Source organism: Aminobacter sp. MDW-2 (assembly GCF_014250155.1).
GTDB lineage: Bacteria > Pseudomonadota > Alphaproteobacteria > Rhizobiales > Rhizobiaceae > Aminobacter > Aminobacter ciceronei.
The window spans coordinates 2,073,123-2,186,796 of record NZ_CP060197.1 but is presented as its reverse complement, the minus strand read 5'-3'; the positions used below and the strand labels follow the sequence as shown (position 1 = coordinate 2,186,796).

At 64.0% G+C, this 113,674-nt stretch carries 105 protein-coding genes and 1 pseudogene (2 of these 106 only partly in view); 41 read left to right on the top strand and 65 right to left on the bottom strand.

All coding sequences use genetic code 11. The features are described from left to right. The 9 genes from H5P29_RS10680 to H5P29_RS10640 all read right to left on the bottom strand — a co-directional run. Positions 1-188, bottom strand: partial view of an ABC transporter substrate-binding protein gene (locus H5P29_RS10680; RefSeq protein ID WP_154386952.1) — the 5' portion only. Its footprint begins 919 nt before the window's first position; 188 of the gene's 1,107 nt are visible here — the first part of the coding sequence; it begins with the start codon at positions 186-188; the stop codon falls past the left edge of the window. Between the two features lie 238 nt (positions 189-426). Continuing rightward, a complete protein-coding gene (locus H5P29_RS10675; RefSeq protein ID WP_067958223.1) occupies positions 427-1,599 on the bottom strand; it encodes an iron-containing alcohol dehydrogenase in 1,173 nt (390 codons plus the stop codon). A 35-nt stretch (positions 1,600-1,634) separates the two neighbouring features. Further along, positions 1,635-2,114: a DUF2569 domain-containing protein gene (locus H5P29_RS10670; RefSeq protein WP_067958220.1), complete on the bottom strand. Its 480-nt coding sequence runs from the start codon at positions 2,112-2,114 to the stop codon at positions 1,635-1,637. Positions 2,115-2,123: 9 nt separating this feature from the next. Then, the gene (locus H5P29_RS10665; protein WP_154386951.1) at positions 2,124-3,512 is read right to left on the bottom strand and encodes an aldehyde dehydrogenase family protein; all 1,389 of its coding nucleotides are present in this window, start codon (positions 3,510-3,512) and stop codon (positions 2,124-2,126) included. 74 nt (positions 3,513-3,586) lie between these two features. Next, positions 3,587-4,957, bottom strand: a complete 1,371-nt coding sequence (locus H5P29_RS10660) for a glutamine synthetase family protein (protein WP_154386950.1) — start codon at positions 4,955-4,957, stop codon at positions 3,587-3,589. 81 nt (positions 4,958-5,038) lie between these two features. Continuing rightward, entirely contained in the window at positions 5,039-6,103 is a 1,065-nt protein-coding gene (locus H5P29_RS10655; RefSeq protein ID WP_154386949.1) for a TRAP transporter substrate-binding protein, read from the bottom strand. A gap of 85 nt (positions 6,104-6,188) precedes the next feature. Beyond that, the gene (locus H5P29_RS10650) at positions 6,189-7,514 is read right to left on the bottom strand and encodes a TRAP transporter large permease subunit (protein WP_067958208.1); all 1,326 of its coding nucleotides are present in this window, start codon (positions 7,512-7,514) and stop codon (positions 6,189-6,191) included. Continuing rightward, positions 7,511-7,981 (bottom strand): TRAP transporter small permease subunit, encoded by a 471-nt coding sequence (locus tag H5P29_RS10645; protein WP_067958204.1) that lies wholly within the window; start codon positions 7,979-7,981, stop codon positions 7,511-7,513. The genes H5P29_RS10650 and H5P29_RS10645 overlap by 4 nt, the downstream gene beginning before the upstream one ends. A 68-nt stretch (positions 7,982-8,049) precedes the next feature. After that, on the bottom strand, positions 8,050-8,847 hold the full coding sequence (locus tag H5P29_RS10640) for an N-formylglutamate amidohydrolase (RefSeq protein WP_154386948.1): 798 nt from the start codon (positions 8,845-8,847) through the stop codon (positions 8,050-8,052). Positions 8,848-8,989: 142 nt separating this feature from the next. On the opposite strand from H5P29_RS10640, the gene H5P29_RS10635 reads away from it, so the two are divergent. From H5P29_RS10635 to H5P29_RS10610, 6 genes are all read left to right on the top strand, one after another. Next, complete coding sequence (locus tag H5P29_RS10635; RefSeq protein ID WP_371818627.1) at positions 8,990-9,835, top strand: MurR/RpiR family transcriptional regulator; 846 nt, start codon at positions 8,990-8,992, stop codon at positions 9,833-9,835. Between the two features lie 228 nt (positions 9,836-10,063). After that, the gene (locus H5P29_RS10630; protein WP_154386947.1) at positions 10,064-11,224 is read left to right on the top strand and encodes an efflux RND transporter periplasmic adaptor subunit; all 1,161 of its coding nucleotides are present in this window, start codon (positions 10,064-10,066) and stop codon (positions 11,222-11,224) included. Between the two features lie 14 nt (positions 11,225-11,238). Then, a complete protein-coding gene (locus H5P29_RS10625) occupies positions 11,239-14,367 on the top strand; it encodes an efflux RND transporter permease subunit (RefSeq protein WP_154386946.1) in 3,129 nt (1,042 codons plus the stop codon). A 133-nt stretch (positions 14,368-14,500) separates the two neighbouring features. Next, the gene (locus tag H5P29_RS10620) at positions 14,501-14,986 is read left to right on the top strand and encodes a MaoC family dehydratase (RefSeq protein WP_281381283.1); all 486 of its coding nucleotides are present in this window, start codon (positions 14,501-14,503) and stop codon (positions 14,984-14,986) included. 137 nt (positions 14,987-15,123) lie between these two features. Then, entirely contained in the window at positions 15,124-15,774 is a 651-nt protein-coding gene (locus H5P29_RS10615) for a TetR/AcrR family transcriptional regulator (protein ID WP_067958193.1), read from the top strand. A 122-nt stretch (positions 15,775-15,896) separates the two neighbouring features. Further along, on the top strand, positions 15,897-16,145 hold the full coding sequence (locus H5P29_RS10610; RefSeq protein ID WP_067958190.1) for a hypothetical protein: 249 nt from the start codon (positions 15,897-15,899) through the stop codon (positions 16,143-16,145). Between the two features lie 224 nt (positions 16,146-16,369). On the opposite strand, the gene H5P29_RS10605 is transcribed toward H5P29_RS10610, so the two are convergent. The 6 genes from H5P29_RS10605 to H5P29_RS10580 all read right to left on the bottom strand — a co-directional run bounded on the left by H5P29_RS10605 (position 16,370) and on the right by H5P29_RS10580 (position 22,282). Further along, entirely contained in the window at positions 16,370-16,576 is a 207-nt protein-coding gene (locus H5P29_RS10605) for a hypothetical protein (RefSeq protein WP_067958187.1), read from the bottom strand. Between the two features lie 92 nt (positions 16,577-16,668). Next, positions 16,669-17,217 carry a sarcosine oxidase subunit gamma gene (locus H5P29_RS10600; protein WP_067958185.1) on the bottom strand — a complete coding sequence of 183 codons (549 nt, stop codon included), beginning with the start codon at positions 17,215-17,217 and terminating at the stop codon, positions 16,669-16,671. Continuing rightward, a complete protein-coding gene (locus H5P29_RS10595; protein WP_185910328.1) occupies positions 17,210-20,203 on the bottom strand; it encodes a sarcosine oxidase subunit alpha in 2,994 nt (997 codons plus the stop codon). The genes H5P29_RS10600 and H5P29_RS10595 overlap by 8 nt, the downstream gene beginning before the upstream one ends. Then, positions 20,203-20,583: a sarcosine oxidase subunit delta gene (locus tag H5P29_RS10590; protein ID WP_154386944.1), complete on the bottom strand. Its 381-nt coding sequence runs from the start codon at positions 20,581-20,583 to the stop codon at positions 20,203-20,205. The genes H5P29_RS10595 and H5P29_RS10590 overlap by 1 nt, the downstream gene beginning before the upstream one ends. An 11-nt stretch (positions 20,584-20,594) precedes the next feature. Beyond that, positions 20,595-21,029, bottom strand: coding sequence for a hypothetical protein (locus H5P29_RS10585; protein ID WP_154386943.1), 435 nt, complete (start codon positions 21,027-21,029; stop codon positions 20,595-20,597). Continuing rightward, positions 21,029-22,282, bottom strand: coding sequence for a sarcosine oxidase subunit beta (locus H5P29_RS10580; RefSeq protein ID WP_067958180.1), 1,254 nt, complete (start codon positions 22,280-22,282; stop codon positions 21,029-21,031). Before H5P29_RS10580 ends, H5P29_RS10585 begins: the two co-directional genes overlap by 1 nt. A 239-nt stretch (positions 22,283-22,521) precedes the next feature. On the opposite strand from H5P29_RS10580, the gene H5P29_RS10575 reads away from it, so the two are divergent. Beyond that, positions 22,522-23,280, top strand: a complete 759-nt coding sequence (locus tag H5P29_RS10575) for an SDR family oxidoreductase (protein ID WP_154386942.1) — start codon at positions 22,522-22,524, stop codon at positions 23,278-23,280. Positions 23,281-23,330: 50 nt separating this feature from the next. On the opposite strand, the gene H5P29_RS10570 is transcribed toward H5P29_RS10575, so the two are convergent. Next, positions 23,331-24,494, bottom strand: coding sequence for an MFS transporter (locus H5P29_RS10570; protein ID WP_154386975.1), 1,164 nt, complete (start codon positions 24,492-24,494; stop codon positions 23,331-23,333). Between the two features lie 147 nt (positions 24,495-24,641). Then, on the bottom strand, positions 24,642-25,472 hold the full coding sequence (locus tag H5P29_RS10565; protein WP_154386941.1) for an AraC family transcriptional regulator: 831 nt from the start codon (positions 25,470-25,472) through the stop codon (positions 24,642-24,644). Between the two features lie 88 nt (positions 25,473-25,560). Between H5P29_RS10565 and H5P29_RS10560 the strand changes: the two genes are divergently transcribed. After that, on the top strand, positions 25,561-25,971 hold the full coding sequence (locus tag H5P29_RS10560; RefSeq protein ID WP_246670889.1) for a DUF2000 domain-containing protein: 411 nt from the start codon (positions 25,561-25,563) through the stop codon (positions 25,969-25,971). A 48-nt stretch (positions 25,972-26,019) separates the two neighbouring features. On the opposite strand, the gene H5P29_RS10555 is transcribed toward H5P29_RS10560, so the two are convergent. Next, positions 26,020-27,204 carry a glycoside hydrolase family 5 protein gene (locus H5P29_RS10555; protein ID WP_154386940.1) on the bottom strand — a complete coding sequence of 395 codons (1,185 nt, stop codon included), beginning with the start codon at positions 27,202-27,204 and terminating at the stop codon, positions 26,020-26,022. A 239-nt stretch (positions 27,205-27,443) separates the two neighbouring features. Between H5P29_RS10555 and rpsU the strand changes: the two genes are divergently transcribed. From rpsU to H5P29_RS10530, 5 genes are all read left to right on the top strand, one after another. Continuing rightward, complete coding sequence (gene rpsU, locus H5P29_RS10550; protein ID WP_067958156.1) at positions 27,444-27,710, top strand: 30S ribosomal protein S21; 267 nt, start codon at positions 27,444-27,446, stop codon at positions 27,708-27,710. A 149-nt stretch (positions 27,711-27,859) separates the two neighbouring features. Beyond that, positions 27,860-28,699, top strand: coding sequence for a tetratricopeptide repeat protein (locus tag H5P29_RS10545; protein ID WP_371818626.1), 840 nt, complete (start codon positions 27,860-27,862; stop codon positions 28,697-28,699). Positions 28,700-28,721: 22 nt separating this feature from the next. Then, a complete protein-coding gene (locus H5P29_RS10540; RefSeq protein ID WP_185910327.1) occupies positions 28,722-29,315 on the top strand; it encodes an NAD(P)H-dependent oxidoreductase in 594 nt (197 codons plus the stop codon). Positions 29,316-29,383: 68 nt separating this feature from the next. Next, a complete protein-coding gene (locus H5P29_RS10535) occupies positions 29,384-29,860 on the top strand; it encodes a DUF992 domain-containing protein (protein ID WP_067958149.1) in 477 nt (158 codons plus the stop codon). Positions 29,861-30,029: 169 nt separating this feature from the next. After that, positions 30,030-30,662 (top strand): LysE family translocator, encoded by a 633-nt coding sequence (locus tag H5P29_RS10530; protein WP_067966179.1) that lies wholly within the window; start codon positions 30,030-30,032, stop codon positions 30,660-30,662. Between the two features lie 73 nt (positions 30,663-30,735). On the opposite strand, the gene H5P29_RS10525 is transcribed toward H5P29_RS10530, so the two are convergent. From H5P29_RS10525 to H5P29_RS10475, 11 genes are all read right to left on the bottom strand, one after another. Further along, positions 30,736-32,232: a hypothetical protein gene (locus tag H5P29_RS10525; protein WP_154386938.1), complete on the bottom strand. Its 1,497-nt coding sequence runs from the start codon at positions 32,230-32,232 to the stop codon at positions 30,736-30,738. Positions 32,233-32,379: 147 nt separating this feature from the next. Beyond that, positions 32,380-33,777, bottom strand: a complete 1,398-nt coding sequence (locus tag H5P29_RS10520) for an NAD(P)(+) transhydrogenase (Re/Si-specific) subunit beta (RefSeq protein ID WP_185910326.1) — start codon at positions 33,775-33,777, stop codon at positions 32,380-32,382. Between the two features lies 1 nt (position 33,778). Continuing rightward, positions 33,779-34,201 (bottom strand): proton-translocating transhydrogenase family protein, encoded by a 423-nt coding sequence (locus H5P29_RS10515; protein WP_067958142.1) that lies wholly within the window; start codon positions 34,199-34,201, stop codon positions 33,779-33,781. Next, positions 34,201-35,556, bottom strand: a complete 1,356-nt coding sequence (locus H5P29_RS10510) for a Re/Si-specific NAD(P)(+) transhydrogenase subunit alpha (protein ID WP_185910325.1) — start codon at positions 35,554-35,556, stop codon at positions 34,201-34,203. The genes H5P29_RS10515 and H5P29_RS10510 overlap by 1 nt, the downstream gene beginning before the upstream one ends. Positions 35,557-35,844: 288 nt before the next feature. Beyond that, positions 35,845-36,093 (bottom strand): aa3-type cytochrome c oxidase subunit IV, encoded by a 249-nt coding sequence (locus tag H5P29_RS10505; protein WP_067958134.1) that lies wholly within the window; start codon positions 36,091-36,093, stop codon positions 35,845-35,847. A gap of 447 nt (positions 36,094-36,540) precedes the next feature. Continuing rightward, positions 36,541-37,854 (bottom strand): ABC transporter substrate-binding protein, encoded by a 1,314-nt coding sequence (locus H5P29_RS10500; protein ID WP_154386423.1) that lies wholly within the window; start codon positions 37,852-37,854, stop codon positions 36,541-36,543. 47 nt (positions 37,855-37,901) lie between these two features. After that, positions 37,902-38,681: a hypothetical protein gene (locus H5P29_RS10495; RefSeq protein WP_067958128.1), complete on the bottom strand. Its 780-nt coding sequence runs from the start codon at positions 38,679-38,681 to the stop codon at positions 37,902-37,904. A 156-nt stretch (positions 38,682-38,837) separates the two neighbouring features. Further along, positions 38,838-41,147, bottom strand: coding sequence for a bifunctional diguanylate cyclase/phosphodiesterase (locus H5P29_RS10490; protein ID WP_067958125.1), 2,310 nt, complete (start codon positions 41,145-41,147; stop codon positions 38,838-38,840). Positions 41,148-41,286: 139 nt separating this feature from the next. Beyond that, positions 41,287-44,763, bottom strand: a complete 3,477-nt coding sequence (locus tag H5P29_RS10485) for an indolepyruvate ferredoxin oxidoreductase family protein (protein WP_154386422.1) — start codon at positions 44,761-44,763, stop codon at positions 41,287-41,289. Positions 44,764-44,969: 206 nt separating this feature from the next. Further along, positions 44,970-45,503: a hypothetical protein gene (locus H5P29_RS10480; RefSeq protein ID WP_246670841.1), complete on the bottom strand. Its 534-nt coding sequence runs from the start codon at positions 45,501-45,503 to the stop codon at positions 44,970-44,972. Further along, entirely contained in the window at positions 45,496-46,092 is a 597-nt protein-coding gene (locus tag H5P29_RS10475) for a CGNR zinc finger domain-containing protein (protein WP_067958120.1), read from the bottom strand. Before H5P29_RS10475 ends, H5P29_RS10480 begins: the two co-directional genes overlap by 8 nt. Positions 46,093-46,185: 93 nt before the next feature. Between H5P29_RS10475 and H5P29_RS10470 the strand changes: the two genes are divergently transcribed. From H5P29_RS10470 to H5P29_RS10460, 3 genes are all read left to right on the top strand, one after another. Then, positions 46,186-47,094, top strand: a complete 909-nt coding sequence (locus tag H5P29_RS10470; RefSeq protein WP_067958118.1) for a branched-chain amino acid ABC transporter permease — start codon at positions 46,186-46,188, stop codon at positions 47,092-47,094. Between the two features lie 200 nt (positions 47,095-47,294). Continuing rightward, positions 47,295-47,879: a TRAP transporter small permease subunit gene (locus H5P29_RS10465; protein WP_067958116.1), complete on the top strand. Its 585-nt coding sequence runs from the start codon at positions 47,295-47,297 to the stop codon at positions 47,877-47,879. After that, positions 47,876-49,642: a TRAP transporter large permease subunit gene (locus tag H5P29_RS10460; protein WP_154386421.1), complete on the top strand. Its 1,767-nt coding sequence runs from the start codon at positions 47,876-47,878 to the stop codon at positions 49,640-49,642. The genes H5P29_RS10465 and H5P29_RS10460 overlap by 4 nt, the downstream gene beginning before the upstream one ends. Positions 49,643-49,795: 153 nt before the next feature. On the opposite strand, the gene H5P29_RS10455 is transcribed toward H5P29_RS10460, so the two are convergent. From H5P29_RS10455 to H5P29_RS10440, 4 genes are all read right to left on the bottom strand, one after another. Further along, positions 49,796-50,272, bottom strand: coding sequence for a hypothetical protein (locus tag H5P29_RS10455; RefSeq protein ID WP_157097018.1), 477 nt, complete (start codon positions 50,270-50,272; stop codon positions 49,796-49,798). 237 nt (positions 50,273-50,509) lie between these two features. Next, complete coding sequence (locus H5P29_RS10450; RefSeq protein ID WP_154386420.1) at positions 50,510-50,707, bottom strand: hypothetical protein; 198 nt, start codon at positions 50,705-50,707, stop codon at positions 50,510-50,512. Positions 50,708-51,038: 331 nt separating this feature from the next. Next, the gene (locus H5P29_RS10445; RefSeq protein WP_067958108.1) at positions 51,039-52,148 is read right to left on the bottom strand and encodes a TRAP transporter substrate-binding protein; all 1,110 of its coding nucleotides are present in this window, start codon (positions 52,146-52,148) and stop codon (positions 51,039-51,041) included. Between the two features lie 184 nt (positions 52,149-52,332). Beyond that, positions 52,333-53,442, bottom strand: coding sequence for a TRAP transporter substrate-binding protein (locus H5P29_RS10440; protein WP_067958106.1), 1,110 nt, complete (start codon positions 53,440-53,442; stop codon positions 52,333-52,335). A 298-nt stretch (positions 53,443-53,740) separates the two neighbouring features. Here H5P29_RS10440 and H5P29_RS10435 point away from each other — a divergent pair, with 298 nt between their 5' ends. After that, positions 53,741-54,514, top strand: a complete 774-nt coding sequence (locus H5P29_RS10435) for a gamma-glutamyl-gamma-aminobutyrate hydrolase family protein (RefSeq protein WP_067958105.1) — start codon at positions 53,741-53,743, stop codon at positions 54,512-54,514. A gap of 31 nt (positions 54,515-54,545) precedes the next feature. On the opposite strand, the gene H5P29_RS10430 is transcribed toward H5P29_RS10435, so the two are convergent. From H5P29_RS10430 to H5P29_RS10400, 7 genes and pseudogenes are all read right to left on the bottom strand, one after another. Then, positions 54,546-55,208 carry an outer membrane protein gene (locus H5P29_RS10430; protein WP_067958103.1) on the bottom strand — a complete coding sequence of 221 codons (663 nt, stop codon included), beginning with the start codon at positions 55,206-55,208 and terminating at the stop codon, positions 54,546-54,548. Positions 55,209-55,408: 200 nt separating this feature from the next. Beyond that, positions 55,409-55,692: pseudogene (locus tag H5P29_RS10425) on the bottom strand (transcriptional regulator); the annotation flags it as partial. A gap of 50 nt (positions 55,693-55,742) precedes the next feature. Beyond that, positions 55,743-56,726 (bottom strand): 2-hydroxyacid dehydrogenase, encoded by a 984-nt coding sequence (locus tag H5P29_RS10420; protein ID WP_067958101.1) that lies wholly within the window; start codon positions 56,724-56,726, stop codon positions 55,743-55,745. Beyond that, positions 56,723-57,757, bottom strand: a complete 1,035-nt coding sequence (locus H5P29_RS10415; RefSeq protein WP_067958100.1) for a LacI family DNA-binding transcriptional regulator — start codon at positions 57,755-57,757, stop codon at positions 56,723-56,725. The genes H5P29_RS10420 and H5P29_RS10415 overlap by 4 nt, the downstream gene beginning before the upstream one ends. A 64-nt stretch (positions 57,758-57,821) precedes the next feature. After that, complete coding sequence (locus H5P29_RS10410) at positions 57,822-58,760, bottom strand: DMT family transporter (RefSeq protein ID WP_157097017.1); 939 nt, start codon at positions 58,758-58,760, stop codon at positions 57,822-57,824. Between the two features lie 131 nt (positions 58,761-58,891). After that, entirely contained in the window at positions 58,892-59,404 is a 513-nt protein-coding gene (locus H5P29_RS10405; protein WP_067966171.1) for a MarR family winged helix-turn-helix transcriptional regulator, read from the bottom strand. A gap of 198 nt (positions 59,405-59,602) precedes the next feature. After that, positions 59,603-60,334 carry an intradiol ring-cleavage dioxygenase gene (locus H5P29_RS10400; RefSeq protein WP_067958097.1) on the bottom strand — a complete coding sequence of 244 codons (732 nt, stop codon included), beginning with the start codon at positions 60,332-60,334 and terminating at the stop codon, positions 59,603-59,605. 184 nt (positions 60,335-60,518) lie between these two features. On the opposite strand from H5P29_RS10400, the gene H5P29_RS10395 reads away from it, so the two are divergent. Both H5P29_RS10395 and H5P29_RS10390 read left to right on the top strand, forming a co-directional pair. Continuing rightward, positions 60,519-61,601, top strand: coding sequence for a GTP-binding protein (locus H5P29_RS10395; RefSeq protein ID WP_067958095.1), 1,083 nt, complete (start codon positions 60,519-60,521; stop codon positions 61,599-61,601). 158 nt (positions 61,602-61,759) lie between these two features. Beyond that, positions 61,760-62,734: a WD40 repeat domain-containing protein gene (locus H5P29_RS10390; protein WP_154386419.1), complete on the top strand. Its 975-nt coding sequence runs from the start codon at positions 61,760-61,762 to the stop codon at positions 62,732-62,734. A gap of 62 nt (positions 62,735-62,796) precedes the next feature. On the opposite strand, the gene H5P29_RS10385 is transcribed toward H5P29_RS10390, so the two are convergent. Further along, positions 62,797-63,249, bottom strand: coding sequence for a hypothetical protein (locus H5P29_RS10385; RefSeq protein WP_154386418.1), 453 nt, complete (start codon positions 63,247-63,249; stop codon positions 62,797-62,799). 74 nt (positions 63,250-63,323) lie between these two features. On the opposite strand from H5P29_RS10385, the gene H5P29_RS10380 reads away from it, so the two are divergent. Then, on the top strand, positions 63,324-63,755 hold the full coding sequence (locus H5P29_RS10380; protein ID WP_067958085.1) for a MarR family winged helix-turn-helix transcriptional regulator: 432 nt from the start codon (positions 63,324-63,326) through the stop codon (positions 63,753-63,755). Between the two features lie 42 nt (positions 63,756-63,797). Here H5P29_RS10380 and H5P29_RS10375 read toward each other — a convergent pair whose 3' ends face one another. Continuing rightward, on the bottom strand, positions 63,798-64,241 hold the full coding sequence (locus H5P29_RS10375) for a hypothetical protein (RefSeq protein ID WP_067958081.1): 444 nt from the start codon (positions 64,239-64,241) through the stop codon (positions 63,798-63,800). A 160-nt stretch (positions 64,242-64,401) separates the two neighbouring features. Between H5P29_RS10375 and H5P29_RS10370 the strand changes: the two genes are divergently transcribed. The 4 genes from H5P29_RS10370 (at position 64,402) to H5P29_RS10355 (ending at position 70,003) form a co-directional block, all read left to right on the top strand. After that, positions 64,402-65,787: an aspartate aminotransferase family protein gene (locus H5P29_RS10370; RefSeq protein WP_371818624.1), complete on the top strand. Its 1,386-nt coding sequence runs from the start codon at positions 64,402-64,404 to the stop codon at positions 65,785-65,787. A 30-nt stretch (positions 65,788-65,817) separates the two neighbouring features. Continuing rightward, entirely contained in the window at positions 65,818-67,206 is a 1,389-nt protein-coding gene (locus H5P29_RS10365; RefSeq protein WP_154386417.1) for a glutamine synthetase family protein, read from the top strand. 110 nt (positions 67,207-67,316) lie between these two features. Continuing rightward, a complete protein-coding gene (locus tag H5P29_RS10360) occupies positions 67,317-68,555 on the top strand; it encodes a putative DNA modification/repair radical SAM protein (protein ID WP_067958070.1) in 1,239 nt (412 codons plus the stop codon). After that, on the top strand, positions 68,552-70,003 hold the full coding sequence (locus tag H5P29_RS10355) for a UdgX family uracil-DNA binding protein (RefSeq protein WP_067958068.1): 1,452 nt from the start codon (positions 68,552-68,554) through the stop codon (positions 70,001-70,003). The genes H5P29_RS10360 and H5P29_RS10355 overlap by 4 nt, the downstream gene beginning before the upstream one ends. 44 nt (positions 70,004-70,047) lie before the next feature. Here H5P29_RS10355 and H5P29_RS10350 read toward each other — a convergent pair whose 3' ends face one another. From H5P29_RS10350 to H5P29_RS10335, 4 genes are all read right to left on the bottom strand, one after another. Beyond that, on the bottom strand, positions 70,048-71,313 hold the full coding sequence (locus H5P29_RS10350) for a glycerate kinase (RefSeq protein WP_067958066.1): 1,266 nt from the start codon (positions 71,311-71,313) through the stop codon (positions 70,048-70,050). Between the two features lie 18 nt (positions 71,314-71,331). Then, on the bottom strand, positions 71,332-71,838 hold the full coding sequence (locus H5P29_RS10345; RefSeq protein WP_067958063.1) for a heme-degrading domain-containing protein: 507 nt from the start codon (positions 71,836-71,838) through the stop codon (positions 71,332-71,334). Between the two features lie 57 nt (positions 71,839-71,895). Then, the gene (gene guaD, locus H5P29_RS10340; RefSeq protein WP_067958060.1) at positions 71,896-73,212 is read right to left on the bottom strand and encodes a guanine deaminase; all 1,317 of its coding nucleotides are present in this window, start codon (positions 73,210-73,212) and stop codon (positions 71,896-71,898) included. Between the two features lie 110 nt (positions 73,213-73,322). After that, entirely contained in the window at positions 73,323-74,543 is a 1,221-nt protein-coding gene (locus H5P29_RS10335; protein WP_067958057.1) for a urate hydroxylase PuuD, read from the bottom strand. 147 nt (positions 74,544-74,690) lie between these two features. Here H5P29_RS10335 and H5P29_RS10330 point away from each other — a divergent pair, with 147 nt between their 5' ends. Continuing rightward, positions 74,691-75,611 (top strand): LysR family transcriptional regulator, encoded by a 921-nt coding sequence (locus H5P29_RS10330; protein WP_067958054.1) that lies wholly within the window; start codon positions 74,691-74,693, stop codon positions 75,609-75,611. Between the two features lie 27 nt (positions 75,612-75,638). Here the strand turns inward: H5P29_RS10330 and H5P29_RS10325 are convergent, their stop codons facing one another. Further along, complete coding sequence (locus H5P29_RS10325) at positions 75,639-76,982, bottom strand: serine hydrolase (protein WP_185910324.1); 1,344 nt, start codon at positions 76,980-76,982, stop codon at positions 75,639-75,641. A gap of 107 nt (positions 76,983-77,089) precedes the next feature. On the opposite strand from H5P29_RS10325, the gene H5P29_RS10320 reads away from it, so the two are divergent. Then, positions 77,090-77,605 (top strand): helix-turn-helix domain-containing protein, encoded by a 516-nt coding sequence (locus H5P29_RS10320; protein WP_067958048.1) that lies wholly within the window; start codon positions 77,090-77,092, stop codon positions 77,603-77,605. 107 nt (positions 77,606-77,712) lie between these two features. Further along, positions 77,713-78,201, top strand: a complete 489-nt coding sequence (gene dps / locus H5P29_RS10315) for a DNA starvation/stationary phase protection protein Dps (protein ID WP_246787037.1) — start codon at positions 77,713-77,715, stop codon at positions 78,199-78,201. 27 nt (positions 78,202-78,228) lie between these two features. On the opposite strand, the gene xdhC is transcribed toward dps, so the two are convergent. Genes xdhC through uraH form a run of 4 tightly spaced genes read right to left on the bottom strand, consistent with a single transcriptional unit; the run spans position 78,229 to position 83,328 of the window. Beyond that, positions 78,229-79,119 (bottom strand): xanthine dehydrogenase accessory protein XdhC, encoded by an 891-nt coding sequence (gene xdhC / locus H5P29_RS10310; RefSeq protein ID WP_067958042.1) that lies wholly within the window; start codon positions 79,117-79,119, stop codon positions 78,229-78,231. Further along, positions 79,116-81,476 carry a xanthine dehydrogenase molybdopterin binding subunit gene (gene xdhB, locus H5P29_RS10305; protein ID WP_154386414.1) on the bottom strand — a complete coding sequence of 787 codons (2,361 nt, stop codon included), beginning with the start codon at positions 81,474-81,476 and terminating at the stop codon, positions 79,116-79,118. The genes xdhC and xdhB overlap by 4 nt, the downstream gene beginning before the upstream one ends. A gap of 1 nt (position 81,477) precedes the next feature. Then, complete coding sequence (gene xdhA / locus H5P29_RS10300; RefSeq protein ID WP_067958035.1) at positions 81,478-82,959, bottom strand: xanthine dehydrogenase small subunit; 1,482 nt, start codon at positions 82,957-82,959, stop codon at positions 81,478-81,480. Positions 82,960-82,962: 3 nt separating this feature from the next. Continuing rightward, positions 82,963-83,328 (bottom strand): hydroxyisourate hydrolase, encoded by a 366-nt coding sequence (gene uraH, locus H5P29_RS10295; RefSeq protein WP_154386413.1) that lies wholly within the window; start codon positions 83,326-83,328, stop codon positions 82,963-82,965. 180 nt (positions 83,329-83,508) lie between these two features. On the opposite strand from uraH, the gene puuE reads away from it, so the two are divergent. The 9 genes from puuE to H5P29_RS10250 all read left to right on the top strand — a co-directional run bounded on the left by puuE (position 83,509) and on the right by H5P29_RS10250 (position 94,313). Continuing rightward, positions 83,509-84,942 carry an allantoinase PuuE gene (gene puuE / locus H5P29_RS10290; RefSeq protein ID WP_154386412.1) on the top strand — a complete coding sequence of 478 codons (1,434 nt, stop codon included), beginning with the start codon at positions 83,509-83,511 and terminating at the stop codon, positions 84,940-84,942. A gap of 17 nt (positions 84,943-84,959) precedes the next feature. Continuing rightward, positions 84,960-85,805 (top strand): bifunctional allantoicase/(S)-ureidoglycine aminohydrolase, encoded by an 846-nt coding sequence (locus tag H5P29_RS10285; RefSeq protein ID WP_154386411.1) that lies wholly within the window; start codon positions 84,960-84,962, stop codon positions 85,803-85,805. 23 nt (positions 85,806-85,828) lie between these two features. Beyond that, complete coding sequence (locus H5P29_RS10280; RefSeq protein WP_154386427.1) at positions 85,829-86,329, top strand: ureidoglycolate lyase; 501 nt, start codon at positions 85,829-85,831, stop codon at positions 86,327-86,329. Between the two features lie 3 nt (positions 86,330-86,332). Beyond that, entirely contained in the window at positions 86,333-86,926 is a 594-nt protein-coding gene (locus tag H5P29_RS10275) for a nucleoside deaminase (protein ID WP_154386410.1), read from the top strand. A 193-nt stretch (positions 86,927-87,119) separates the two neighbouring features. Beyond that, entirely contained in the window at positions 87,120-89,120 is a 2,001-nt protein-coding gene (locus tag H5P29_RS10270; protein WP_154386409.1) for a CocE/NonD family hydrolase, read from the top strand. Positions 89,121-89,262: 142 nt separating this feature from the next. After that, positions 89,263-90,846: an ABC transporter substrate-binding protein gene (locus H5P29_RS10265; protein WP_067958019.1), complete on the top strand. Its 1,584-nt coding sequence runs from the start codon at positions 89,263-89,265 to the stop codon at positions 90,844-90,846. Between the two features lie 15 nt (positions 90,847-90,861). Next, complete coding sequence (locus H5P29_RS10260; RefSeq protein ID WP_154386408.1) at positions 90,862-91,821, top strand: ABC transporter permease; 960 nt, start codon at positions 90,862-90,864, stop codon at positions 91,819-91,821. Positions 91,822-91,831: 10 nt separating this feature from the next. Further along, complete coding sequence (locus H5P29_RS10255) at positions 91,832-92,662, top strand: ABC transporter permease (RefSeq protein ID WP_067958014.1); 831 nt, start codon at positions 91,832-91,834, stop codon at positions 92,660-92,662. After that, positions 92,655-94,313 carry an ABC transporter ATP-binding protein gene (locus tag H5P29_RS10250; protein WP_154386407.1) on the top strand — a complete coding sequence of 553 codons (1,659 nt, stop codon included), beginning with the start codon at positions 92,655-92,657 and terminating at the stop codon, positions 94,311-94,313. The genes H5P29_RS10255 and H5P29_RS10250 overlap by 8 nt, the downstream gene beginning before the upstream one ends. Before the next feature lie 147 nt (positions 94,314-94,460). Here H5P29_RS10250 and H5P29_RS10245 read toward each other — a convergent pair whose 3' ends face one another. The 6 genes from H5P29_RS10245 to H5P29_RS10220 all read right to left on the bottom strand — a co-directional run bounded on the left by H5P29_RS10245 (position 94,461) and on the right by H5P29_RS10220 (position 101,699). Next, a complete protein-coding gene (locus tag H5P29_RS10245; protein WP_154386406.1) occupies positions 94,461-95,402 on the bottom strand; it encodes an alpha/beta hydrolase in 942 nt (313 codons plus the stop codon). A gap of 76 nt (positions 95,403-95,478) precedes the next feature. Then, positions 95,479-96,261, bottom strand: coding sequence for a carnitinyl-CoA dehydratase (locus tag H5P29_RS10240; protein WP_067958005.1), 783 nt, complete (start codon positions 96,259-96,261; stop codon positions 95,479-95,481). Positions 96,262-96,274: 13 nt separating this feature from the next. After that, positions 96,275-98,404, bottom strand: coding sequence for an acetate--CoA ligase family protein (locus H5P29_RS10235; protein WP_154386405.1), 2,130 nt, complete (start codon positions 98,402-98,404; stop codon positions 96,275-96,277). 81 nt (positions 98,405-98,485) lie between these two features. Then, complete coding sequence (locus tag H5P29_RS10230; RefSeq protein WP_154386404.1) at positions 98,486-99,649, bottom strand: acyl-CoA dehydrogenase family protein; 1,164 nt, start codon at positions 99,647-99,649, stop codon at positions 98,486-98,488. A gap of 3 nt (positions 99,650-99,652) precedes the next feature. Further along, the gene (locus tag H5P29_RS10225; RefSeq protein WP_154386403.1) at positions 99,653-100,744 is read right to left on the bottom strand and encodes a carnitine 3-dehydrogenase; all 1,092 of its coding nucleotides are present in this window, start codon (positions 100,742-100,744) and stop codon (positions 99,653-99,655) included. Between the two features lie 37 nt (positions 100,745-100,781). Beyond that, positions 100,782-101,699, bottom strand: a complete 918-nt coding sequence (locus tag H5P29_RS10220) for a 3-keto-5-aminohexanoate cleavage protein (RefSeq protein ID WP_154386402.1) — start codon at positions 101,697-101,699, stop codon at positions 100,782-100,784. A 76-nt stretch (positions 101,700-101,775) separates the two neighbouring features. Here H5P29_RS10220 and H5P29_RS10215 point away from each other — a divergent pair, with 76 nt between their 5' ends. Beyond that, on the top strand, positions 101,776-102,756 hold the full coding sequence (locus H5P29_RS10215) for a GlxA family transcriptional regulator (RefSeq protein ID WP_154386401.1): 981 nt from the start codon (positions 101,776-101,778) through the stop codon (positions 102,754-102,756). Here the strand turns inward: H5P29_RS10215 and H5P29_RS10210 are convergent. From H5P29_RS10210 to xylA, 4 genes are all read right to left on the bottom strand, one after another. Next, positions 102,753-103,511 carry a TIGR01458 family HAD-type hydrolase gene (locus H5P29_RS10210; protein WP_348640625.1) on the bottom strand — a complete coding sequence of 253 codons (759 nt, stop codon included), beginning with the start codon at positions 103,509-103,511 and terminating at the stop codon, positions 102,753-102,755. The two genes, H5P29_RS10215 and H5P29_RS10210, sit on opposite strands and share 4 nt — an antisense overlap. Before the next feature lie 62 nt (positions 103,512-103,573). Continuing rightward, complete coding sequence (locus H5P29_RS10205; RefSeq protein ID WP_067966164.1) at positions 103,574-103,804, bottom strand: hypothetical protein; 231 nt, start codon at positions 103,802-103,804, stop codon at positions 103,574-103,576. A gap of 109 nt (positions 103,805-103,913) precedes the next feature. Then, complete coding sequence (locus tag H5P29_RS10200) at positions 103,914-104,402, bottom strand: GNAT family N-acetyltransferase (protein ID WP_154386399.1); 489 nt, start codon at positions 104,400-104,402, stop codon at positions 103,914-103,916. 126 nt (positions 104,403-104,528) lie between these two features. Next, positions 104,529-105,839 carry a xylose isomerase gene (xylA, locus tag H5P29_RS10195; RefSeq protein WP_154386398.1) on the bottom strand — a complete coding sequence of 437 codons (1,311 nt, stop codon included), beginning with the start codon at positions 105,837-105,839 and terminating at the stop codon, positions 104,529-104,531. Between the two features lie 151 nt (positions 105,840-105,990). Between xylA and H5P29_RS10190 the strand changes: the two genes are divergently transcribed. Beyond that, a complete protein-coding gene (locus H5P29_RS10190; protein ID WP_154386397.1) occupies positions 105,991-106,350 on the top strand; it encodes a nuclear transport factor 2 family protein in 360 nt (119 codons plus the stop codon). Positions 106,351-106,367: 17 nt separating this feature from the next. On the opposite strand, the gene xylB is transcribed toward H5P29_RS10190, so the two are convergent. The 3 genes from xylB to H5P29_RS10175 form a co-directional block, all read right to left on the bottom strand. Continuing rightward, entirely contained in the window at positions 106,368-107,819 is a 1,452-nt protein-coding gene (gene xylB / locus H5P29_RS10185) for a xylulokinase (RefSeq protein ID WP_154386396.1), read from the bottom strand. 215 nt (positions 107,820-108,034) lie between these two features. After that, positions 108,035-109,357 (bottom strand): tetratricopeptide repeat protein, encoded by a 1,323-nt coding sequence (locus H5P29_RS10180; RefSeq protein WP_154386395.1) that lies wholly within the window; start codon positions 109,355-109,357, stop codon positions 108,035-108,037. Positions 109,358-109,367: 10 nt separating this feature from the next. Beyond that, positions 109,368-109,991 (bottom strand): LysE family translocator, encoded by a 624-nt coding sequence (locus tag H5P29_RS10175; protein ID WP_067957979.1) that lies wholly within the window; start codon positions 109,989-109,991, stop codon positions 109,368-109,370. Positions 109,992-110,170: 179 nt separating this feature from the next. On the opposite strand from H5P29_RS10175, the gene H5P29_RS10170 reads away from it, so the two are divergent. From H5P29_RS10170 to H5P29_RS10160, 3 genes are all read left to right on the top strand, one after another. After that, entirely contained in the window at positions 110,171-110,902 is a 732-nt protein-coding gene (locus H5P29_RS10170) for a L,D-transpeptidase (RefSeq protein ID WP_067957975.1), read from the top strand. Positions 110,903-111,056: 154 nt separating this feature from the next. Then, positions 111,057-112,223 carry a diphosphate--fructose-6-phosphate 1-phosphotransferase gene (locus tag H5P29_RS10165; protein WP_067957972.1) on the top strand — a complete coding sequence of 389 codons (1,167 nt, stop codon included), beginning with the start codon at positions 111,057-111,059 and terminating at the stop codon, positions 112,221-112,223. Positions 112,224-112,273: 50 nt separating this feature from the next. Then, complete coding sequence (locus tag H5P29_RS10160) at positions 112,274-112,945, top strand: MBL fold metallo-hydrolase (RefSeq protein ID WP_067966159.1); 672 nt, start codon at positions 112,274-112,276, stop codon at positions 112,943-112,945. A 234-nt stretch (positions 112,946-113,179) separates the two neighbouring features. Here the strand turns inward: H5P29_RS10160 and H5P29_RS10155 are convergent, their stop codons facing one another. Beyond that, positions 113,180-113,674: the 3' end of an aldehyde dehydrogenase family protein gene (locus H5P29_RS10155; RefSeq protein WP_154386394.1), read on the bottom strand. The gene runs 954 nt beyond the window's last position; only the last 495 of its 1,449 coding nucleotides appear in the window; the start codon falls outside the window, past its right edge; its stop codon occupies positions 113,180-113,182.

Genomic DNA, 113,674 nt, shown 5'->3' with positions numbered 1-113,674 from the left:
TTCTTCTTGAAGCCTTCGATGACGGCGCCATATCCGCACCAGTCATGCGGCAGCGCGATCGTGGTCAGCTGGCCCTCCGCCTTCGCGGCGGCTTCGAGTGCGGCCATATCCTGGGCCGACACAAAAGCCGTCGTCACCATCAGCGACGCCGCGCTTAGGGAAAGCACTTTCCCTGCAAACTTGAACATGTGTTCTCTCCGTTGAACTGACGCCATGAGACGCCTGCGATGCGGTAATGGCTTCATGTGACAGTCGCATGAAAGTTCCATGAAGCCACCGCCCGCAGTGGAAAAAAGTTAACTACTTTTAATCGGTTGTCGCAATCGTCGCCGTTGTTTACCGGCTAATTAAATTCCGGATGTCCCCCAAGCCCTCCCCCTTTGTTTTGCCGACTATACAATTCGGGATCGTGTCCGAGCACTAGTCTCAAACCGTCCCTTCGATGGCGTTTTCAAGCAAGCCGAGCGCGGCCTTCTTGGTGAGCTTGACCGGGTTGCCGCCTGCGGTCGGGTCGACCACCGCCATGTCGGCGATCAGGGTCTTGCGCTTCTTGTCCATGTCGAGACCCTTGATCAGGCCCGGCAACGCATGCGGCACCTTGAGTTCCTTGCGCAGCTTGATCACCGCCTTGGCAAAACCGTCGAAGCCGCCCTTGATTCCGCAATAGGCCGACAGGCGGACGATCTTTTCCTCGATGGCGTCGCGGTTGAAGGCGAGCACATAAGGCATGAAGACGGCGTTGGTCATGCCGTGATGGGTGTCGTAGAGCGCGCCGATTGGATGCGACAGCGAGTGAATCGCGCCGAGGCCCTTCTGGAAGGCTGCGGCTCCCATGGCGGCAGCGCTCATCATGTGGGCGCGGGCGGTGAGGTCCTTGCCGTTGGCGAAGGCCTTGGGCAGGTTCTCGAACACCAGGCGGATGCCCTCGACGGCGATGCCGTCGGCCATCGGATGGTAGCCCGGCGCGCAATAGGCCTCGAGGCAGTGGGCGAAGGCATCCATGCCGGTGCCGGCGGTGATGAAGGAGGGCATGCCGACCGACAGCTCCGGATCGGCAATGACGATTGCCGGCAAGAGCTTGGGGTGGAAAATGACCTTCTTGGTGTGGGTCTCTTCGTTGGTGATGACGCCGGCGCGGCCGACCTCGGAGCCGGTGCCGGCAGTGGTCGGCACGGCGATGATGGGGGCGATGGCGTCGGAGTTGGCGCGGGTCCACCAGTCGCCGACATCCTCGAAATCCCACACTGGCAGCGTCTGGCCGGCCTGGAAGGCGATCAGCTTGCCGAGATCGAGCGCCGAACCGCCGCCGAAGGCAATGACGCCGTCATGCTTGCCCTTCTTGAACACGGCGATGCCGGCGGTGAGGTTCGATTCGACCGGGTTCGGCTTGACGTCGGAGAAGACGCCATAGGGCACCTTGGCGTCGTCGAGGATCTTCAGCGTGGATGCAACGACCGGCAGCTTGGCGAGCCCGGGATCGGTGACGAACAGCGGCTTCTTGATGCCGGTGGCGGCAAGCACGTCGGGCAGTTCGGAGATGCGGCCGGCGCCGAAACGGACGGTGGTCGGGTAGTTCCACTTGGAAACGAGTTTGGACATGTTTTCTTGATCTCTTGAAGGTTGGTTCGAAATCGTCAGTTGACGAAGGTGTTGGCCACGCGCTCGGAACGCATCATGTAAGGAATCCAGATTGCAGCGGATAAGAAGGACCGCGCTATTCCCCGAACGGTCTCCTTGTCGAAGATTTCGCTGCCTGGCTCTGCAAAGAGCGCGTAGGCGACAGACGCATCGGCGAGCAGGAAAACCGGCGCCGCAGTTGCCCAGATCATGTACCAACCTGGGAACATCTCCAGGCGTTTGAACATGAAAAACAACAGAACAACCGGAGCGACAACCGCCAGAACGATATTGCCCGCGGTCTCCGCAACAATGAAAGCTGCCAGCCGGGTATCGAGATACTGCCAGCCGCTGAACACTTCGGCATAAGCTGTGAACTGCAGCACACCGACAATCGGAGCGGCAAACAGGCCCAGCATCGGCAGCAACAACCAGCCACCTATGCCGACGGGCCCCGGAGCCGGAGTGCGTTTGTCGTCCAGGGCCGTATCAGCCATCCGGTTCCCCTAGATCTTCTCGCGCAGGTGATAGGACTTCGGCCGGGTCAGGTTGTCGTAGCCGATCTGCGACAGGGCGGCGCCCTTGCCTGTGTCCTTGACACCGGTCCAGACGAGGGCCGGATCGAGATAGTCGCAGCGGTTCATGAACACGGTGCCTGTTTCGACACGATCACCGACCGAAATGGCGTGCTCGGTGTCGGCGGTCCAGATCGAAGCGGTCAGGCCGTAGGGGCTGTCGTTCATCAGCGCGATCGCCTCCTCGTCGTTGCGCACCTTCATGATGCCGACGATCGGGCCGAAGCTTTCCTCGCGCATGACCGACATCTGGTGGTCGACATTGGTCAGCACCTCGGCCGGCAAATAGGGCGAGCCCTCCTTGTCCTGGGCGTCTTTGGTGTTCATGTGCGCGACAGCACCCTTGCGCAGCGCTTCGGCCTTCTGCTCGCGGATGAAGTCGGCGAAGCGCGCCTGCGCCATCGGGCCCATCGTGGTCGCCTGCTCCAGCGGGTTGCCGAGCACGTAGCTCCTGGTCTCGGCGATGAAACCCTCGATGAACTGGTCGTAGATCTTCTCGTGGACGTAGACGCGCTCGATGCCGCAGCAGCACTGGCCCGAATTGAAGAACGCGCCCTCGACGAGGTTGGCGACCGCATGGTCGAGCTTGGCGTCGGGCAGAACGTAGGCCGGATCCTTGCCGCCGAGTTCGAGGCCGAGCGTCATGAAGGTGCCCGCGGCTGCCTTCTCGATGGCGCGGCCGCCGGCGACCGAGCCGGTGAAGTTGACGTGGTCGATCTTGCCCGAGCCGAGCAGCTTCTCGGTCTGCGCGTGGTTGAGGACCAGGTTCTGGAAGACGTATTTCGGCAGGCCGGCGGCTTCAAAGGCACGGGCGAAGCGCTCACCGACGAGCAGCGTCTGAGCGGCATGTTTGAGGATGACGGTCGAACCGGAGATCAGCGCGGGCACGATGGTGTTGACGGCGGTGAGATACGGATAATTCCACGGCGCAATCACCATGACCACGCCCAGCGGGTCCTTCTTCACATAGCGACGGAAGCCGTCCTTGGGATTGGACGCCGGCACCGGCGCGAGCGCGCGCTCGGCGATCTCGACCATGTACTGGGTGCGTTCCTTGACACCGCCGAACTCACCGCCATAGCGGGTCGGCCGACCCATCTGCCACGCCAGTTCCGGCACGATCTCGTCGCTCATCGCAACCAGCGCCTCGAGCATCTTGAGCATGTAGGCGGCACGCTCGGCGACCGGCACGCGCGCCCAATCGGCCTGTGCTGCGCGGGCGCGTTCGACCGCAGCATTGATCGCCTGGTCGGAAGCGACCGGCCGCTCGACATAGATCGAGCCATCGATGGGGGATTTGAGTTTGACCGTCTCGGTCATGTTTTTTGTCCTTCCAAGTTCAACACCCTCCCCTGGCCGGCAGGCCAAAGGAGGGTCACGCAATGAGGGTGACTCTAGTACCGCTCGAAGCCTCTGTGCAGCTCCCAGTCGGTGATGCGGCGGTCGTATTCGAACTGTTCCCAGCGCGCGGTGTGGACGTAGTGATCGACGACCTCCTCGCCGAGCGCTTCCCTGAGCATCTTCGATGACGCCAGCGTCTCGGTGGCATCGCGCAAGGTCTTCGGGATTTCGGGCAGGCTGGCGGCCTGGTAGGCATCACCGAAGAATGGCTTCTGCAGTTCGAGCTTCTCGTCGATGCCGGCGAGGCCGGCTGCGATCAGCGCGGCAAAGGCGAGATAGGGGTTTAGGTCGGCGCCGCCGATGCGGCACTCCATGCGGATGCCCTTGGTGCCCTCGCCGCAGAGGCGGAAGCCGGCAGTGCGGTTGTCTTCGCTCCACATGATCTTGGTCGGCGCGAACGTGCCCGACTGGAAGCGCTTGTAGGAATTGATGTAGGGCGCCAGGAACCAGGTGAACTCCTTGGCATATTTGAGCTGGCCGGCCGACCATTGCTGGCCGAGCTTGGACAGGGTCCACTCCGCACCCTTGTCGTAGAACAGCGGCGTCTTGCCGTCGGCGCTCCACAGCGAATTGTGGATGTGGCTGGAGTTGCCGGCGAGGCCGTAATTGTATTTGGACATGAACGAGATCGCCTTGCCTTCGGAGGCCGCGATCTCCTTGGCACCGTTCTTCAGGATGACATGGCGGTCGGCCATCTCGAGAACTTCGGCGTAACGGACGTTGATCTCTTCCTGGCCCGGGCCCCACTCGCCCTTGGAATTCTCGATCGGAATGCCGGCGGCTTCCATCTCGTTGCGAAGCCGGCGCATGACGCCTTCTTCCTTGGTGGTGATGCCGATCAGATAGTCGCCGATATAGGGCGACGCGGTGTCGAGGTTCTGCCAGTGCTTGGCGCGGGCCGAATCGTAGGTTTCGGAAAACAGGTAGAATTCGAGCTCGGAGGCGAAATAGGCGAGATAGCCGCGCTCCTGCAGCCGCTTGACCTGCCTGCGCAGGATGCCACGCGGCGAGTGCGCAAGATCCTCATGGGTGTGGTGATCCTTGAGGTCGCAGAGCAGCAGCGCCGTCTTTTCGAGCCAGGGCACGTTGCGGATGGTGTTGAGGTCGGGCTTCATGACGAAGTCGCCATAACCTTTCGACCAGCTTGCCGCCTTGTAGCCGGGCACCGGCTCCATATCGATGTCGTTGGCCAGCAGATAGTTGCAGCCATGCGTCTCGTCATAAGCGGATTCGACAAAATACTTGGCCAGAAACCGCTTGCCGATCAGACGGCCCTGCATGTCGACGGCGCAAGCGAGCACCGTGTCGATCTCGCCGGCGGCAACAGCCTCCTTCAGCTGATCGAATGTGAGATTTCCGGCCATTTACTGCTCCTGGACGTTTGAAACCTGCGTAGGGGCGGTCCGCCCGCACCCGCGGACGAACCTGTTTGCAAAGATGACTGCTCAGCCGTAACGGTAGGGCGGTCCGGCCTTGATCATCGAATCGTTGTACTTCTTGATGATCTCGACGACCTTGGCGCTCCGCGGGCTCTGGCCAGCGATCTCATCCCAGAACTTCGTCGCCTCGTCCTCGACCTGCTTCCATTCGGCGTCGGGGATGGTGGTCAGTTCAAGCTTTCCGGTGTTGCGGTAGTTCGCCTCGCCGGCCCAGTACCAATGCAGCCGGTAGTAGTGCGAACTGTCGATCGCCATGCGCAGAAGCTGCTGCAGGTGTTCGGGGACGGCCTTCCATTTCTCGGTGTTGACGAAGTACGAGCCGGCCCAGGCGCCTGACAGCGGATTGGTCAAGAAGTACTTCAAGACGTCGGCCCAGCCCACCGTGTGCATCTCGGTGATGCCGCACCAGCAAACGCCATCCAGTTCGCCGGTCTGGATCGCCGGCTGAACGTCCTCGTACGGTAGCGACACCGGCACGACGCCGAATTTGGACAGGAACTGGCCACCGGTCGGGAAGGTGTAGACCCTGAGGCCCTTGAGGTCGGCCAGCGACTTGATCGGCTTGGTGGTGCCGAAGTTGCAGGGGTCCCACGAACCCGTGCTGAGCCAGGTGACATCCGGAATCTCGGCATAAGCCTCCTCCCAGACTTCCTTGAGCCCGTGCCAATGCCAGAGCGCAGGAACGTCGAGCGAGTAGCGCGAGGCGAGCGGGAAGTAGGCGCCGAACACCCTGACGTCGACGGGCGCCGCGGCCGAGTCGTCGTCGCTCTGGGCAAAGTCGATCGTGCCAGACTGGACCGCGCGGAACAGTTCGCCGTGCGGAACAAGCTGGTCAGCCGTGTAGAGCTCGATCTCCATCTCGCCATTGGCAGCCTTGTTGAACCAGTCGATCGAGTTCTTGACCACGTGCTCGGCCAATGCCGGCCCGGCGTAGGTCTGCATACGCCACTTGATCGGGCTCTGCGCCTTCACATAGGGCGTGGCCAGCGCGGTGGCGCCAACAGCGCCCGCACTCGCCAGCACGGATTTCCGAAGAAACTCGCGCTTGTTAAGGGTCTTCCTGTCGTCCATCTCACTTACTCCCATTGCTTGCTTCGTTCACATTCGGGATGCCAGTTCGTTCGGTGCCGCCTCCTCCCTTTCCGTCATGCCAGCCTCATCGGCCCGTGACCTGCGACGGCAGCCAGAGTGCTATCTGCGGAAAGACCATGATGAGTATCAGCGACAATACCATCAGCGCGAAGAAGGGCATGATGGATCGGTAGATGTCGCCCAGCGTGATCTCCGGTGGCGCCATGGCCCGCATCAGGAACAGATTGTAGCCAAACGGCGGGGTGATGTAGGCGATCTGGCAGGTGATCGTGTAAAGGATGCCGAACCAGATCGGATTGAAGCCCAGACTGATGACGAGCGGGATATAGAGCGGAGCGACGATCACCAGCATGGCGGTGTCGTCGAGGAACATGCCCATCACGACAAAGGACAGGAGCATCAGCACCAGAATTGTCCAGGGCTCGAAATCCCAGGTGTCGACCAGCACTGTTTTGACAGCCTTCACTGCGCCAAGCCCGTCATAGACGGAGCTGAAGCAGAGTGCGCCGAGGATGATCCACAGGAACATGCAGCTGATCGACAGTGTGTTGCGCGTCGATTCCTCGAAGACCTTGCGGTCGAGGTTCCCTGACAGCCAAGCTGCCACCATGGCAAGGGCGGCACCAACCGCCGAGCTTTCCACCAAGCTGGTGGTTCCGGTCAGGAAAAGCCCCATCATGACGGCGAAGATGGCAATTGGCAGCAGGCCGGCCCGCAGCAGCCCGAACTTTTCCGACCAGGTGATCTCTGCCCGCTCTTCCGCCGGCAGCGCAGGACCAACCTCCGGCTGAAAGTAGCAGCGGATGGCGACATAGCCGGCGAAGATGAAGGCCATCAGCAGGCCGGGGCCGACGCCCGCCAACCAGAGGTCGAGAACCGGCTGGCGCGCGATCATGGCAAACAGCACCAGCACGACGCTGGGCGGTATCAGGATGCCGAGCGAGGAGCCGGCCTGCACGACGCCTGTCACCATGACCTTGTCGTAGCCATGGCGAAGCAGTTGCGGCAGCGCGATGGTCGCCCCGATTGCCATGCCGGCGACCGACAGGCCGTTCAGCGCCGCGATCAACACCATGAGTCCTATCGTGCCGAGCGCCAGCCCGCCTCGCACCGGGCCGAACCAGACATGGAAGAGCCGATAAAGATTGCTCGCCATGCCCGATTCCGAGAGCATGTAGCCCATGAAGATGAAGAACGGCACGGTGATCAGGGGATACCAGTTGAGCACCTGAAAGGCGGCATTGAAGGGCATTTCGAACGAGCCCTGGCCCCACAGCCAAAGCGCCGCTGCCGAACCAACAAAGCCAATGACGCCGAACACGCGCTGCCCGGTAAACAGCAGCACCATCATCGTTCCGAACATGAAGAGGGTAATGAATTCCGAACTCATTCAATCGGCCTTCCACGCGCTGCCGCGACGTCCTTGAAAAAGTTGGAGATGCACTGCAGCAGCAGCATGAAGACCCCGAAGGTCATGATCACTTTGATTGGCCACAGCACGGGGGCCCAGGCTGAGTAGTTCTTCTGGCCGTAGACGATGGCGTAGTTCGTACTGGAGACGCCACCGCCGAGGAGCACCGCAAGATAGAATATGACGAAAAGAACGGTGATCGCGTCGGTGACAGCCCGCTTCCGAGCGGCGAGCCTGCTGTAGAACAGGTCCATGCGTACGTGTCCGCCGAGTTGCATCGTATAGGCGCCGCCCAGAAGATAGTAGGCAGAAAGGGCGAACTGCGACATCTCGAGCGCCCAGTTGAAGGGCACACCAAGCAGCAGCCGCGAAATCGTCGAGCCGAGCAGGATCGCACCCATCACGTAGAGCAGATACATGGCGCCACGGCCGATGCGATGGTTCATCGCATCGACGTACCGGACGAATAGAATTGCGGCATTCGGCAATGACTCGTTCTCCGTTCGGCCAGTTGTCAGGCGTTTGCCTGGTGGGGAGCGGCCTCGCCCGCTTCCGGTTCGAGCTCTGCAAAGATGCCCGTGAGCAGATCCGCCCATTTCCGCTGCCCGGCCGGAGCCGAAATTTCGTCGTTGCGGATTTCGATCATCGCGCATGGCAGACCGCGCGACCTGCCGTGGTGTTCCAGGGTGAAGTAGACGCGGTCGGCCGGCGCATAGGGCTCGTTGACGCCGACAGTGATGCCGTCGAGCTTGTCGAGCGCAGCGATCAGCGGCGCGGCGAGCCGAGCGTCCTCGTCATGGATGATGCCGATGTGCCAGGGGCGCGAGACGCCTTTGTAAACCGGAGTGAAGGAATGGACAGACACCAGTCTCGTCTCCCGCCCTTCGCGGAGCCGCTCCGAAACGACCTCGTCGATCGCCTCGTGGAACGGGCGCCACGATAGCGCGATTCGCGCCTCGCGCTGCGAGGCGGTGAGAGCGGCGTTGCCGGGAATGGCTGTCGTCTCGCTGATCTCCGGGATCAGGTCATGAGCGGCGAGCGGCCGGTTGCAGTCGATGGCAAGGCGCGACACGCAGGATTCGACAAGCGTCGCATCAAGGCCCTCGGCCATGCGTTGCGACACCGGCAAGGCGCCCGGATCCCAGGCGATGTGGCGCAGCATTTCGGACGCATCGAGACCAAGCGTGCCGTAGTTTGCGGGCAGATGATTTGAGGCGTGGTCGCACAGGATGACAAAAGGACTGCGCCCGGCCCGGTTCGTCACCCGGACGGCATTCGACATTGCACGCGCAGCGGCCTGGCCCGTTCCCATTCAGTCATCCCCGGGGCCGTATCGTATGTTACGTATTCTTGTTCATTGCGCCCCTGCGGATGATTTCATACACATTGGTTGAGTTTGTCAAATGTCATTTCGGGCCTGAGGCGGACTGTGCGCTGGGCCAGGACGGGCGTGGATGCAGCAGGGGATGAGGATGGTTTCGAGCGTTGCCGAACTGATCACCGAAAGGATCGATGCCATGCCGGCGGGTGAGCGCCGGGCAGCCCAGACGCTGATCGCCGCCTATCCGCTGATCGGGTTGAAGACGGTGGCCGAATTCTCGCAGCAGGCCGGTGTGTCCTCGCCCACCATCCTGCGCTTCGTGGCGAGACTCGGTTTCCAGAACTACCCCGAGTTCCAGTCGGCGCTTCAGGACGAGCTGGCAGCCCAATTGCAGTCGCCCGCCTCGCGAACGACAACCACGCCGTCGCTGCTACCCGCCTCGACAGCGCCCATACTCGAAGCGGTGCTCGAAAACATCCGCGAGACCTTCCGGCACATTTCCGACAGGCAGCTCGCCGACATTGTCACCCAGCTGGCTGGCCCCAAAGGGCACGTCTATCTCGTCGGCGGCCGCTTCACCGACCCGCTGGCGCGCTACATGGCGGCCCACCTCAACCTGATTCGGCCTGACGTCACCCATCTCGTCGGACAGGAAAGCCTGTGGCGCGACAAGCTGATCGACATGGGCAAGCGCGACACGCTGCTGATCTTCGATATCAGGCGCTATCAGGACAGCCTGATCCGCTTTGCCGAGAAGGCCCATGCCAGGGGCGCCACCATCATCCTGTTCACCGACCAGTGGCTCTCTCCGATCGCGCGCTTCGCTCGCCACGTGATCGCAGGGCGCACGGCGGTGCCGTCGGCGTGGGATTCGTCATCGGCGCTGTTCGTCGCCGCCGAAACGGTTATCGGCGCGCTGACCAGCAAGCTCGAAACGGAAGCGGCAAGACGCATCCGCGCGATCGAGGACTTGCGCTGAGCGCGCGGTAAATCCTGCAAATATTACGCAGATTTAATGTGCCAGACAGCCAGATTTGCCCTAAGCCTCGGCTGACGAACTAGGCTATACTGGCGCGCCCCGATGGGCTTGCGCCCGGTTGCCGACGAACGATCCCTTGGCAAGGTGCGGCAACAGTGCAGTGCTTTGCCAGCGATGAGACGCCACGTGTTCCCGAGTGGAACGAATACGCAGCAGACCGGAGTACGCATGGCCGCCTGGAAGCAGATTGTCTTGGCACTTGTCATTGTACTTGCGGCAGCCGCCGGATGGGTGCTGCTGGTGCCGAGTTCGCGCACGGTCCTTGCCAGCTGGGGCATCGACTGGGCCCAGGCCAAGACCGAACAGCCACAGGCGGCAGCGCGCAACGGCAGCGGCGGCAACCGCCAGGGCGGCAATCGTGGCGGCCAGCCGCAGACACCTGTCGTGACGCAGACGGTGGCGTCAGGCACGATCAACGACCGCCTGTCGGCCATCGGCACCGGGCGGGCACTCAACTCGGTTGTCATCAACCCTTACGCATCGGGGCGGCTGACTGAAATCTCGGTCGCAGCCGGCGAGAAAGTCACAGCGGGCACGGTGATTGCCCGGCTCGATTCCGATTCGGAAGAGATCGCGCTTGAGCGCGCCCGCATCGCCCAGGGCGACGCCGAGGCATCGCTGGAACGCATCAAGGCGCTGCGCGCCACCAACACGGCAACCACCGTGCAGCTCAAGGAAGCCGAACTCGCCGTCGAGAATGCGCGTCTGGCCGTGCGCGACGCAGCGTTGGCGCTCAACCGCCGCACCATCACCGCGCCCATTGCCGGCATCGTCGGCATCCTGCCTGTCGAGGCCGGCAACTACGTTACCAGCCAGACCACCATCGCAACCATCGACGACCGTTCCAGGATCATCGTCGACATCTGGGTGCCGGAGCGCTTCACCGGGCTGATTTCGGTCGGCGCGCCGTTGAGTGCAAGCTCGGTCGCGCGCCCCGGCCGGGTGTTCGAAGGCGAGGTCAGTGCCGTCGACAATCGCCTCGATGAACAGAGCCGCACGCTGCGCATCCAGGCGCGGATCGACAATGACGACGACACACTGCGCGCTGGCATGTCGTTCCAGGTCGCGATGCAGTTTCCCGGCGACACCTACCCCTCGGTCGACCCATTGGCGATCCAGTGGGGTGGCGACGGCGCCTTCGTCTGGGCGCTCGACAACGGCAAGGCCAAGCGCGTGCCGGTGCGTATCATCCAGCGCAACACCGACAGCGTGCTGGTGCAGGCGGCGCTGACATCAGGCGACAAGGTGGTAACCGAGGGCATCCATACGGTGCGCGAAGGCGCCGAGTTGCTGATTGCCGGCCGCGAGGCCGGCGGCAGCGGCTCCTGAGCAGGAGCGCCGGCATGAGCACAATGCAGAACGAGAACGCCGAAAAAGGCATCACCGCACTGTTCGTGCGTCGACCGGTGCTGGCCTTCGTCATCAACACGCTGATCGTGGTCGCCGGCCTCGCCGCCTTCTACGGCGTCGAGGTGCGCGAGCTGCCCGACGTCGACCGGCCGGTCATCACGGTATCGACCGGCTACTCCGACGCCGCGGCCGAGATCGTCGACCGTGAGGTGACGGCAGTTGTCGAAGGGGCTGTGGCGCGCGTCACCGGCGTCAAATCGATCTCGTCGAGCTCGTCCTACGGCAACAGCCGGGTAACAGTCGAATTCAATGACGGCGTCGACCTCAACGTTGCCGCCTCCGACATGCGCGACGCTGTCGGCCGGGTGACCAACTCGCTGCCCGACGAGGCCGATGCGCCGCGCATCGTCAAGGCCGACGCCAATGCCGACGCTGTGATGCGGCTGGCGGTGACCTCCGACACCATGCCGGTCGAGGACATGACGATCCTGGTCGAGGACCAGATCGTCGACACGCTGGCCGCCGTCGACGGCGTCGCCGACGTGCAGACCTATGGCGACCGCGCCAAGATCTTCCGCGTCGACATCGACCAGGCCAAGGTGGCGAGCCTCGGCCTGACGCTGGCCGACATCTCGAACGCGCTGGCGAGCGTGTCATTCGACGCACCCGCTGGGTCGCTGACCGTCGGCAACCAGGACCTGATCGTCCGCGCAAGTGCGGCTGTGACGACGCCCGAGGCCTTCGAGAGCATCATCATCAACGGCAAGACCAAGCTCGGCGACGTCGCCACCGTCACGCTCGGCGGCGACCCGGGCTCGACCTCCTTGCGCTCCGACGGCAAGACCGGCATCGGCATCGGCATCGTGCGCCAGGCTCAATCGAGCACGCTCGACATCTCCAAGGGTGTGCGCGCGGCAGCAGAGAAGATCCAGACCACGCTGCCCCCCGGCATGACGATCCGGGTGACGTCGGATGACGCAACATTTGTCCAGGGCGCCATCCACGAGGTCGAGATCGCGCTGATCTTGTCGGTAACGATCGTTCTGATCGTCATCTATGCCTTTCTGCAGGACTGGCGCGCGACGCTGATCCCGGGCTTTGCCATGCCGGTGGCAATGATCGGCACGATCGCCGGCATCTATCTTGCAGGCTTCTCGGTCAATATCCTGACGCTGCTGGCGCTGGTGCTGGCGACAGGCCTCGTCGTCGACGACGCCATCGTCGTGCTCGAAAACATCGTCCGCCGCCGCAATGAGGGCATGGGCCCGCGGGCGGCTGCCGTGCTTGGCACGCAGGAGGTGTTTTTCGCGGTGGTGGCAACGACGGCGACACTTGCCGCAGTGTTCATCCCGATCTCGTTCCTGCCCGGCCAGACCGGCGGCCTGTTTCGCGAGTTCGGCTTCGTTCTGGCGATCTCGGTGCTTTTGTCGTCGATCGTGGCTCTGTCACTGTGTCCGATGCTGGCCTCGCGCATGCTGACCGAAAAGAGCATCGAGCACAGCCATGGCGGCGTGCTCGGCAAGATCGGCACGAACCTCGCCGCGCTCTACAAACGCTGCCTGCATGCCTGCCTCAATGCGCCCGCTATCGTCATCCTGGTGTCGCTGCTGTTCGCGGGCGCGGCATATGTCGCCTTCGGCAGCGTGCGCCAGGAGCTGACGCCGACCGAGGACCGCTCGCTGGTGATGCTGCGCGCATCGGCCCCGCAAGGCGTCAGCCTCGACTACACCGCCTCGCAATTGCGCCGCATCGAGGGGCTGATCGAGCCGCTGCGCAAGTCGGGCGAGATCGAGAGCACCTTCGTCAGCGCCGGCATGGGCAACAACAACAATAGCGGTTTCATGGTGCTGTCGCTGGCGCCGTGGAGCGAGCGCAGCCGCACCCAGCAAGAGATCGCCGCCGACATCCTGGCCCGCACCAGCCAGGTGCCCGGCGTGCGCACCACGGTCGGACAGCCCAACAGCCTGGGCATTCGCGGCGCCGGCAACGGCCTGCAATTCGCGCTGATCGGCAACAGCTATGCCGATCTCGGCACCGCCGCCGCCAAGGTGCTGGCCGAGATGGAGAAGGATCCGCGCTTCCGCCAGCCGCGGCTTTCGACCGACGCCAACCAGCCGCAGTTGTTCGTCACCGTCGACCGCGAGCGCGCCTCCGACCTCGGCATCGACATCAAGGGCCTGTCCCCTGCCCTGCAGGCGATGCTCGACGGCCGGAAGATCACCAGCGTCTTCATCGAGGACCGCAGCTACGACGTGAAGCTGGTCTCGACCACCAATCCGATCAACGATTCGACCGACCTCGAGAATATCTTCATCAGGACGACCGACGGCCGCTTCGTGCCGGTGTCGACGATCGCCACGCTCAGCGAACGCGCCGTGCCGCCGTCGCTGTCACGCGAACAGCAGCAGCGCTCCGTCGCCATCACCGCTGGCCTGGCCGACGATTTTGCGCTCGGCGATGCACTGAAGGAAGTCGAGCAGATCGCGGCACCGGTCCTGCCGGCGGGCAGCCGCCTGCTGCCGCTCGCCGAGGCGGCGACGCTGAACGAGACCAGCGGCAGCATGCTGACGATCTTCGGCTTTGCCATCGTCATCATCCTCTTGGTGCTGGCGGCCCAGTTCGAGAGCTTCGTTTCGGCTGTCATCATCATGGCGACGGTGCCCTTGGGCCTCGCCTGCGCCGTTTTCGCGCTGATCCTGACCGGCACGTCGCTCAACGCCTACAGCCAGATCGGGCTCGTGCTGCTTGTCGGCGTGATGGCCAAGAACGGCATTCTGGTGGTCGAGTTTGCCAACCAGTTGCGCGACCGCGGCATGGGCGTGCGCCAGGCGATCGAGGAAGCGGCAACGATCCGGTTGCGGCCTGTCATGATGACGATGATCTGCACCGTGCTCGGCGGCCTGCCGCTTGTGCTGGCCCAGGGCGCCGGCGCCGAGGCGCGCATCGCGCTCGGCTGGGTGATCGTCGGTGGCCTCGGACTCGCCACGATCTCCACACTGTTCCTTACGCCGGTGGCCTATCTGCTGCTCGGACGCTTCATCACGCCCAAAGTCGCCGAGGAGAGCCGCCTCAAGCGCGAGCTCGAGGAAGCCGCCTACACCGGCGTCGAGCCGGCCGAATAGCAAAATCATCTGCTTGTACTGGCCAATCTGCGGCGGATTTGCCGCCACAAGCGATGACATGGCGTGTCTGATTCTGTATCAGTCCTCGCAGTAACAGCGCCGCATGACTTTTTCTTATGCAGGACAGGATGCAATGAGCCTGAAATCGATCACCCTCGACGAACTTCAGGCCAATCTCGGCAAGGAGGTTGGCGTCTCGCCATGGCGCACTGTCACCCAGCGCATGATCGACCAGTTCGCCGACGCCACCGACGATCACCAGTTCATCCATTGCGACCCCGACCGCGCGGCGGCCGAGACGCCTTTCGGCGGCACCATCGCGCACGGCTTCCTGACGCTGTCGCTGCTTTCGGCGATGACGTTCGACACGCTGCCTTCGCTCGAAGGCGGTAGCATGGGCATCAACCAGGGTTTCGAGGAGCTGAAGTTCGTCGCCCCTGTCAAGACCGGCTCGCGCATCCGCACCCGCTTCGTGCTGTCGGGCCTGAAGATCCGCCCGTCGGGCTGGATCCAGGCGACGCATGATGTGACGATCGAGATCGAGGACCAGAAGAAGCCGGCCCTCACCGCACGCTGGCTGACCATGACCTTCGTCGAGCCCAAGCGCGAAACAGCCTGATTCCTTCCGTCTTCGTTGCTGCCCATTTCAGACCTGCATTGCGCTAGGTCCGATGAGCTAGCGTGCTCGCCTTGCCGCATCATGGCTCGCCGTATAGACTCCTTCGATCAGATCACGGGAAACGATAGGGCGGTTTCTTGTCCAGCAGTGCAGCACAGCGACGCGAACTCCAGAAGGCCGAACTCAGGGCCGAACTGGTGGCGGCGGCCCACGCGCTCGTACGGGAAGAAGGCTACGAAGGCCTGACGATCCGCAAGCTCGCCACGCGGGTCGGCTATGCGCCGATGTCGGTCTATTCCTATTTCGCCGACAAACAGGAAATTCTGATGGCGCTGGCCGAGGATGCCTTCGCCGACTTGGCGCGGCGGATGCGGCAGAACCAGCCCGAGGATCCCGTCGAGGCAATGCGGGCGGCGCTGAGCGAATATGCGGAATTCGGCCTCGGCAATCCCAACGAATACCGCACCGTGTTCATGACCGAGAAGCTGAAGCATCCGCCCGAAGAGACGTTCGACGAGATGGAGCGAGAGAACCCGGCTTTCCAGATCATCATCGAACGGGTGCATGCGTGCCTTGCCGCCGGCGTGCTGAAAGGCGATGCACGCGCCATCGCCACCGCGCTGTGGACCGTTGCACACGGCTCGGTGTCACTGCTGATCACCTTCCCCTTCTACCCCTTCGGCGATCCGAAGGCCTATGTGATGCGGATGGGCGACCTGGCCATGGCAGGCCTTGCCGCCAGCGAGACGCCGCCGCTCACCGACGAACCCGGCAAGTGCCCTGGGTAGCAGTGCAGTCAGTGCATCCATAATAACTTCGTACGCGTACGGTTTATCCCTTGCAAAACGCAGGGTGCGGCCGTATCTGTAAGTCACGCCGTACACGTACGGCAAAATTTACGGAGATGACAATGCGACGGACTATTCTGGCGCTCGCGGCTCTCGCCGCGACGAGCGGCTTTGCAATGGCAAACGACACCCACAAGACGACGCACCAGCCCACTGTGTGCACCCAAACCATCTCGGGCCAGAAGCTCGACTGTGGTTCGACCGGCTCGATCAAGGACGACAAGGGCCCGCAGACCACCAACGCAATCGGCGCGGAGAAGCCGCGCATCGGCATCGACGTCAATCCCTGGATCGTACCGAGCTTCAACTGAGCGGTTTCTCAGTACCTCCAGAAAAGCCGCCCGTCCCAGGGCGGCTTTTTCGTTTCTGGGGGCTTGCTCGTCCGGTCCGTAGCAGGTGTGGTCGTCGCTGAGGGTTGCGCGCTTTGCCCAGCGTCACGTTTCGTAGGTCACAGCCTGGATCCTAGGATCCGGGCCGTGACCTCGCCACCACCCGGGCGGCCCCGGTAGCGCGCCGCATGTCATGGCGCGAGAGCCTAGTGCTTCCCGCCCTTGGCGTCGCCTGTCGGCGAACCGGAAATCGTCGTCGAGGTGACCGACACCGGGTCGCTGGCAGGAAAGCTGTCTTCCAGGGCCTCGTCGAGTTCCTGCTGCAGGACGTGCTGATCCTTCGGCCGTTCGTCGTTGCGGCGGGCGCGCCTTTCGCGCTTCGGCCGCATCCGGCCGGTGGTTTGCACGGGCATGGATTTGTCCTCTCTTCAGCGTCGAGAACAAACGCCTGCCCTGCCCCGAGGTTCCGGGGCGAGGCAGCTCTTCTGAAGAAAGCTCGCGCGAACTAGCCGTCGCGGGCCGCCTCTGACAGGAAGCCCCAGACATAGTCGGAGAACGAGCGCCAGCATTCCAGACGGAAGGCATCCTCGCCGGTGCGCAGAAGCACCATCTCGACCTTGCCGAGCACGGTGCGCGAGGCGGCACCCACCGGGAAGGCTGCAAGCGACAGGTCCTGCGGGCAGCCGGCATTGATGGTATCAGCCGCATTGGGGCCAATGACGGCGATGCCGACATTGCGATGCGAGACATCGACCGCCGAGTGCAGGCCCTTGACCGAAGCGCAGTCGCCGATGGGATCGCCGCCGGCCTCGTCGATAACAAGCCATTCGTCAGGGCCGAGCCAGAGCACGGTGCGGCCAGCCTTGACGGCCGAGCTCTTGGGTTTCTCCGGAAGGGTCACGCCGATCGCCTTGGACAGCGCGGCGACGGCGGCTGGGCGGGCACGCAGCGACATGCGGCTGGCCGGTTCCAGAACCTTGAGCGAAACGCCATGCCCGCCGAGGCTTTTGCCGGCATGCGCCGGCTGACGGGTTGCGATTGCGACCTTAGCCATTGAGGCGGTCTCCCTTCTCGTCGAAGAATACGGTTCCGGTGACTTCCACCTCGATGACGCCATCGGGCATCGGCACGTAGAGCGTCTCGCCAATCCGGTCGCGACCGCCGAGCACGAGGCCCATGGCGATCGAGCGGTCGCAATTGGCCGACCAGTAGCTCGAGGTGACGTGGCCGATCATCTTCATCGGGATCGCCTGCTTGGGGTTCTCGACGATCTGGGCACCCTCTTCGAGCACAGTGCGCGGATCCTTGGTCTTGAGGCCAACGAGTTGCTTGCGGCCCTTGGCGACAAGGTCGGGGCGCGTCATGCCGCGAATGCCGACGAAGTCGGTCTTCTTCTTGCCGACAGCCCAGTCGAGGCCGGCGTCATTGGGCGTGACGGTGCCGTCAGTGTCCTGGCCGACGATGATGTAGCCCTTCTCGGCGCGCAGCACGTGCATCGCCTCTGTGCCATAGGCGCAGGCGCCGTGCTTCTGGCCCTCGGCCCACAAAGCTTCCCACACCGCGCGGCCATAATCGGCAGGCACGTTGACCTCGAAGCCGCGGTCGCCGGTGAAGGACATGCGGAACAGGCGGGTCGGCACACCACAAATCATGCCCTCGCGCACCGACATGTGCGGCATGGCCTCGTCGGACATGTCGATGCCCTCGACCAGCGGCGCGATGATGTCACGCGAGTTGGGGCCTTGGACCGCAATCACGGCCCACTGCTCGGAGACCGAGGTCAACCAGACGTCGAGATCGGGGAACTCGGTCTGGAGATAGTCTTCCATGTGGTTCATGACGCGGGCAGCACCGCCTGTCGTCGTAGTGACGTGGAAGCGGTCCTGCGCCAGGCGGCCGACGACGCCGTCGTCATAGATGAAACCGTCCTCGCGCAGCATGATGCCGTAGCGGCAGCGGCCCACTTCGAGCTTCTCCCACGGGTTGGTGTAGAGCAGCTCCATGAACCTGGCGGCGTCAGGACCGACCACCTCGATCTTGCCGAGGGTGGAGGCGTCGAACAGGCCGGCAGACTTGCGGACGGTGACGCATTCGCGGTCGACGGCTTGATGCATGTCTTCGCCGGCGCGTGGAAAATACCAGGCGCGCTTCCACTGGCCGACATCCTCGAACACCGCGCCATGGCTCTCGGCCCAGCTATGGGTCGGGGTCTTGCGCGTCGGGTCGAACAGCCCGTGGCGGGCGTGGTTGACGATGGCGCCGAAGGTCACCGGTGTGTAGGGCGCGCGGAAGGTGGTGAGTCCGACGGCCGGGATGTCCTTGTTCAAGGCCTCAGCCGCGATGGCAAGGCCGTGCATGTTGGACGTCTTGCCCTGGTCGGTGGCCATGCCGTTGGTGGTGAAGCGCTTGACGTGCTCGATCGAGCGCATGCCTTCATGCACTGCCTGGCGGATGTCCTTGGCGGTGACGTCGTTCTGGAAGTCGACGAAGGCCTTGACCGTGGTACCGGCACCGGCGCCCGGGCCGGAACCGAGCATACCGCCGGTCCAGCCTTCGGAAGCCTCGACCTTGAGCGTGACACCCTTGCTTGACGTGGCCCCAGCATCGCGGGCGGCATTGGCGCCGGCCTCAAGCGCCTGCGCGACGGTGTCTTCGAGCGAGTCGGAGCCGTTGCAGGCGCCGACCGAGACGCAATCCTGAGCATAGGTACCGGGCAGGAAGCGCTTGGTGGCGTCGTCGAAAGCAACCTTGCCGCGCGACTGCGAGAACATGTGCACCGATGGCGTCCAGCCGGCTGACATCAGCAGCGCGTCGACGGCGATGGTGCGCTCGGCGCCGCCGCCCTTGGCCTGCACGGACATCGACTTGATCCGCTGGCTGCCATTGACGCTGGTGACGGCGCGGCCATGGTTGACCTCGATGCCGAGCGCGCGTGCTTCATCGACAAGCGGGCCAGACGGGTTGTCGCGCAGGTCGACGACGGCGGCGACGCCGACGCCGGCCTTCTTGAGGTCGATGGCCGCGGCATAGGCGCTGTCATTGGCGGTATAGACGCCAATCTGTCTGCCGACGACGACGCCGTAATGGTTGAGGAAGGTGCGCGCCGCGGATGCCAGCATGACACCCGGGCGGTCATTGTTGGCAAACACCATGTGACGCTCGATGGCGCCGGTGGCGATGACAACGCGCTTGGCGCGAACCTGCCACAACCGCTCGCGCGGCTCGTCGCGGCCGGGGCGCGCAAGATGGTCGGTGACACGCTCGACGAGGCCGACGAAATTCTGGGCGTAGTATCCGAAGGCCGTGGTGCGCGACAGAACGGTGACGTTGTCCATTGCGGCGAGTTTCGCCACCACAGCTTGCGCCCAGCTCCAGCCGTCCTGGCTGTCGATGACGGCGCCTTTTTCATAACGCAGCGCGCCGCCGAACTCGGCCTGCTCGTCGCAAATGATGACGCGCACACCGGTTTCCGCAGCCGCAAGCGCGGCGGCCAGGCCGGCAGCACCGCCGCCGAGCACCAGCACCTCGCAATGGGCGTAGAGCGCCGAATAGTGATCGGGGTCGGGCTGGTCCGGTGCTACACCAAGACCGGCCGCGGCGCGGATATTGGGCTCGTAGAACTTGTGCCAGGCAGCCTTCGGCCACATGAAGGTCTTGTAGTAGAAGCCGGCCGAGAACATCGGCGACGCGATATCGTTGACGGCACCGACGTCGAAGGACAGCGACGGCCAGCGGTTCTGCGAGGCGACGGTCAGGCCGTCATAGAGCTCCTGCACGGTGGCCCGCACATTGGGCGTCTTGCGCGCAGCGTCGCGGCTGACGGTGACCAGCGCGTTCGGCTCCTCGGCGCCAGCGGAGAGGATGCCGCGCGGACGGTGATACTTGAACGAGCGGCCGACGAGATGCACGCCATTGGCGAGCAGCGCCGACGCGACGGTGTCACCGGCAAGGCCGGTCATCGACTTGCCGTCGAAGGTGAAGCGCGCGGTCTTGGCCGGCGTCAGGCGGCCCTGGCCGGAAATGCGGTAGGATCCGGCCATCATGCCTCTCCCTTGGTCGAGCGTTTTGCCTTGGGCTTTTCGTTGAGCTGGTCAGGCGGGCGGTTGGCCCAGGCGGCCGGGCCACCGTCGGCCTTGAGCTTCTCGAGGTCCGGCTTGGGCTCGCCGGCCTTGTAGGTCAGAAGGAAGCGGTCGGTGATGGTGTCGCGGGCGGCGTTGAAGAAGCGCGCGCAGCCATGGATGTGGCGCCAGCGTTCAAAGATTACACCCTTCGGGTTGGAGCGGATGAAGAAGAACTTTTCGAAGTCCTCGTCGCTCTCGGCGGCGATGTTGGTCGAGCGCGCGATATGCGCTTCGCCGGCATTGCGGAACTCGAGCTCGGGACGCTCTTCCTCGCAATAGGGGCAGTGAATGAGAAGCATCTTGATGATCCCTAGAGTTCGCCGGGGCCGACAATGGTGCCTTGCGGCTGGTCGCAGAGCCGCCGCCCCAAGGCCTCGAACGGAGCGACGCGCTTGATCAGCGTCTCGACGTTGTCGGCCGGCAGGAACAGGTCGCGGCTTGAGATGTTGAGGAAGGTAAGCTCGAACGGGTTGGCCGAGACGATGACGTGGCGCCCAGGCGGCGCATCGTGCTCATCATCGGGATCGTCAGGCGTGTCGATGAAAGAAACGACCCGGCGCCCGCCACTCCACACACACGCAAGCAGGCCCGAGGCGACCGAGAACGGCCACTCCGCCTCGTTGTCGCTGCGGCTGATCGTCTGCAGCCGGACCTCGCTGGCGTCAGGTACGTGCAGCATGCCCTTTTCGTCGGCAAGGACGAAGGGCGCGGCCACGGCCGCTATGGTGGCGGCGAGCGTTGTCATCAGTGCGCGACGGCCGCGGCTGCCGCCTCGTCGATGAGACGGCCGGTGCGGAAGCGCTCGATGGTGAAGGGCGCGTTGATCGGGTGCGGCTCGTCGCGGGCAATGGTGTGGGCAAAGACGTTGCCCGAGCCCGGCGTAGCCTTGAAACCACCCGTGCCCCAGCCGCAATTGACGTAGAGCCCCGGCACCGGCGTCTTGGCCAGGATCGGCGAACGGTCCGGCGTGACATCGACGATGCCGCCCCACGAACGCAGCATCTTCATGCGCGTGAACATCGGGAACATCTCGCAGATCGCATCGAGCGTGTGGTTGATGATGTGCAGGCCGCCGGTCTGCGAATAGGAAATGTACTGGTCGGTGCCGGCGCCGATGACCAGCTCGCCCTTGTCGGACTGCGAGATATAGGCATGTACCGTGTTGGACATGACAACGCACGGGAATACCGGCTTGACCGGCTCCGATACCAGCGCCTGCAGCGGGTAGCTTTCGAGCGGCATGCGCACGCCGGCCATGTTCATGATGACCGAGGTGTGCCCTGCGGCAACGACGCCGACCTTCTTGGCGCCGATGAAGCCCTTCGAGGTCTCGACGCCCGAGACGCGACCGTCGGGCGTACGGCGCACGCCCGTCACTTCGCAATTCTGGATGATGTGGACGCCGCGATCGGAGGCGCCGCGGGCATAACCCCAGGCAACCGCGTCGTGGCGAGCGGTGCCGCCGCGGCGCTGCAAGGCGGCGCCAACGACAGGATAACGCGCCGAGGCCGAGATGTTGAGCGGCGGGCAGAACTCCCGCGCCTGCTCGGGCGTCAGCCATTCATTGTCGATGCCGTTGAGACGATTGGCATGGACATGGCGCTTCAGCACCTGCACGTCGTGAACGTTGTGCGCCAGCATCATCACGCCGCGCGCCGAATACATGACGTTGTAATTGAGGTCCTGGCTGAGACCGTCCCACAGCTTCAGGGCGTGGTCGTAGATGCCGGCCGATTCGTCGTAAAGATAGTTGGAGCGGATGATGGTGGTGTTGCGGCCGGTGTTGCCACCACCGAGCCAGCCCTTTTCCAGCACCGCCACATTGGTGATGCCGTGCTCCTTGGCGAGATAATAGGCGGTTGCCAGGCCATGGCCGCCGGCGCCGACGATGATGACGTCGTATTCGCTCTTCGGCTCGGGCGAGGACCATTGCTCCTCCCAGCCCTTGTGTCCCCGCATCGCCTCGCGGGCTATGGCAAAAACCGAATATTTCCGCATTTTTTCAGGGCCTCGCTGATGCCGGAAGCTTGGGAGCGCGAGGTGTAGCACTAGCGAAATCCGACGGCCAGCCTTGGACTGTTTGCGACGGCGACTGCCGTTTTGCGCCATGGGTTTGCGCCATCGGGTTCGTCGTCGATTTCCGCCGCAGGTATCGGGTGGCTGGCAAGCCTGGCAATTGCGAATGACACGAGCAGGCCAGCGGAGCCCGCTGGCTGAACGTGCATGGAGCAAGAACGATGTTTGGACTGAACGGAAAAGTGGCTCTGGTGACCGGAGCGAGCTCTGGCATCGGCCGGGCGACGGCGAAGCTGTTCGCTGCGCAGGGCGCCAAGGTTGTGCTGGCGGCACGTGGGGCGACCGGGCTGGAAGCGCTGGCAGCGGAGATGCGGGCCGACGGATGCGAGGCAGCGACGCTCGCCGGCGACGTCAGGGACGAAGGCTTCGCGCGTGCCCTCGTCGAGCTTGCTACCACCGAATTCGGCGGTCTCGACATTGCCTTCAACAATGTCGGCCTCGTCGGCGAAATGGGCCCGATCACCGGGTTGGAACTGGCAAGCTGGACAGAGGTGATGGAGACCAATCTGACCAGTGCCTATCTCGGTGCAAAGCACCAGATCCCGGCAATGCTGGAACGTGGCGGCGGCTCGTTGATCTTCACCTCGACCTTCGTCGGCTACACCGCCGGCATGCCCGGCATGGCGGCCTATGCCGCGAGTAAGGCCGGCCTGATCGGCCTGACGCAGGTGCTGGCTGCCGAATATGGCGCGCAAGGCATCCGCGTGAACGCCCTGTTGCCCGGCGGCACCGACACGCCGATGGCGACGTTCAAGACCGCCGAAGAACGCGCCTTCGTCGAGGGTTTGCACGCGCTAAAGCGCATCGCCCGACCCGAGGAGATCGCCCGCTCGGCGCTTTATCTCGCTTCGGAAGCCTCGAGCTTCACCACGGGGGCCGCCCTGCTGGCCGATGGCGGCGTGTCGATCAACCGACTCTGAAATTGGCACGGCCCCGAGTTGCGAATCTCCGGGCCGCCAAGGCGATCCGATCAGGCCGCGCCGAGCCGCGCGGCCTTCATGTTGGGCAGGAACACGGTCAGCAAGCCCAGCATCGGCAGGAACGAGCAGAGCTTGAAGACATATTCGATGCCGCGGGAGTCGGCGATCACACCCAGCACCGCGGCAGCGATGCCGCCGATGCCGAAGGCGAAGCCGAAGAAGATGCCGGCGATGAGACCGACGCGGCCGGGCACCAGCTCCTGGGCGAAGACGACGATGGCGGAGAAGGCCGACGCCAGGATCAGGCCGATCAGCACGGTCAGCACCTTGGTCCAGAACAGGTCGGCATAAGGCAGCATCAGCGTGAACGGCAGCACGCCGAGGATCGAGAACCAGATCACCGTCTTGGCGCCGAAACGGTCGCCGATCGGGCCGCCGAGGAAGGTGCCGAGTGCCGCCGAGCCGAGGAACAGGAACAGCAGATACTGCGATTCCTGCACCGACACGCCGAAGCGCTCGATGACATAGAAGGTGTAGTAGCTCGACAGGCTGGCCGTGTAGGCCTGCTTGGAGCAGACCAGAATGGCCAGCACGACCAGCGCCGAAATGACCTTGTTGCGCGGCAGCGGATTGAACAAGGTCGGTGCCGCGCGTTTGGCGGCGCTGACGATGTGGCGGCTGTACCAGACGCTGACGCGGATCAGCACGACGATGCCGACCATCGCCGCGATCGAGAACCAGGCGATACCACCCTGCCCCAGAGGCACGACGATGAGGGCGGCGAGCAGCGGCCCGAGAGCGGAACCGAAATTGCCGCCGACCTGGAACAGCGACTGAGCAAGGCCGAAGCGGCCGCCGGAGGCGAGACGCGCGACGCGTGACGATTCGGGATGGAAGATCGCCGAGCCCAGGCCGACGAAGGCCGAGCCGACGAGCAGCATCGAATAGCTGTGCGCGAAAGCCAGCGTCAGCAGGCCGATCAGCGTCAGGCACATGCCAATGGGCAGCGAGAATGGCAGCGGCTTCTTGTCGGTGTACATGCCGATGACCGGCTGCAACAGCGACGCGGTGACCTGGAAGGTCGTGGTCAGAAGGCCGATCTGCCAGAAGTCGAGATGATAGTCGTCCTTCAGCATCGGATAGAGCGACGAGATCAGCGACTGCATGACGTCGTTGAGGAAATGGCTGAAGCTGACCGCGAGAAGAATTGCCATCACCGTACCATCGGCGGACGACGAGCGGGCTGACATGGCGGTATCGGTCACGGCATTAACTCCGGGCGCATTTCAAGGGACAGGTTGCAATAGACCTGCCCGGCCGAGCTTTCATGGTGCACGATGCGGTACTGTGGGGGCCAGTTGTCACGCTTGGGATGCACTGGCCAGCGTCGCAAAACGCCCCGGCGTGATGCCGAAACGGGCGCGGAAATGACGCGTCATGTGGCTCTGGTCGGCAAAACCCGAGGCCGCCGCAGCCTCGGCCAACCCCTCGCCCGCGGCCATGCGGGAGCGGGCGTGCGCCAGCCTGCGCCCGACGAGATAGCGGTGCGGCGAGGTGCCGATCAAGCGGCGGAAGGCGCGGGAAAGTTCGAAACGGTCGAGGCCGGTGATGCGTTCGAGATCGCAAGACGTCACCTGCCGGTCGAACTCTTCGGTCAGGAACGAGCGTGCTACGGCGACCTCGTCGACGGGCAGTGCCGCCACGCGCTGCAGCCCGGCGTCATCGCTGCGCCGGGCCAAGTGTGCTGCGACATCGGATATGAAGGCATTAGCCTGCAGCGGCTCCATCGGATAGGGGAAATCGGCGAAGGCATCGTCGATCAGAGCGGCAAGTGCGGCATCGCGCTCGACCACTTCGGGCACGAAGGGCAACAGGCGGTCGCGGCCCAGCGCCCGACAGACGAGCCACGGCTCGATGTAGAGCATGCGGTAGGAAAAGCCCTCGGGCACACCGGCATGGCCGTCATGCACCTCATCGGGATGGATGACCATGCATTCGTCCCGGACGCTGATCCGGTCGCTGCCACGATAACGGAAGGCCTGCGCGCCCCAAAGCGTGTGGCCGACGGCATAGGTTTCGTGGCGATGCGGATCGTAGGCGTGGCCACCGAAGCGCGCGACCAGACGCTGCAGCCCGTGGACCGGCTCGTCGGTGGCGATGAAGTCTTCGGTCATTGATGCGGGAGACATCATGCGGGGTCCGCGCTGGCTGAAACCGCAATGTCGTGGCGCTCGCACAAACGTTCAAGACCCTTGCGCCGGACGCGGCTAGCCTTGGGTCATGATGTACCCGACCAAGACCGCTCTCATCCTCCTCGACGAACTCGCGCCCTGGCAGAAGGTGAATGTCTCGGCATTCCTGACCGGCGGGCTGATGCACGGTTATCCCGAAATGGCAGGCGAGCCCTATAAGGACAATGACGACAATTTTTATCTCGCGGTGATCCGCGAACCGGTCTTCGTCTATGGCGCGGACAGCCAGACGATACGGCGAACCTTCGAGCGGGCTCGTTCGCGAGGCATGGCGTTTTCGATCTACACGCGGCCGCTGTTCGTAACGAACAACGACGCCGACAACCGCGCCTCGGTGGCGGCAACCCCTGCCGCCGGGCTCGACATCGTCGGGCTCGGCCTGCATGGCGACCGCAAGCTCATCGACAAGATCGTCAACGGACTGAAGTTTTTAGCGTAGCGCAGTTCCGGGGAAACTGTGGTCCGTCCGGAATTGCGCCAATAACGATTACTTGCCCGCCGCCAAGCGCTTGGAGATCGGTTCGAACTCGGACGTCGACTTGCGCTTGACCGGATCGGGCTCGTTATTCTCCTGCGCTTCCCAATATTTCCAGTTCACCTTGCCCGAGCCAAGCTCGTAGTCCATGCCGTCCCAGGCGTCTTCGCGGAAGCTGTAGAAGGCCCAGTGCAGCTTGTCCTCGTCGAGGTTGGTCAGCACGTCCTCGAGATACTGCTTGCAGAACGGCAGGCGGCGCATGCAGCCGAACTCGCCGGCGACGACGCGGTTGCGCGCGATGCCGCGGCTGTCCGCCCACTCGACCGGCTGGTCGAGATAGGCGCGGACGCGCTCGGCATCCCATCTCTCCTCGCCGTTGCCGTAAGGTACCTTGCCCGGATAGGCGTAGGGCTTGTCGCGCTTCATGTTGGGCGCGCTGGTCGCGGCATAAGGCTCGTACATGTGGAAAGAGTAAAGGACGCGCTGATCGGCGAGGCCCGCCGGCCAATAAGAGAAGGCGTCGGCCGCGGCATACCAGCCGGCGTCGACCATGATGGGGGTCGCAGGATCGACTTCGCGGATCGCCGCGATGACCGTGTCGTAGAAGGCCCTGAGATCACGCGAGCTGCCGGCATTCTTGGTGTACCAGGCGCGCATCTCGGCGATGTTGGCGTGCTCGGCGAGCCCCCCTTCCTTTTCCGGCGTCGGCTCGTTGACGATGTTGTAGGCAGCGACGGCCGGATGGTCCTTGAGTTCGCGCGCCAGGTCTCGCCAGAAGGCGGCGGCCTGGGTCCAGTAATCCTTGTCGGCCCACAGGCGGCCGTCGAACTTCCTGTCGTTGTTCTGGGCCCAGCGCATGCCGGGAAGCGATAGCGGTGCGATGACAACCTTGAGGCCGGCCTTGTCGGCGCGGTCGAGCACTTGTTTCAGCGTCTTCACGTCGGAGGCGACAAGGCCGTCATACTTGTCGGCGGTGCCGATCAGGAAGTCGCGCTTCTCCGCCTTCCACTTGTCATAGGACAGGCGCACCCAGGTGGCGCCGTAGCCGCGCAGCGCATCGAAATAGGCCTGATCCGGCGGCAGGCGGTTGAAGCTGTTGCCGCCATGCTGCGGCTTGTCCCAGAAGCCGATGAGATCGGCCGCGTGCGCCTCCGGAATGGCGGCAGTGAGCGCCAGGGCGAAAATCAGTGAACGCATGGAGGGGCTTGCCTATGGGAACTGGAAATGAGAGTGGCTTCCTTGACAAGGAATGCGGCGGAAGTGGGCACGGCGCGGCGCCACTTTTCGCACAGACCGCAGGAAGTGCGGCCTTTGCAGTGGACAAGCAGGGCTGATTCTGCTATCTGCCGCCAACAATTCCCGGTGGAACCCATCGTGGAGGCGTTGTGGCTATTGCCGTAGCCTCCAGATTACGAACCCGAAAGACAGGATCACACGTGCAGGTACTCGTCCGCGATAACAATGTTGACCAGGCGCTTCGCGCGCTGAAGAAGAAAATGCAGCGCGAAGGCATCTTCCGTGAAATGAAGATGCGCGGTCACTACGAGAAGCCTTCGGAAAAGCGTGCTCGCGAAAAGGCTGAAGCCGTTCGCCGCGCCCGCAAGCTGGCCCGCAAGCGCGCCCAGCGCGAAGGCCTGCTGCCCAGCACGCCGCGCCCGGCTGCTGCCGCTGGTGCAGGCGCTGGCGCACGTCCGGCACGTTGATCTGCCAATCTTTGGTCCTTTTCGAAGGATAACGACAAGGTGGGGCGACCAAAAATCGCCGCCACCTTTTTGTTTTGTCCGGACGTCACCGGACGCGGCGCTCAAGCCGTAGAGGCGCAAGCGAGGGACACGCAGCGATGAATGCAGTCATGAGCAACCGCAACTCCCTGCTGCGCGGCGGCGCCATGACAGCTTTGGTGCTGGTATCCATGGCCGTTGCCAGCTGCCAGTCGTCCGGCCCGGCCGGCGAGTTGACCCGCATCGACACGATGCAGGGTTCGAGCGAGAACATCTCGTCGCTGAGTGCCGTCATCTCCAGCAATCCCAACGACCCCGAAGCCTACAATGTGCGCGGCTCGGCTTATGGCCGCGGCGGCAAATACCGCGAGGCACTGCAGGACTTCGACCGGGCACTGCAGCTCAACCCGAACTTCTACCAGGCCTACTCGAACAGGGCGCTGATCTACCGCTTCATGGGCAACCAGGCCTCGGCGCTGGCCGACTACAACAAGGCGATCCAGCTCAACGCCTCCTATGACGCTGCCTATATCGGCCGCGGCAATCTCTACCGCAAGGCGGGCCGCACCCAGGACGCCTTCAACGATTTCCAGAAGGCGATCGAGCTCGACACCACCGACCCGCGCGCCTACCACAATCGCGGCCTGATCTATCAGCAGCAGGGCCAGCACGCCTTTGCGCTCGAGGATTTCTCCAAGGCGATCTCACTGTCGCCTGACGCAGCCGAGCCGTATAACGGCCGCGGCCTGTCCTATCTCGCCACCGGCGACGACGACAACGCCTTCGCCGACTTCAATATGGCAATCAAGCTCGACGGCAAGATCGCTGAAAGCTGGGCCAACCAGGCGCTGATATACGAGCGTCGTGGCGACAAGGCCAAGGCCGCCAAGGCTTATGCCGAGGCAGTGCGCCTCGACCCCAACTACAAGCCTGCTGTCGACGGCCTAGCCCGCACGCGCGGCGGCGCCTGACCTTTCGCGACGAGGCATTGCCGTGAACTGCCTCGTCGTGCTGTCGCATCCGCTGCCCTACAGCCTGAACCGACATTTCGCAGAGACGGCAATCGCCGAGCTCACCGGCGCCGGCCATCAGGTCGAGCTGCTCGACCTCTACCGCACAGCTTACGATCCGCGCCTGACACCCGCCGAGCGTAGCTCCTATTACGGCGAGCGCTTCGACGCATCGGCACTCGACGCCCACCCAAAAACCTTGCGCGAGGCCGAGGTGCTGGTGCTGGTGTTCCCGACCTGGTGGTTCGGCCTGCCGGCGATGCTGAAGGGCTGGGTCGACCGGGTGTTCGCCCCTGGCATCGCCTTTGATCACGGCAGCAATTTCGGCCCGATCAAGCCGCTGCTCGGCAAGCTCCGCCATGTCGTTGTCATCACCACACTCGGTAGCCCGTGGTGGATTGACCGGCTGCTCATGCGCCGTCCGGTGCGCCGCATCCTGAAATGGGGTGTGTTCAAGGCTTGTGCGCCGAAGGCCCGCTTCGCCATGCTGTCGTTTTATGCCGCAGAAAAGCCGCAGCCGGAGCGCGTGATGCGTTTCGCTGGCGAGATTCGCCGGCGATTGCGTGAGATCGGCTAGCCGCGCCTGAAGGAACCTTTCGGCGGCTATGCGGTTGATATCGCTTCATGCCTGAAAGGATTCCCCCAATGAAAAAGCTCGCCATCCTTGCCCTTGCCCTGGTGCCCTTTGCGGCACCCGCACACGCGCAGTTCGGCGCCAAGCTCGGCATGCTCAGCTGCACCGTCAACGGCGGCACCGGCTTTGTCATCGGCTCGAGCAAGGACATGCAGTGCACGTTTACGCCAGCCTTCGGCAACCGCGCCCAGGAGATCTATTCCGGCCGCATCAACAAATACGGCGTCGACATCGGCACCACCACCGGCGGCGCGCTGGAATGGCTGGTACTGGCGCCGAGTCGCGACGTCTATGACCCGGGCGGCCTCGCCGGCAACTATCTCGGCGCGACAGCCGAAGCGACGGTCGCCGTCGGCCTCGGCGCCAACGTGCTCGTCGGCGGCTCCGGCCGCTCGATCGCGCTGCAGCCGGTCAGCCTGACCAACCAGACCGGCCTCAACGCCGCCGTGGCGATCGGCGCGCTGCAGCTGACCGCACCTCTCAAGTAAGCTGCAGTCACCGTTTCAAAGTGCCGGGGTGCAAACAGCGCTCCGGCATTTTTTGTGCCGATGACGCGGCATCTGCCGCAATCGTTCGGTCGCACTTGCCCTCTTTCCCGGTTCGAGATTTCCGGGCATTTCTGCGCCCAGCTGGAGATCCAGCGCGGAGGGAATGTGAATGCCCGAGACAGCCAGCCTGATCGCATTTGCTGCCATTGCCCTTGGCATGGTGCTGACACCGGGCCCCAACATGATCTACCTGGTGTCGCGTTCGCTGAGCCAGGGCCCCAGGGCCGGCCTGATCTCGCTCGGCGGGGTGGCGCTCGGTTTCATCGTCTACATGCTGTGCGCGGCCTTCGGCATCACGGCGCTGATATTCGCCGTTCCTTACGCCTATGACGCCATCCGCTTCGCCGGCGCCGCCTACCTGCTCTGGCTCGCCTGGCAGGCCCTTCGCCCGGGTGGACGTTCGCCCTTCCAGGTGCGGCAGCTGCCCAAGGACACGCCGCGCAAGCTGTTCGCCATGGGCTTTCTCACCAATCTGCTGAACCCGAAGGTCGCCGTGCTCTATCTGTCGCTGCTGCCGCAGTTCATCGATCCGGCCGACGGCAGCGTACTGAGCCAGCTTCTGGTGCTCGGCACGATCCAGATCTCGATCAGCATTACGGTCAACGCACTCATCGCCATCTCCGCCGGCTCGATCTCCACCTTCCTCGCCAGCAACCCCGGCTGGGTCGCGGTGCAACGCTGGCTGATGGGCACGGTGCTGGCCGGTATGGCCGTGAAGATGGCAACCGAAGCCCAGCGCTAAAGTGTGTGGCGGTTCTCCGTCCGGAATTGCGCCAAAAAAAGAGATCCGCGATTCGAAGAATAGCGGAAACGCTCTAGACGGCCGGATCAGCCGGCTTGATGCGCCGGCGCGCGGCGGGCCGCGGCTTAGACGGATCGGGGTCCGCCTTACGGCCGAGATCGACGGCGTCGCGCAGCACGTCGAGATGGCTACGCGGGCCGCGCTCACCAGAAGGCAGCACCTCCCAGCCCTCGGCCGCCGTCGACCAGTAATTGGTGTGGGTGAAGATACGGCCGAGCGCCCAGGTCAGGCTGACCTGGATGTTGAGGATGCCGGGGCCGAAATTTTCGACCAGCGGTCCGGAGATCGGATCGCCGGTCAGCCAGCCATTGCCCTTGTCGTGGATGTTGGTCCAGCGCGTCGCGGAAAAGACCGCAGCGTGGTGTGGGTATCTAGGCGACCGCGAGGGGTAGAGGATGTTGGGGTTCTTGCCCTCAGACACCGGCGGGCATGTCGACAGCAGCCGCTCGTCGACCGCCTTGGCGAAGTCGGCCGCATTGTGCGTAACGAGGAACTCGGCATGGGTGAGCGGGCTGCCGAAGGTGACGAAATCGCTGACCTTCCAGCTGTCGAGCTTGTCGGACGGTGCGGTGCTCAGCTGCCGATAGAGCTGCCATTGCAGGCCGCGAAACTCAGCCAGCTCTGCGGCATCCATCGTGACCTTGGCGCGCCCGGCGCTGTCGATGGGCAGCGCCTTCTTGCCGACAGCGCGGAACGCCTTGAGCAGCTCCGGCTCGCTGCGCCTGTTGCGGCCGCTCGGCGCGCGTTCGGCCCACAACAGCTGCAATATGTCGTAGGCGACGATGGTGCCCAGGCTGTGGGCGACAACGACGATGCGGTCATAGGCCGGGTCGTCGTTCAGCCCGCGCAGCAGCGCCAGCCCCCTCTCCCGCACCTCTGTTCGCTTGACGATGGTGTCGGGCTCGGCCCGGACATAGATGGCGACGTCGCCGAAATAGGGCACTAGGAACTGGCTGACCAGCCAGCCGACGGCCACGGCAGCGATGCTCCAGACCCAGCCGGGGAAGAGCACCTTGCCCAGCCCGAACCACTCGATCAGGTTGGGAACGATGAGCAGCGTAGCGATCAGCGCAGTGACCGCCCAGGCGGCGATGTAGAGCCGCCGTGCATCGACGGGCACATCCGACCACTTGCGCAGCAAAAGGCCCCTCACCCAGGCTACAAGGCGCTGGACGGTGGTGCCCTGAGTAATGTCGGACCAGTAGAGCTCGTAGAACTCGGTCCGCCGTCCGTCGACGTCATCGGGCGTGGTGATGCGGCGCAGCTCGTAGGACCGCGCGCGCCGGTCAGGGTGGACCCAGCTCTTGTTGATCAGGCCATCACCGTCGGGATCCGGCTTGCGCGCACCGAACTTGCCTTCCGTCCGACTGAGATCGGAACTCCAGACAGCACTGACGAAGCTGCGGATGGTATCCATCGGCCGCTGCTCGCCCATGCCGTGGACGATGACCACGGCCTGGCGCGCATTGTCCTTGGCCGCAGGCCGTATTGGTGCGGGGCTGACATTCATCGCAAATCCCCCCTGACAAGAGCGAAGACTATTCAGCAAGCAGACTGTTCAGAAACAGGGGCAGCCTATGCCAGTTCAAGGCAACAAAAAAGCCCGGGTGTTGCCGGGCTTTTGTTTGTCGGGGTGTGGAGGGGCTGATGTGTTGTCTCAGTGATCCATGGCCTTGACGATTTCTTCGGTCATCTTCTTGGCGTCGCCGAGCAGCATCATGGTGCCGTCCTTGTAGAACAGCGTGTTGTCGATGCCGGCATAGCCGGAGCCGAGCGAGCGCTTGACGAACAGGCAGGTGCGGGCCTTGTCGACGTCGAGGATCGGCATGCCATAGATCGGCGAGCTCTTGTCGTCACGTGCCGACGGGTTGGTGACGTCGTTGGCGCCGATGACATAAGCGACGTCGGCCTGCGAGAACTCCGAGTTGATGTCTTCGAGCTCGAAGACCTCGTCATAAGGCACGTTGGCCTCGGCGAGCAGCACGTTCATGTGACCGGGCATGCGGCCGGCGACCGGGTGGATGGCGTATTTGACTTCCACGCCATTGGCCTTGAGCTTGTCGGCCATCTCGCGCAGCGCATGCTGGGCCTGGGCCACAGCCATGCCGTAGCCCGGCACGATGATGACCTTCTGGGCGTTCATCATCAGATAGGCGGCGTCGTCAGCGGCACCTGTCTTGACCGTGCGCTGGATGCCGTCGTCGACAGCTGCCGCCGTCTCGCCGCCGAAGCCGCCAAGAATGACCGAGATGAACGAGCGGTTCATGCCCTTGCACATGATGTAGGACAGGATCGCACCCGACGAGCCGACCAGCGCACCGGTGATGATCAGCGCGAGATTGCCCAGCGTGAAGCCGAGTGCCGCAGCTGCCCAGCCCGAATAGGAGTTGAGCATCGACACCACGACAGGCATGTCGGCGCCGCCGATCGGGATGATCAGGAGCACGCCGAGCACAAGCGACAATGCCACGATCAGCCAGAAGATGGTCGTCGACTGGGTGGTGACCAACAGCACGATCAGCACGACCAGACCGATGCCGAGGGCTGCGTTGATCAGGTGGCGAGCCGGCAGCATGATCGGCTTGCCCGACATGCGGCCATCGAGCTTGAGGAAGGCGATGACCGAGCCGGTAAACGTGATGGCGCCGATGGCAACGCCAAGGCTCATCTCGACCAGCGCCTGGCCGTGGATGGCGCCGACGGCACCGATGCCGAAGCTTTCGGGTGCATAGATGGCTGCGGCTGCGACCATGACGGCGGCCAGACCGACGAGGCTGTGGAAGGCAGCGACCAGCTGCGGCATCGAGGTCATGGCGATGCGCCGGGCGGTGACCGCACCGACGCCGCCGCCGATGACGAGGCCGAGCACGATCAGGCCGAGGCCGCCGGCAGAGGGCTTGGCCAGCGCCAGCGTGGTCACGATGGCGATGCCCATGCCGACCATGCCGTAGGTGTTGCCCTTGCGGCTGGTGGTCGGATGCGACAGGCCACGCAGCGCCAGGATGAACAGGATGCCGGAGACGAGATAGAGGAAGGAAGCGAGGTTCAGGGTCACGTCACTTGTCCTTCTTCTTGTACATCGCCAGCATGCGCTGGGTGACGAGGAAGCCGCCGAAGATGTTGACCGAGGCCAGCACCAGGGCGACGAAGCCGAAGCCGGTGGCAAGGCCGGAAGCGGCGATGCCGACGGCGAGCAGCGCACCGACGACGATGACCGAGGAGATGGCGTTGGTGACGGCCATCAGCGGCGTGTGCAGGGCCGGCGTCACCGACCAGACGACGTAGTAGCCGACGAAGATCGCCAAAACGAAGATGGCGAAGCGGAACACGAACGGGTCGACCGCCCCGCCGGTGACGGCATGTGCCGCATTGCCGGCAGCTTCGGCCGCACCTTCAGATGTGGCGAGATCCTGGACGCCGAGCCGGACGGCGGCAACCGCCTGGTCGAGCTGGTCGAGGGCTTTCTGAAGACCTTCCATCACGCGTCTCCCTCAGATGATGTCTTCGCGCCGGCGCTTGGCGCCGACTTCTTGGCAGTGGCTTTTTGGGCAGCGGGCTTTTTCGCAGCCGCCGGTTTGTCCGCTTTGGCGGCGGCCGGCTTCTTCGCCGTTGCCTTGGCAGGAGTTGCGCTATCGCTCGCCGGGTCGTCACCGCGGTTCTGGCCGGCCACGATCGGCTTGGGCTTGTCCGCAGCCGCAGCGGCATTGGCGAAGTTCGGATGCACCACCTTGCCGCCATCGGTCAGCATGGTCGCCTTGACCAGCTCGTCGTCGCGGTTGATGGCGATCTGCTTGGTGGTCTTGTCGACCATGGTCTCGAGGAAGGCGAACAGGTTCTTGGCGTAAAGCAGCGAGGCGGAGGCAGCGACCCGGCCCGGCACGTTGAGATGGCCGACGATCTTTGCCCCATTGGCCGTGGTCACGACCTTGCCCGGCACCGCACCCTCGACATTGCCGCCGCGCTCGACGGCGAGGTCGACAAGCACCGAACCCGGCTTCATCGAGGCGACCATTGCCGCAGACACCAGCTTCGGCGCCGGACGGCCCGGGATGAGTGCCGTGGTAATCACGATGTCCTGCTTGGCGATGTGCTCGGCGGTCAGCGCCGCCTGCTTGGCCTGGTACTCCTTGGACATCTCCTTGGCGTAGCCGCCGGCGGTCTCCGCTGCCTTGAACTCCTCGTCCTCGACGGCGAGGAACTTGGCGCCGAGCGAGGCGACCTGCTCCTTGACAGCCGGACGCACGTCGGTGGCCGTCACGATCGCGCCCATGCGGCGTGCGGTGGCGATCGCCTGCAGGCCGGCAACGCCGACGCCCATGATGAACACCTTGGCAGCCGGAACCGTGCCGGCCGCCGTCATCATCATCGGCAGCGCCCGGTCATATTCGGCAGCACCGTCGATGACCGCCTGATAGCCGGCGAGATTTGCCTGCGACGACAACACGTCCATCACCTGGGCTCGGGTGATGCGCGGCATGAACTCCATGGCAAACGCCGTCACCCCCGCCTTGGCCATCGCCGCCACACCGGCCTCGTTGCCATAAGGATCCATGGTGGCAAGCACGGCAGCACCCGGCTTGTAGCCCTTGACCTCGGCCTCCGAGGGACGGCGCACCTTGAGCACCACATCGGCCTTGGCGGCATCGCCGGCCTTGCCGATGACAGCCCCCACCGCCGCATAATCGGCATCGGGAATGCGCGACAAGGTGCCTGCACCCGTCTCGACAACAACCTCGAAGCCAAGACCCACAAGGCGTTTCACCGTATCCGGTGAAGCCCCCACACGGCTCTCAATCGCATCCAACTCTCTGGGTATGAATATCGTCTGGCCCACCGTGACGTCCTTTCGGCTGGAACCTTACCAAACGTAAAGTGCCGGACGCACACAGACGCGTCGGCGCCTTACCAACGAAATCGACTGGGCTAGTGACGAAAAGACCGCCGACGCACCCGCACCAAAAACTTATCAGGACCATGCCCTGCCGGGCGCTTCGCCGGCAAGGTTATTGCGTGCAGCCGCTTTTGGTCCACGCCCTTCGCAGGAAGACCGTCGGTTCAGCTTCGACCGGAAATTGGCCGTGACACGAACCGGCGCGGGAACCCGGCGGCTGCCGGAAATCAATCAGCGGATATGGGTCGGCACGTCGCGCAGCAGATAGCCGCCGACGCCGCAGATGATCAGAAACAGCACGAGGCTGGAGAAGAAGCCGGCCGGCGTAAAGAAGCCGAAGGCCATGGCGATCATCAGCGCCACGCAGAACAGCGTGCCGTATTTGGACAGCATAATGAACATCGAATAGGTTTTCTCGTGCTCGGCGTAATCCATCTGCGCGCCAAGTTCGATCGGGCCGGTCGGCGTGGTATCAGCCATGAGAGTCCCCTCCGGAAAACGAGTTCAAGGGCACATACCTAAATGCGCGCTGCAGGGCAATGGAAAGATTGCCCCTTTGGCTGCGACAAGATTATCAATCCCCAACGGGGAAATAAATGCTCATTTGATCAAACGCAAGCGTTTGTTGCGAAAGCGATGACTGATATTGCGATGCCGGAATGGTGGCGGGTTTCGAAAAGCAGGGTGGCTGGCAGTGCGGAGGTGCCGTCCAGATGCGAATGAAAGCCTAGCTGACCTGGTTCGCGACTGGTCAGGCTGGGGCGGGTTCAGGTTGCGGCGGTTCAGGCCGGAAGCCTTCCGACTACCTGGGTGCGCCGGGCTCCGCACTGGCGGTGGATGAGGGCGAGAATGAGTTCAGCATGATCAGGCAAGGGCACGCCGCCACAGCGAGAGCCGCGCCGATTACTGGCCAAGGGGACAATGATGCTAGTTCTTGCAAGCCTTGTTGAGCGACCATGGCGCATGCGACGTGGCGAACTTGTTGGCTTCCTGATCGACCAGCGGGGCGATCATCTTGGCATCGGCGGTCAGCGGGTGCGATGCCTTGACGAAGCGGTTGCCGTCCCACTGCAAAAGCCAGGCGCTGCCATTGCCGGCATGGTTGGCGCAGGTCGTCGCGAACGGGCCGATCATGCCTGACATGCCGAGGGATGCCAGCCTGGCATCGTCGATCTTGAGGTTCTCCAGCCCCCAGCGCATCTGTTCGCCGCTGATCAGCCTTTTGTCGAAGTGCTCCTGGGCCGCCTTTATCGCCTCGGCCGACAGCATCGAGATCATGACGCCGCGCTGGTAGAACAGCTTGTCGGGCGCCTCGGCAGGCGTCTGCGACTTGCCGGCGTTGATGACATATTTGCGGATGTCCTTGATCACCTCGGCATCCGGCACTGGCAGGTTCCACGACAGGGCGCGATAGCCCTTGGCCGCCTCGCCCACAGCCTTCAGGTCGTCGTCATGCGCCGACCACCAGATACCGACGAGCCTGTCCATCGCAAAGCCCGATCTAACCGCCTCGGCCAAGGCACCCGCATTCATCGCGCCCCAGCCCCACAAGAGCACAAAATCCGGGCGCTCGGCCTTGATCTTCGCCCATTGCGCCGACTGGCTCTGCATCTCCTTGGCCGCCACAGGCACGGGCAGCAGCGTGAAGTCAAAACTGTCGGCATATGCCTGCAACAGCGGGATCGGCTCCTCGCCATAAGGACCGTCGAGATGCAAAAGCGCGATCTTCTTGCCACGCAGATTGTCGAGGTCGTCGCCCGATATGCCCTTGAGCATCATCGAGGCGCCGTCCCAGTAGCTGACCGGAGGATTGAAGGCCCAGGGAAAACGCTTGCCGTCTGCCATGGCCGAAAAGCCGTATCCCGGCGCGAGCACAGGTACCTTGTCGACGCTGGCCTTGGGCAGCAACTCAAGAGTGATCGCGGGCGACCCGGGCTGGGTGACAAGACTCGACGCCTTGGCCTTGTCGTAGCACTCCAGAGCCTTGTCGACGCTGAAGCCGGTCTCGCACTCGTCGTAGTTCAGCCTGATGCCGTTGATACCGCCGTCGCGCTCGTTGAGCATCAGCATGTAGTCGCGCTGGCCGTCCATCAGCGGAGTACCGGCATCGGCGAAAGGGCCGGTGCGAAAGGTCATATTGGCGACGGTGAGCGTGTCTCCAGCAGCCAGCACCGGAGCGGGCAGGATCATCCCGAGCAGCAATGCGGCCCGCAACAGGTGTTTTGTGGTCGGCGTCGTCATTGTTCCCGCGGATTCCGGATCACATTGCCGCCGACCTTACGCGAAGCTCAGGCGGCTTCGCGAAAATATTTTGCCGTCGGCAGGATGGTCAGCGGCGCGAGCTCGCCCATCGGCTGCCTGCTGAACATCAACCTTTGTTCCATCGGCGTCGACTTGAAGAATGGGAAACGCTGGAACGAGCGCTCGCGGATGCTGTTGACGTCGGCGCGATAGAGCACGACCTGGTAGTTGAGGCCGGGATAATCGCGCAACTCGCCGATCTGCTCCGACTTGTAGATGCGGCGGTAGAAGCCGGCATGCTCGGGACGAATGGTCGACAGGCAGTAAGGCGCGTCGAAATAGAAGCAGGCCATGCCGGCAAGGCGCAGCGTGAGATAAGGTATCTGCGGATAGACACGCGACCAGTCCGGATCTGCAGCGAAGCGGCTGGGATCGACGAAGTTGGCGCCGGCCGCCAGCTGGGGGCGCAGGATATCGCCATAGACGGTCGTCGACGGCGACGCCGGCGTGTCGCGACAGGCATGATGGATGCGCAGCGTGCTGACCAGTTGGCCATCGATGTAGATGCCGAATTTGTAGCAGTTCTCGGCATCGTCGAGATCATCATGGATGGTGTGGTCGGGATTTTCCGACACCATGTCGCTCAGACGGTACGACTTGTAGCGGAGGCGATAGATGTCTTCGAGGTCTTCGCCCTTGTCGCAGCGCCGGTATTCGGCCCGCTCGAGCAGACTTGAAACATGGCTCGCGAAACTCGAGCCTTCACCGGACACACTGCCACTCTTGACGTCGGCGTCGCCGCCGGACGTCGCTTGATGGATCGTCATGGTATTCCCCGTACTTCCGCCCAATCGAAGGGTAGCGGAGGCCGGTTTGATGTAAAGATAAAATTCAAAATGTTCCTATTTACCTTCCATTAAGGTTAACAATTAATGGAAAAACAAGCGTTTTTGCCAGTTGCGCGACCTGCCCTTCCGCTTACTTTATCGACGGGCTGAAATGCGTGCGAGACCGATGTCCTTGGCAAAGGGCCAGACGGTGTTGGACATGGTTTCAATGCCGGACGACGACAGCGCCGAACCGAACAGGAAGCCCTGGACGAGGTCGGGGTGGACCTCGACAGCGAGGATCTTGAGCTGTTCGAAGGTCTCGACGCCCTCGACGGTGACCGACAGGCCGAGCGGCCGTGACAGGTCGACGATGCCTTTCAGCAGCTTCAGCGAGCGCGGATTCTGCGCGACATCGGCAAGGAAGCTGCGGTCGATCTTGACCTTGTCGAGCGGCAGCTTGTGCAGATAGCTCAAGCTGGAATAGCCGGTACCGAAGTCATCGAGCGCAATGCGCACGCCCAGTGCCTTGAGTTCCTCGATGTAGCTGCGCGTCGACGACTTGTCGTCGAGCAGCGCCGTCTCGGTGACTTCGATTTCGAGACGATGCGGCGCGAGGCCTGAAGCCACAAGCGCGCCGCGGACCTTCTCGACTACATCGCGGTCGCGGAAGTCCTTGGCGGACAGGTTGACCGACACGCCGATCGGCGCCGGCCACTTGGCGCATTCGGCGCAGGCCGCCTGCAGCACGAAGGTGCTGATGTCGGAGATGATGCCCATCTCCTCGGCGAGCGGAATGAAGGTTGCCGGCGAGACCGGGCCAAGCTCTGGATGGTCCCAACGGCACAACGCCTCGCAGCTGGCGATACGCATCGTGCTCATCGAAACGATCGGCTGGTAGACCACGCGGAGCGCGCGCGCTTCAACCGCATTGCGCAGATCGGCCTTCATCAGCTGGCGATTGCGGAAGGCGGCGTCCATCACCGCCTCGAACAGCTGCCAGCTGTTCTTGCCGGATTCCTTGGCCTTGTAGAGCGCGAGGTCGGCCTTGACGATCATCGCATCGACATCGGATTCACGCACCTTGCCGAGCACGGCGCCGCCGCTGGCCTGGATGCGCAGCACATGGCCGGCGACATCGACCTCGCCCTGCAATTCGGCGAACATGCGGTCGAGCATCAGCTTGAGATGGCTCTCGTCATCGACCTTGTCGAAATAGATCATGAACTCGTCGCCGCCGAAGCGGCTGACCTTGACGGCATCGGAGGCAAACGCTGCCAGCCGCTCGGCGACGGCGTAGATCAGCCCGTCGCCGACAGGATGACCAAGCGTGTCATTGACGCTCTTGAAGTCGTCAAGGTCGAGCACGGCGAGCGCGCACAGCCGTTCGCGGTCGCCGGAGAGTACGCATTCAGCCGCCACTTCATGGAAATAGGCGCGGTTGGGCAGCCCGGTCAGGCCATCGTAGCGGGCCATGAAACGAATCTTCTCTTCGGCGGCGACACGAGCTGTCACGTCCTCGAAGGTGATGACGCCAAGCTCCTGGCTGCCTTCGCGCGCCGAGAACTCCAGGCACTGGCCGTTGGCGAGCGAGACCAGAACCTTGCGGTCCCTGCCCTCGCGCAAAGCGCGGGTCAGCTGTGCCTCGATGTAGCGGCAATCCTTGAGCGCGAGTTGGCCGCCGGCGACGCCGCGCATCAGCAGGCCATGGATCGAGCGGCCGAGCAGCGCCTCGGGCGATTTGACCGACATCAGATGCGCAGCTTCCGCGTTGGCCACAGCCACGCGACCGTCGGGGCCGAGCATGACCAGGCCGTGCGACATGGTGTTGAGGGCACGATTGAAGCGCTGGGCGATGCGGTTGGCCTTCTTCTCCTCCGACACTGCGGTGAACAGCACGTCGCGCACCGTGTCGGCGAATTTGCGGATGGCGTAGAGGAACGGCGCTGACAGCAGGCCCAGGAAGACGTGGTAAAAATCGCCACGCAGCAGAAAGCCGAGCGAGATCGCCCAGGTCATTGTCACGGTGAAGATCATCACCATGCGCGGCGAGCCGTAATTGCGGCCGGCAATCGAGGTGGCCGATGCAAGCGTCACGCAGACCGAGGCGATTTCGGCGAAAGGATCATAGGCGAAATATATGCCGGCGAGGCAGAACGAGCCCAGCGCCAGGCCATGCAGAGTGCCATAGAGGATGTAGTCGTTTTCGCGCTTGTGCGCTTCTTCCCACGTCGTGGCAGCCGGTAAGCTGTTGTATTTGCGGAAGTTTCGCATGCGCAACGTGGCGACGAGCACCATGAACAGCGCAACGACAAGATAGAGCGGGTGAGCGGTTTTCCACCAGACGACGCCGATCAGGACCGTCTGCGCAACCATACCAACAGCCAGCGTCGCGCCATCGCGGAAAAGCGTTTCCACGAAGGGTATGTAGACGTCGACCGGTATCTCGTTGTTTCTTCTGCGCATCCGAGGCCTGCCTGGGAGGCCAAGGACTGCCACATCCACCTTAAGAAAGGCTTAGAAAGCGCGCACTTATACGCCAGTAACGCCACTCAATCGCGTGCCACAACTTCTAATTTAGGTTCAGGTAAACAAGTCGTATCGCCTATTCGGCAGCCTGGAGCGTGGGGCTTACCGGCGCGGCAGCCAACCTCTTGACCAACCGTTCCCGTTCCCCCGATGCCTTGTCGACGCTGGCATGCTTTACGTGACCATAGCCGCGGATCAGCTGCGGCACCGATGCCAATGCGGCCGCAGCGTCAAGATTGTCGCTCGTAAGTGCGCCCCGGATCAGCTCGAGATCGGCCTCGTAGCGGTCGAGCAATGCACGCTCCATACGTCGCTCGGCGGTGTAGCCGAAGATGTCGAGGGCACCACCCCGCAGGCCCTTCATCGCCGAAAGCAGCCTGAAGCCCTTCATCATCCACGGACCGAAGCTCGATTTGCGCGGCACCCCGTCAGCACCCTTGCGGCCGAGGATCGGCGGCGCAAGATGGAACTCAAGCCGGTCGTAGCCTTGGAATTGCTTGGCCAGCTCGCGTTGGAACGAGCCGTCGGAATAGAGCCGCGCAACCTCGTATTCGTCCTTGATCGCCATCAGCTTGAACAGCGAGCGCGCCGCCGCATCGGTGACGATTGTCGAGCCCGGCTTAGCCTTCTGCTCGGCGGCGCGGAGCGCGGCGATGCGGCCGGTGTAGCGCTCGGCATAGGCAGCGTTCTGATAGGCTTTCAGGAACGCGGCGCGGCGCGCGATCATCTCATCGAGTGTCTGGGCGACGACAGGCTCATCGCCGCGGGTGGTCCGGCCGATCATGGCGCGGACGAACTCCGGATCATGGGCGGCGCGGCGGCCCCAGCGGAACGCCGCGACATTCATCGCCACCGCTTCGCCATTGAGAGCGATCGCCTTTTCGACCGCTTCAGTCGACAGTGGCAGGCCGCCATGCTGGAAAGCAAAGCCGAGCATGAACATGTTGGCACCGAGCGAATTGCCGAACAGCGCAGATGCGGTGCGGGTGGCGTCGAAGAAATGCGCGTTCGCCTCGCCCGCCGCATCGCGGATCATCTTCTTCAGCCGCTCCGTCGGCAGCGAAAAGTCGGCCGAGCGCGTGAACTCGCCGGGCATGATCTCTGCGGTGTTCGCGACGAAGATGGTGTGGTTTTCGCGAACCGCCGCCAGCACCTTCTTGGCGCCCGACACGACGAGGTCGCAGCCGAGGATCAGGTCGGCCTTGCCGGCCGAGACGCGGATGGCGTTGATGTCGTCCGGCGAACGGGCGATGCGGACATGGGTGAACACCGAACCGCCCTTCTGGGCGAGGCCGGCCATGTCGATCATGCCGCAGCCTTTGCCTTCGAGGTGGGCGGCCATGCCGAGGATCGCGCCGACGGTGACGACACCAGTGCCACCGACGCCGTCGATGATCGCTGCCCAGCCGTCGCGGTCGAGCGCAAAAGGCTTCGGCTCCGGCACACCCTGCAACGCGTCACTGGTTCCGGCGATGCCTTCGGCCTTGCGGATCTTGGCACCATGCACCGTCACGAAGGACGGGCAGAAGCCGTTGACGCAGGAAAAGTCCTTGTTGCAGCTCGATTGGTCGATCTTGCGCTTGCGACCGAACTCGGTTTCGACAGGCTGGATCGAGACGCAGTTGGACTTGACGCCGCAGTCGCCGCAGCCCTCGCAGACGAGCTCGTTGATGAAGACACGCTTGTCCGGATCGGGAAAGGTGCCGCGCTTGCGGCGACGGCGCTTCTCGGCAGCGCAGGTCTGGTCATAGAGCAGGACGGTGACGCCCTTGATGTCGCGCAGCTCGCGCTGAACGAGGTCGAGATCGTCGCGGTGATGGAAGGTTGTACCGGCAGGAAACTGAGAACGGCCGCCATATTTGTCCGGCTCGTCAGTGACCACGGCGATGCGCTCGACGCCCTCGGCACGGACCTGGCGGGCAATCATGTCCACGGTCAGGCTGCCTTCATGCGGCTGGCCGCCGGTCATCGCAACCGCGTCATTGTAGAGGATCTTGTAGGTGATGTTGGCATCCGAGGCGAGCGCGAAGCGGAGCGCCAGCGTGCCGGAGTGGTTGTAGGTACCGTCGCCGAGATTCTGGAAGATGTGCTCGCGCTTGGTGAACGGCGCCTGGCCGACCCATTGCGCGCCCTCGCCGCCCATGGCGGTGAAGCCGACGGTGCTGCGGTCCATCCACAACGACATGAAGTGGCAGCCGATACCGGCGCCGGCGATCGAGCCCTCAGGCACCTTGGTCGAGGAATTGTGCGGGCAGCCGGAACAGAAGAACGGCGTGCGCGACGCCACGTCCTTGGTGTCGGCCAGCATCGCCTGGTACTGGCGCAAGCGGCTGACGCGGGCGGCGATCTCTTCCGACGGGCCGATGACCTTGAGCACGCGCTCGCCGATGGCAATGGCGATGTCGTTGGGGTCGAGCGCGCCCTTGGCCGGAAACAGCCAGTCGCCGCGCTCGTCCCGCTTGCCGACGACCTTGGGCTGCCTCGAGGTGCCGTAGAGCTCCTCGCGCACCTGAACCTCTAGCAACGAACGCTTTTCCTCGACGACGACGATCATCTCGAGGTCACGGGCAAACTCCCTGATGTGCTCGATGTCGAGCGGCCACGGGCAACCGACCTTGAACAGGCGGATGCCGAGCTGGTTGGCGCGACTCTCGTCGATGCCGAGATCGTCGAGCGCCTGGCGCACGTCGAGAAAGCTCTTGCCGACGGTGATGATGCCGATCTTGGGTTTGCGGCCGCCGGAATAGACGATGCGGTTGATGTTGTTGGCGCGGATGAACGCGGACGCAGCCGCCCGCTTGTATTCGTGCAGCCGCGCTTCCTGACCGAGCTGGTCGAGCTCGTGGCGGATGTTGAGCCCGCCTGAGGGCATGTCGAATTCGGGGATGACGATGTTGAGCCGACCGAGCGAGGCATCAACCGAGGCCGTCGATTCGATGTTGTCCTTCACGCATTTGATTGCCGCCCAGGTGCCGGCGAAGCGCGACAGGGCAAAGCCGTAGAGTCCGTAGTCGATCAGCTCCTGCACCCCGCCCGGATTGAGGATCGGGATCATCGTGTCGACGAACAGGAACTCGGTGGCGTGTGCGTTGGTCGAGGATTCGGCGGTATGGTCGTCGCCCATCAGCGCCAGAACGCCGCCCTTCTTCGAAGAGCCGGCGAGATTGGCATGACGGAAGACATCGCCCGAGCGATCGACGCCGGGACCCTTGCCGTACCAGACGGAAAAGACGCCGTCGTGCTTGCCTTCGCCCATAAGCTCAGCCTGCTGCGAGCCCCAGCAGGCCGTGGCGGCGAGTTCTTCGTTGAGACCGGGCTGGAAGACGATGTTGGACTGCGCCAGCTGCGTCTTGGCTTTCCACAGCTGCAAGTCGAGGCCGCCAAGCGGCGAGCCGCGATAGCCCGAGACGAAGCCCGCCGTATCGAGGCCCGCGAGCCTGTCGCGCTCGCGCTGCATCAGCAGCATGCGGATGACGGCTTGCGCGCCGGATAGAAAAATCCGCTCCTTGCCCAGATCGAACTTGTCGTCGAGAGCGACGTCGTGAAGCGTCATCAGCATTTCCTGTGCCCCAACCACCCTCGATTCGGGCGGCTGACCTTGGGTAGCTTAGCGATAGCTTTTCCGGGCGCGGCTGTCGCGTCAAACGAAATTCTTTGCCTGGGAAAAAGAACAATCGAAGGTGCCGATCGGCCTCGACCGCGCACGAATACGCAAGCGGAAGCCGTCCAGGCGAATGAAAATTTCCGTCGGAGCGAAGCTCAGGCCGCGGGAGGACAGGTCACGCCGCGGCCTCCGGGCAGGTGACCGTCGGGATGCCCCTCAAGTTCCGGATTGGGATCGTAGAACGGGCCGACGACCAGCGGCTTGTCGGGCAGCACCGACTGGTCCTGCGACGAGGCCATGGTCGTCTCCAGCGCCTGCATCAGTTCGCCCTTGGCATTCTCGATGCGGATCGACACCTTGTAGGGCCTGTCCTTGACCACGCATTCGAGGGGCGGGCTGTTGATCGTGACCTTGTCGTTGAGCGGCCATATCTTCTGGCGCACGACGATGGCCGCGCCGCCCGCGGGGTTTTCGAAGGTTGTTACGGCAAACTCACCCTCGCCGATCGGCTTGAGCGGCCGCAGCGTCACCAGATATTGCACTGTCGCGACCCGGTAGTTGAAGACGAACAGCCGACCGGACAGTTCGAAAAGTTCCCCCTCGCCGCCGCTTTCGCGGCAGCCAGCCAATGCCAGCGACATAAGCGCCGAAAGGGCAAAGGTAGCACGCAAGAATCCACCTTCAGGCATTCTGCACCTCCTTGCGCCTGCTGTAATGGCGCCGCGCCTTCTGGCGGTTGCCGCAGACGGCCATGTCGCACCAAAGCCGGCTGCCGTTGCGGCTGCGGTCGACGAACAGCCAGTTGCAGTTGGGGCAGATCCGGAGCCGGGACATGGTGCCGGCAGACAACAGCGACAACGCCGATACGGCGAGTGCTGCCTCGAAGGCCAGCGGTTCCGGCGCAGCACCGAAGGGCGCATCGGCGCTCAGGCTTTCGCGCGCCCCAGTGAGTCCGTTGGCACAGGCGTTGAGGAAACCGGGCATGTCTGCCGTGGCCAGAGCGCCATCGACAACACTGCGGCGCATCAGGCGGTCGGTTGTTTCACGAATGGAAATCACCTTGCCGGCAATCGCCTGTGGGTCGGGGGCGGCAAGCACCCTGCCCTTGAGCTCGTCGGCGCGCAAGACACTGGCGGCCGCGGCGAAGCGGGCGATCTCCGAGGGGTCGTCGAAACGGTCGAAGCTGCGCTCCGCGTCGCCGCGCAGCACCACCGTGTTGGCGGTGTCGAGCGCAAGCACGCCGCCGGAGAAACGATGCCGGGTCCAGGAAACTGCCATGCCCAAATCTAACTGGTAAACGCAATTTGACAAGTTAGAATCACGAGCGCAATCTTGCGCCACGGGACAGCTCCCTGCGCCGCCGGACAACGCATGCTCTATTTCCTGCAACAGCTTCTCAACGGCGTGCATTCGGCCGCGATCTACGGCCTGCTGGCCTTCGGCTATGCGCTGGGCAACGGCCTGCTCCAGCGTACCAATCTCGCTTATGGCGGCATCTTCGCCTTCTCGGGCCAGACGATGATCCTGGCCGCCGTCTACGGCTACCAGGCGTTGTGGCTGACGCTGCCTTCGACAATCGCCTTCGGCATTGTCGTGGCGCTCGCCTACGCCACGCTGGTGAGCCGTGTGCTGTCGCACTCGGTCTTCGCCCCGCTCGCCGGCCGTTCGCCCAACGCGATCGTCGCCGCCACGCTCGGCGTGATGATCGCCTTGATGGAACTCAGCCGCATTGCCGCCGACACACACGACTACTGGCTGCCGCCGATGCTGGCGACGCCGGTGGTCTTTGCCTCTGGCGGCAATTTCGTCGCGACGATGACAGTGATCCAGCTGATCAATACGGCGACGGCAGCAACCGTCATCATCGGGGGCGCCGCCAAGCTGTCGCACTCAAGTTTCGGCCGGAACTGGCGGGCCGTCGCCGACGATCCTTTCGCCGCAAAACTCTGCGGCATCGACACTACAAGGGTGTTTCACCGCGCCTTGCTGTTCGGCGGCATATGCGCCGGCCTGGCAGGTGTGCTGGCAGCACTTTACTACGGCAATCTCGGCTTCGGCGCCGGCCTGGTCTACGGCCTGAAGATCCTGTTCATCACCGCGGTCGGCGGCTACTACGCACCGGGAAAGGCAGCACTCGGTGCTGCCGCCTTCGGCATCGCCGAGTCGCTATGGGCCGGCTATTTCCCGATCGAATGGCGCGACGCCTGGATGTATGGCCTGCTCGCGGCGATGCTGGTGTTGACCGGCGACCGCAAGGACGCGCCAAGCCCGGCTGCCTGACCGCGAAAATCGTCTTCGACTTTGGTCGCATGCCGCGCGGCCTGTGGGCCTTTTCCCCGTTTTGCCACCTTCGCAGCAATTGACGAGTACCGCTCGTTATGTTGACGCCGGCCCCATGACCGGCATACCCATGGCATCGGGAGTGCCGAAAAAAGAACGTCGGGGAACAACGGCTGCCCCACACAACCTGGGAGGAATGCATGGCAGGGCTTCTCGCTCTATCCAGAGCCATTGACCGTATCAACGAAGCGATCGGCAAGACGGTGGCGTGGGCGATCCTGCTCGCCATCCTCGTCAGCGCAGGCAATGCGGTGATCCGCAAGGCATTCAACATGTCGTCCAACGCCTGGCTAGAACTGCAGTGGTACCTGTTCGGTGCCGCCTTCATGCTGGCAGCCGCCTACACGCTGAAGCAGAACGAGCACATCCGCATCGACATCGTCTACGGCATGTTCTCGCGCCGGGTGCAGCATTGGATCGACCTGCTTGGTCATATGCTGTTCCTGATGCCCTTCGTCATCCTGATGATCTTCTACTTCATCCCCTATGTCAGCCTGTCGTTCCGTTCCGGCGAGATGTCGTCGAGCGCCGGCGGCCTGATCCTGTGGCCGGCAAAGGCGCTGCTGCTGATGGGCTTCATCCAGCTCGGCCTCCAGGGCATTTCCGAGATCATCAAGAAGATCGCTATCATGCGCGGCGACATGGAGGATCCGACCCCGTTCATCTCCGCCCACGAGCAGGCTGAACTCGAAGGCAAGGCGCTGGCCGACGAGGTACGCTCATGATCGAGTTCATCGCCCAGAACATGGCGCCGATCATGTTCTTCTCGTTGATCGTGTTCATGCTGCTTGGCTACCCGGTCGCATTTTCGCTCGCCGCCAACGGCTTGCTGTTCTTCTTCATCGGCGTCGAACTCGCGCCCTACTCGAATGGCTCGATCAACTTGTCCTGGCCATTGCTCTACGCCCTGCCCGAACGCTTCTGGGGGGTCATGTCGAACGAGACGCTCCTGGCGATCCCTTTCTTCACCTTCATGGGCATCGTGCTTGAGCGATCAGGCATGGCCGAAGACCTGCTCGACACCATTGGTCAGTTGTTCGGACCGATCCGCGGCGGCCTGGCCTATGCCGTCATCTTCGTCGGCGCGCTTCTGGCAGCGACCACCGGCGTGGTGGCCGCCTCGGTCATCGCCATGGGCCTGATATCTCTGCCGATCATGCTGCGCTACGGCTATGACCGGCGTGTTGCCTCCGGCGTCATCGCCGCGTCAGGCACGTTGGCGCAGATCATCCCGCCCTCGCTCGTGCTCATCGTGCTCGCCGACCAGCTCGGTCGCTCGGTGGGCGACATGTACAAGGGCGCGCTCATCCCCGGCCTGGTGCTGACCAGCATGTACATGGGCTACATCCTGCTGATGTCGATCATCCGGCCGAAGTCGATGCCGGCGCTGCCGCTCGATGCCCGTACGCTTGGCCACGGCGTGACCTCGCTGTTTGCGGCATTGGTGCTGGCAGTGGCGATCGCCTATGCAGCACATGTCTATCTGTCGCCAACACATGGCGCCAACGCCGACATCCTCGGCGCCTGCGTCGGTGTCGTCGTCATCTACATCGCGGCCATCCTCGACCGCGGCCTCAAGTTCAACCTGATGTCGCGGCTGGCGCAGCAGGTGATCATCGTGCTGATCCCGCCTCTGGCGCTGATATTCCTCGTGCTCGGCACCATCTTCCTCGGCATTGCGACGCCAACCGAAGGCGGTGCGATGGGTGCGGTCGGCGCGCTGATCATGGCCGCGGCAAAGGGTCGGCTGTCGTTCGACGTCGTCCGCCAAGCGCTGGCATCGACGACCCGGCTATCGTCCTTCGTGCTGTTCATCCTGATCGGCGCCCGCGTCTTCTCGCTGACCTTCTATGGCGTCAACGGCCATCTCTGGGTCGAACACCTCTTGGTGTCGCTGCCCGGCGGCGAAGTCGGCTTCCTGATCGCCGTCAACGTACTGGTATTCCTGCTGGCCTTCTTCCTCGACTTCTTCGAGCTGGCCTTCATCATCGTGCCGTTGCTGGCGCCCGCCGCCGACAAGCTCGGCATCGACCTGATCTGGTTCGGTGTGCTGCTCGGCGTCAACATGCAGACCAGCTTCATGCATCCGCCGTTTGGCTTCGCGCTGTTTTACCTGCGTTCGGTGGCGGCGCGCGTGCCTTATCTCGACCGTATCACCGGAAAGAACATCCAACCGGTGACGACGGGCCAGATCTACTGGGGCGCCGTCCCCTTCGTCTGCATCCAGATCATCATGATCGGACTGACCATCGCCTTCCCGCAGATGGTCATGCATTACAAGGGCGAGCAGGTCGATCCGTCGACGATTGAGATCAAGATGCCCGAAATGCCGGGGCTCGGCGGTGGATTGGGCGGCGGCCTCGGCCTGCCTCCGCTCGGCGCGCCTGCCCCCGCCCAGCCAGGGACAGCGCCGGCGCAACCGGGCACCGCCCCGGTTCAACCGGCGGCTCCGGCAAACGATCTGACGAAGCCACCGAGCTTCAACTGATCCTCAAGCAGCAAAAAGGTGCCGAAAGGCGCCTTTTTCTTGCCCCTCCGGCAGGCTAGGCCGACCCGGCTTGCGTAACCAGAAGCCCGCCCCGTCGCCGCAGGAAGGCGGCGTCGGCTTCTGAACCGGCAAGGTCGATGCCGACCGCATAGGCTACCGCGGCTTCGCTGAGATGCCCCGTCCGCGACAGAAGCTCGGCGCGCGCCGCATGATAGGACTGGTAGTCCTTGAGTTCGGCCGCGAGCGTATCGAGCGAGCGCGATGTGGCCTCCGGCCATCCCGCTTCCGACAGCGCGACCGCCGCCTGAGGCGCGCGACAGCGGTCGGCTCGAGCCGCAGCAGGCTGTCATAGAGCAGCACGATCTGCGGCCAGTGGGAGACCTCTCCCTGCACGTGGCAGGCGGCAATCGCCGCCTTGATCTGGTACGGGCCGAGTGCGCGGCGCTGCATCGCCATCTCGATCAACCCGAGACCTTCGTCGATCTGTGACCGGTTGCATTTGGTCCGGTCCTGGTCGGCCAGCGCGACCGTCACCCCGTTGGCATCGACACGGGCATGGCCTCCGTTGGCCGGGCCGACGGCATAGCCTGAAGTGTAGATGTGGTAGATGATGGCAAGCACTGACTGCAACCGTGTTGCCCATTCGTCAGGCCCCGGCCGCGCGACGGCCTTTGTCCCTACTCGTCTCGGCGTCGAGAATGACGCGCGATCTCCGTCGTCGAAAGGCCGCCGCTGGTCCGCGGCGTGGGTGCGACCTGCGATTTGGTTTCCGGCGCAGGATGGCAGCAGGTGAAGATCAGACGCAGGCGGTCGTCGAGGTTACGTCGGGATCCTCGGCGGCCTCGCCGCGGACCCAGCGGCTTGACGTCATCGACCTGGCGCGCTTCCGACCTGTTCTGCCTGATGCGGTCGACCACCTTGCGATAGGCGGCCTGGAGCCGCCAGCCTTGCGGCGAATGCGGGCACGCCGTTGCGGCTCCAGTGCGAAACCGCCGACACCAACGCATCCTGAAAGGCTTCCTCGGCGAGCGGGAAGCTGCCCAGACGGGCGATCAGGGCGGACATCGGCCGCCTCCGGTTTGAGTTGCCTATGAACCAAGAACGGAAGCCATGAGGTCGCCGAAAAATGGCCGGTTCGGTACGTTCGGTCACTTCCCTCTCTGTGGAAGCCTGCCCACCGCATCGCGAGAGGACACACGGCCGGACCGCGATGGCACTAGCCGCGCGACCGACGGGTCTAAGACAACCCTTCAAGGGGCGCACGATCTCCGGTCGTCACCGGCGTCCTGAACGCAACGGAAAAGCCCCGGGGCGTGCAAGGTCCCGGGTTTCGGACGGCTGCTGGCGGCAAACTCTCATTTGCCGTCAGCTCGGCGCAACGGACGCGTTTCTCGGCTCAGAGCGCCTCGGTGCGCTGCTGGACCATCATGAAGGTGTCAAAGGTGTATTCCGACAGTTGCGCCCAGAGATAGGCGTCCTTGCGGAAGGCGACCTGGCTGTCGAATATCTTCTTGAAGTCGGCATTGCTGGCCGAGATCTCGCCATAGGTCTGGTTCGAGGCCTCGAAGCAGGCCTTCATGACCTCCTGGCTGAACGGCCGCAACTGGGCGCCATTGGCCACCAGCCGGCGAAGTGCCGCCGGGTTCTTGTAGTCATAGGTCGCCATCATGTCGCAATTGGCGGCCTGGCATGCCGAGGTGAGCGCCACCTGGTACGGCTTGGGCAGTTCCTGCCACTTGGCAAGGTTGACCAGGGCATGCAGCGTCGGCCCGCCCTCCCACCAGCCGGGGTAATAGTAGTAGGGCGCAACCTTGTGGAAGCCGAGCTTCTCGTCATCATAGGGACCGACCCACTCGGCGGCGTCGATGGTGCCTTTCTCCAGCGCCGGATAGATGTCGCCGCCGGCAATCTGCTGCGGCACCAGTCCAAGCGTTTCCAGCACCTTGCCGGCGAAGCCGCCGACACGCATCTTGAGGCCCTTGAGATCGGCGACGGTGTTGATCTCCTTACGGTACCAGCCGCCCATCTGGGCCCCGGTGTTACCACAGGCGAGCCCGTACAGGCCTTGCTTGGCGTAGAACTCGTTGAGCAGGTCGTGGCCGCCGCCGTGGTAGATCCATGCGTTCATCTGACGGGCGTTGAACATGAAGGGCACCGCCGTCGCAAGCGCAAATGTCGGGTTCTTGCCCCAGTAATAGTAGGACGCGGTGTGGCAGCATTCGACGGTGCCCGCCGCCGCGGCATCGGCCGCCTGCAGTCCGGGAACGATCTCGCCGGCGGCAAACACCTGGATGTTGAAGTTTCCGTCGGTCGCCTCGCGCACGTATCTGGCCATCGTCTCGCCGGCGCCATAGATGGTGTCGAGCGCCTTGGGGAACGACGAGGTGCATCGCCAGCTAACCTTGGGCAGTGATTGCGCGATTGCCGGTGCTGCAAGCAGCGCGGCGGAAGCGGCTGCGCCCGCGCCGGTAACGCCGGCCTTGCGAATAAAGGATCTGCGGTCCATTCCTGAACTCCCATTGTTGTTGACAGTGAGTGCGTGGAACGGCGCCGGGCCCCTGATTGTTATGATCGGCGCCACCGCACACGTTACACGCGGCAGTAGAAAACGCCACTGGCAGAGCAGGTGTCCGGAAACAAAAAAAGACCCCGGAGCAATGCCCCGGGGCCCTTTCTAAACAGGCGGAAGCTTAGAGCTTGCCGTTGCGCTGCTGGATCATCATGAAGGTGTCGTAGTTGTATTCGGCGATCTGGGCCCACAGATAGTGGTCCTTGCGGAAGCCCTTGATCGAGTCCCAGATCTTCTTGAAAGCCGGATTGCTGGCTTCCATCTCCGCATAGACCTCGTTGGCCTTGTCGAAGCAGGCCGAGAGGATTTCCGGACTGAACGGACGCAGTTGCGCGCCGTTGGCAACCAGGCTCTTCACCGCCGTCGGGTTGAGGAAGTCGTACTTCTGCAGCATGTTCGCGTCCGCAGCCTGGGCAGCCGTGCGCAGCAGTGCCTTGTAGGCTGCCGGCAGTTCGTCGACCTTGGCCTTGTTGAACATGAAATGGACCGTCGGGCCACCTTCCCACCAGCCGGGATAGTAGTAGTAGGGCGCGACCTTCTGGAAGCCGAGCTTCTCGTCGTCATACGGGCCAACCCATTCGGCAGCATCGATGGTGCCCTTTTCGAGCGCCGGATAGATGTCACCGCCGGCGATCTGCTGCGGCACCACGCCGAGCCGCTCCACGACCTTGCCGGCGAAGCCGCCGATGCGCATCTTCAGGCCCTGCAGGTCGGCGACCGTGTTGATCTCCTTGCGGAACCAGCCGCCCATCTGCACGCCGGTGTTGCCGCCGGGCAGACCATAGAGACCCTGGGTCGCCAGGAATTCGTTGAACAGGTCGATGCCGCCGCCATGATAGTGCCAGGCGTTCATGCCGCGTGCGTTGAGCGCAAACGGCACGGCCGCACCCAGCGCCCACGTGGGGTCCTTGCCCCAGTAATAATATGCCACCGTGTGGCAGGCTTCGACCGTACCGGCGGTCGTGGCGTCGGCCGCCTGAAGGCCGGGCACGATTTCGCCGGCAGCGAAAGGCTGGATGGTGAAGTTGCCGTCGGTGGCTTCCGACAGGTGCTTCGACAGGACTTCAGCACCGCCATAAATGGTGTCGAGCGACTTGGGGAAAGACGACGCGAGCCGCCATGTAATCTTGGGATTGGACTGGGCAATCGCCGGTGCCGCGAGCGTCGCAGCGGCCGCGGCCGCTCCCACGCCGGTGGTACCGGCCTTCCTGATAAATGAACGGCGATCCATCAAAATCCTCCCATAGTGGACCGAAAGACATGCGACGCTGGGGAAATATTTGGCCTCCCACCACTCACGCCGACCGCGACAATACACGGCGAAGGGGATGAGTAAAGCACGCCCGAGAGGGCGGAGAAGCTTTGGCCGCGCAAAACGCTGCGGCAGCGCAAGCATCTAAAACTATAGTCTAAGCCCGCCCGGCCTGGCACATACGAGATGTGCAAACTTGTGTTGGAAAAGCGCCTCGGGATCGCCTATTTTGTAGGCAAGGAAACAGCCTGCTTTCCACAAGGATTCGAACCCCATCATGCACCAGCCGCTCGTCGCCGTTTCGTCAGACGTCAAGCAGTTCGAGAACTACACCTGGCATGCGGCGCCTCAGCAATATCTCGAGGCGGCGATCTCGGGCGCCGGGGTGCTGCCCGTGCTGGTGCCCAATTTCGGCGACCGCCTCGACCTCGATGAGCTGCTCTCGTCGGTCGACGGCGTCATGCTGACGGGTTCCAAGTCAAACGTCGATCCTCGCCTCTATGGCGAGGAAGCGACCGAAGCGAATGGCCCCTACGACTTCGCCCGTGACTCGACCACCATGCCGCTGATCCGCAAGGCGATCGAACGCGGCGTGCCGCTGCTCGCCATCTGCCGCGGCATTCAGGAGCTCAACGTGGCGCTCGGCGGTTCGCTCGCCACCGAGATCCAGGAGCGCGAAGGCATTGCCGATCACCGGGCTCCGGTCAGCGACAACCAGGACGAACGCTTCGCCATCCACCAGGTGGCGACCATCAAGCCGGGCAGCTGCCTTGCCGGCGTGTTCGGCCCAGGCGACATCCTGGTCAACTCGGTCCACCGCCAGGCGGTCGAGCGCCTGGGATCGAAGCTTCAGGTCGAGGCCGTAGCGCCTGACGGCACAGTGGAAGCCGTGTCGGTTCGAGACTCGCGTGCCTTCGCGGTCGGCGTGCAATGGCACCCCGAATACTGGGTCAAGTCCGACGACGTCTCGCAACGCATCTTCAAGGCATTTGGCGATGCGGTTCGCGCGCATGCGATCGCCCGGACTGCGGCACGGGCCGCGGCGGAGTAGTCGACTACGTTCCGCCGACGACCGGGTTCGATCAGAACTTGTAGCTGACGCCGAACCGCACTGCCTGGGTCTTGAGCTCGGTGACGTGGTTAAAGCCGCTGTCGGTGGCAGGGTTTTCTGTGAAGCTGCCGAAATCCGTGTAGCGATAGTCGATCCGGGTCGTCCAGTTGCGCGACAGCGCGTACTCCACGCCGCCGCCGACGGTCCAGCCACTCTTGGTGTGCGTCCAGCGGTCGGCGTCGCCATCGTAGGTGGTTTCGATGCGGGCGACGGCGAGTCCGCCTGTTGCGTAAAACAGCGCCGGACCGACCGAATAGCCGAGGCGCGCCCGCAGCGAGCCCTGAACCTCGATCTGGTTCTCCACCAGCCCGGCGTAATCGGATTCGACCGCCCCCTTCGCCCCGGACACCTCGAGATCGGCCTCTGCGCCAACGACCAGCTGGTTGAACGCATGATTGTAGCCGACATGGATGCCGCCCAGGCCGCCATTGGCGTTCCACGAATCCCGCCAGTCTGTAACCCCGGTTTCACGGCCGACATTGTGGCTGTCGACATCGCCCCAACCGTAGCCGGCCTGGGCTCCGACATAGAAGCCCGACCAGTCGAACCCGGGCTCGACGCTCGCGGCATCCGCCGCCATCGCGTTGCCCGCAGCGGCAAGCAGGATTGAAGAAACGAGAAGAATCGATCTCAAGATACACCCCCAAGTAGATATCATGCGGGCGATACATCCTTTTTGATGCAGAGGGAAGACACCCTACGGGGGAAGCTGCACACGTACACAACCTTATGGTGCGCAAGCGCAACATGTAACGATGGTCTAATATGACAGCTTGGAGACGCTTCGGCTGTCCTCACCCACGGGATCGAGGCGCCAGTGTTCCCGATGGGTCGTCAGCAGCCTTGTCCGGACTTTGGCGCGATTGCGTGTTCCTTCGGCTTTCCTGTGGACTGCCTGACATGCAGCTCGGACTTGATCAGTTCCTGCGACGGGCGGCGCGACGGCCGACTTAGCGCACGCCGTTCCAGCGCCGGCGTCACGATCTGCGCTTCCGCAAGGTCATAGCCGATGGCCGAGACGTCGATGCTCGGCACGAGGCCGGCGCGCGCAAGGCCGTCGGGTCGATGGCGACGAGGTCGTGCCAGCAGCAGACGGCAGCCGGCCTGTCCTTCAGCGCCCGGCGCGTCCTGATCGGGGGACAGGTCGATCCCAGACAGGTTGGCTCAGCTAGATTCTTGCCGTCACATGCCCGGTCTCGGGTACCGGCGTCAGCGCCCGGCGCGCATGTGAAAACCACGAAAAGATGTTGTCGGCCGCAAGGTCGGCCATCGCTTTCCGGGTATGAACTGTGGCGGAGGCCACGTGGGGCAGCAACGTAGCGTTCGGCAAGTCGATGAGGGCCTGCGGCACGTTGGGCTCGTCAGCGAAGACGTCGAGGCCGGCGGCAAGGATCGTGCCTTTCGACAGGGCATCGACAAGCGCTGCCTCATCGACGGTGGCGCCACGGCCGACATTGACGAAAACCCCGTTGGCGCCGAGCGCCTCGAAAATGCCGGCATCGACAATCTTTGCGGTCTGCGGCGTGGCAGGCGCAACCGACACAAGCGTGTCGACAGACAAAGCCAGTTCCTTCAGCGTCGGATGGTAGGCGTACGCCAGGCCCTCGACCGGGCGGCGGTTGTGGTAGGCGATCGGCAGTCCGAAAGCTTCGAGCCGGCGGGCGATGGCACGACCGATGCGGCCCATGCCGAAGATGCCGATGCGGCGGCCGCGCAGCGTGCCCGGCGTCAGCCGATAGCCGCCCTCGCTGACCCAGCGCCCGTCGCGCAGCCATGCCTCGGCCCGCGGCAGTTCGCGCACCGTGTTGATGAGCAGGCCGACCGCAGCGTCGGCAACTTCTTCGGTAAGGACATCGGGCGTGTTGGTGACCATGATGCCGCGCAAGCCGGCATGGCGCGCGTCGACACCATCGTAGCCGACGCCGAAATTGGCGATGATCTCGAGATTGGGCAAAGCGTCGATGAACGCCGCATCGACCTGTCCCGCCGAGGCTATGCCACGCACCCTTGCCTTCATCTCCTCTGTCAGCAGCGCGGGATCGCTGGATGCCAGATGGACAAGAGAAAATGCCGACCTGAGTCGCTCGGTGACGCGGGGGTGCAGCAGTCCGGGAATCAGGACTGACGGCGCCTCGATGGCTGGCACAGTCATGTGCGCTCTTTGGGCTTTCCCGTCGACTGCCTGACATGCAGCTCGGGCTTGATCAGTTCCTGCGACGGGCGCACCGACTGGCCGTTCAGCTTGTCGAGAAGCGCGCTTGCCGCTCGACGGCCGACCTCGCGCTGGCCGTTCCACACAGTGGTCAGCGCCGGCGTCGCGATCTGCGCTTCCTCGAGATCGTCGTAGCCGGTGACGGAAACGTCGATGCCCGGCACGAGGCCGGCACGCGCGATGCCGTTCATCAGGCCGATGGCGACGAGGTCGTTCCAGCAGCAAGCTGCGGTCGGCTTGTCCTTCAGCGCCAAGAACTGTCCGGCCGCCTCGAAGCCGCCCTGCTTGGTGCGCGGTCCGGCGATGCGCCAGGTCGGCAACACTTCCAGGCCCGCCGCTTCCATGGCGTTGAGATAACCCTGATAGCGGTGGCGGCCGGTCGAGGTCTGGTCGGTGCCGCCGATCATGGCGATGCGCTTGTGGCCGAGCGAGATCAGGTGGTTGGTGGCAAGCGCCGTGCCATAGGCGTCGTCGCCGCGAAAAACGGGCACCTCTGCACCTTCGACAGAGCGCGCGATCAACACCGCCGGCAGGCCGTTCTCCTCGGCCATGATGATATCCTCGGGCGGCGTGCCGATGGCCGGCGACATGATCACGCCATCGGCGCCGAGCTGCAAAAGCGTGTCGACGAAGGTGCGCTGCTTCTCCAGATCGTCATAGTGGTTGGAGAGAATGAAGGTCTGGCGGCTGCGGTCGAGCTCGCTCTCGATGGAGCGCAGGATCTCAGCATAGAACGGATTCATGATGTCGTGGACGACGACGCCCACGATGCCCGAGCGCGAGGTGCGCAAGCTGGCGGCGCGGCGGTTGTAGATGTAGCCGATCTCGCGGGCATGCTGCTTGATGCGATCACGGGTGACGTCGGCGACAAGAGGGCTGTCGCGCAGCGCAAGCGACACGGTCGCGGTCGAAACGCCGAGCGCGTCGGCTATCGTCGAAAGCTTGATCTTCTGAGCCAGCGGGCCCTCCATCCGCAAGCGTGGCCGGACGGTCTTTTAAACCGTTTAAAGCCGTATGCCATTGTTCAACGGCAAATCAAAGCTTTTTTGCCAGCTCTTCGGTTTCGGCACTCGGCGCGGCGCGGTTCCGGACCCTCAGCGTGTGCTCGCGGTGGATGATGTAGAGGCCGCTGGCAACGATGATCGCGGCACCGGCAAGCGTCCAGCGGTCGGGCAACTGGTCGAACACCAGCCAGCCCAGGATGATCATCCAGACCATCTGCAGATAGGGGTAAGGCGCAAGTGCCGTGGCAGAGGCGCGCTGGTAGGCCTTGATCAGCAGCCAGTGGCCGAAGCCGCCGAAGACGCCGAGCCCGAACAACACCAGCCAGTCATAAAGATGTGCCGGCAGCGAACCGGCGAGCGGCACGGCCGGCAGCATGAAGAGCGCAGGAACCACTGCCGAATAGAGGATCAGGCTCTCGGCCGTCTCGCGCCTGCCCATCAGGCGCGTCATGATGGTGTAGAGCGACGAGCTCAGCATGGCGCAGAGCGAAAAGATGTGCCCCATGTCGAAGCCGCCGAAGCCCGGCCGGGTGATGACGAGCACGCCGATGAAGCCGACGAAGACCGCGAGCCATCGCCGCCAGCCGGCCCATTCGCCAAGCAGCGGCCCGGCAAGGGCGGTGATGACCATCGGGCTGGCGAAGTTGATCGACACGGTTTCGGCCAGTTGCAGGGTCTGCAGCGCGAGGAAATTGAAGATCGTCGAGCCGAACATGAAGACGGCGCGCAGGATCTGCAGCCACAGGCTCTGCGGCACCAGCCGCTCCGGCCGCTCCCAGGCCTTGAACAGCACGAGCACGATCAGCGCATGCACGGCAAAGCGCACCCAGGTGACGAAGGGTGCCGCCATGCCTGATGTGACGAGATGCTTGGCGCTGGTGTCGAGGAAGGAAAACACCAGGCCCGAGGCAAATATCAGCAGGATCGCCGATGATGGCGTTGCGGTTTCTGCTGGTTTTTGAGGAGACACGCTGGCAGGCCGGGCAAATGACTAGGGATGCTTGGCTATTGCGCCCATCGCGGTTGCCCGGCAAGGCAAAAGACGTGGACCAGGCTATTTTCCATCCCGGATACCGGGATGGAATGTCTCTGCCGTGACGGTTACTCCGCCGCTTCGGCTTCCACTTCGGGCTCGACCTCGGTCGTGCCCTCGACGTCGGCGGCAGCCTCGTCGTCGATCAGGGTCAGGTCGGACAGGTTGGCCTCGATGCGCAGAAGGAGCTTGGAAAGCTGCTTGACGTCCTTCTTGTCAAAACCTTTGAGCGCTTGCTTTTCGGTCTTCTTGACCGACTTTTCGACGGCGCGGATGGCGTCACGGCCGGTCTCGGTGAGGAAGATGTGGGCCTGGCGGGCGTCGGTGTCCGATGCGCGCTTTTCCAGGAATCCCTGGGCCTGCAGCCGGTTGATGGTCTTGGTGATGGTCGGCGGCCGCACGCCGAGGCGCGAAGCGAGCTGGCCGGGGGTCTGGCCGTCATCATCGTGCAGCGACAGCATGATCTGGTCCTGGCCGGCATAAAAGCCATGCGCCAGAAGCCGTGCGGCCAGCGAGGTGCGCGCCAGTCGGGCGACCTGGTGAAGCCGGCTCATCGCCGCGCCTTTGTTGGACTTGGACATCCGCATCTCCTGCGCCACGCCTCGTACCGTGATGGCCGAGAATAGTTGCTGCGTGGCCCTTTGCAATCGACCGCACGGGAGATTGTTGCCTGCTCGTTTTGCCGGCAACCGACCACCCGCACGAGCGCTCTGTGCCAGACGCATGTTACAGTTCGATGACAGATACGCTTCGCCGGCAAATCTTCCGGGCGATAGACGTCATCCTGCCCGTCTCACGGCAACGATCATCAGCGCCTCGTAGGCGGATGCGGCTTCGCGCACCGTGCTCTGCACGCCGGAACCGGCGCGGCGCAGGATGCCGTCGTCGGCGTTCATCGTGTCGCGTTGTCCGCCACGCTGATTGTAGGGCGCCCTGGTCGAGAAGATCTGCTCGCTGAGATCGTCGGGAAAGAACATCTGCCCGGTCATGGCCCTGCCCTCCTCCGGAAACGCCTTGAAGTGAATGTGGGTGGTGCGACCGCGGTACCAGCCGGGATAGATGGTCTGGAAAGTCGCGATGCCGGCCGTGTCGGCCCGCTGCCAGCCGCGCAGGAATTTTTCGCCTGACGTATCGACGTCGCGATTGTCGCCCTGGCCGGGATAGCCGGAATAGTGCCCCGTGGCATCGCAGTGCCAGAGGTCAACACGCGCGCCCTCGATCGGATTGCATGCTTCATCGACGATCTGCAGGCGTACGGTGAGGCCGACGCCTTCGCGGCCTTCGGTGATCTCGCTGCGCTCGAGCTCCGGGTCGAAATAATAGGGGCCTTCGGTGGTTTCGGGTGTAATCGAGCAGACGCCGGCTTCCGGCAAGAGCAGCGAGCTCGCTTGCGGCGAGGCTTGCTTCGCAAACAGCTGCACCGGCACGAGCGCGCTGCCGCCCGCCGTCACCGCAATCAGGCCAAGCGCCCGGCGGCGGTTGAGTGTGCTGGGGAAAGGTGCCTTGCGCATGGCTGGGTGTCTCCACGAATGGGTCGGCAAGCCCCTTGCCTGACCGTCAATCTAGGTGCGGTCGCACCTCGCTCCCAATGAAACTTCCGTAATGTTCATCAGGTGGCGCCACCGTGCCGTTTGAGACGTGCAAAAGCTTGGCCGGCATCCTATATGAGGCCTCTATTCGATCCCGAGGACGACCATGACCGAAACCCAGACCCAAATCCCCGTCACCGTGCTGACCGGCTATCTCGGTTCCGGCAAGACGACGCTACTCAACCGCATCCTTTCCGAGAACCATGGCAAGCGATATGCGGTCATCGTCAACGAATTCGGCGAGATCGGCATCGACAACGACCTGATCGTGGAATCCGACGAGGAAATCTACGAGATGAACAATGGCTGCGTCTGTTGCACCGTCCGCGGCGACCTGATCCGCGTCGTCGAAGGCCTGATGCGCCGCCCGGGCCGTTTCGACGCCATCGTCGTCGAGACCACCGGCCTCGCCGACCCGGTGCCGGTCGCCCAGACCTTTTTCATGGACGACGACGTCCGCTCCAAGACCAAGCTCGACGCGGTGGTGGCGCTCGTAGATGCCAAGCACCTGCCGCTGCGCCTCAAGGACAGCCGCGAGGCAGAAGACCAGATCGCCTTCGCCGACGTCGTCGTGCTGAACAAGACTGACCTGGTTACATCAGACGAGCTGCGCGACGTCGAGGCTGCCGTGCGCGCCATCAACCCGTCCGCCAGGATTCATCGCACCACCCGCGCCGGCGTGGCGCTCGACCAGGTGCTCGACCGCGGCGCTTTCGACCTGAAGCGCGTGCTGGCCGACGACCCGCATTTCCTCGACGCCCATGATCATGACCACCACCACGATCATGAATGCGGCCCGAACTGCGACCACGACCACCATCATCACCACCACGATCATGACCATCATGATCACGACCACCACGAGCATGGCGCGGTGTCGCCGATCCACGACGTGACGGTGCAGTCGGTGTCGCTGCGCGGCGGCGAGATGGATTCCAAGAAGTTCTTCCCCTGGATCGAGAAGATCACCCAGATGGAAGGCCCCAACATCCTACGCCTCAAGGGCATCATCGCCATCAAGGACGATCCGGACCGCTACGTCATCCAGGGTGTGCACATGATCATCGAAGGCGACCACCAGCGTGCCTGGAAGGACGACGAAAAGCACGAGAGCCGGCTGGTGTTCATCGGCCGCGAACTCGACGCCGAGCGCCTGAAGCGCAGCTTCGAGGCTTGCCAGGCAGCCTAGCCATCGGAAAACCCACGGCCCTCGATGCATCGGGAGCCGGTCGCTTGCCTCGCCTCAGATGCGAGCTGAGCGCCAGCGTCGACCCAGTGTCGAAGTTGACGCTTGCTCAACCTGTCCTTAGGGGTGAGGACAAATCAGCACCGGAAGTTTTACAGCCCATGCCGACAGTCGCCCCGCTTGATCTCGACGGACATTGCGTCACTGCAAGCTTCCTCGACGACATTCCCTTCTTTGCGCTTGCCGACGGCATGGTGCACTGGCTCGACCATGGCCAGAGGTCGGTCAGGCTGCATGACGGGCTGCTGTCGGCGACGACGACGGCCAAAAACGACCTGATGATCTCGGGCGGCGAAGACGGCAAGGTGATGACGCTGACCTCGGCCGGCGTTACCGCTGAACTGGCGAGCGTCGGCAAGAAGTGGGTGACGTCGGTCGCTTCAGGCCCGCAGGGAGCCGTGGCTTACGCCAGCGGCCGCAATGCCTGGGTGCGCTTCGCCGACGGCAAGACCAAGGAGTTCGCCCACCCGCGCTCGGTCGAGGGCGTGGCCTTTTCGCCGAAGGGCATGCGCATCGGCGTTGCCCGCTACAATGGCGCGACGCTGCATTTCCCCGCCGCCGACGGCACGCCGACCGAACTGCAATGGGACGGTGCGCATACCGGCATCACGTTTTCGCCCGACGGCGCATTCCTGGTGACCACCATGCAGGAAAACGCCCTGCACGGCTGGAAACTCGTCGATGCCAAGCACATGCGCATGACCGGCTATCCCGCCAAGGTGAAGAGCCTGTCGTGGAGCGCCAAGGGCAAATGGCTGGCCAGCTCCGGCGCGCCGGCGGCGATCGTCTGGCCCTTCACAGGCAAGGACGGCCCGATGGGCAAGGCGCCGCTGGAACTCGGCACGCGCGGCAACACCATGGTGACCTCGGTTGCCTGCCATCCGAGCGAAGACATCGTCGCCATCGGCTATGAAGACGGCATGGTGCTGGCGGTCCGTTTTGCCGACGCCAAGGAAGTGCTGCTGCGCCGCCCCGGCAAGGGCGCCATCACCTCGATGGCCTGGGACAAGGAAGAACGCCGTCTCGCCTTTGGCAGCGCCGCCGGCGATTGCGGCGTCATCGACATCACCGGCTAGCACAATTCCAGGGAGAGACGTGAAGCGGCTTTTCCTGGAATGATGCGGATTCCGCGCGAAACTCAGCCGGCGCGTACAGCCCCCGCCGGCTTGCGCCGCAGTGCCAAGCCGTCGCGCATATTGAGCGACAGAAGCGCAATGTTGAGGGCTCCGGCCGCCAGCTCCAGTGTCTGCACGATGATGAAGGCCGTATCGAAACGGCCTTCCGCCGCCCAGCCGGCAAGTACATAGGCCGACGGCAGCAGCACCAGCAGGCCATTGGCGGCGATGATGCGCATGCGCCGCTTCTTGTGCTGGACGCCAGGGCGCCTCCAGCCCTTGCCGAGCGAGAATTCCGTGCCACCGGCAATGATCATCGCCGGGATGAGCACCACCATGCCGGCGAGAATTACGGCCTTTGCCGTGGCGATGATCTCGGCGTTGGCGGTCAGTTCAGCGGCAATTGTGGCAATCCAGAAACAGCTGACAGTGAGCAAGGCAACCCCGCCGGCCGCGGCATGAAGTTTCGCTTTCATCGTCGAATCTCCAGTTTACATAGCAAGCTATATATAGTTGCATAGCATGCTATTCAACAGCTATTCCTCGCGGCATGGCTTTTCAGAAAGAACGCTCCGCCGGATATCTCGCCAACCAGATGGCACGCCTGTTCGCCAAGGGCCTGCACGAGCGCATCCGCCCCCTCGACCTGGCGCCGGCGCAGTTCATGACGCTGCTGGCATTGTGGGACGAAGATGGGCTGACGCAGATCGAACTGGTGCGGCGCCTCGACGTCGAACAAGCGACGATGGCCAATACCCTGACCAGGATGGAGCGTGATGGGCTGATCGAACGGCGCGCCAACCCGGAGGACGGGCGCTCGCAGGCAATCCACCTGACGCCAAGGGCAAAGGCGCTTCGCGACCCGGCCACGGCTGCCGCCCGCGCCCAGAACGCAGCTGCCCTGGCGGACTTTTCCGAGGAGGAACGGGAAACCTTCCTGGCACTGATGCGGCGCGCCATCGCCGCCATGCACAAGGACTAAACGCGCGCCTGCGGGACAAGCGCGTCGGCCTATCCGGCCGGACTATTCGACCAGGCAGGTGGCCCGGCCGGTGAAATTGTAGGTCTTGCCGTCGCCGCCGGTGGCGTCCGTCATGTCAAACACCGTGACCGAATACTGACCGATATAGTCGCCCTCGTCGCCTGACTTGGTCCGGACCGTGATCTCGACATAACCATGCGGTTTGTCGGATCCGCGCTCGCGGTAGACCACCATGCGCAATTCCTCGCCGTCGAGCCAGTATTGCGCGAGATGGTCGCGCTCGAAGCTCATCTTGCGCAGGTCCTGCGAAATCGCCTTGTGGGAAATCTCGATTTCGCCGCGGAAGTTGAACACCGGGCTGCCCATGCCGCGAGTGACGCCACTCTCGATGGTCAGCTTCACTGCCTCATCCTTGGCACCGCAAGAGAGCCCGCCAGAGGCACCGGCCGGGCCCGCCGCAAGCAGGATCGACATGGCAGTCATCATAGCACGCATCGCTCATCACCCCCAAAGCACAGTGTCATGATCGCCATTGCGATCGATGGGTCAAGATGGCCGCGCTGAGCCAACAGAGACCCTTGCAACGGCCAGTTGCCGTTTGTGGGAACGGCTGGCTAGAGTGGCGCCCGTCTGTCCAATGGGAGCCATGATGAACCGTATCGAACGACCTGAAGCCACCGAAGGCGGCGTGCCTTTGTCGCGCATCGCCGAACTTGCAGCGACGGAGGCGGACATCTTCCGCCGCGCCCGCCCAAAATCGGAGGCCGCGGTGGGCAACGGCATGGCCGGGTTCTTCAACGGCGTCCCGATGCACTGGATGAAAGACTGGCCGACGCCCTTCCCCATCCTGGTCGACAAGGCGAGCGGCGCCACGATCACCGACATCGACGGCATCAGGCTGGCCGACTTCTGCCTTGGCGATACCGGCTCGATGTTCGGTCATTCACCGGCACCCGTCGCCCGTGCGATTCGCCGGCAGGCGGCCCGCGGCCTGACCTACATGCTGCCGTCGGAGGATTCGCTCACGCTCGGCCTGCTGCTGGCAAGGCGCTTCGGCCTGCCGCATTGGCAGATCGCGACGACAGCCACCGACGCCAACCGCTTCGCCCTGCGGGTCGCCCGCGCCATCACCGGCCGCGACAAGATCCTCGTCTTCAACGGCTGCTACCACGGCTCGGTCGACGAGACGATGGTGCGGCTCGACGGCGGCAAGCCGATCAACCGCCCGGGACTATCAGGCGAGTTCCGCGATCTCACCCAGCGCACCCGCATCGTAGAGTTCAACGATCTTGCGGCGCTGGAGAAGGCGCTGAGCCATGGCGACGTCGCCTGCGTCATATCAGAGCCGGTGCTGACCAATTCCTGCATGGTGCTGCCCGAGCCGGGCTTCCTCGAAGGCGTGCGCACGCTGACGCGGCAAGCCGGCACGCTGCTCCTGATCGACGAGACCCACACCATCTCGACCGGCCCCGGCGGCTATACAAGCAAGCACAATCTCGACCCCGACCTGTTCGTGCTCGGCAAGCCCGTCGCTGGCGGCGTGCCGGCCAGTGTCTGGGGCATGAGCGAGGAGGTCGCCGCCCGCTACGCCGCCTACAATGCCACCAAGGAGCCGGGCTATTCCGGCATGGGCACGACGCTGTCGGCCAATCCTCTGCAGTTCGCGGCGATGCGCGCCACGCTCGAAGAGGTGATGACGGAGGCGGCCTACGCCCACATGGAAAAGCTGGCCGAACGGCTGGCCACGGGGCTCGACAAGGCGATCCGAAAACGGAAACTGCCTTGGCACGTGATGCGCGTCGGCGCCCGCGTCGAATTCATCTTCGCCCCCGGTCCGCTGCGCAATGGTGGCGAGGCCGAGCATGCCCACGCCTCCCGGCTGGAGGCTGCCATGCATGTGGCGCTGGTCAATCGCGGTGTCCTGATCGCGCCGTTCCACAACATGATGCTGGTCTCGCCGGTGACGACAGCGCGGCAGGTCGACAAGCTGATCGCAGCTTTCGACGACATTGCCGCCCGTCTTGCGGTATGAGACAAGGCAGAAGGACAATCGAGTGACATCATGACATCATCTTCCGGCTCGACCGTCGACGAAGCGAGAGCCTTCCTCGACGCGAACCCCGACATCGAAGCCTTCGATATCGTGCTGACGGACGCCAATGGCGTCGGCCGCGGCAAGATCATCCGCCGCCACGAACTGATGGGACTTTACGAAGGCGGGCGCCACCTGCCCATCTCCATCCTCGGCCTCGACATCACTGGCGAGGACGTCCACGAGACCGGGCTGATCTGGGATTCCGGCGATGGCGACCTCCGCGCCTGGCCGATACCTGGCACGCTGAAGCCTTTGCATGGCACCAGCCCCGCCCGCGGCCAGGTGCTGATGTCGATGTTCCATCTCGACGGCGCGCCAATGACTTCGGACCCTCGGCTTGCGCTGAAGCGACAGGTCGACAGGCTGGCTGAAAAGGGCCTCTATCCTGCCGGCGCCTTCGAGCTCGAGTTCTTCCTGCTCGCCAACGAGCGCGACAGCGACGGCAAGGTCCAGCCGGCCCGCGCCGTGCTCGATGGCCGCGCCTCCGGCAAGACCGAGGTCTATTCGGTCGATCACCTGCATGGCATGGAGCCGCTGTTCTCCGACATCTATGCCGCCGCAAAAGTGCAAGGCATCCCGGCCGAGACCGTGATCTCGGAATATGCGCCGGGTCAGTACGAACTCACCTTGCGCTACCGCAAGGACGTGATGCAGGCCGCCGACGACCTGTTGATGCTGAAGCGCCTGGTGCGTGCCCAGGCCCGCCGCCATGGCGTCACTGCCTGCTTCATGGCCAAGCCGATCGAGAAATATGCCGGTTCGGGCATGCATTTTCACGTCTCTCTGCTCGACAGCGACGGCAACAACGTCTTCACCGAGGCCGCGGAAGGCACCTGGGAGCCGAAGCTGCTGCATGCGCTCGGCGGCCTCGCCGAGACGATGGCGGAATCGATGCTGGTGTTTGCGCCGCATGCCAACTCGTGGCGTCGCTTCGTCTCCCAGTCCTACGCACCGGTGGCCCCCACCTGGGGCGTCAACAACCGCTCGGTGGCGCTGCGCGTACCGGCGGGCGACGCCAGGAACCGCCGCATCGAGCACCGTCCCTCCGGCGTCGACGCCAACCCCTATCTCGTCGCCGCGACCATCCTCGCCGGCATCTCGAAGGGGCTGGAGGAGCAGCTCGATCCTGGCCCGGAAACGTCTGGCAACGGCTACGAACAGGCCGAAGTTACTGAAAGCGTGATGCCACCGGACTGGCGCTCGGCGATCGAGGCGGCGAAAGCGTCGGAGTTTCTCCGTGAGGCGCTGGGCCACGACCTGCACCGCACGTTTACGGCGATCAAGGAAAGCGAATATTTCCGCGTCGCGCGCACGGTGAGCGAGCTCGACTACCACCTTTATCTGCACGAGGTGTGATCCCCGGGATGGCGGTTGATCCGCCATCCACTCCCGACGCGTCGTTCACAATTTGCCGCATCACAGCGAACCCTCTGGCCTTGGCAGCAAAAAGAACATAGCATGAACAAATGGCAGTTCTTTCAACCCGCGAGAAACTCGCGATCCTTTCCGACGCCGCGAAGTATGACGCTTCCTGCGCCTCGTCAGGCGCCGGCGGGCGCGACTCGCTCAAGTCTGGCGGCATCGGCTCGACCGAGGGCATGGGCATCTGCCACTCCTACGCTCCCGACGGCCGCTGCATCTCGCTGCTCAAGATCCTGCTGACCAATTTCTGCATCTACGACTGCAGCTACTGCATCAACCGCTCGTCCTCCAATGTCCGCCGCGCCCGCTTCACGGTCGACGAAGTGGTGCGGCTGACCATGGATTTTTACAAGCGCAATTACATCGAGGGATTGTTCCTCTCGTCAGGCGTCATTCGCTCGCCCGACGAGACCATGACAGAGATGGTGGAGGTGGCGCGGCGGCTGAGGCTCGACGAGAAATTCGCAGGCTACATCCATCTCAAGACCATCCCCGAGGCGTCTGCCGAGCTGATCGAGAAGGCAGGCCTCTATGCCGATCGCCTGTCGATAAATGTCGAACTGCCGACCGATGAGGGCGTGAAGAGGCTGGCGCCGGAAAAACGGCCGGAGACGATCCGCGTCTCGATGGCAAAGCTACGTTCGAAGATCGAGGAGAAGGCGGAGCCGACGCTGAGGACGAAGACTCGCGAGCGTTTTGCACCGGGCGGGCAGTCGACGCAGATGATCGTCGGCGCCGACGCCACTTCAGACGCCCGCATCCTCAAGACCAGCGCCCGGCTCTATGGCAGCTACCAGTTGCGCCGCGTCTACTATTCGGCCTTCAGCCCGATCCCCGACGCCTCTTCTGCCCTGCCCCTGAGGAAGCCGCCGCTGATGCGCGAACACCGGCTCTACCAGGCAGATTGGCTGATGCGCTTCTACGGCTTTGAACAGGGCGAGATCCTCGACGGCACGCCTGACGGCATGCTCGACCTGGAGATCGACCCCAAGCTCGCCTGGGCGCTGCGCAACCGCGCCTCCTTTCCCCTCGACGTCAACCGCGCCGACAAGGAGAGGCTGCTGCGCATCCCGGGCCTCGGCACGCGCGCAGTGGAGCGTATCCTGGAGACCCGCCGCTTCAAGCGGTTGCGGCTCGAGGACGTTGGCCGTCTTTGCCAATCCATCACCAAGGTCCGCCCGTTCATCGTCGCCGACGGCTGGTCGCCGGGCGCCGCCACCGACGCTGCACGGCTGCGCGAGGCGATTGCGCCGAAGCCGCGGCAGCTCGAGCTGTTCCGATGACCGGCCAACCCGCCTTCCCACTGGCCGCCTACGCCGTGCATCTCGCCGGCCCGACCGACTTCGACGGCTGGCGCGATGCGGCACGCAGGCTGAGCACCAACGAGGTGAAGCCCGAGGACATCGAATGGCATGTCGGTGGCGAAGGGGACGAGCTGCCGGCGCCGACCCCGGGCGTCGAACTCAGGGTCTCCCGACATTTCATCGAGCGCGCGGCCATCGTCACCTGCCATTCCGACAGCGAACGTTTCGCACTGCTCTATCGGCTGCTGTGGCGGCAGCGTAGCGAGCCTCATTTGCTCCGCATCGCCTCCGACCCCGACGTGCGCCGCTTCGAGGCGATGGAAAAGTCGGTCAGGCGCGACGAGCACAAGATGCATGCCTTCGTCCGTTTCCGGAAGATCGGCGACGGTGACGAAGAGCGCTTCGTCGCCTGGTTCGAGCCTGACCACTTCATCCTCGAATTGGCAGCACCGTTCTTCGTGCGTCGCTTTACCCGCATGCACTGGGCGATCCTGACGCCACACGGCTCGGCTGAATGGGACCGCGAAAGACTGGCGCTAGGCCCCGGCGCTTCGAAGGATGATGCGCCCGCTGCCGACCAGTCGGAGGAGATGTGGCGGACCTATTTCGCCAACATCTTCAATCCCGCCCGCCTCAAGGTGAAGGCGATGCAGGCGGAGATGCCCAAGAAGTATTGGCGGAACCTTCCCGAGGCGTCGCTCATTCCGGAGCTGATATCAGGCGCCGACGCGGCTGCCCGGGAGATGATCGCGAGGATGCCGACGATGCCCGCAGCGCATCACCAGGCGATACAAGCCAGACACTGGCCGGCTTTGGAGCCGTCGCCGGAGACAGAGGCGCATTCGATCGACGCTCTGCGCCAGCAAGCAAGCCAGTGCCGGCGCTGTCCGCTGTGGAGCGAGGCGACGCAGACGGTGTTCGGCGAGGGTTCTGACAATGCCGAACTGGTGTTTGTCGGCGAGCAGCCCGGTGACCAGGAGGACCTGCAGGGCCGGCCATTCGTCGGCCCGGCCGGCAAGATCTTCGACGCGGTGCTCGGCGAAGCCGGCATCGAGCGGACGGCAGTCTACGTCACCAATGCCGTCAAGCACTTCAAGTTCGAACCGCGCGGCAAGCGTCGCATCCACAGCAAGCCCAATGCCGGCGAGGTGCAGGCTTGCCGCTGGTGGCTGGCGCAGGAGGTGACGCTGCTAAAGCCGAAGCTGATGGTGGCGCTCGGCGCGACCGCGGCCCAGTCGCTGCTGGAGGCGCCGGTGGCGATCACCAAACAGCGCGGGCAGACCATCAAACGCGACGACGGCCTCGCCGTTTTCCTGACGATCCACCCGTCCTACATCCTGCGCATCCGCGACCCGCAGGAGGCGGCAGCCGAGCGCGCCCGCTTCGTCGCCGACATCAGGACGGTGCGCGCGATGATGGCCGGCTAACGCAAGGCCAAGACCCGTCCCACCCGGCAAAAGGCGTATGCCAGCTACCGGATCAGGATCGCCCTGAGGTCGTTGACGTTGGTGCCGGTCGGCCCGGGGACGAAAAGATCGCCCACCGAGTTGAACGCCGTCCAGGCATTGTTGCCGGCCAGCATCGCCTTGGCGTCGACGCTGGCAGCATGCATGCGCGAAACAGTGGAGCCGTCGGCAAAGGCGCCGGCATTGTCCTCGGAACCGTCGATGCCGTCGGTATCGGCGGCCAGCGCGTCGATGCCCTGGAGGCCGTCGATGCCGATGGCGAAGGCAAGCAGGAACTCGCTGTTGCGGCCTCCCTTGCCCTTGGCCCTAAGGGTCACCGTGGTCTCGCCGCCGGACAGGATCAGCACCGGCTTGTTGAACGGCCGGTTGCGGGTCGCGACTTCGCGGGCGATGGCCGCATGCACGCCACCGACCTCGCGTGCCTCGCCCTCGATGGCGTCGGAGAGGATAACGGTCTCAACGCCCTGCTTGCGCGCGGCTTCGGCGGCAGCGTCGAGCGACACGGCGGCAGAGGCGATGACATGCACCTCGTTGCGGGCGAAGCGCGGGTCGGTCGGCTGCGGCGCGTCGGCGGCAGCCGAGTTGATGTGGGCGATGACATTGGCGGGCAGCGCGATGCGGTAGGTTTCGATCAGGCGCAGCGCATCGGCGCGCGACGTCTCATCAGGCACCGTCGGACCCGAGGCTACCAAAGCCGGATTGTCGCCGGGAATGTCGGACACGACAAGCGAGACGACGCGGGCGGGATGCGCCGCTGCAGCCAGCCGGCCGCCCTTGATGCCTGAAATGTGCTTGCGAATGGTGTTCATCGCCGAGATCGGCGCGCCGGAAGCGAGCAGCGCCTCATTGACGGCGATCTCATCGGCAAGGGTCAGGTTCCCCGCCGGCGACGGCAGCAGCGCCGAGCCGCCGCCCGAGATCAAAGCGACGACGAGGTCGTCCTCGGTCAGGCCGGAGATCGTCTGGAGCAGAAGCTTCGCCGCTTCGAGGCCGTTGGCGTCGGGCACCGGGTGCGAGGCCTCGACGATCCTGATGCGCTCGCAAGGGGCGGCAAAGCCGTAGCGGGTGACCACCACGCCCTCCAGCGGTCCGTCCCAGGCTTTTTCGAAAGCGGCCGCCATCTGGGCCGAGCCCTTGCCGGCGCCAATGACAATCGTCCGTCCCTTGGGCTTTGCCGGCAGGTGGCGGCGGATGGTGAGCTCGGGATCGGCGGCCGCCACGGCGGCTTCGAAAACGCTGGTCAGCAACTGCTTCGGGTCGGTCATGGCCATCGGGACGTTCAAACTCTTTCAGCTGTTCGCAACGGGGGGCAAGGCGAGTTCGCGGCTGGGAATGCCGAGATGCTCGGCGACCGCCGCCACCACCACCTCGTGGTCCTGGCGCTCCGGCAGTCCTGAAACGGCAATGGCACCAATGACACCGACGCCCTTGACCTTGATCGGGAAGCCGCCGCCGGCCAGCACATAGTCTTCGATGGGCAAGGCCTCGCCGATCGGGAAGGTACGGTCCTCGCGGGCCTTGGTCAGCACCATGCGGTAGCTGCTGCGGTGGAAAACCTTGACAACATTGATCTTGCGCCGCGCCCATTCGGTGTTGCCACACGTCGAGCCCGGCAGGGCGCAGTAAAACAAGGTCCGGTCCCAAAGCCTGATGTCGACCACGATCGGCAGCTTTTCGGCAACGGCGCGGGCGCGGATGGCCGAGCCGATATCGAAGGCAACCGCCTCGTCGAAGCGCTCAAAGACCAGTCGGTCCTCCTGCTCGGCGATCTTTTTCAGGTCCTCGGCTGCTGCCATCGTCCGTTCCTCCGTCAGACACGGCTCACATGGCAGACGCGAGGCAATGACGCAAGGTCAGGCAGCCTGATCCATCGTCGTCTTGGCGGCTTTGCCTGCGACATAAACTTCCACCACGGCGCGGTCGTCGCCGAGCGTCTGCAGCAGGAACAGCTCCTCGGCCAGCGTGCCGCAGCGCTCCATCCTGAGCCGCATGCCAGGCGTGGCGCGGGCGTTAAGCACCACGAGGTCGGCGTCGGTGCCGACGTCGAGCGTGCCGACCTTGTCTGCTATCGACAGCGCCTCGGCATTGCCGCGCGTCAGTTGCCAGTAGGAAGCCAGCGGGTTCAGCTTCTCGCCGTTGAGCGCAATGACCTTGTAGGCCTCGTCCATGGTGCGCAGCATCGAATAGTTGGTGCCGCCGCCGACGTCGGTGGCGGTGGCGATCCGGAGCGGCCTGTCACGCTTGCGGTAGCGCTGGTAGTCGAACAGGCCCGAGCCAAGGAACAGGTTGGAGGTCGGGCAGAACACGGCGATCGAGCCATGCTCGGAGATCGCGTCGGATTCACGCTCGCCGAGATGGATGCAGTGGCCGAGCAGCGTGCGTTTGCCGAGCAGGCCGTAGTGTTCGTAGACGTCGGTATAGTCGCGCGACCAGGGATAGAGCTCCTGGGTGAAGGCGATCTCGGCGTGGTTTTCCGACAGATGCGTCTGGATGTGCAGGTCGGGATGCTCGCACGCCAGCTGGCCGGCCATCTCCATCTGCTCGGGGGTCGATGTGATGGCGAAGCGCGGCGTAATGGCATAGTGCTGGCGGCCCTTGCCGTGCCATTCCTTGATCAATGCCTTGGTATCGTCATAGCTCGCCTGCGGCGTATCGAGCAGACCGTCGGGGGCATTGCGGTCCATCATCACCTTGCCGGCGATGTTGAGCATGTTGCGCTCATGCGATTCGGCGAAGAACGCCTCGGCCGACTGCTTGTGCACCGAGCAATAGGCGGCAACGGTCGTCGTGCCGTGGCGCACCATCTCGTCGAGGAACAGGCGCGCGATGCGGCGGCCATGCTGGGTGTCGATGAAGCGCGTTTCCTCGGGGAAAGTGTACTTGTTCAGCCATTCCAGCAGCTCGGCGCCATAGGACGCAATGATCTGCATCTGCGGGATATGGACATGCCCATCGATGAAGCCGGGCAGGATCAGATGCGGGCGATGGTCGACGACCTTGGCGTCACCGGCCTGGGCCGCGATCTCCGAATAGGCGCCGACGGCCGCGATCTTGCCGTCGCGCATCAGCACCGCACCATCTTCCTCATAGGCATAGGACGCATGGTCGTCTGCGCTATCGGGCCAGCGCAGGAAGGACAAGGTACGGCCGCGAAGGAGTGTGGTGGTCATGATCGAACTCTACAGGCTTTCTGGCGTGGCCACATCGCGGCCCGTTTTGCCGCGCGTCAAGGTGAGCGCGACGAGCGCGCCTCGAACTTTCAATCCGTAGGTCGCAGGCGCTACTTGCGCGCCTGTTCATACCAGGCGACCAGCAACGCCCGCTCCTCGGGTGTGATCTGGGTCACGTTGGCCGGCGGCATGGCATGGCTGCGGCCAGCCTGCAGGTAAATCTCACGCGCATGCAAGGCGATTGCGTTGTCGGTCTCCAGCACCACGCCCTTCGGCGCATGGTAGACGCCTTCGTAGGACGGCTCGTTGGCGTGGCACATGGCGCAGCGGCCGAGAACCGTGTCACGAACCTTGGGGAACTGGGCTGCGGCAATATAGGGCTCGGTGAGGACGGAGGCGTTCTTGTCCTCGCCGGTCAATACCTTGGGCACGGTCGACAGCCACATGATGACGACGAACAACAGGGCAGCGGCGAGCCAGGTCCAGTGCGGGTTGCCTTCACGCTTGTGCACCGTGTTGAAGTAGTGGCGGATCAAGACGCCGATGATGAAGATGAGCGCGGCGATGATCCAGTTGAACTCGGTACCGAAGGCCAGCGGGTAGTGGTTCGACAGCATCAGGAACACGACCGGCAGGGTCAGGTAGTTGTTGTGCGTCGAGCGCGTCTTGGCGATCTTGCCGTATTTCGGGTCGGGCTTGCGACCGGCGATGAGGTCGGCGACGACGATCTTCTGGTTCGGGATGATGGTGATGAAGACGTTGGCCGACATGATCGTCGCCGTAAAGGCGCCAAGATGCAGGAAGGCGGCGCGGCCGGTGAACAGCTGTGTATAGCCCCAGCTCATGAACACCACGATGACGTAGAGAACGATCATCAAAAGCGTGTCGTGGTCACCGAGTTTCGACTTGCAGAGCTGGTCGTAGATCACCCAGCCGAGGCCGATCGAGGCAAGCGAAATGGCGATGGCGACAGGCGCCGATACGTCGAGCACGTTGCGGTCGATCAGGAACAGCTCGGCGCCGCCGTAATAGACCAGGCAGAGCAGCGTGAAGCCCGACAGCCAGGTGGCGTAGGATTCCCACTTGAACCAGGTCAGGTGCTCCGGCATCTGGGCCGGCGCCACCAGGTATTTCTGGATGTGGTAGAAGCCGCCGCCATGAACCTGCCATTCCTCGCCATGGGCGCCGACCGGCAGGCCGTCATGCTTGCGCAGCCCGAGATCGAGCGCGATGAAGTAGAACGACGAGCCGATCCAGGCCATGGCGGTGATGACATGCAGCCACCGCACGGCGAAGCTCGCCCAGTCCATGAAAAACGCCAAGTCGTACATCCGCCGTCCCTTTTTCGCAGCGTGCCGATCTTACGATGCCCGATGCATTGGGGAAGTGAAAGGATTCGCGATGACTTTCAAAAAAATCTGGAAAATACTAGCGTAGCGCTGCACGGCACAAGCCGGCTATGGAACCATCGGTCTCGCATGGCATATCTCGACAATATCGCGGTCTTCGTTCGCGTCGTGGAACTCGGCAATCTCTCCGCCGCGGGCCGCGACATGCGCATATCGCCGGCGGTCGCCTCCAATCGCATCAAGGAGCTGGAGAAGCACCTCGGCGTGCGCCTGTTCAACCGCACGACGCGCCAGTTGATGCCGACCGAGCACGGCAACGTGTTCTATTCCGGCGCCAAGCAGGTGCTGGAAGCGATCACCGAGGCCGAAGCCGCCGTCTCGGCGCTTTCCGGCCAGCCGCGCGGCACCATCCGCGTCACCGCCCCGCTCGGTCTGGGCCGTCGGCTTGTCGCCTCGGGCATTCCCGAATTCCACGACAAGTATCCCGACATCGAGGTCAGGCTCAGGCTTTCGGACCACAATGTCGATATCCTCAAGGAAGGTCTCGACGTTGCCTTCCGGCTCGGCGTGATCGAGGATTCCAGCCTCAGGATGCGCGGCATCATGGAATGCGAGCGGGTGCTGGTCGCAGCACCCAAATATCTGGAAAAGCGCGGCGAACCGGAAAGCGCCAATGAGCTGATCGGCAAGAAGCATGACTGCCTGATGCTGCGTTATCCCGGCTCACGCGAATATTTCTGGACGTTGGAGACGCCCAACGGGCCGACCAAGTTCGAGGTCCACGGCCCGTTCGATTCCGACGACGGCGACGTGCTGACCGGCTGGGCGCTGGCCGGGCGTGGCATCATCAACAAGCCGCGCTTCGAGGTCGAGCCCTTCATCCGCGACCAGCGGCTGAAGATCATCCTGCCGCAGACGCCGCCGACGCCGGTGCAGTTTGCCGCCGTCTATCCGCACAAGAAGCTGCAGGACCCGAAGGTCCGGCTGCTGCTCGACTTCATGGCGGAGCGCTGCCACAAGCTGATCAAGGATATCCTTGCTGGCAAGTGAGGCGGGCGAAGACGTTAGGCCGGCACCTCATCCCTCGATCGCCTGGTAGGCCGAGGTCCAGAAGTCGACATAGTGCTTGGGCGCCTCGGGCGAGTCCATCAGCTTCTGGGACAGCAGGATGCCGGCAAAGTCATTGGCCGGGTCGGCATAGGCAGAGGTGCCATAGCCGCCGTCCCAGCCGAACCTTCCCGGCGTCGTAAAGAGATTGTCGCGCTTGAGCGCCACCGACATGCCGAGCCCCCAGCCGGAATTGCCGTTGAAGAACATCGCAGCGCTCGCCTTCTGCTCGTCGGTGAGCTGGTCTGACGTCATCAGCTCGACCGAGGCGCGCGACAGGATGCGCTGGCTGCCAAGCTTGCCCTTGCCGAGCATCATGCGTTGGAAGGCGAGATAGTCGTCAGCCGTAGAGACAAGCCCGCCGCCACCGGATTCGAAAATGGCCGGCCTGGCGAACAGCCCGCCCTTGGCCTCGTCATAGACGCCGAGCTTGCCGCTCTGGAAATCCCTGGAATATGCGGTAGCAAGCCTGTCGACCTTCTCGGCCGGCACATGGAAGCCGGTGTCCTTCATGCCGAGCGGGCCGAAGATGCGCTCTTGCATGAAGGCGGACAGCGGCTGACCAGCCGCGCGCGCAACAAGCACGCCGGCGACGTCGAGGCCGGTGTGGTAGAGCCAACCCTTACCCGGCTGATGCGCGAGCGGTAGGGAACCGACGGCCTTCATGAAGGCATCGGGCGAGCCGCGGTACAGGTCGGCACTTGGCGCGATGCCGGCTTCGGCCATCGCATGCTGCACCGGATAGGCGAAGGGATAGACCATGATCGCGCCGACGCCGAAGCGCAGGGTGAGCAGGTCGCGCAGCGTGATCGGCCGGCTGGCCGGAACGGTGTCGGTGAGCTGGCCGTCGATGGCGTTGAGCACCTTGCGGTGGGCAAGCTCGGGCAGCCATCTGTCGACCGGGTCGTCGAGGCGCAGCCTGGATTCCTCGGCCAGGATCATTGCCGCGACCGCGGTGACCGGCTTGGTCAACGAGGCGATGCGAAAGATGCTGTCGCGGCGCATCGGCGCCGTACCGCCGAGCGCAAGCGCACCCGCTGCCTCGACATGGGTCTCGCCGCCGCGACTGACCGCCCAGACGAGGCCCGGCACGTCGCCGCTTTCGACATGGCCCGCCATGACCTTGTGCATCCGCTCGAGGCGGTCGGTTGCGAACTTGCCTGTCATTATCGTCGTGCTCCCTGATCCTGTTGTCGTCGCGCTTGCCGCGACTGACTGTTCCTGCTGCGCCGATGCCGGCGCGGGCAGCAGCAGCGCGGAAAGGGCTGCGCCCTTCATCATCGTGCGGCGGTCCATTCCTGAAATGCCGTTCATGTCTTCCTCGCTGGCCGAAAGAGATCCAAACTGATTGCATTTACTAACTGGTTGTAAAATAGGCAGACTGATTTTATATTGCAACTGGTTTTTTGGAGACACTTTGCATGAACCAGCAGCATCGGTCGGGCTGTCCGATCAACCTCACCCTCGAGGTGGTCGGCGACAAATGGAGCCTCATCGTTCTGCGTGACATGATGTTCGGCAATCGCCGGCACTTTCGCGAGTTGCTGACGCAGTCTGAGGAAGGCATCGCCTCCAACATACTCGCCGACCGGCTGCGTCGGCTGCTCGACGACGGGCTGATCAGCAAGGCCGACGATCCCAGCCACAAGCAGAAGGCGATCTACTCCCTGACCGAGATGGCGATAGAGTTGCTGCCGGTCTTCGCCCAGATCGCCGCCTGGGGCCGCAAATGGCTGCCGGTCAGCGAAGAGCTCAGCATCCGCGCCGAACTGCTGGAAAAGGGTGGGCCTGAGATGTGGGAGCGCTTCATGGAGGAGCTGCGCACCGACCATCTCGGCGAGCCGCTGTCGGAGGCAGCGCAAAAAAGGCTTCCCGTGCGCCTGGAACTGCAGGCGGCCTATCTCGAAGTCGTCGCCCGTAACGCCGGATCAGCTTGATTTTCCACTGGGCCAGCCCGGAACCGAACTGTCATATGGCTGTTGTAGCCTGCGTGAGCCGCCTGCCAGCCGCCGGGCGGCGCGACCAGCCATCAAGGAGCAGGCACGTGATTTCCCATCCGACGCGCAACGATCTCAAATCCAACGCCAAGGAGGTTTCGATCGAGCTTCTCAACGCCCGGCTCGCCGATGCGATCGACCTGGCGCTGATCACCAAGCAGGCGCACTGGAACGTCAAGGGGCCGCACTTCATCGCCATCCACGAGATGCTGGACGGCTTCCGCAAGGATTTGGACGAACACGTCGACACCATCGCCGAACGCGTCGCCCAGCTCGGCGGTGCCGCCCTAGGCACCTCGCAGGTCGTCGTCGAGGCCAGCAAGCTGAAGCCCTATCCGACCGACATCTCCAAGACCAAGGATCATATCGCAGCTCTGATCGACCGCTATGCCGACGCCGCGAAAAGCGTGCGCACGGCCATCGACGAGACTGGAGAGGCCGGCGACGCCGATACCGCCGATATCTTCACTGCCTATTCGCGCACACTCGACAAGTCGCTGTGGTTCCTCGAAGCCCACATCCAGGAAAGCGAATAGCCGCCAGCCTCGTTGCCGCCACGCCGGTCAGTTCGCCCTGACAAGCGCGGTCATGATCTCGGCTGCGGCGAGCGCCGCAATGACGGCGGGACGCTTGTCTTTCACCGCGTCACCGCCGATCGGACAGATCAGCCCCGCGAACTGTTCGTCGCTGCCACCTGCGGTCTTGAGAAACCAGCTCCTGAACGTCGCCTTCTTGGTCTTGGAGCCGATCATGCCGACATAACAGGTGTCATCGCGCTTCAATGCCTCGGCGACGATCAGGAAGTCGAGCGCGTGGTCGTGGGTCAGAACGACGAAGGCCGAGCCTGAGGGGGCTTCGCGAACCATCTCTTCCGGCATCGGCGTCAGCCGCGTGACGACATTGTCGGGCATGCCTTCGAGCGCGTCGGCGCGGGTCTCGACGACGACGACGTTGAGCGGCAGGAGCGCGAAGGCCGATGCCAATGCCTGCCCGACATGGCCGCCGCCGAAGACATAGACATGCGGACGTCCCGCGTCGGATGCCTCGGCGCCGGCCAGCAGATCGGCGCGCATCGCTTCGTCGACGTTCCTGACGGCAACCTCGACGCGGCCGCCGCAGCACTGGCCGATCTCCGGCCCGAGTGGAATGTCGAGCGTAAGGCTGTCTTTGGTTTCACTGGTATGGTCGAGATAGCGCGCCGGGACGGGATCGCCGGTGACGTGCTCCATGACCGTGCTGCGCTTGGACGAACCGGCCAGCATGGCACGCGCGGTATCGATCGCCATGAATTCCAGCTGACCGCCGCCGATGGTGCCGAAGATGCGCTGCGGCGACACCAGCATCCACGCGCCTTTTTCGCGCGGGGTCGAGCCCCTGGCCTCGGCCACCTCGACCAGTGCCACCGAAGGCGCTGCGTCAAGGAAGGCCCGGAGGCTCTTGGCGGTCGCGGTCACTTGGCCTGGGCCGCCTCGGCCCGGAGGCGTTCGATCGCCATCAGCACGCGCTCGGGCGTCGCCGGAGCGTCGAGGCGCGGACAGATCTTGTGGTCGGCGACACTTGCCACCGCATCCGACAGCGCATGCAGCACTGCCATGCCATGCGGCAGCGGCGGCTCGCCGACGGCCTTCGAACGATGGATCGTCGGCTCATAAGCCTCGGACCAGTCCGTCAGCGCGACGTTGAAGACTTTGGGCCGGTCGGAAGCGAGCGGGATCTTGTAGGTCGACGGCGCATGCGTGCGCAGCCGACCCTTGCCATCCCACCACAACTCTTCGGTGGTCAACCAGCCCATGCCCTGGATGAAGCCGCCCTCGACCTGGCCGATATCGATGGCCCGGTTCAACGAACGACCGGTGTCATGCAGGATGTCGGCGCGCTCGACAACATATTCGCCGGTCAAAACGTCGACCGATACCTCGGCGCAGGCCGCGCCATAGGCGTAGTAGTAGAAGGCATGGCCCCTGCCCTTGCTGCGGTCCCAATGGATCTTCGGCGTCTTGTAGTGGCCGGCGGCCGACAGCTGGATGCGGTTGAGATAGGCCTGCTTGACCAGGTCGTTGAAGGCAATCTCCTGATTGCCGACGCGCACGCGGTTGGGCAGGAACACCACCTGGTCGGCCGGCACCTGGTATTTCTCGGCGGCGAAGTCGGTCAGCCGCTTGCGGATCTGCCGCGCCGCATCCTGGGCCGCCATGCCGTTGAGGTCCGCGCCCGACGATGCTGCCGTGGGTGCGGTGTTGGGCACCTTGGCCGTGGTGGTCGCGGTGATCTTCACCCGGTCGAGGTCGATCTGGAACTCTTCCGCCACCACCTGCGCCACCTTGAGATGCAGGCCCTGCCCCATCTCGGTACCGCCATGGTTCATGTGCACCGAGCCGTCGGAATAGACATGCACCAGGGCACCAGCCTGGTTTGACTCGGTCTTGGTAAACGAGATGCCGAACTTGACCGGCGTCATCGCCAGGCCGCGCTTGACGAAGCGGCTGTTGGCGTTGAACGCCGCGATTTCGCGGCGGCGGCGGGCATATTGCGCGCTGTCCTCGAGCTCGGCGACGATGCGCTGGATGATGCAGTCCTCGACCTTCTGGTGGTAGGGCGTGAGGTTGCGCTCGCCCGGCGTGCCCATCGGATCGTAGAAATTCAGCTTGCGGATTTCGAGCGAGTCCTTGCCGACGGCAAAGGCGACCTCGTCGATGACGCGCTCGGCACCGACCATGCCCTGCGGGCCGCCGAAGCCGCGAAACGCCGTATTCGACACCGTATTGGTGTAGAGCGGCGCCGACTTGGCATGCACGTTGGGGTAGAAATAGGCGTTGTCGCAGTGAAACAGCGCACGGTCGCCCACCGGACCCGACAGATCGGCCGAGAAGCCGGCATTGAGCGCGAACATGTAGTCGACGCCGAGGATGCGGCCCTCATCGTCGAAGCCGACCTCGTAGTCGATGGCGAAGTCGTGGCGTTTGCCGGTGGCGGTCATGTCCTCGTCACGGTCGAGACGGACCTTGACGGCGCGCTTGTGCTTCTTGGCGGCGATCGCGGCGATCGCAGCACACTGGTTGGCCTGGGTTTCCTTGCCGCCGAAGCCGCCGCCCATGCGCCGCACTTCCACCTGGACTGCATGGCTCGGAACGCCGAGCACATGGGAAACGAGATGCTGGGTCTCGCTCGGTCCCTGCGTCGAGCAATAGACAGTTACCTCGTCGTCCTCGCCGGGCACGGCGAGCGAGACCTGACCTTCGAGATAGAAATGGTCCTGGCCGCCGAGCTTCATCCGCCCCTTCACCCGGCGCGGAGCAGCGGCTATCGCCGCTGCTGCGTCGCCGCGATTGAGCGTCAGCGGCGTCGTCACCTGCTTGTCGTTCTCGGGGTCGAGGTCCCAGATACCAAGGATCGCCGGCAACTCTTCATACTCGATCTTGGCAAGGCGCGCCGCCTGGCGGGCTTGCTCGCGGGTCGTGGCGACGACGGCGAAGATCGGCTGGCCATGGAACTGGACTTTGCCCTCGGCCAGGACCGGGTCGTCATGCATGCCACTCGGCGACACGTCGTTCTCGCCGGGCACGTCGGCATAGGTCAGCACGTCAACGACACCGGGGGCCGCGCGAACAGCCGCGAGGTCGACCGACTTCAGCGTGCCATGGGCGACATTGGACAGGCCGAGGCCGACATGAAGCGTGCCTGCCGGTTCCGGCATGTCGTCGATGTAGATCGCCTCGCCGGCGACGTGCTTGTGGGCGGAGTCGTGGCGCTGGTCGGTGTGGACGCCGCCGGAGATCTTGGCGGCCTTGAGGTTCGGTTGATGCTGGGTCATGTCACGCAGCCTCGTATCTCGACACCGTCAACGGCGCCTTGGTGTCTGTCGTCTCCATGTAGAAACGCAACAGCAGGTTCCTCGCCGCCAGCGCGCGGTATTCGGCGGTGGCGCGCATGTCGGTCAGCGGCGTGAAGTCCTCGGCGTATTTGGCCATAGCTGCCTCCACCGTTGCTTCGGTCCAGGGCTGGCCGACCAGGGCCGCTTCGACCGCGCTGGCGCGCTTCGGGGTCGCCGCCATGCCGCCATAGGCGATGCGGGCTTCGGCGACGGTGCCATCCTTGGCAAGGCTCAGCCAGAAGGCGCCGAGTGTTGCGGTGATGTCCTCGTCCCGGCGCTTGGTGATCTTGTGGACGGCGAAATGGACGCCCTTCGACGGCACCGGCACATGCACGGCCTCGACGAACTCGCCCGGCGCGCGGTCCTGCTTGCCATAGGCGATGAAGAAGTCCTGCAGCGAAATCGTCCGCCGTGTCTTGCCCTTGCGCAGCGTGAGCGTCGCGCCCAACGCGATCAAGGGCGGCGGCGTGTCGCCGATCGGCGAGCCATTGGCGATGTTGCCGCCAATGGTGCCCATGTTGCGCACCTGCTCGCCGCCGATGCGGTCGATCAGCGGGCCAAGCGCCGGAATGTGCTTCGACAGCGTCTCGAAGGCTTCGGTATAGGTGACGCCGGCGCCGATCGTGATGACGCCCCTGTCATGTGACAGGCCCTGCAGGCCCTCGATGTTGGCGATGAAGACGACGGGCGCGATCTTGCGCATATGCTTGGTGACCCAGAGGCCGACATCGGTCGAGCCGGCGACCACGGTCGCTGTCGGCTCTGCTTCGAGCACGGCGGCGAGATCGTCGACAGTTGCCGGGATGACGAAGCGGTCCTTGCCTTCCCCGACCTCGACGCGGACGCCGTCGCGGAAGGCTTCGAGCCGTGCGGTGATCGCCTTGCGCTCGACCAGCAGCGGATCCTTGGCGACCTTGCCATAGTCGGAAATGGCGCGTGCTGCGCGCATGATCGCCTCGTAGCCGGTGCAGCGGCAGAGATTGCCCTGCAGCGACTTCTCGATCTCGGCGTCGGAAGGCTCCGGCGATTTCATCCACAGGCCATAGAGCGACATGACGAAGCCAGGCGTGCAGAACCCGCATTGCGAGCCGTGGAAATCGACCATCGCCTGCTGAACGGGGTGCAGCCGGTCGCCGCCGCCGGCGAGATGTTCGACAGTCACGACATGGCAGCCGTCGAGCGAGCCCATGAAGCGAATGCAGGCATTGACGCTTTCATAGGTGAGCTTGCCGCCGGAGAGCCGGCCGACCAGCACCGTGCAGGCGCCGCAGTCGCCTTCGGCGCAGCCCTCCTTGGTGCCGCGCAGCGAACGCTGCAGGCGGAGATAGTCGAGCAGCGTAGCGTCTGGAGCCACGTCGGAAAGCTTGATGTCCTCGCCATTGAGGATGAAGCGGATGTGATTGCGTGTCTTGACCATCGTCATGGCTCAACTGCCCCGATAGGTGGAATAGCCAAAGGGGGAAATCAGCAGCGGCACATGATAATGCGTCGGCTCGGCCATGCCAAAGCGGATCGGCACGATGTCGAGGAAAGCCGGCTTCGGCAGCTCGGTGCCCAGGCCACGGAGATAATCGCCGGCAGCGAAGATCAACTCGTACTCCCCGGCCCGGAACTCGTCGCCGGCCAGAAGCGGCGCATCGCAGCGTCCGTCGGAATTGGTCGCGACCGTCTTCAGCAGCGTGCGTGCGTCGCCGTCGATCCGGAACAGCGAAATCACCAGGCCTTCGGCAGGCTTTCCGGTCGCAGTATCAAGGACATGGGTTGTGAGGCGTCCGCCTTCGGCCTTTGTCATTCGCTCTCCCTATTGGCGCTGAACGCCATCGTCATGGATTTTGCGCCATTTAAGGCCATTGCATAAGGTGCGGTCGAGCAGAGCACTACAAAAAGACTTTCAAAATTTTTCGAGGGAATGTCTGACGCACCTTTCGTTATTCTGCTCAAGTGCCCGGCAAGAATCCGGTTTTGAGGGAACATGCGTTACGTAAGAGATATGCGCGGCTACGGCGCAAACCCACCCCACCCGCAATGGCCTGGCGACGCGAATGTTTGCGTGCAGTTCGTGGTCAACTACGAAGAGGGCGGCGAAAACAACATCCTGCATGGCGACGCCGCTTCGGAAGCGTTCCTGTCGGAGGTGGTCGGCGCGGCACAATGGCCGGGCAAGCGCCACTGGAACATGGAATCGATCTATGAATACGGTGCCCGCGCCGGCTTCTGGCGGCTCCACCGCATGTTCACCGAAGCCAATGTGCCTGTCACCGTCTATGGCGTGGCGACAGCCCTTGCACGTTCGCCCGACCATGTCGCGGCGATGCAGGATGCCGACTGGGAAATCGCCTCGCACGGTCTGCGCTGGATCGACTACCGCGATCACGCCGAGGCCGACGAGCGCGCCGACCTGATCGAAGCCATACGCCTGCACACCGAAGTCGTCGGCGAACGCCCCAAGGGCCTCTATCTCGGCCGCACCTCGGTCTATTCGGTGCGGCTCGCCGCTGCCGAAGGCGGCTTCGATTGGATTTCCGACACCTATGACGACGAGTTGCCCTACTGGCTCGACCATGACGGCCATGGCAACGCGATTTCACCGCAACTGGTCATCCCTTACACGCTCGACGCCAACGACATGCGTTTTGCCACAGCCCAAGGCTTCAATTCGGGCGACCAGTTCTACGCCTATCTCAAGGACAGCTTCGACACGCTCTATCGCGAGGGTGCCGCCGGCCGGCCACGCATGATGAGCATCGGCCTGCACTGCCGCCTCATCGGCCGCCCCGGCCGCGCCGAAGCGCTGCGCCGGTTCATCGAATATGTGCAGGGTCATGACAAGGTCTGGCTGGCCCGCCGCCAGGACATCGCCCAGCATTGGCGCGACACCCACCCCCACCAGCCGCAGGCGCTGCGCCCCTCGCGCATGGGCCGCGACGAGTTCGTCCAGCGCTTCGGCTCGATCTTCGAGCATTCGCCCTGGATCGCCGAACGCGCTTTCGAATTCGAGCTCGGTCCGGCGCACGACAGCGCAGGCGGCCTGCACAACGCACTCTCCCGCGCCTTCCGCTCGGCGAGCGAGTCGGAGCGGCTCGGTGTTTTGACCGCCCACCCCGACCTTGCCGGCAAGTTGGCCCAGGCCAAGCGCCTGACCGAGGAGTCGACGAAGGAGCAGGCCTCCGCCGGTCTCGACGCGCTGACCGACGCCGAGCGCGCCCGCTTCACCGCGCTCAACACCACCTATGTCGAGAAGTTCGGCTTCCCCTTCATCATCGCCGTGCGCGACAATGACAAGGCAAGCATCCTCGAGGCATTCGAGACCCGCATCGCCAACAACCGCGACCAGGAATTCCTGACTGCCTGCAAGCAGGTGGAACGCATCGCCTGGTATCGACTTCACGACCTCCTTCCCCGCTGAGACCCCCGTCAGAAACCATGACAAAACGCTCCTACTACGCGCCGAAAGGCGGCCTGCCTCCCCAGACGGATCTGATCACCGATCGCGCCGTCTTCACCGAAGCCTATGCAGTGATCCCGAAGCGCGAGTTTTCGGACATCGTCACCAGCTTCCTGCCGCACTGGGACAAGGCGCGCGCGTGGGTGATCGCCCGCCCGCTGTCGGGCTTCGCCGAGACCTTCTCGCAATACATCATGGAAGTGCAGCCTGGTGGGGGCAGCGATAGGCCGGAGCCGGACGCGGGCGCCGAGGGCGTGTTCTTCGTCGTCGAAGGCGAAGTGACGGTCACGATTGCGGGCAAGAGCCATGTGCTGACGCCGGGCGGCTATGCCTATTTGCCGCCGGCGAGCGGGTGGACGATGCGTAACACCGGTTCGGAAACCACGCGGTTCCACTGGATCCGCAAAGCCTATGAGTATGTGGACGGCCTCGACACGCCCGATCCACTGTTCCTCAACGAAAACGACATCGCGCCAAACCCGATGCCCGACACCAACGGCGCCTGGGCGACCACACGCTTCGTCGACCCCAACGACCTGCGCCACGACATGCATGTCACTGTGGTCACCTTCGAGCCGGGCGGCATCATTCCCTTCCCCGAAACCCATGTCATGGAGCACGGCCTCTACGTGCTCGAGGGCAAGGCGGTCTACCGGCTGAACAACGACTGGGTCGAGGTCGAGGCTGGCGACTTCATGTGGCTGCGCGCCTTCTGCCCGCAAGCCTGTTATGCCGGCGGTCCCGGCAAGTTCCGCTACCTGCTCTACAAGGACGTCAACCGCCACATGCAGCTCGGCGCATTTAACGCCACGCGCCGCCGCTAAGGACCAAAGCCATGTCGGGTGAGATGAAGCGGATCGTCGCCAAGCCGCTGACGCGGGAGAACTTCGCCGAATTCGGCGAGGTGATCGATACCAACTGCGACACACACTACCCGATCAATGCAGGCAAATGCGAGCGCTACCATGCGCTCGCCCGCGCCGAGGCGTCCGGCCCCGATGGCCACGTCATCATCAACATCTTCAAGGGAACGCCCTACGCATTTCCCTTGAAGCTTTCGATGGTCGAGCGCCACCCGTTCGGCAGCCAGGCGTTCATCCCGCTCACCCCGCGCCCCTACCTCGTCGTCGTCTGCCACGACGTCGGCGACGGCCCGGGTGAGCCGCACGCCTTCATCACCGCACCCGGCCAGGGCGTCAACTATCCCAGCAATCTCTGGCACGGCGTGCTGACGCCGATCGGTGAAAGCCAGGACTTCGTCGTCGTCGACCGCGGCGGCACGGGCCCCAATCTCGAAGAGTTCCATTTCTCACACCCTTACGAAATCACCCTTCCGGAAGGCTTCTGACACATGGCCGAACTCTCCCTCATCGAACGCCTCTTCGACGTCATCGAACACGACATCGTGCCCAAGACCGCCGAAGGCGTGACGAAGGGCAACAAGCTGTTCGGCGCGGCACTGCTTGCCAAGGACGATCGCTCGCTCATCCTCGCCGAGACCAACAACGAACTCGAGAATCCCCTCTGGCATGGCGAGATGCATTGCCTGAAGCGCTTCTACGAGATGCCCAAGGCAACCCGCGCCGACACCAAGGACCTGATCTTCCTGTCGACGCACGAACCCTGCTCGCTGTGCCTGTCGGCCATCACCTGGGCCGGCTTCGACAATTTCTATTATCTCTTCAGCCACGAGGATTCGCGCGACAGCTTCGCCATCCCGCATGACCTCAAGATCCTGAAAGAGGTCTTCACCCTGGAACCAGGCGGCTACAACGCCGAAAACGCCTACTGGAAGAGCTTTTCGCTGCGCAAGCTGGTGCACGAGCTACCCGAGGCCGACCGCAAGCGGCTGGAGGAGCGCGTCGCAACAATCTCCAAGCGCTACGACGAGATGTCGGAGACCTACCAGGAGAGCAAGGCCGACAACGACATCCCGCTGAACTGACGCGGACAGGCCAGAGACATCCGCTCTCTGGCCCATGCAATACCCCTTGCGTTTGGCACCCTGCGCTAAGTGCATGACCCCGAAAATCGAGGTCGATTTTCGGCCAAGGATCATGCACAGACTTAAGCGCTACAGCGTTCCTTTGCGCGTCGCAGAACGCGGGGCGCCGTAGCGACGTCGCAGGGAGCCAAGCATGAAAATCATCACCGAATTTCCGCGCGACATCGTCGAGTTTCCCGACATGGGCATCGTCATGCCCGACGGTGTCAGGCTGTCGGCGCGGGTGTGGATGCCGGCCGATGCCGACCAGGACCCGGTGCCCGCCATCCTCGAGCACCTGCCCTACCGCAAGCGCGACGGCACGACGACGCGCGATTGCCTGACCCATCCCTATTTCGCCGGCCACGGCTATGCCTCGATCCGCGTCGACATGCGCGGCAACGGCGATTCCGAAGGCTTGATGGACGACGAATACTCCGACCAGGAGTGGCAGGACGCCTGCGACGTCATCGCCTGGGCAGCAAGCCAGCCCTGGTGCAACGGCAAGGTCGGGATGATGGGCATCTCCTGGGGCGGCTTCAACGGCCTGCAGGTGGCGGCCCTCCAGCCCAAGGCGCTGAAGGCGATCATCACGCTGTGCTCGACCGACGATCGCTACGCCGACGACATCCACTACAAGGGCGGCCTGCTGTTGAACGAGAACATGGGCTGGGGCGCAACCATGCTGTCCTACTCCTCCAGGCCGCCGGATCCGGCGCTGGTCGGTGAAAAGTGGCGCGATATGTGGCTAGACCGGCTGGAGCAGGAGCCCTTCCTGCCCGCACACTGGCTGAACCACCAACGTCGCGACGCCTACTGGAAGCGCGGCTCGGTCAACGAGGACTACTCGGCCATCAAGGCCGCCGTGCTCGCCATCGGCGGCTGGGGCGACTCCTACAAGAACACCGTCTCGCGCCTGGTCAGCAACCTCAAGGCGCCGGTCAAGGGCATCGCCGGGCCATGGGTGCACAAATATCCGCATTTCGCCGTGCCGAAGCCGGCCATCGGCTTCCTGCAAGAGGCTTTGCGCTGGTGGGACCACTGGTTGAAGGGCAGGGAGACCGGCGTCGAAGACGATCCGGCGATGCGGCTCTACCTCATGGAGTCCGAGCCACCGCGCGAGTGGTATCTGGAGCGCCAGGGCCGCTGGATCGCCGAGCGGCAATGGCCTTCGCCAGAGATCGCGACCAGGACCCTGGCGCTCGGCACCAACGGCATGTTGGCCGAGGGCGTCGAGCTGGAGGCGCCGGTGTCGATCAACTCGCCGCAGGATTGCGGCATGGATGGCGGCGAATACTGCGCCATCTGGCTCGGGCCGGAACTGCCGGGAGACCAGCGCGCCGACGACGCCAAGTCGGCCTGCTTCGACGGTGCCGCACTCGAGGCACCGCTCGACATCGTCGGCAGCCCGGTCATCCGGCTGAAGCTTGCCGCCGACCGCCGGCGTGCGATGGTGGCGGTGCGCCTGTGCGACGTCCAGCCCGACGGTGCCTCGACGCGTGTCACCTATGGCGTGCTCAACCTCTGCCAGCGCAACAGCCATGAGTTCCCCGAGGACTTGGTGTCAGGCGAGACGATGGAGATCGCATTCAAGCTCGACGACATCGCCTACCGCGTCGCTGCAGGTAACCGGCTGCGCGTCTCCATATCCTCGACCTACTGGCCGCTGGTCTGGCCATCGCCGGAAGAGGTGACGCTGACGATCCAAGGTGGCGCGATCGAGCTGCCGGTGCGGGCCTCGGGCAAAGGCGACGAATGGACGTTCCAGGAACCGGAGGGCGCCACCCCCTGGCAGATCGAAACACTGCGCGAGGACAGCCACCTCCGCAAGGTCGAACGCGCGGACGGCAAGGTCACTCTTCGCATCGTCGACGACTTCGGCGAGACCCGCGATCTCGACCATGGACTGGCGGTCGGCGAGGTCGCCCGCGAGTCCTGGAGCATCGATCCTGCCGACCCTCTCGCGGCCCATGGCGAGACCCATTGGACCCAGACGCTGAAACGCGACAATTGGTCGGTCAGGACCGAAACCTTCACCACCATGCGTTCGGACGGTGAGAATTTCCATCTCACCGGCCGCATCGAGGCCTATGAAGGCGAGATTCTGGTTTTCGAGCGCAATTTCAGCGAGATCGTCGCTCGCGACCACATCTGACGTTCAGAACGACTGTTCCGAATGCGACATGGCGAATGCGCCACTCGATGTCGCATTCGGCCTTGCCGATGCCCTTACGTTACGGTCAATATTGCCACCAGAAGTCGAGCAATAACGACCGCCAGAGTGAGGAGCCTTTCCAATGTCAAATGAACTGGAATATCTGAGCCGCCGAGTCGCTGCGGGCAAATTGAACCGTCGCGATTTCCTGGGCCGCGCCGCGGCCTTGGGCGTCACGGCAACCTTCGCCAACTCGTTGCTGGCCAGCGCCGCCAAGGCCGAAGGTCCTGTGAAAGGCGGCATCCTGCGCGCCGGCATGCAGGGTGGTGCGGCCACCGACAGCCTCGACCCGGCATCCTGGTCGAGCCAGGTGCCTTATTTCTTCGGCCGCCAGTGGGGCGAGCAGCTGGTGCAGATCTCGCCCGAGGGCGAGCCCAAGCCGGCGCTGGCCGAGGAATGGGGCGCGTCCGACGACGCCAAGACCTGGACCTTCAAGATCCGCAAGGGCGTGCAGTTCCACAACGGCCAGGAGATGACGCCGGCTGACGTCGTGGCCACCATCGAACGCCACTCCGACGAGAAGGCGAAGTCCGGCGCGCTCGGCCTGATGGGCGGTATCGCCTCGGTCAAGGCCGACGGCCAGAACGTCATCTTCGAACTGAAGGACGCCAACGCCGACCTGCCCTTCCTGCTCGACGACTACCATTTGATGATCCAGCCCAATGGTGGCAAGGACAAGCCCGACGCCGGCATCGGCACCGGCCCCTACAAGATCACCGTCAACGAGGCCGGCGTGCGCCTCGGCGGCGAGAAGTTCGCCAACTACTGGCGCGACGACCGCGGCTTTGCCGACCAGATCGAGATCATCGTCATCAACGATGCCACGGCTCGCACCTCTGCATTGCAGGGTGGCCAGGTCGACATCATCAACCGCGTCGAGCCGAAGATCGTCGAGCTGATCAAGCGCGTACCGGGCGTTGTCATCCGCAATGTCGCCGGCCGTGGCCACTACGTCTTCATCGCTCATTGCAACACCGCGCCCTTCGACAACAACGACCTCCGGCTGGCGCTGAAATACGCGCTCGACCGCGAGGAGATGCTGCAGAAGATTCTGATGGGCTACGGCTCGGTCGGCAACGACACGCCGATCAACAAGGCCTATCCGCTGTTCACCGAAATGGAGCAGCGCAAGTTCGATCCCGACAAGGCCGCCTTCCACTACAAGAAGTCGGGCCATTCCGGCTCGGTGCTGCTGCGCACCTCCGACGTCGCCTTCCCAGGTGCTGTCGACGCCGCCCAACTCTACCAGCAGAGCGCCGCCAAGGCCGGCATCACGCTCGAGGTCAAGCGCGAGCCCGGCGACGGCTACTGGTCGGAAGTCTGGAACAAGCAGCCCTTCTCGGCCTCCTACTGGGGCGGACGCCCGACGCAGGATCAGATGTACTCGACCGCCTATTATTCGAAGGCCGAGTGGAACGACACGCGCTTCCAGCGCGAGGACTTCGACAAGATGCTGTTTGCCGCGCGTTCGGAACTCGATCCGGAGAAGCGCAAGAAGATCTATGCCGACATGGGCCAGATCGTGCGCGACGAAGGCGGCGTCATCACGCCGATGTTCAACGACTTCATCGACGCCACCAGCGCCAAAGTCGGCGGCTGGGTCGATGACGGCAACCAGGAGATGATGGGCGGCTACGCACTGTCCAAGTGCTGGCTCAACGCCTGATAGGGCATTGAGCGCATGTCCAATCCGATCCTGAAACTGATCGCCCAGCGCATTGCGCTGGGCCTTATCTTGCTTCTGGCCGTTTCGGTCCTGATCTTCGCCGGCACCCAGATCCTGCCCGGCGACGTCGCCCAATCCATTCTCGGCCAGTCGGCCACACCGCAGGCGCTCGCCAATCTGCGCGAGGAACTCGGCCTCAACGCGCCCGCCTATGTCAGGTATTTCCGCTGGCTCGGCGGCGTCTTGACCGGAGACCTCGGCACCGCCCTCTCGAGCCGGCAGGACATTGCCACCGCCATTGGCGGCCGGCTGTGGAATACGCTGTTCCTCGCCTTCTGGGCGGCGATCGTGTCGATCCCGCTGGCCATCATCCTCGGCCTGCTTGCCGTGCGCTACCGCAACGGCTGGATCGACAAGACCATTTCCGGCCTGGCGCTGGCCTCGACCTCGTTGCCGGAGTTTTTCGTCGGCTACCTGCTCGTCTACTTCTTCGCCGTGAAGTGGCAGATCTTCCCCGGCATCTCCACCGTCTATGACGGCATGCCGTTCCTTGAGCGCATGAAGGCCATCGCCCTGCCGGCGACCGCACTCACGCTGGTGGTGCTCGCCCACATGATGCGCATGACGCGGGCGGCTATCCTCAACGTCATGCAGTCGGCTTATATCGAGACCGCCGAGCTCAAGGGCCTGTCGCCCTTCGAGATCATCCGCAAGCACGCCTTCCCCAATGCGATTGCGCCGGTCATCAACGTCGTGATGCTCAACCTCGCCTTCCTCATCGTCGGCGTCGTCGTCATCGAGGTGATCTTCGTCTATCCCGGCATGGGGCAATATCTGGTCGACCATGTCGCCAAGCGCGACGTGCCGGTGGTGCAGGCAGTCGGGCTGATCTTCGCTGCCGTCTATATCGGCCTCAACATCATCGCCGACATTGCCGCCATCGTGGCCAATCCGCGCCTCAGGCATCCGAAGTGAGGGGCGCACCATGCTTGACCTGAAACGTATTCCCCTTGGCGCCGCGATCGGGCTGGTGCTGACCGCACTGTTCCTGATTGCGGCGATCTTCGCGCCGCTGATCGCACCTTACGGCCTGGGCGAGATCGTCGGCGACGTCTGGGCCCCGATGTCGTCGCAGTTCCTGCTCGGCACCGACAATCTTGGCCGCGACCTGCTCTCGCGCATGATCTTCGGCGCGCGCACGACGATCTTCATCGCCGTGATGGCGACGGCGTTGTCGTTTTCGCTGGGCGCGATCCTCGGCTTCACCGCGGCCGTCGTCGGCGGCTGGTTCGACACCGGCATGTCGCGCTTCGTCGATCTGTTGATGGCAATTCCGACGCTGATCTTCGCGCTCGTCGTGCTGTCGGTGCTGCCATCGACATTGGTGACGCTGATCCTGGTCATGGGCATCCTCGACGCCACCCGTGTCTACCGCCTGTCGCGGGCGGTGGCCGTCGACATCAACGTCATGGATTTCGTCGAGGCAGCCAAGCTGCGCGGCGAAGGCAAGGGCTGGATCATTTTCCGCGAGATATTGCCCAACGCGCTGTCACCGCTGATTTCCGAACTCGGCCTGCGCTTCATCTATGCCGTGTTGTTCCTGTCGGCACTGTCCTTCCTCGGCCTCGGCGTGCAGCCGCCGGATGCCGACTGGGGTGGCATGGTCAAGGAAAACAAGGACGGCATCGTCTTTGGCATCCCGGCAGCCCTGATACCGGCCGCCGCGATCGCAGCGCTTGCCATCTCGGTCAATCTCGTCGCCGACTGGGTGCTCAACCGCACCACCGATCTCAAGGGAGGACGCGGCAATGGCTAAGGCACCTGCGAACGGCTCTGGCCCACTGCTCGACATCCGCGACCTCAGGATCGAGGCCAAGGTCTATCCGCCTGGCGAAGCGCCACGCACCATCACGCTGGTGCACGACGTGTCGCTGACGCTCGAAAAGGGCAAGGTGCTCGGCCTGATCGGCGAATCCGGCGCCGGCAAGTCGACGATCGGCTTGTCGTCCATGGCTTATGGCCGCGGCGGCGTGAAGATCACCGGCGGCGAGATCATCCTCAACGGCCGCGACATCCGAAAGGGCGGCACGCAAGGCATCCGCGCTTTGCGCGGGCGCGAGGTCTGTTATGTCGCGCAGTCGGCGGCGGCGGCCTTCAACCCGGCGCATCGCCTGATGGACCAGGTGGTCGAAGCCTCGATCCTGCACGGCGTGTCGAGCCGAGCAGAGGCCGAGCGGCGCGCGGTTGCGCTGTTCAAGAAGCTCAGCCTTCCCGATCCGGAAAACATCGGCAAGCGCTTCCCCCACCAGGTCTCGGGCGGCCAGTTGCAGCGCGTCATGACCGCCATGGCGCTGTGCTCTGAGCCTGACCTGATCGTCTTCGACGAGCCAACGACGGCGCTCGACGTCACCACCCAGATCGACGTGCTTGCCGCCATCAAGGAGGCGATCCGCGACACCGGTGTCGCCGCTCTCTACATCAGCCACGACCTTGCCGTCGTCGCCCAGGTCTCGGACGAGATCATGGTGCTGCGCCACGGCAAGCTGGTCGAATGGGGCGGCACGCAGCAGATCATCAAGGAGCCGCGCCAGGAATACACCTCGGCGCTGGTCTCGGTGCACGAGATCGCGCACGAGGAAAAGAAGCCGGGCGCTTCCCCCTTCCTGTCGGTCAGGAACGTGACGGCCGCCTATGGCGGCGGCAAGATCAAGGTGCTGAAGAACGTCTCGGTCGACATCCTGCCCGGCCAGACGCTCGCCGTCGTCGGCGAATCCGGCTCGGGCAAGTCGACCCTGGCGCGCGCCATAACAGGCCTTTTGCCGCCCGAGGAAGGCAGCATCACCTTTGCCGGGCGCGCACTCGGCAACCGTCTCGCCGACCGCAGCCGCGACGACCTGCGCGAGTTGCAGATGATCTACCAGATGGCCGACGTGGCGATGAACCCACGCCAAACCGTGGGCACCATCATCGGCCGTCCGCTGGAGTTCTATTTCGGCATGGGCGGCAAGGAGCGTGATGCCAAGGTCGCCGAACTGCTCGACAAGATCGAGATGGGGCGCGGTTTCATCGATCGCTACCCGGCCGAGCTCTCCGGCGGCCAGAAACAACGCGTCTGTATCGCCCGTGCGCTTGCCGCCAAACCGAGACTGATCATCTGCGACGAGGTGACGAGCGCCCTCGACCCGCTGGTCGCCAACGGCATCCTCAAGCTGCTGCTCGGGCTACAGGCCGAGGAAGGCGTCGCCTATCTGTTCATCACCCACGATCTGGCGACGGTGAAGTCGATCGCCGACTCCATCGCCGTCATGTATCGCGGCGAAGTGGTCCGCTACGGGCCGAAATCCGAAGTGCTGAAGCCGCCCTTCGACGCCTACACCGACCTGCTGCTGTCGTCGGTGCCGGAGATGGAGATCGGCTGGCTGGAAAAGGCGATCGGCGGACGCAGGATGGCAAGCGCTGGGAATTGAAGCGGAGGCCCTTCCCTCTCCCCGTTCACGGGGAGAGGGTGGCCGCGAAGCGGTTGGGTGAAGGGCAGCTCTACGTTTGAGGAAGTGGCGCCGCCCCTCATCCGCCTGCCGGCACCTTCTCCCCGTGAACGGGGAGAAGGAAGCCAATCACCATACCCACTCACCGCGCCCCAGCGCCGCCACAGCATCGACGATGCGCGTGAAACTTGCCCGGGCGCGGCCGACGGTGTGGCGAGCGCGCAGATAGCCGTGCACCAACCCCGGCTCCTCGTGCCAGAAGGCCTTGCCGCCAGCGGCAACAATGCGTTCGCCATAGGCCTCACCATCAGACGACAGCGGGTCGCATTCGGCCGTGACGACGACTGTCGGCGGCAAATTGGCGAAGTCGGCGTCGGCCAGTGGCGACAGGGTGATGTCGCCGGTGCGGTCCTCGCCACCGGTGCGGATGTCCTTATAGAATTCGAGGTCGCGCATGGTCAGCATCGGCGCCTCGGCGTGAACGACGTAGGAACCGCGTGCGCGATCGCCGCCAAGGCCCGGGTAGACCAACACTTGCCCGACCGGACGATGCTTGTGGCCGCGCGTCGCGTGGCTGACGGCGGCGGCAATGTTGCCGCCGGCGCTGTCGCCGGCGAGCACGATTGGCTGGCTGTATTTGGCCGTAGCCCATTCGAAGGCTGCCATGGCGTCATCGAAAGCGGCCGGATGCCGGTGCTCGGGCGCCAGCCGGTAGTCGACCGACACGACCTCGCAGCCGGTGCGGCCACACAGCTCGGCACAGACATCGTCATGGCTGTCGAGCCCGCCAAGGATGAAGCCGCCGCCATGGAAATAGAGCACCACCGCTTCCGGCGCCTTGCCGGCCAGGCGGTAGATGCGGATAGGCACGTCGTGAGCTGGCGCCGTGATTGCCGTCGTCTCGGCCGACACGCCCTCGGGATAGCCGGCGAAGAATTCCCGGCACATGCGATCGTAGATCTTACGCTGCTGGACAATGGTGTAGTCGATGGTATCGGGCGGATAATAGGCGTTGGTGCGCTCGATGAAGGCCCAGGTCTCGGCATCGATGAGTTTTGTATAGTCGGTCATTGGCGCAGGCTCCGGTAGCACTCCTGAGCGCGCCTCGTGGGGGCATGACGGGACTCGACCATGACGTTAGGCTTCCCTACTTCCCCTTCCACACCGGATCGCGCTTCTCCGCAAACGCCTTGAAGCCTTCGAGATTGTCCTCCGAGGCGTAGAGTTCGTCGACCGTTCGGAATTGCCGCTTGGTGATGCGGTTCATCGTTTCCTGGAAGCAGGTGCCCTCGGCCGCGCGCGCCACCTCCTTGATGGCGGCGAAGACCAGCGGCGGACCGCCGGCGAGCAGGCGGGCGATCTCCCAGACACGATCCTCGAGCCTGTCGGCCGGCAGCACCTCGTTGACCAGGCCCCAGCGATGCGCCTCAGCGACGTCCATCCAGCGGCCGGTGAGCAGAAGGTCCATCGCCACGTGGTAGGGAATGCGCTTGGGCAGCTTGATGGTCGCGGCGTCGGCGAGCGTGCCCGCACGGATCTCGGGCAGTGCGAAGCTCGAATGCTCGGAGGCGTAGATCAGGTCGCAGGACAGCGCCAGTTCGAAGCCGCCGCCCACCGCCATGCCGTTGACGCAGGCAATCACCGGCTTGTTGAGGTCACGCAGTTCCTGCAGCCCGCCGAAGCCGCCGACGCCGTAGTCGCCGTCGACCGCATCGCCACTGGCGGCGGCCTTCAGGTCCCACCCGGCCGAGAAGAATTTTTCCCCCGCCGTCCTGACGATGGCGACGCGCAGGCCGTCATCGTCGCGAAAGGTCTTGAAGGTCTCGCCCAGCAGCCGTGACGTCGCGAGATCGATGGCATTGGCCTTGGGCCGGTCGAGCGTAACTTCGAGGATCGCACCCTCGCGACGGGTTTTCACGACATCGGACATTTTTTCTCTCCCTCTAGGCCGTCACCAGCAGCGCATCCGCAATCCAGGCGCCCTGCCCTTCACCACAGACGATCAGCGGATTGATATCGAGTTCCTCGATTGCATCGCCATGATGGGACACGAAGCCTGATATGGCCATGATCGCATCGATTGCGGCACCGACATCAGCCCTGGCGCGGCCGCGATAGCCTTGGAGCAACGGGGACATCTTCAGCCCCGTGAGCGCCGCTGCAACCTCGCCGCGCGAGGCGGGCAAAAGCAGCGTGGCACTGTCTTTCATCAGCTCGACCAGTACACCGCCGCTGCCGATGGTCATGACGGGCCCGAACAGCGGATCGCTGGTGACACCGACGATCAGCTCGGCCACACCGCCCAAGACCATCTTTTCGACATAGAGGCCGGAGCCGAGCAGCAAAAGGGCTGCAGCCGCCGCGTCGACCTCCTCGCCGGTCCGCAGGTTGAGCCTGACGGCACCGAGTTCGCTCTTGTGGGTCACGCCGAGCGCCTTGAGCGCAACCGGATAGCCCAGCGACTCCGCAGCCGCGATGGCCTCCGCAACGCTTGCCGCGCGACGACCGCTCGGCACGGCCAGGCCGGCGTCGCGCAGCAGGAACTTGGCAGCGGCTTCGTCAAATATCGCCTTGGCGTCGCCCCTTTCTAGCCTTTGGCCGGAGCGGGATGCATCAGCACCACGCCCTACCGCCGCAGCAACCGGCCTACGCCACGCCTCGCCGACAAACGCGGCAGCCTCTGCCGCGTCCATCGCCTCCGCTATGCCCTGCAACGGCACGATGCCGCGCGCAAACAGGTCGGCGGCGTGCTCCTCGGTCAGGTTCTCCGACATCGACGCCACCACCGCGCCAGACGCGCCATTGGCTTTCAGCGCCGCCTCGAAGGCGCGCACCGTCGGCCACCAGTCGGCATCCGAGCAACGGTCGTTACGCGGGAAGTCGAGCACCAGCATGTTGAGGTCGAAGCTATCAGATGCCATGGCGGTGAAAGTGGCCGTCATCGCCGGTTCGTCGTTCCAGATGAAGGTGTGGTAGTCGAGCGGATTGGCGACCGCCACAAAAGCGCCGAGCGTCGATTTTATCCGCGCATAGTGGTCAGGCTTAAGCGCCGGGAAACGCACCCGCCGGCCCTCGGCACTGTCGGCCATGACGGAGGCCTCGCCACCCGAACAACTCATCGACGACAGCGTGAAGCCGGGCAGCGGTCCCAAGGCATGCAGCAGTTTCAGCGTTTCGAGCAGTGACGGGATGGTATCGACACGGGCGATGCCCAGCCGTTTGAGGAAGGCATCCGACGCGGTGTCGGAGCCGGCGAGCGACGCGGTGTGCGATATCGTCGCCTTGCGCGCCTGCTCGGAGCGGCCAACCTTCATGGCGACGATCGGCTTGTTCAGTTCACGTGCGCGCACAGCCAGCCGCTCGAAGCCGTCGACCGTGTCGAAACCCTCGATGTGCAGGCCGAGGCACGACACGCGCTCGTCCTCGATCAGGCCCAACGCCATCTCGGAGAGGCCGGTCTGCGCCTGGTTGCCGGCCGTCATCAGGAAGGCTACCGGCAGGCCTCGCTTCTGCATGGTCAGGTTGCAGGCGATGTTGGACGATTGCGTGATGATGGCAACGCCGCGCCCCTCAGGCGCGAGCCTCTGGCCACCGTGCTGGTCGGGCCACAACAGTGCGCCGTCGGCATAGTTGATCAGGCCATAGCAATTGGGTCCGATGACGGGCATCGCACCGGCGGCCGTTACCAGCTCGGTCTGCAGCCGCTCACCATCGGCATCGTCGTTGCCTGCCTCGAGGAAGCCCGAGGCAAAGCAGATCGCCCCGCCCGCGCCACGCGCGGCGAGTTGCGCGATCACCTCGATGGTCAGGAAGCGGTTGACGCCAACGAAGGCGGCGTCGGGCGCCGCCGGCAGCTCTGCCACCGAGCGAAAGGTTTTGATGCCCTCGACCTCACCCTTTGTCGGATGCACCGGCCAGATGTCGCCGGCAAAGCCCATCTTCAGGCACTGCTTGACCACGGCGGCGGCTTGCGAGCCGCCGAAAACGGCAATCGACTTCGGTCGCAGCAAACGCTCGAGCCGCGTTCGCCCTGCTGGCTTCGGGGTGGAGGTGGTCAAAGTCGAGCTACTCATTTCCACCCCCACCCGGCCCTGCGGGCCACCTTGCCCCGAAGAGCAAGGTCAAACTTTCTTGCCGCCTGCGCAGCCCCGAGATCATCCGCCCACCGCCCTGAGCAGCGCGCGGGAGATGATGTGGCGCTGGATCTCCGAAGTGCCTTCCCAGATGCGCTCGACGCGGGCGTCGCGCCAGATGCGCTCCAGCGGCAGGTCGTCCATAAGGCCCATGCCGCCGTGGATCTGGATCGCTTCATCGGCGACGAATGCCAGCATCTCGGTAGCCTTGAGCTTGGCCATCGCCATGTCCTGGTCGGTGACCGTGCCCTGGTCGTATTTCCAGCCTGCCTCCATCACCATCAGCTCGGCAGCCTTGAGCTCGGTCGCCATGTCGGCCAGCTTGAACGACACGCCCTGGAACTTGCCGATCTGCTGGCCGAACTGCTGGCGCTGGGCGGCGTATTCGACGGCATGGTTCAATGCGCGTTCGGCGCGGCCGAGGCAGGTGGCGCCGACCTGCAGGCGCGTTGCGCCCAGCCAGCTGTTGGCGACTTCAAAACCCTTGTGCACCTCGCCAAGGACCTGGCTCGCCGGCAGGCGGCAGTCGTCGAACTCCAGCACCGAATTGGTGTAGCCGCGATGCGAGACGTTGCGATAGCCGTCGCGCACGGTGAAGCCAGGCGTGCCCTTGTCGACGAAGAACGCGGTGATCTTCTTGCGTTTTCCACGCGGACTGTCCTCTTCGCCCGAGGCCATGAAGACGATGGCGAAATCGGCAATGTCGGCGTGGGAGATGAAATGCTTGGTGCCGTTGAGCACCCAGTCGCTGCCATCCTGGACGGCAGTCGCTCTCATGCCGCGCAGGTCGGAACCCGCACCCGGCTCGGTCATGGCTAGACAGTCCGACTTCTCGCCGCGGATGCAAGGGAAAAGATACTTCTCGCGCTGCTCCGACGTGCCGGCGAGCAGGATGTTGGACGGGCGCGCCACGCAGGTCCAGTGCAACGCATAGTTGGCGCGGCCGAGCTCCTTTTCGTAAAGCAGCCAGGTCAGCGTATCGAGCCCGGCACCGCCGACATCCGCCGGCATGTTGGCAGCATAAAGCCCAGCCGTGATCGCCTTTGCCTTGATGTCCTCGATCAGCTCGCGCTGGAGATGACCCGTGCGCTCGACCTCCTGCTCATGCGGATAGAGCTCGTTCTCGACGAAGGCACGCGTCGTGTCGACGATGAGTTGCTGTTCCTCGGACAGACCGAAATGCATGGCTTAGCCCTTCTTCTTGGCCGGAGCCTTTTTCAGAGCCTTCTTAACCGGCTTGCTCGCCTTGGCCTTTTCGGCGGCCTTCGAGACCTTCGGCTTGGCCTGGGCGGCGAGCTGTTTGGTGTAGTCCTTGTAGAGCGCGCCGGCGCCCCAGCCCTTGCCCTTGTTCTGCTTCGACAGCGCATCCATGATCGCGACAAGATTGTCGTCGCGGATCTTCTCCAGCTCGCGGATCGACCACTTGCTTGATTGGTCGTCGGACTGGCCGGCGATCAGGTCGACGAGTTCGTCGTTGAACTCCGGCACATCCATCAGCTTGGTCCACGGCCACTGCAGGCAGGGCCCGAACTGGGCCATGAAGTGGCGCATGCCCGCTTCGCCGCCGGCAATGCGATAGACCTGGAACATGCCCATCTGGGCCCAGCGCAGGCCGAAGCCGTAGCGCATGATGTCGTCGAGTTCCTCGACCGAGCAGATTCCGTCCTTGATCAGCCACAGCGCCTCGCGCCAGGCCGCTTCGAGCAGGCGGTCGCCGACAAAGGCCTCGATCTCCTTGCGGATGACAACCGGCTTCATGCCGATCGAAGAATAGATCTCCTTGGCGACCTCGATGGCCTCGGGGAACGTCTTGATACCGCCGACAATCTCGACGATCGGCAGAAGATAGACCGGGTTGAACGGATGGCCGACAACCAGTCTTTCAGGGTGCTTCTTCATCGCCACCTGCATGTCAGACGGCTTGATGCCCGAGGTCGACGAGCCGATGATCGCATTGGCTGGCGCGTGCATGTCGATCTCGGCCAGCACCTTGTGCTTGAGATCGAGTCGCTCAGGCACGCTTTCCTGGATGAAATCGGCGTCTGCCACCGCCTCGGCAATTGTCTTGGCATAGGTCAGCTTGCCTTCTTTGGGCAGCCCGCCGGGCACCATCTGCTTGTAGGCGCGGCGCGCCCCCTTCATCACCTCGCTGACTTTACGGGTTGCCTCCGGGTCGGGATCGAAGATCGACACGTCGATGCCGTTGAGCAGCAGCCGCGCCACCCAGCCCGCGCCGATCACCCCGCCGCCAATGGCGGCTGCTTTGGAAATTGTGTTCATGAACATGCCCCTCCCGGCAGATTTGGACTTGCGGCCATCAGGCCGCCAGCGGCGCGCGCTTGACGAGGTTGAGCTTCTTACGCACCTCTTCCGGTCCGATGACCCGCGCGCCCAGGGTCTCGACGACGGCGACCGCCTTCTCGACCAGTTGCGCATTGGTGGCGAGCACGCCCTTGTCGAGCCAGAGATTGTCCTCGAGGCCGACGCGCACATTGCCGCCGGCCAGCACCGCTGCGGCCGCATAGGCCATCTGGTTGCGGCCCAGCGAGAAGGCCGAGAAGGTCCAGCTCTTCGGCACGTTGTTGACCATCGCCATGAAGGTATTGAGGTCGTCGGGCGCACCCCACGGCACGCCCATGCACAGCTGCACCAGCGCGTCGGGCGCAAGCACGCCCTCCTCGACCAGCTGCTTGGCAAACCATAGATGACCGGTGTCAAAGGCCTCGATCTCGGGCTTCACGCCCATCGCGGTCATCATGCCGCCCATGGCGCGCAGCATGCCCGGCGTGTTGGTCATGACGTAGTCGGCCTCGGCGAAGTTCATCGTGCCGCAGTCGAGCGTGCAGATCTCCGGCAGACACTGGCGCACATGCTCGACGCGGTTGGTGGCGCCGCCCATGTCGGTGCCGGCTTCCTTGAGCGGCAGCGGGCTTTCGACGCCGCCAAACACCATGTCGCCGCCCATGCCGGCGGTGAGGTTCAACACCACGTCGACATTGGCTTCACGGATGCGCTCGGTCACCTCGCGGTAGAGATGGATGTCGCGGCGCGGCTTGCCGGTCTCCGGGTCGCGGACGTGGCAGTGGACGATGGCAGCACCGGCCTTGGCTGCCTCGATAGCCGAGTCGGCGATCTGCTTGGGCGAACGCGGCACCAGATGGCTGCGATCCTGCGTGCCGCCGGACCCGGTAACGGCACAGGTAATGAAAACCTCACGGTTCATCTCGAGCGGCATCGCATTCCTCCCTTACGAAACTTGACGGATCATTGCGCCGCTTGCGTCGTCTTGTTTTGCGTTTTACGAAAGCCAAATGGCAAAAAGCGAAAACCCGACAATCTTTCGCGAGGAGCGCTCGCCACTCAAGGTGACGATGCTGGTTTTCTCCGGCGCGTCGATCATGTGCGTGGCATCAGCCGTCGACCCGCTGCGTGCGGCCAACCGCATATCAGGTGAGACGCATTTCGACTTTCGGCTGGTATCCGCCACGGGCGAGCCGGCGATCACCACCTGCGGCCTGCCGGTAGCGGTATCCGACGCCTTCGACCCAGACGAGCCCTGCGACGTGCTGATGGTCATCGCCGGCTTCGGCACCCAGGGCTACACCACGTCGAAGCTGCTCGGCGGCATCAGGCGCTGTGCCCGCCAGGCGCGAGCGGCCGGAGGCATCGAGGCCGGCACCTGGCTGGTCGCGCGTGCCGGGCTTTTGGAAGGCCGTGCCGCTACCACCCATTGGGAAGACATGGAGGATTTCGCCGCCGCCTTCCCCGAAGTCGAGGTCCGCCCCCACCGCTACATCATCGATGGCCCGGTGTTCACCTCGGGCGGTGCGGCTCCGACCTTCGACCTGATGCTGCATCTGGTACGCTCGCGGCTCGGCATGGCCACCGCGCTCGATGTCGCCAGCGTCTTCATCTACGACCAGTCGCGTGCCGCCACCGACGCGCAGCCGCTGGTCTCGCTTGGCCGGCTCGACGGCTACGACCCGCGCCTCGCCCAGGCGATCCGGCTGATGGAAGCACATGTCGACCAGCCGCTGACCATCGCCGCGATTGCAAAACGTGCTGGCGTGACCGCACGCACGCTCGAAAGCATCTTCCGCGCCTCGATCGGCGAAACTCCGGGCGCCTATTATCTCAGGCTGAGATTGAATGCCGCGCGAAGACTGGTGGTCGACACGCGCGTCAGCATGGCCGAGGTGGCGGAGCGCACCGGCTTCTCATCGGCCGCCGCATTCTCGCGCAGTTTCTCGCATGCCTTCGGCACGCCGCCGGTGAGGATGCGCAAGAGCTAGCCGCGATGGGCCAGGAGCCAGTCGACCGCCGCAGCGAGATCGTCGACGACCGCGCTCGGGTGCGGCGCGTGGCGGCTTTCGTCGCCGGCGCGATATTTGCCGGTGCGCACCAGAAGCGCCGAGCCGACACCCGCCCTCAAGGCACCCGCAACATCGCTTTCGGCATCGTCGCCGACCATCACCGCCTGTCCCGGCAGGCAGTCCAACCCGGCCAACGCGGCATGGAAGAAGTCCCGCGCAGGCTTGCCCAGCACCGTCGCCTGCTTGCCGGCCGCAAATTCGAGCGCCGCGACGAAGGCGCCCGCATCGAGGCTGAGCCCGCCATCGGCATCCTTGAAGGTGCGGTTGACGGCAAGCGCGAGAAACTCAGCACCATCGATCAGCTGGCGGAAGGCGGCGTTCATCGCTGCATAGGTGAAGGCCTCGGCGGCATCGCCAACCACCACCGCCTTCCTGTCGCCGAACATGTTGCCGGCGAATTCGGGCACGAGGTCGGGATGCACCAGGAGATGGGGCGCGCAGCCTTCGCGGGCGAGCCAATCGACCGCAGCACGCGCCGGCGTGAACAGCTCGTCACTGCTGACGGAGACGCCAAGGTTGGCAAGTTGTGCAACGATCGCCCCGTGCGGTGAACGCGTCGTGTTGCTGACGAAGCGGATCGGCAGGCCCTCGGCGCGGAGCCGCCCGATGGCAGCGACCGCGCCCGGTATCGGCGTGTCGCCGTCATAAACGACGCCCGAGAGATCGAGCAGCACCGCGCGTATCATGCAAGGAGGATGGCCGACCGCCCTGGCTTCGTCAAACCACGCTGTTGGGATCAGGCCGCCTGGTTGACGACGCCGTCGATGCGCGAACGCATGCTCTGGGCCAATATGGCCTCGAGGCGTGACGCAACCGCCCGGGTCCATTCGTCGGAAAGCTCAGGCTCCAGCAACGGCGGTAATGCCATCAGCCGGTCGACGATCGAACCGGTCTCCGACCTGTTTAGCAGGGCGTCGATCGCCGGTTCGTGGCCATGTGTGATGAAAGTCTCTTGTTCCCGTCTCATGGCGCGGTAAGTCGCTGATTCGACTGACATCTTGAGGGCGAGAAAGAGGCAATTCAGGGGCAGGCGTGCAACTGCGCACCGGGGCTCAACCCATGCGATTCCTGTCCTGTCACCGTCCGCGACCGAGCGACTTTTCGAACAGCACAGTGGTCAGCCCGCTGTCCCATTCCTCGTCGGGATAATTTGCCGTCTCGACATAGCCGAGCGCGCGGTAGAAGGCCTGGCTCTGCTGGTTGAACGTATCGGTTTCGAGCCGTACTTTCGGCAAACCGGCCTTGCCGATCTCCTGTTCGGCCCGCGCCAGCAGCAGACTGCCGAGGCCGAGGCGCTGGAATCTGCCGGAGACGTGCAATGCTTCGATGAAGTCGCCGCTCCAGTGGACCATGCCGGCGACCTGGCCGTCGACTTCCGCGACCCAGAAGGCAGGGCCGTTTTCATCGACATAACGGCCGCCGACATCGGACGAGAGGTAGCGTTCGGCAGCCGCTTCGGTGATCTCCGGCCGCCAGGTGCGCTCGAACGTATCGGCCAACACCTGCTTTACCGCGGCGAAGTCCTCTGTGTTCGCCGGCCGCACCAAGATGTTGCGCATGTCCATGCTCTCTCTCCTGCTTTCCAGGCGTCCATCTAGCAGCAGGACTGCGTTTGGGCATCGGTCAGTGCGGACAAAAAAATGGCGCCAGCCCTCGGGGCAGGCGCCATCGTTCATCGTCGTGCGAAGCCGTCAGACGTAGCGGTTGACGACGTTCTCCAGATATTCCTGCCGGCCCGACTTCGGCTGCGGCTCAATGCCGTCGGCGACGACGCGCGCGGCGATCTGCTCGAGGCTGCGTTCGCCAGCCAGCATCGCCTTGGCTTCAGCCGAATTCCAGCCGGCGTAACGCGCCTCGAGCGGACCCGACAGCGCCTTGTCCTCGATCATCTTCGCCGCGGCCTTGAGGCCGCGCGCGCAAGCGTCCATGCCGCCGATATGGGCGACCAGCAGGTCTTCGGGGTCGAGCGACTGGCGGCGCAGCTTGGCGTCGAAATTGGTGCCGCCTGACTTGAAGCCGCCACCGGCAAGCACGTGGTAATAGGCAAGCGCCATTTCGGGCACGTTGTTGGGGAACTGGTCGGTGTCCCAGCCCGACTGGTAGTCGTTGCGGTTCATGTCGATGGAGCCGAAGATGCCGAGCGCATTGGCGGTCGCCAGTTCGTGCTCGAAGGAGTGGCCGGCCAGGATCGCGTGCCCCTGCTCGATATTGACCTTCACCTCGTTCTCCAGCCCGTACTTCCTGAGGAAGCCATAGACGGTGGCGACGTCATAATCGTACTGGTGCTTGGTCGGCTCCTGCGGCTTGGGTTCGATCAGGATGGTGCCGGTGAAGCCGCTTCTGTGCTTGTAGTCGACGACCAGATTGAGGAAGCGCCCGAGCTGGTCGAGCTCGCGGCCCATGTCGGTGTTGAGCAGAGTCTCGTAGCCCTCGCGACCGCCCCACAACACGTAGTTCTCGCCCTTGAGCCGCTTGGTGACATCCATGCAATGCTTCACCGTCGCCGCCGCATAAGCAAAGACATCGGGATCGGGGTTGGTCGCGGCACCCGCCATGAAGCGGCGGTTGGAGAACAGGTTCGCAGTGCCCCACAAAAGCTTGACGCCTGTCTTGGCCATCTTGGCTTCGAAATAGTCGGCGATCTCGTCGAGGCGCTTTGCACTCTCGGTGAAGTTGGCACCCTCCGGCCGCACATCGGCATCGTGGAAGCAGTAGTAGGGAACGCCCAGCAGCGAAAACAGCTCGAAGGCGACATCGGCCTTCAGCCTGGCGTTCTCCATCGTCTCGCCAAACCAGGGCCGCTCGAAGGTCTGGCCGCCGAACGGATCGCCGCCCGGCCAGGCGAATGTATGCCAGTAGGCAACGGCGAAGCGCAGATGGTCTTCCAGCCTTTTGCCCAGCACCACCTCGTCGGCGTTGTAATGGCGATAGGCCAGCGGATTGGTGCTGTCGGGGCCTTCGTAGCGGACGGGCTTGATGTCGCCGAAATAGCCGGTGCTCATGGCAAAACTCCTTTCAGTGAGTACGCATGACCGCCCGTTTTGGGGCGGTCGCCGAATTTCCGTGTTCGATTACCTCAGGCGTAATTGGTTTCATTCGCGCCCGCTGCGACAAGGGTGGCGTCAACCAAGACGTGTCAGACGGAGAGCAGAAATGACCGACTACAACGCCATCGCCGAGGCCTATTTCGCCGCCTGGAACGAGACCGACGCCGCCGCCCGCAAGGGACTTGTCGAAGCTGCCTTCGCCACCGGCGTCAGCTATCGCGACCCGATCATGCAGGGCGACGGCCATGCCGGCATCGACGCGCTCATCGCCGGCGTGCACGGCCAGTTTCCCGGCTTCCGCTTCAAGCTGAAGGGCAAGGCCGACGGCTTCGGCGACAACATCCGCTTTTCCTGGGGCCTTGGTCCCGATGGCGCGGAAGCCGTGATAGAAGGCTCTGACTTCGCCACCATCAAGGACGGGCGCCTGAGCCTCATCACCGGCTTTCTTGACAAGGTGCCGGGCTGATCTGGCACGCTCGGCGTTCACATCGTCCCCCGGATCGCCGCATAGAGCTTACGATAGCGCTGGTAGGCCTCGTCATAGGCGCCTGCCAGTGCTCCCACAGGTTCGATGGTTTCGGCGGTATCAGGCGGCGTGCAAACCTGGTGCGGGTCAGCACCTTCGGCAGCGATCAGGCCGAGACGCGAAGCGCCGAAGGCAGCCCCGAAATCGCCGTCGGCGGGAATGTCGACCGGCACGCTGAGGGCAGTGGCGATCGCCTTCAGCCAGTAGCGCGAGCGTGAGCCGCCGCCGATGGCGGTCACCCGCGTCAGCGTCGTTCCAGCCGACGCCAGCGCTTCAAGACTGTCGCGGAAAGCGAAGGCAACGCCTTCGAGCACGGCCTGGGTCAGGCCCGCGCGGTCGATCTCATGGGCCAGGCCGGTAAACGAGCCGCGGATCACCGCGTCATTGTGTGGGGTCCGTTCGCCCGAGAGATAGGGGAGGAAGGTGACACCTGAGGGAGCGCGCAATTCGTCGCCGAGTTCGCGTGTCAACTCGGCCGCGTCCTTGCCCGATATGGTGCTCAGCCAGTTGAGCGAATCCGTCGCCGACAGGATGACGCCCATCTGGTGCCAAGCCTGCGGCAACGCATGGCAGAAGGTGTGAACGGCACTTTCCGGGTTGGGCAGGTAAGCGCCATTGGCCGCAAACAGCACACCCGACGTACCGAGCGACACGAAGGCAGCACCCGGCTTGACGGTGCCCATCCCGCAGGCGGAGGCGGCATTGTCGCCCGCACCGCCTGATATCACCACGCCCTGCCCCATGCCCCATTTCGAAGCCAGTTCGCCGCGCAGCGTGCCTGCCTGGTCGGTACCCTCGACCAGCGACGGCATATGGTCGGTGCTAAGGCCAGTGGCGGCGAGCAGCTCCGGCGACCAGCGCCTCACCGCGACGTCGAGCCAGGAAGTGCCGGCCGCGTCGGACATTTCGGAGATGTATTCGCCTGACAGCCAGAGCCTGAGGTAGTCCTTGGGCAGGAGCACCTTTGCCACCTTGGCGAAGATGTCGGGCTCGTTGGCCTGCACCCAGGCGAGCTTGGGGGCGGTGAAGCCAGGGAATACGATGTTGCCGGTGATCTTGCGGAAGCGCGGATCGGCGTCGAGGCTGGCCGCCTCGGCAAAGCTGCGCGTGTCGTTCCAGAGGATGCAGGGGCGCAGCACCTTTCCCGCGGCGTCGAGCAGCGTTGCGCCATGCATCTGGCCGGAGAGGCCGATGCCACGCACGGCGGCAAGTTCTGTTGGATGCGCGGACCTGAGCTCGGCGACCGCCTCTTCTGCGGCGCGGATCCATTCGGCAGGGTCCTGCTCGGACCAGCCGTGATGCGGCCTGGAGACGTCGAGCGAACCATGGCCGGAACCAATGATCTTTTGGTCGGCGTCCATCAGCAGTGCCTTCACGCCTGACGTGCCGAGATCGAGCCCCAGATACATGCCATTCCTCCCGAATGAGCGACGCGGACGGCAAGCGTCCATCCTCTCACGTCATTGGCCGGCCTTCATCGCCAACAGGCAGAAACGGCCAGGCCATCGTCCCGTTCCTCCGACGGACGCTGCTTATTAGCAAACATTCCGGGGTCGGGTCGACATTTATTTCGGAACTCGCAAAAAATAAAATCAAACGCCTCGGAAAGCGCTGTCAGCCCAGATCAGCCATGCGCGAGCAGCGCGGCGCGCTGGACGAACAGGCTCGAGAGCGGACTGGCCGGCCGCGCGTTGTTACGGGCGGAGGCAAGCTTCACGGCAAGCGCATCGTTGCCGTCGCGCAGGGCCGCCTCGATCAGCGTCAGTTCGATCACGTCGCGCTGGGCATGGCTGCCACCGAAACGGTGGGCGATAGTCCGGACAGGCTCGAGCAGCCGCACCGTCTCGCCATAACGCCCTTCCCCGAAGGCCTTGATCGCCAATGTGACGGGATGGCCGACATCCCGGGCGAATGCGGCGTTGTCATCGTCGCGGGCAATCGCCTCGCGCTGGGCATAGAGCATCGCCTTAGCCGGCGCTTCCAGCCCGGCGCCGACAAAGGCCATCATCGCGTGTGCATCGTTGAAGGCATAGTTGCCGGCCGCGGCCTTCGGTGCCCAGTTGGCGGCAAGGCTCGCCCAGCGCTCGCCGACATCGACACCGCCGAGATTGAGCCGCCACAGGATCGCCGAGGCATCGACCATGTTGAGCGCCAGCTTCGATTGCGCGCCGTAGATCGGTCCGTCATAAAGCGCCAGCACCTCGTCGGTCTCGCCGAGATCGTAGTGAAACAGCGCCAAGTGCCACCAGTTGTGGACCTGGAGAAAGCTCTCCTTCGTCCACGCGTCGGTGTTGCCGCGCATCCAGGCGATGCCATCGCGCTGGCGGCTCTGCATCTCCATCACATGCGCCACCGCATGCTGGGCCCAGCCGTCGCGCGGCTCGAGCTCGACCGCCTCGCGCCCCAACGCCTCGGCCCTGGCATAGTCGCCCATCTCCTCGAAACCGAAGGCCTGCATGCCGAGTATGGCGTGATAACCGGGCATGCCCATGCCCCATGACGATAGCGCCCTGGCGATACGATCGCGCAGCATCGGGGCGTTTCCGGTGAAGAAATCGATCTGGTGCCCGGCCTGCAACGCCAATGCATCGGTGGGATGCTCCGCCGTCAGCTCGCTGAGGATACGCCCGGCCTCATGCCAATGCCCGCTAGCGAGGCGTCCGAGAGCCGCGACATGGGCCTTTTCCCTCGCCGTCGCCGCGAGCCCTGCAGCCGCAGCGTGGCAATCCCGCGCCACCGCCATCGCCTCAAGTTCAGTGGAGAGGCCATAGAGCCAGCCCTTGAGTACATGCGCCATGGTAAAGTCGGGCGCGGTCGCGATCGCTTTGTCGGCCGATCCGACCGGATCGCCGACAAAGCGCTGGAGTTCGCTCACCCCGCGCTCGTAGTGCGCAGCCGCCGCCGCATCGGCGCCGCTCAGCGCAAGCCCGAGCCCGTCCTTCACCATCACAGCTTCCTCAGTGCCCGGAGCGGGTGGCCGCAGCGGCAATGCCGGCGCCGACCAGAAGCGTGCCACCGGTACGGTTGAAAATGCGGATCGCGCGAGGATTGGACACGACACTTCGCGCCCGTGCAGCCACCAGCGCGTAGCCGAAGGCGTTGGCGAAGGCGAGCGTCAGGAAGGTCAGCTCGAAGATCACCATCTGCGTCCAGAAATCGCCGCTGCGGTCGAGGAACTGCGGCAGGAAGGCCACGAAAAAGGTGATGCTCTTGGGGTTCAGCGCGGTCACGATCCAGGCATGCGCCATCATCTTGGCGGCAGACGCGGCATCCGTGCGCGGTTTGGCGTCCAGCGTGCCACCGGCGCGGAACAGCTTGATGCCGAGATAGATCAGATAGGCGGCACCGATCCACTTGACGATGGTGAAGACTGTGGCGGACGCGGCAAGCAGCGCGCCGATGCCCAGCATTGACAGCGTCATGGCGGTGAAATCGCCCAGCGCCACGCCGACGGCCATCGGCAGTGCCGTGCGCCAGCCCTGGCCGAGCGCGTAGGATACGACGAGCAGGATCGTGGGCCCCGGGATGACGAGAAGCACCGCGGACGCGGCGGCAAAGGCGGCCCAGCTTTCAAACGACATGGCAACTCTCCCTCATTGGATGCGGGATCAAGCTCCGGCTCCGCGCCGATGTAAAGCCCTTAACGCGCGGCAGGCGGCGTTCATGCTTTTTCAACCATGAATGGTGAAAATACACGCGATCCACAGCCGGAGTTTCACTCCGGTGCCTGGCCGCCCCGCGTATAGAGTGGAATTGTGCCGTGTCGAAGTCGCCTGCTCCGAAGACCGAATTTTCGAAACTTGCCTCGCGTCGCAACGTGCTGTTCGGCCTCGGTGCCGCTGGCTTGGTCGCCGGCTGCAGCCGTGCCATGGACTTCGAGTTGCCGGCGATGGGCCTGGACAACACCGTCACCGGTTCGGTCCGCCCGCAGATCAGCGTCGACAAGCAGGTCACCAGCCCGAATGTGATGTATGCGTCCTTCACCGACGAAGGATTCCAGCTGCCGGAAATCCCCTTTGCCAAGGTCGATCCGAAATTCCGCCGCCAGATCGTCGTCGATCCGACCGGCGAAGCCCCCGGCACCATCGTCGTCAAGCTGCAGGAACGTTTCCTCTATCTTGTCCAGCCCGGCGGCGAAGCCATCCGCTACGGCGTCGGCATAGGTCGCGACGGCTTCCTGTGGAGCGGACGCGCCAACATCCAGTATGGCAAGAAGTGGCCGACCTGGACGCCGCCGCGCGAGATGATCGCGCGCAAGCCGGAGCTGGTGAAATGGGCCGGTGGCCAGCCAGGCGGCCTCGACAATCCACTCGGGGCGCGTGCCCTCTACATCTTCCAGAACGGCCAGGACACCGGCTACCGCGTCCATGGCTCGCCCGAATGGTGGACCATCGGCCAGGCGATGTCGTCGGGGTGTGTGCGCATGATCAACCAGGACGTCATTGACCTCTACAGCCGCGTCAACGGCAAGACGCCGATCGTCGTCGGCTAAAGCAGACGGCCGGAGCGGAAGCTCCGGCCCGCTCATCTCCGAAACCTTACGAACCGGTTGAATCTCCCATTGCGTCGCTTCGCCAGAAGGGCGAATGTGCCGGAAAACAGCGCCATTCCGACGGCGATTTCCGGCACCCTTGGGGAGGACGACCATGCCCTCGACATTCGTGATTGCGCAAGGCGGCGGACCGACCGCCGTCATCAACCAGACCATGGCGGGTGCCGTGCTCGAAATCCGCCGCCGCCATCCCAAGGCGCGGGTCCTCGGCTCGCGGCACGGCGTGCGCGGTATCCGCGACGGTGACTATGTCGACTTGACCGACATCCCTGAGGAGCAGTTGCTGCGCATCGCGGCGACCCCGGGCGCGGCCCTCGGCAGCACGCGCGACAAGCCTGATGCCGCCTATTGCGATCTCGTGCTCGAAGGCCTGAAGAAGGCCGATGCGCGCGCTTTCATCTATATTGGCGGCAACGACACCGCCGGCACCCAGCAGATCCTGACGGATGCGGCCCAGGGCAGTATCGCCTTCGTGCACGCGCCCAAGACCATCGACAACGACCTCAAGGAAAACGACCACACTCCGGGCTTCATTTCGGCGGCGGAATTCGTCGCCGGCGCCTTCCTCTCGGTCGATCTCGATTTCCGCGCCTTGCCCGGCATCTATGTCGGCATCGTCATGGGCCGTCATGCCGGCTTCCTGACCGCCGCCGCCGCCGCATGGCGCGACGAAGACACCGATGGGCCGCACCTGATCTACGTTCCGGAGCGTGCCTTCTCCGTGCCGCGCTTCATCGACGAGGTGAAGGAGACGCTGGCCCGCCATCGTCGTTGCGTCGTTGCGGTTTCCGAAGGCGTCAGCACCGCCGACGGCAAGGCGTTGGTCGAGAGCATCGTGCCTGCCGACAAGCTTGAGCGCGACGCCCATGGCAACATCAAGCTTTCGGGCAGCGACCTGAGCCGCGCCTTCGAGAACGCGCTCGCCGAAGGCCTGCCGGGCAAGCGCGCCCGTGTCGACGCGCTCGGTTACATGCCGCGCGGCTACATCGGCGCGGTCAATGCCGTCGACGCGCAGGAGGCCTTCGACGCCGGCGTCTTCGCCGTCGATGCGGCCGACAAGGGCGGCGGCTCGGTGGCGCTGAAATATGAGGGCGGCAAGACCGTGTTGAAGCTGGTGCCGCTGGCCAATGTCGCCGGCAAGACCCGGCACATGCCCGACGACTACATGTTGCCAGACGTCAACCATCTGTCCGAAAAGGGCATGGACTATCTCAGGCGGTTGGTGCCCGGCCGCTTCAAGATCGGCAGGCCCTTCGTGTGAAGCCCCGTCCCGGCTGGTTTTCGAGAACCATCGTCGACGCGACGACGACGATGCTGAGCGAGCCCTTCGTCACTGACTATTGTCGCGCCAATATGTGGCTGGTGCGCGGCCGCGACCTCGACATGCTTGTCGACACCGGCATGGGCATCTGTGCGCTCGCACCCGAAATCGACATCACGCCGGGCAAGCCGCTGCTCGCCGTAGCAACCCACGTGCATCTCGACCATGTCGGTTCGCTGCACGAATTTGCCTGGCGTGCCGGCCCCCGCGTCGAAGCGGAATTCTTCGCGACGATGCCCGACGAGGCCACCTATGCCAATATGTTCCGCAATTTTCCCGGCGCGGTTTCGGAACTGCCCTGGCCCGGCTGGAGCTCCGCCGACTATGCCATTGTGCCTGCGCCGCTTGACCGCCTGCTTGAAGAGGGCGATGTCATCGAGCTTGGCGATCGCAGCTTTACCGTGCTGCATCTGCCCGGCCATTCGCCCGGTTCGATCGGCCTGTTCGACTGCCATGACGGCACGCTGTTCTCGGGCGACGCCATCCATTGTGGGCTTCTGGTCGACGACATGCCGGATTCCGACCGCACCGCCTATTGTGCCACCATGCGGCGCCTCATCGATCTGCCGGTAAGCATCGCCCATGGCGGCCACGCCGACAGCATCGATGGCACAAGGATGCGTAAGATTGCCATGGAATATTTGAGGCGGAACGGGGGTTAAGAGAGGCGGTTTCGCTTGAAGCCCCTCTCCGTGTCGGGCTTCGCCCGAGCCACCTTTTCCCCACTCCGTGAGGGAGAGGAAACGCCAATCACGCAGGCCCTAGCGAAATTGACTGGTCTGCACAGGTAGAGTGCGACCTCGCAGAAACTTGGGTTCCTCGCCCCCACAACGTGGGGGAGAGGTGGCACGGCGAAGCCGTGACGGAGAGGGGGAACCTCTTGAGACGAAAAGAGATCAGCCCAGACCTTCCTCGAACCCGCTGATCGCCTTGACCTCGAGGAAATCCTCGATGCCCCATTTGCCGCCCTCGCGGCCGAGGCCGGACTGCTTGTAGCCGCCGAAGGGGCTGCCATAGGGGCGGTCGGTGCCGTTGATCTGCACCATGCCGGCACGGAGCTTGCGCGCCACGCGTTGGGCGCGCGCCTTGTCGCCGGTCTGGACATAGGCCGACAGGCCGTAGGGCGTATCGTTGGCGATGGCGATGGCTTCCTCTTCCGTTTCGAACGGGATCATCGCCACGACAGGGCCGAAAATCTCCTCGCGGGCGATGCGCATGTCGTTGTTGGCGTCGGCAAACACCGTCGGGCGTACATAATAGCCGCGGTTGAAACCTTCGGGCCGACCGAGGCCGCCGGCAACGACACGCGCGCCCTCCTTGATACCGGCATCGATCATGCCCTGTACCTTTTCGAACTGTACGTCGGACGACAGCGGGCCGATGTGGTCGCC

Excerpts from the sequence above, each read along its gene's own strand:
- H5P29_RS10675 (WP_067958223.1), bottom strand. The coding sequence starts at position 1,599 with ATGTCCAAACTCGTTTCCAAGTGGAACTACCCGACCACCGTCCGTTTC.
- H5P29_RS10670 (WP_067958220.1), bottom strand. The coding sequence starts at position 2,114 with ATGGCTGATACGGCCCTGGACGACAAACGCACTCCGGCTCCGGGGCCC.
- H5P29_RS10665 (WP_154386951.1), bottom strand. The coding sequence starts at position 3,512 with ATGACCGAGACGGTCAAACTCAAATCCCCCATCGATGGCTCGATCTAT.
- H5P29_RS10660 (WP_154386950.1), bottom strand. The coding sequence starts at position 4,957 with ATGGCCGGAAATCTCACATTCGATCAGCTGAAGGAGGCTGTTGCCGCC.
- H5P29_RS10655 (WP_154386949.1), bottom strand. The coding sequence starts at position 6,103 with ATGGACGACAGGAAGACCCTTAACAAGCGCGAGTTTCTTCGGAAATCC.
- H5P29_RS10650 (WP_067958208.1), bottom strand. The coding sequence starts at position 7,514 with ATGAGTTCGGAATTCATTACCCTCTTCATGTTCGGAACGATGATGGTG.
- H5P29_RS10645 (WP_067958204.1), bottom strand. The coding sequence starts at position 7,981 with ATGAACCATCGCATCGGCCGTGGCGCCATGTATCTGCTCTACGTGATG.
- H5P29_RS10640 (WP_154386948.1), bottom strand. The coding sequence starts at position 8,847 with ATGGGAACGGGCCAGGCCGCTGCGCGTGCAATGTCGAATGCCGTCCGG.
- H5P29_RS10635 (WP_371818627.1), top strand. The coding sequence starts at position 8,990 with ATGCAGCAGGGGATGAGGATGGTTTCGAGCGTTGCCGAACTGATCACC.
- H5P29_RS10630 (WP_154386947.1), top strand. The coding sequence starts at position 10,064 with ATGGCCGCCTGGAAGCAGATTGTCTTGGCACTTGTCATTGTACTTGCG.
- H5P29_RS10625 (WP_154386946.1), top strand. The coding sequence starts at position 11,239 with ATGAGCACAATGCAGAACGAGAACGCCGAAAAAGGCATCACCGCACTG.
- H5P29_RS10620 (WP_281381283.1), top strand. The coding sequence starts at position 14,501 with ATGAGCCTGAAATCGATCACCCTCGACGAACTTCAGGCCAATCTCGGC.
- H5P29_RS10610 (WP_067958190.1), top strand. The coding sequence starts at position 15,897 with ATGCGACGGACTATTCTGGCGCTCGCGGCTCTCGCCGCGACGAGCGGC.
- H5P29_RS10605 (WP_067958187.1), bottom strand. The coding sequence starts at position 16,576 with ATGCCCGTGCAAACCACCGGCCGGATGCGGCCGAAGCGCGAAAGGCGC.
- H5P29_RS10600 (WP_067958185.1), bottom strand. The coding sequence starts at position 17,217 with ATGGCTAAGGTCGCAATCGCAACCCGTCAGCCGGCGCATGCCGGCAAA.
- H5P29_RS10595 (WP_185910328.1), bottom strand. The coding sequence starts at position 20,203 with ATGGCCGGATCCTACCGCATTTCCGGCCAGGGCCGCCTGACGCCGGCC.
- H5P29_RS10590 (WP_154386944.1), bottom strand. The coding sequence starts at position 20,583 with ATGCTTCTCATTCACTGCCCCTATTGCGAGGAAGAGCGTCCCGAGCTC.
- H5P29_RS10585 (WP_154386943.1), bottom strand. The coding sequence starts at position 21,029 with ATGACAACGCTCGCCGCCACCATAGCGGCCGTGGCCGCGCCCTTCGTC.
- H5P29_RS10580 (WP_067958180.1), bottom strand. The coding sequence starts at position 22,282 with ATGCGGAAATATTCGGTTTTTGCCATAGCCCGCGAGGCGATGCGGGGA.
- H5P29_RS10575 (WP_154386942.1), top strand. The coding sequence starts at position 22,522 with ATGTTTGGACTGAACGGAAAAGTGGCTCTGGTGACCGGAGCGAGCTCT.
- H5P29_RS10570 (WP_154386975.1), bottom strand. The coding sequence starts at position 24,494 with ATGGCAATTCTTCTCGCGGTCAGCTTCAGCCATTTCCTCAACGACGTC.
- H5P29_RS10565 (WP_154386941.1), bottom strand. The coding sequence starts at position 25,472 with ATGATGTCTCCCGCATCAATGACCGAAGACTTCATCGCCACCGACGAG.
- H5P29_RS10560 (WP_246670889.1), top strand. The coding sequence starts at position 25,561 with ATGATGTACCCGACCAAGACCGCTCTCATCCTCCTCGACGAACTCGCG.
- H5P29_RS10555 (WP_154386940.1), bottom strand. The coding sequence starts at position 27,204 with ATGCGTTCACTGATTTTCGCCCTGGCGCTCACTGCCGCCATTCCGGAG.
- H5P29_RS10545 (WP_371818626.1), top strand. The coding sequence starts at position 27,860 with ATGAGCAACCGCAACTCCCTGCTGCGCGGCGGCGCCATGACAGCTTTG.
- H5P29_RS10535 (WP_067958149.1), top strand. The coding sequence starts at position 29,384 with ATGAAAAAGCTCGCCATCCTTGCCCTTGCCCTGGTGCCCTTTGCGGCA.
- H5P29_RS10530 (WP_067966179.1), top strand. The coding sequence starts at position 30,030 with ATGCCCGAGACAGCCAGCCTGATCGCATTTGCTGCCATTGCCCTTGGC.
- H5P29_RS10525 (WP_154386938.1), bottom strand. The coding sequence starts at position 32,232 with ATGAATGTCAGCCCCGCACCAATACGGCCTGCGGCCAAGGACAATGCG.
- H5P29_RS10515 (WP_067958142.1), bottom strand. The coding sequence starts at position 34,201 with ATGGAAGGTCTTCAGAAAGCCCTCGACCAGCTCGACCAGGCGGTTGCC.
- H5P29_RS10505 (WP_067958134.1), bottom strand. The coding sequence starts at position 36,093 with ATGGCTGATACCACGCCGACCGGCCCGATCGAACTTGGCGCGCAGATG.
- H5P29_RS10500 (WP_154386423.1), bottom strand. The coding sequence starts at position 37,854 with ATGACGACGCCGACCACAAAACACCTGTTGCGGGCCGCATTGCTGCTC.
- H5P29_RS10495 (WP_067958128.1), bottom strand. The coding sequence starts at position 38,681 with ATGACGATCCATCAAGCGACGTCCGGCGGCGACGCCGACGTCAAGAGT.
- H5P29_RS10490 (WP_067958125.1), bottom strand. The coding sequence starts at position 41,147 with ATGCGCAGAAGAAACAACGAGATACCGGTCGACGTCTACATACCCTTC.
- H5P29_RS10485 (WP_154386422.1), bottom strand. The coding sequence starts at position 44,763 with ATGACGCTTCACGACGTCGCTCTCGACGACAAGTTCGATCTGGGCAAG.
- H5P29_RS10480 (WP_246670841.1), bottom strand. The coding sequence starts at position 45,503 with ATGCCTGAAGGTGGATTCTTGCGTGCTACCTTTGCCCTTTCGGCGCTT.
- H5P29_RS10475 (WP_067958120.1), bottom strand. The coding sequence starts at position 46,092 with ATGGCAGTTTCCTGGACCCGGCATCGTTTCTCCGGCGGCGTGCTTGCG.
- H5P29_RS10470 (WP_067958118.1), top strand. The coding sequence starts at position 46,186 with ATGCTCTATTTCCTGCAACAGCTTCTCAACGGCGTGCATTCGGCCGCG.
- H5P29_RS10465 (WP_067958116.1), top strand. The coding sequence starts at position 47,295 with ATGGCAGGGCTTCTCGCTCTATCCAGAGCCATTGACCGTATCAACGAA.
- H5P29_RS10460 (WP_154386421.1), top strand. The coding sequence starts at position 47,876 with ATGATCGAGTTCATCGCCCAGAACATGGCGCCGATCATGTTCTTCTCG.
- H5P29_RS10450 (WP_154386420.1), bottom strand. The coding sequence starts at position 50,707 with ATGTCCGCCCTGATCGCCCGTCTGGGCAGCTTCCCGCTCGCCGAGGAA.
- H5P29_RS10445 (WP_067958108.1), bottom strand. The coding sequence starts at position 52,148 with ATGGACCGCAGATCCTTTATTCGCAAGGCCGGCGTTACCGGCGCGGGC.
- H5P29_RS10440 (WP_067958106.1), bottom strand. The coding sequence starts at position 53,442 with ATGGATCGCCGTTCATTTATCAGGAAGGCCGGTACCACCGGCGTGGGA.
- H5P29_RS10435 (WP_067958105.1), top strand. The coding sequence starts at position 53,741 with ATGCACCAGCCGCTCGTCGCCGTTTCGTCAGACGTCAAGCAGTTCGAG.
- H5P29_RS10420 (WP_067958101.1), bottom strand. The coding sequence starts at position 56,726 with ATGACTGTGCCAGCCATCGAGGCGCCGTCAGTCCTGATTCCCGGACTG.
- H5P29_RS10415 (WP_067958100.1), bottom strand. The coding sequence starts at position 57,757 with ATGGAGGGCCCGCTGGCTCAGAAGATCAAGCTTTCGACGATAGCCGAC.
- H5P29_RS10405 (WP_067966171.1), bottom strand. The coding sequence starts at position 59,404 with ATGTCCAAGTCCAACAAAGGCGCGGCGATGAGCCGGCTTCACCAGGTC.
- H5P29_RS10400 (WP_067958097.1), bottom strand. The coding sequence starts at position 60,334 with ATGCGCAAGGCACCTTTCCCCAGCACACTCAACCGCCGCCGGGCGCTT.
- H5P29_RS10395 (WP_067958095.1), top strand. The coding sequence starts at position 60,519 with ATGACCGAAACCCAGACCCAAATCCCCGTCACCGTGCTGACCGGCTAT.
- H5P29_RS10390 (WP_154386419.1), top strand. The coding sequence starts at position 61,760 with ATGCCGACAGTCGCCCCGCTTGATCTCGACGGACATTGCGTCACTGCA.
- H5P29_RS10385 (WP_154386418.1), bottom strand. The coding sequence starts at position 63,249 with ATGAAAGCGAAACTTCATGCCGCGGCCGGCGGGGTTGCCTTGCTCACT.
- H5P29_RS10380 (WP_067958085.1), top strand. The coding sequence starts at position 63,324 with ATGGCTTTTCAGAAAGAACGCTCCGCCGGATATCTCGCCAACCAGATG.
- H5P29_RS10375 (WP_067958081.1), bottom strand. The coding sequence starts at position 64,241 with ATGATGACTGCCATGTCGATCCTGCTTGCGGCGGGCCCGGCCGGTGCC.
- H5P29_RS10370 (WP_371818624.1), top strand. The coding sequence starts at position 64,402 with ATGATGAACCGTATCGAACGACCTGAAGCCACCGAAGGCGGCGTGCCT.
- H5P29_RS10365 (WP_154386417.1), top strand. The coding sequence starts at position 65,818 with ATGACATCATCTTCCGGCTCGACCGTCGACGAAGCGAGAGCCTTCCTC.
- H5P29_RS10360 (WP_067958070.1), top strand. The coding sequence starts at position 67,317 with ATGGCAGTTCTTTCAACCCGCGAGAAACTCGCGATCCTTTCCGACGCC.
- H5P29_RS10355 (WP_067958068.1), top strand. The coding sequence starts at position 68,552 with ATGACCGGCCAACCCGCCTTCCCACTGGCCGCCTACGCCGTGCATCTC.
- H5P29_RS10350 (WP_067958066.1), bottom strand. The coding sequence starts at position 71,313 with ATGGCCATGACCGACCCGAAGCAGTTGCTGACCAGCGTTTTCGAAGCC.
- H5P29_RS10345 (WP_067958063.1), bottom strand. The coding sequence starts at position 71,838 with ATGGCAGCAGCCGAGGACCTGAAAAAGATCGCCGAGCAGGAGGACCGA.
- guaD (WP_067958060.1), bottom strand. The coding sequence starts at position 73,212 with ATGACCACCACACTCCTTCGCGGCCGTACCTTGTCCTTCCTGCGCTGG.
- H5P29_RS10335 (WP_067958057.1), bottom strand. The coding sequence starts at position 74,543 with ATGTACGACTTGGCGTTTTTCATGGACTGGGCGAGCTTCGCCGTGCGG.
- H5P29_RS10330 (WP_067958054.1), top strand. The coding sequence starts at position 74,691 with ATGGCATATCTCGACAATATCGCGGTCTTCGTTCGCGTCGTGGAACTC.
- H5P29_RS10325 (WP_185910324.1), bottom strand. The coding sequence starts at position 76,982 with ATGAACGGCATTTCAGGAATGGACCGCCGCACGATGATGAAGGGCGCA.
- H5P29_RS10320 (WP_067958048.1), top strand. The coding sequence starts at position 77,090 with ATGAACCAGCAGCATCGGTCGGGCTGTCCGATCAACCTCACCCTCGAG.
- xdhB (WP_154386414.1), bottom strand. The coding sequence starts at position 81,476 with ATGACCCAGCATCAACCGAACCTCAAGGCCGCCAAGATCTCCGGCGGC.
- xdhA (WP_067958035.1), bottom strand. The coding sequence starts at position 82,959 with ATGACGATGGTCAAGACACGCAATCACATCCGCTTCATCCTCAATGGC.
- uraH (WP_154386413.1), bottom strand. The coding sequence starts at position 83,328 with ATGACAAAGGCCGAAGGCGGACGCCTCACAACCCATGTCCTTGATACT.
- puuE (WP_154386412.1), top strand. The coding sequence starts at position 83,509 with ATGCGTTACGTAAGAGATATGCGCGGCTACGGCGCAAACCCACCCCAC.
- H5P29_RS10285 (WP_154386411.1), top strand. The coding sequence starts at position 84,960 with ATGACAAAACGCTCCTACTACGCGCCGAAAGGCGGCCTGCCTCCCCAG.
- H5P29_RS10280 (WP_154386427.1), top strand. The coding sequence starts at position 85,829 with ATGAAGCGGATCGTCGCCAAGCCGCTGACGCGGGAGAACTTCGCCGAA.
- H5P29_RS10275 (WP_154386410.1), top strand. The coding sequence starts at position 86,333 with ATGGCCGAACTCTCCCTCATCGAACGCCTCTTCGACGTCATCGAACAC.
- H5P29_RS10270 (WP_154386409.1), top strand. The coding sequence starts at position 87,120 with ATGAAAATCATCACCGAATTTCCGCGCGACATCGTCGAGTTTCCCGAC.
- H5P29_RS10265 (WP_067958019.1), top strand. The coding sequence starts at position 89,263 with ATGTCAAATGAACTGGAATATCTGAGCCGCCGAGTCGCTGCGGGCAAA.
- H5P29_RS10260 (WP_154386408.1), top strand. The coding sequence starts at position 90,862 with ATGTCCAATCCGATCCTGAAACTGATCGCCCAGCGCATTGCGCTGGGC.
- H5P29_RS10255 (WP_067958014.1), top strand. The coding sequence starts at position 91,832 with ATGCTTGACCTGAAACGTATTCCCCTTGGCGCCGCGATCGGGCTGGTG.
- H5P29_RS10250 (WP_154386407.1), top strand. The coding sequence starts at position 92,655 with ATGGCTAAGGCACCTGCGAACGGCTCTGGCCCACTGCTCGACATCCGC.
- H5P29_RS10245 (WP_154386406.1), bottom strand. The coding sequence starts at position 95,402 with ATGACCGACTATACAAAACTCATCGATGCCGAGACCTGGGCCTTCATC.
- H5P29_RS10240 (WP_067958005.1), bottom strand. The coding sequence starts at position 96,261 with ATGTCCGATGTCGTGAAAACCCGTCGCGAGGGTGCGATCCTCGAAGTT.
- H5P29_RS10235 (WP_154386405.1), bottom strand. The coding sequence starts at position 98,404 with ATGAGTAGCTCGACTTTGACCACCTCCACCCCGAAGCCAGCAGGGCGA.
- H5P29_RS10230 (WP_154386404.1), bottom strand. The coding sequence starts at position 99,649 with ATGCATTTCGGTCTGTCCGAGGAACAGCAACTCATCGTCGACACGACG.
- H5P29_RS10225 (WP_154386403.1), bottom strand. The coding sequence starts at position 100,744 with ATGAACACAATTTCCAAAGCAGCCGCCATTGGCGGCGGGGTGATCGGC.
- H5P29_RS10220 (WP_154386402.1), bottom strand. The coding sequence starts at position 101,699 with ATGCCGCTCGAGATGAACCGTGAGGTTTTCATTACCTGTGCCGTTACC.
- H5P29_RS10215 (WP_154386401.1), top strand. The coding sequence starts at position 101,776 with ATGGCAAAAAGCGAAAACCCGACAATCTTTCGCGAGGAGCGCTCGCCA.
- H5P29_RS10205 (WP_067966164.1), bottom strand. The coding sequence starts at position 103,804 with ATGAGACGGGAACAAGAGACTTTCATCACACATGGCCACGAACCGGCG.
- H5P29_RS10200 (WP_154386399.1), bottom strand. The coding sequence starts at position 104,402 with ATGGACATGCGCAACATCTTGGTGCGGCCGGCGAACACAGAGGACTTC.
- xylA (WP_154386398.1), bottom strand. The coding sequence starts at position 105,839 with ATGAGCACCGGCTATTTCGGCGACATCAAGCCCGTCCGCTACGAAGGC.
- H5P29_RS10190 (WP_154386397.1), top strand. The coding sequence starts at position 105,991 with ATGACCGACTACAACGCCATCGCCGAGGCCTATTTCGCCGCCTGGAAC.
- xylB (WP_154386396.1), bottom strand. The coding sequence starts at position 107,819 with ATGTATCTGGGGCTCGATCTCGGCACGTCAGGCGTGAAGGCACTGCTG.
- H5P29_RS10180 (WP_154386395.1), bottom strand. The coding sequence starts at position 109,357 with ATGGTGAAGGACGGGCTCGGGCTTGCGCTGAGCGGCGCCGATGCGGCG.
- H5P29_RS10175 (WP_067957979.1), bottom strand. The coding sequence starts at position 109,991 with ATGTCGTTTGAAAGCTGGGCCGCCTTTGCCGCCGCGTCCGCGGTGCTT.
- H5P29_RS10165 (WP_067957972.1), top strand. The coding sequence starts at position 111,057 with ATGCCCTCGACATTCGTGATTGCGCAAGGCGGCGGACCGACCGCCGTC.
- H5P29_RS10160 (WP_067966159.1), top strand. The coding sequence starts at position 112,274 with ATGCTGAGCGAGCCCTTCGTCACTGACTATTGTCGCGCCAATATGTGG.